100 protein-coding genes, 1 tRNA gene and 1 other RNA gene (1 of these 102 only partly in view) are annotated in these 115,343 nt (G+C 68.2%); 53 read left to right on the top strand and 49 right to left on the bottom strand.

From position 1 onward, the window contains the following. Positions 1 to 46 precede the first annotated feature (46 nt). The 4 genes from ACWF99_RS26315 to ssrA all read right to left on the bottom strand — a co-directional run bounded on the left by ACWF99_RS26315 (position 47) and on the right by ssrA (position 2,160). Positions 47 to 655 (bottom strand): methyltransferase family protein, encoded by a 609-nt coding sequence (locus ACWF99_RS26315; RefSeq protein WP_452537757.1) that lies wholly within the window; start codon positions 653 to 655, stop codon positions 47 to 49. Between the two features lie 2 nt (positions 656 to 657). Next, on the bottom strand, positions 658 to 1,338 hold the full coding sequence (locus tag ACWF99_RS26320; RefSeq protein ID WP_452537662.1) for a cation transporter: 681 nt from the start codon (positions 1,336 to 1,338) through the stop codon (positions 658 to 660). A 14-nt stretch (positions 1,339 to 1,352) separates the two neighbouring features. After that, on the bottom strand, positions 1,353 to 1,682 hold the full coding sequence (locus ACWF99_RS26325) for an ArsR/SmtB family transcription factor (protein ID WP_378632993.1): 330 nt from the start codon (positions 1,680 to 1,682) through the stop codon (positions 1,353 to 1,355). Between the two features lie 105 nt (positions 1,683 to 1,787). Continuing rightward, positions 1,788 to 2,160, bottom strand: a transfer-messenger RNA (tmRNA) gene (gene ssrA / locus ACWF99_RS26330). A gap of 225 nt (positions 2,161 to 2,385) precedes the next feature. Here ssrA and ACWF99_RS26335 point away from each other — a divergent pair. Continuing rightward, complete coding sequence (locus ACWF99_RS26335; protein ID WP_378632978.1) at positions 2,386 to 3,684, top strand: ABC transporter substrate-binding protein; 1,299 nt, start codon at positions 2,386 to 2,388, stop codon at positions 3,682 to 3,684. Positions 3,685 to 3,688: 4 nt separating this feature from the next. On the opposite strand, the gene ACWF99_RS26340 is transcribed toward ACWF99_RS26335, so the two are convergent. The 8 genes from ACWF99_RS26340 to ACWF99_RS26375 form a co-directional block, all read right to left on the bottom strand. Continuing rightward, on the bottom strand, positions 3,689 to 4,552 hold the full coding sequence (locus ACWF99_RS26340) for an EamA family transporter (protein WP_452537663.1): 864 nt from the start codon (positions 4,550 to 4,552) through the stop codon (positions 3,689 to 3,691). Further along, a complete protein-coding gene (gene smpB, locus ACWF99_RS26345) occupies positions 4,549 to 5,022 on the bottom strand; it encodes an SsrA-binding protein SmpB (protein ID WP_378632974.1) in 474 nt (157 codons plus the stop codon). The genes ACWF99_RS26340 and smpB overlap by 4 nt, the downstream gene beginning before the upstream one ends. Before the next feature lie 48 nt (positions 5,023 to 5,070). After that, positions 5,071 to 6,009: an acyl-ACP desaturase gene (locus ACWF99_RS26350; protein ID WP_378632971.1), complete on the bottom strand. Its 939-nt coding sequence runs from the start codon at positions 6,007 to 6,009 to the stop codon at positions 5,071 to 5,073. Positions 6,010 to 6,104: 95 nt separating this feature from the next. Continuing rightward, positions 6,105 to 6,713, bottom strand: a complete 609-nt coding sequence (locus ACWF99_RS26355) for a YdcF family protein (RefSeq protein WP_378632968.1) — start codon at positions 6,711 to 6,713, stop codon at positions 6,105 to 6,107. Positions 6,714 to 7,033: 320 nt separating this feature from the next. After that, positions 7,034 to 7,267, bottom strand: a complete 234-nt coding sequence (locus ACWF99_RS26360; RefSeq protein ID WP_378632965.1) for a hypothetical protein — start codon at positions 7,265 to 7,267, stop codon at positions 7,034 to 7,036. Between the two features lie 93 nt (positions 7,268 to 7,360). Beyond that, positions 7,361 to 9,352 (bottom strand): DNA helicase RecQ, encoded by a 1,992-nt coding sequence (recQ, locus tag ACWF99_RS26365; RefSeq protein ID WP_378632962.1) that lies wholly within the window; start codon positions 9,350 to 9,352, stop codon positions 7,361 to 7,363. 95 nt (positions 9,353 to 9,447) lie between these two features. Further along, complete coding sequence (hisN, locus tag ACWF99_RS26370) at positions 9,448 to 10,233, bottom strand: histidinol-phosphatase (protein WP_452537664.1); 786 nt, start codon at positions 10,231 to 10,233, stop codon at positions 9,448 to 9,450. Between the two features lie 122 nt (positions 10,234 to 10,355). Next, positions 10,356 to 10,937, bottom strand: a complete 582-nt coding sequence (locus ACWF99_RS26375; RefSeq protein ID WP_378632956.1) for an NADPH-dependent FMN reductase — start codon at positions 10,935 to 10,937, stop codon at positions 10,356 to 10,358. A gap of 141 nt (positions 10,938 to 11,078) precedes the next feature. Here ACWF99_RS26375 and ACWF99_RS26380 point away from each other — a divergent pair, with 141 nt between their 5' ends. The 6 genes from ACWF99_RS26380 (at position 11,079) to ftsX (ending at position 15,873) form a co-directional block, all read left to right on the top strand. Continuing rightward, positions 11,079 to 11,936 (top strand): helix-turn-helix transcriptional regulator, encoded by an 858-nt coding sequence (locus ACWF99_RS26380; RefSeq protein WP_378632953.1) that lies wholly within the window; start codon positions 11,079 to 11,081, stop codon positions 11,934 to 11,936. Positions 11,937 to 11,980: 44 nt separating this feature from the next. Further along, positions 11,981 to 13,099: a peptide chain release factor 2 gene (gene prfB / locus ACWF99_RS26385; protein WP_056812604.1), complete on the top strand. Its 1,119-nt coding sequence runs from the start codon at positions 11,981 to 11,983 to the stop codon at positions 13,097 to 13,099. 128 nt (positions 13,100 to 13,227) lie between these two features. Continuing rightward, entirely contained in the window at positions 13,228 to 14,085 is an 858-nt protein-coding gene (locus ACWF99_RS26390) for a mechanosensitive ion channel family protein (RefSeq protein ID WP_378632949.1), read from the top strand. Continuing rightward, positions 14,072 to 14,227: a hypothetical protein gene (locus ACWF99_RS26395; RefSeq protein ID WP_378632946.1), complete on the top strand. Its 156-nt coding sequence runs from the start codon at positions 14,072 to 14,074 to the stop codon at positions 14,225 to 14,227. The genes ACWF99_RS26390 and ACWF99_RS26395 overlap by 14 nt, the downstream gene beginning before the upstream one ends. A gap of 54 nt (positions 14,228 to 14,281) precedes the next feature. Then, on the top strand, positions 14,282 to 14,971 hold the full coding sequence (ftsE, locus tag ACWF99_RS26400) for a cell division ATP-binding protein FtsE (protein WP_378632943.1): 690 nt from the start codon (positions 14,282 to 14,284) through the stop codon (positions 14,969 to 14,971). Further along, positions 14,971 to 15,873 (top strand): permease-like cell division protein FtsX, encoded by a 903-nt coding sequence (ftsX, locus tag ACWF99_RS26405; protein ID WP_378632940.1) that lies wholly within the window; start codon positions 14,971 to 14,973, stop codon positions 15,871 to 15,873. The genes ftsE and ftsX overlap by 1 nt, the downstream gene beginning before the upstream one ends. A gap of 70 nt (positions 15,874 to 15,943) precedes the next feature. On the opposite strand, the gene ACWF99_RS26410 is transcribed toward ftsX, so the two are convergent. Further along, positions 15,944 to 16,312, bottom strand: coding sequence for a MerR family transcriptional regulator (locus tag ACWF99_RS26410; protein WP_452537665.1), 369 nt, complete (start codon positions 16,310 to 16,312; stop codon positions 15,944 to 15,946). A gap of 60 nt (positions 16,313 to 16,372) precedes the next feature. Here ACWF99_RS26410 and ACWF99_RS26415 point away from each other — a divergent pair, with 60 nt between their 5' ends. Further along, positions 16,373 to 17,134, top strand: coding sequence for an alpha/beta fold hydrolase (locus ACWF99_RS26415; protein WP_452537666.1), 762 nt, complete (start codon positions 16,373 to 16,375; stop codon positions 17,132 to 17,134). A 17-nt stretch (positions 17,135 to 17,151) separates the two neighbouring features. Here ACWF99_RS26415 and ACWF99_RS26420 read toward each other — a convergent pair whose 3' ends face one another. After that, positions 17,152 to 18,564 carry a glycosyltransferase family 39 protein gene (locus ACWF99_RS26420; protein ID WP_452537667.1) on the bottom strand — a complete coding sequence of 471 codons (1,413 nt, stop codon included), beginning with the start codon at positions 18,562 to 18,564 and terminating at the stop codon, positions 17,152 to 17,154. A gap of 126 nt (positions 18,565 to 18,690) precedes the next feature. Between ACWF99_RS26420 and ACWF99_RS26425 the strand changes: the two genes are divergently transcribed. The 4 genes from ACWF99_RS26425 to ACWF99_RS26440 all read left to right on the top strand — a co-directional run bounded on the left by ACWF99_RS26425 (position 18,691) and on the right by ACWF99_RS26440 (position 23,583). Further along, a complete protein-coding gene (locus ACWF99_RS26425) occupies positions 18,691 to 20,088 on the top strand; it encodes an acyl-CoA dehydrogenase family protein (protein ID WP_378651822.1) in 1,398 nt (465 codons plus the stop codon). 30 nt (positions 20,089 to 20,118) lie between these two features. Next, complete coding sequence (locus ACWF99_RS26430) at positions 20,119 to 21,333, top strand: acyl-CoA dehydrogenase family protein (protein ID WP_378632927.1); 1,215 nt, start codon at positions 20,119 to 20,121, stop codon at positions 21,331 to 21,333. A gap of 316 nt (positions 21,334 to 21,649) precedes the next feature. After that, positions 21,650 to 22,426 carry a DUF1206 domain-containing protein gene (locus ACWF99_RS26435; protein ID WP_378632925.1) on the top strand — a complete coding sequence of 259 codons (777 nt, stop codon included), beginning with the start codon at positions 21,650 to 21,652 and terminating at the stop codon, positions 22,424 to 22,426. A 143-nt stretch (positions 22,427 to 22,569) separates the two neighbouring features. Next, positions 22,570 to 23,583: a TIGR03617 family F420-dependent LLM class oxidoreductase gene (locus ACWF99_RS26440; protein WP_378632922.1), complete on the top strand. Its 1,014-nt coding sequence runs from the start codon at positions 22,570 to 22,572 to the stop codon at positions 23,581 to 23,583. A 22-nt stretch (positions 23,584 to 23,605) separates the two neighbouring features. Here ACWF99_RS26440 and ACWF99_RS26445 read toward each other — a convergent pair whose 3' ends face one another. Next, complete coding sequence (locus ACWF99_RS26445; protein ID WP_378632920.1) at positions 23,606 to 24,568, bottom strand: DUF5996 family protein; 963 nt, start codon at positions 24,566 to 24,568, stop codon at positions 23,606 to 23,608. 223 nt (positions 24,569 to 24,791) lie between these two features. On the opposite strand from ACWF99_RS26445, the gene ACWF99_RS26450 reads away from it, so the two are divergent. The 11 genes from ACWF99_RS26450 (at position 24,792) to ACWF99_RS26500 (ending at position 35,834) form a co-directional block, all read left to right on the top strand. Then, positions 24,792 to 25,775, top strand: a complete 984-nt coding sequence (locus ACWF99_RS26450; protein WP_452537668.1) for an AurF N-oxygenase family protein — start codon at positions 24,792 to 24,794, stop codon at positions 25,773 to 25,775. Positions 25,776 to 25,818: 43 nt separating this feature from the next. After that, positions 25,819 to 26,121: a type II toxin-antitoxin system Phd/YefM family antitoxin gene (locus ACWF99_RS26455; RefSeq protein WP_266292300.1), complete on the top strand. Its 303-nt coding sequence runs from the start codon at positions 25,819 to 25,821 to the stop codon at positions 26,119 to 26,121. Continuing rightward, a complete protein-coding gene (locus ACWF99_RS26460; protein WP_378632914.1) occupies positions 26,118 to 26,495 on the top strand; it encodes a PIN domain-containing protein in 378 nt (125 codons plus the stop codon). Before ACWF99_RS26455 ends, ACWF99_RS26460 begins: the two co-directional genes overlap by 4 nt. A gap of 165 nt (positions 26,496 to 26,660) precedes the next feature. Continuing rightward, on the top strand, positions 26,661 to 27,293 hold the full coding sequence (locus ACWF99_RS26465) for a hypothetical protein (RefSeq protein WP_378632912.1): 633 nt from the start codon (positions 26,661 to 26,663) through the stop codon (positions 27,291 to 27,293). Positions 27,294 to 27,391: 98 nt separating this feature from the next. After that, complete coding sequence (locus ACWF99_RS26470) at positions 27,392 to 27,886, top strand: ArsR/SmtB family transcription factor (protein ID WP_101468527.1); 495 nt, start codon at positions 27,392 to 27,394, stop codon at positions 27,884 to 27,886. A 101-nt stretch (positions 27,887 to 27,987) separates the two neighbouring features. Beyond that, positions 27,988 to 29,616: an acyl-CoA synthetase gene (locus ACWF99_RS26475; protein ID WP_452537669.1), complete on the top strand. Its 1,629-nt coding sequence runs from the start codon at positions 27,988 to 27,990 to the stop codon at positions 29,614 to 29,616. A gap of 126 nt (positions 29,617 to 29,742) precedes the next feature. Then, positions 29,743 to 31,401: an acyl-CoA synthetase gene (locus ACWF99_RS26480; protein ID WP_378632908.1), complete on the top strand. Its 1,659-nt coding sequence runs from the start codon at positions 29,743 to 29,745 to the stop codon at positions 31,399 to 31,401. Between the two features lie 66 nt (positions 31,402 to 31,467). Next, a complete protein-coding gene (locus ACWF99_RS26485) occupies positions 31,468 to 32,028 on the top strand; it encodes a hypothetical protein (protein WP_378632906.1) in 561 nt (186 codons plus the stop codon). Positions 32,029 to 32,324: 296 nt separating this feature from the next. Then, positions 32,325 to 33,785, top strand: a complete 1,461-nt coding sequence (locus tag ACWF99_RS26490; protein ID WP_452537670.1) for a PepSY-associated TM helix domain-containing protein — start codon at positions 32,325 to 32,327, stop codon at positions 33,783 to 33,785. Positions 33,786 to 33,850: 65 nt separating this feature from the next. Further along, positions 33,851 to 34,183 (top strand): hypothetical protein, encoded by a 333-nt coding sequence (locus ACWF99_RS26495; protein WP_378632903.1) that lies wholly within the window; start codon positions 33,851 to 33,853, stop codon positions 34,181 to 34,183. 70 nt (positions 34,184 to 34,253) lie between these two features. Further along, positions 34,254 to 35,834: an alkaline phosphatase D family protein gene (locus tag ACWF99_RS26500; RefSeq protein ID WP_452537671.1), complete on the top strand. Its 1,581-nt coding sequence runs from the start codon at positions 34,254 to 34,256 to the stop codon at positions 35,832 to 35,834. A 32-nt stretch (positions 35,835 to 35,866) separates the two neighbouring features. Here the strand turns inward: ACWF99_RS26500 and ACWF99_RS26505 are convergent, their stop codons facing one another. From ACWF99_RS26505 to galK, 4 genes are all read right to left on the bottom strand, one after another. Beyond that, on the bottom strand, positions 35,867 to 36,820 hold the full coding sequence (locus tag ACWF99_RS26505; RefSeq protein WP_452537672.1) for a quinone oxidoreductase family protein: 954 nt from the start codon (positions 36,818 to 36,820) through the stop codon (positions 35,867 to 35,869). 47 nt (positions 36,821 to 36,867) lie between these two features. Continuing rightward, on the bottom strand, positions 36,868 to 37,116 hold the full coding sequence (locus tag ACWF99_RS26510; RefSeq protein ID WP_452537673.1) for a hypothetical protein: 249 nt from the start codon (positions 37,114 to 37,116) through the stop codon (positions 36,868 to 36,870). A 12-nt stretch (positions 37,117 to 37,128) separates the two neighbouring features. Next, positions 37,129 to 38,847: a sodium:solute symporter family protein gene (locus ACWF99_RS26515; protein WP_452537674.1), complete on the bottom strand. Its 1,719-nt coding sequence runs from the start codon at positions 38,845 to 38,847 to the stop codon at positions 37,129 to 37,131. Between the two features lie 153 nt (positions 38,848 to 39,000). Beyond that, positions 39,001 to 40,107 (bottom strand): galactokinase, encoded by a 1,107-nt coding sequence (gene galK, locus ACWF99_RS26520; RefSeq protein ID WP_452537675.1) that lies wholly within the window; start codon positions 40,105 to 40,107, stop codon positions 39,001 to 39,003. Between the two features lie 290 nt (positions 40,108 to 40,397). Between galK and ACWF99_RS26525 the strand changes: the two genes are divergently transcribed. Beyond that, positions 40,398 to 41,903, top strand: a complete 1,506-nt coding sequence (locus ACWF99_RS26525) for a diguanylate cyclase (RefSeq protein ID WP_452537676.1) — start codon at positions 40,398 to 40,400, stop codon at positions 41,901 to 41,903. Position 41,904: 1 nt separating this feature from the next. Here the strand turns inward: ACWF99_RS26525 and ACWF99_RS26530 are convergent, their stop codons facing one another. Continuing rightward, positions 41,905 to 42,657 carry a DUF6319 family protein gene (locus ACWF99_RS26530; protein WP_378632887.1) on the bottom strand — a complete coding sequence of 251 codons (753 nt, stop codon included), beginning with the start codon at positions 42,655 to 42,657 and terminating at the stop codon, positions 41,905 to 41,907. Between the two features lie 134 nt (positions 42,658 to 42,791). Beyond that, positions 42,792 to 43,967: an alpha-hydroxy-acid oxidizing protein gene (locus ACWF99_RS26535; protein ID WP_452537677.1), complete on the bottom strand. Its 1,176-nt coding sequence runs from the start codon at positions 43,965 to 43,967 to the stop codon at positions 42,792 to 42,794. An 80-nt stretch (positions 43,968 to 44,047) separates the two neighbouring features. Between ACWF99_RS26535 and ACWF99_RS26540 the strand changes: the two genes are divergently transcribed. Beyond that, on the top strand, positions 44,048 to 44,272 hold the full coding sequence (locus ACWF99_RS26540) for a hypothetical protein (RefSeq protein ID WP_378632882.1): 225 nt from the start codon (positions 44,048 to 44,050) through the stop codon (positions 44,270 to 44,272). Positions 44,273 to 44,275: 3 nt separating this feature from the next. Here the strand turns inward: ACWF99_RS26540 and ACWF99_RS26545 are convergent, their stop codons facing one another. After that, on the bottom strand, positions 44,276 to 45,094 hold the full coding sequence (locus ACWF99_RS26545) for an ACT domain-containing protein (protein ID WP_378651866.1): 819 nt from the start codon (positions 45,092 to 45,094) through the stop codon (positions 44,276 to 44,278). A 262-nt stretch (positions 45,095 to 45,356) separates the two neighbouring features. Here ACWF99_RS26545 and ACWF99_RS26550 point away from each other — a divergent pair, with 262 nt between their 5' ends. From ACWF99_RS26550 to ACWF99_RS26565, 4 genes are all read left to right on the top strand, one after another. Continuing rightward, on the top strand, positions 45,357 to 46,124 hold the full coding sequence (locus tag ACWF99_RS26550) for a DeoR/GlpR family DNA-binding transcription regulator (protein ID WP_378632878.1): 768 nt from the start codon (positions 45,357 to 45,359) through the stop codon (positions 46,122 to 46,124). Then, positions 46,121 to 47,110 carry a 1-phosphofructokinase family hexose kinase gene (locus ACWF99_RS26555; protein WP_452537678.1) on the top strand — a complete coding sequence of 330 codons (990 nt, stop codon included), beginning with the start codon at positions 46,121 to 46,123 and terminating at the stop codon, positions 47,108 to 47,110. The genes ACWF99_RS26550 and ACWF99_RS26555 overlap by 4 nt, the downstream gene beginning before the upstream one ends. 228 nt (positions 47,111 to 47,338) lie before the next feature. Next, a complete protein-coding gene (locus ACWF99_RS26560) occupies positions 47,339 to 49,582 on the top strand; it encodes a PTS fructose transporter subunit IIABC (protein ID WP_452537679.1) in 2,244 nt (747 codons plus the stop codon). 26 nt (positions 49,583 to 49,608) lie between these two features. After that, the gene (locus ACWF99_RS26565; protein ID WP_101466146.1) at positions 49,609 to 49,866 is read left to right on the top strand and encodes an HPr family phosphocarrier protein; all 258 of its coding nucleotides are present in this window, start codon (positions 49,609 to 49,611) and stop codon (positions 49,864 to 49,866) included. 56 nt (positions 49,867 to 49,922) lie between these two features. Here ACWF99_RS26565 and ACWF99_RS26570 read toward each other — a convergent pair. Next, a tRNA-Met gene (locus ACWF99_RS26570) sits at positions 49,923 to 49,996 on the bottom strand. A gap of 356 nt (positions 49,997 to 50,352) precedes the next feature. On the opposite strand from ACWF99_RS26570, the gene ACWF99_RS26575 reads away from it, so the two are divergent. Beyond that, positions 50,353 to 50,895, top strand: coding sequence for a transglycosylase family protein (locus ACWF99_RS26575; RefSeq protein WP_378632869.1), 543 nt, complete (start codon positions 50,353 to 50,355; stop codon positions 50,893 to 50,895). 73 nt (positions 50,896 to 50,968) lie between these two features. Here the strand turns inward: ACWF99_RS26575 and ACWF99_RS26580 are convergent, their stop codons facing one another. Next, the gene (locus tag ACWF99_RS26580; RefSeq protein WP_452537758.1) at positions 50,969 to 53,950 is read right to left on the bottom strand and encodes a UPF0182 family protein; all 2,982 of its coding nucleotides are present in this window, start codon (positions 53,948 to 53,950) and stop codon (positions 50,969 to 50,971) included. 156 nt (positions 53,951 to 54,106) lie between these two features. Between ACWF99_RS26580 and ACWF99_RS26585 the strand changes: the two genes are divergently transcribed. Further along, a complete protein-coding gene (locus ACWF99_RS26585; RefSeq protein ID WP_266292347.1) occupies positions 54,107 to 54,685 on the top strand; it encodes a PPA1309 family protein in 579 nt (192 codons plus the stop codon). On the opposite strand, the gene ACWF99_RS26590 is transcribed toward ACWF99_RS26585, so the two are convergent. Next, positions 54,686 to 55,711, bottom strand: coding sequence for a YlbL family protein (locus ACWF99_RS26590; protein ID WP_378632867.1), 1,026 nt, complete (start codon positions 55,709 to 55,711; stop codon positions 54,686 to 54,688). Between the two features lie 127 nt (positions 55,712 to 55,838). Between ACWF99_RS26590 and ACWF99_RS26595 the strand changes: the two genes are divergently transcribed. The 3 genes from ACWF99_RS26595 (at position 55,839) to ACWF99_RS26605 (ending at position 59,791) form a co-directional block, all read left to right on the top strand. Continuing rightward, entirely contained in the window at positions 55,839 to 57,296 is a 1,458-nt protein-coding gene (locus tag ACWF99_RS26595; protein WP_378632865.1) for a zinc-dependent metalloprotease, read from the top strand. Positions 57,297 to 57,504: 208 nt separating this feature from the next. Beyond that, positions 57,505 to 58,380, top strand: coding sequence for a TOMM precursor leader peptide-binding protein (locus tag ACWF99_RS26600; protein ID WP_378632862.1), 876 nt, complete (start codon positions 57,505 to 57,507; stop codon positions 58,378 to 58,380). A gap of 61 nt (positions 58,381 to 58,441) precedes the next feature. Beyond that, complete coding sequence (locus ACWF99_RS26605) at positions 58,442 to 59,791, top strand: ABC1 kinase family protein (RefSeq protein WP_452537759.1); 1,350 nt, start codon at positions 58,442 to 58,444, stop codon at positions 59,789 to 59,791. A 22-nt stretch (positions 59,792 to 59,813) separates the two neighbouring features. Here ACWF99_RS26605 and ACWF99_RS26610 read toward each other — a convergent pair whose 3' ends face one another. Beyond that, positions 59,814 to 61,127: a uracil-xanthine permease family protein gene (locus ACWF99_RS26610; RefSeq protein WP_452537680.1), complete on the bottom strand. Its 1,314-nt coding sequence runs from the start codon at positions 61,125 to 61,127 to the stop codon at positions 59,814 to 59,816. Beyond that, the gene (locus tag ACWF99_RS26615) at positions 61,115 to 62,218 is read right to left on the bottom strand and encodes an aryl-sulfate sulfotransferase (protein WP_452537681.1); all 1,104 of its coding nucleotides are present in this window, start codon (positions 62,216 to 62,218) and stop codon (positions 61,115 to 61,117) included. Before ACWF99_RS26615 ends, ACWF99_RS26610 begins: the two co-directional genes overlap by 13 nt. Positions 62,219 to 62,413: 195 nt before the next feature. On the opposite strand from ACWF99_RS26615, the gene ACWF99_RS26620 reads away from it, so the two are divergent. Further along, the gene (locus ACWF99_RS26620) at positions 62,414 to 62,998 is read left to right on the top strand and encodes a helix-turn-helix domain-containing protein (protein ID WP_378632854.1); all 585 of its coding nucleotides are present in this window, start codon (positions 62,414 to 62,416) and stop codon (positions 62,996 to 62,998) included. Positions 62,999 to 63,062: 64 nt separating this feature from the next. Here ACWF99_RS26620 and ACWF99_RS26625 read toward each other — a convergent pair whose 3' ends face one another. The 3 genes from ACWF99_RS26625 to ACWF99_RS26635 form a co-directional block, all read right to left on the bottom strand. Beyond that, positions 63,063 to 63,386, bottom strand: a complete 324-nt coding sequence (locus ACWF99_RS26625; RefSeq protein WP_378632852.1) for a WhiB family transcriptional regulator — start codon at positions 63,384 to 63,386, stop codon at positions 63,063 to 63,065. Positions 63,387 to 63,524: 138 nt separating this feature from the next. After that, on the bottom strand, positions 63,525 to 63,857 hold the full coding sequence (locus tag ACWF99_RS26630) for a hypothetical protein (protein ID WP_143876049.1): 333 nt from the start codon (positions 63,855 to 63,857) through the stop codon (positions 63,525 to 63,527). Positions 63,858 to 63,967: 110 nt separating this feature from the next. Continuing rightward, entirely contained in the window at positions 63,968 to 66,124 is a 2,157-nt protein-coding gene (locus ACWF99_RS26635) for an ATP-dependent DNA helicase UvrD2 (RefSeq protein WP_452537682.1), read from the bottom strand. 111 nt (positions 66,125 to 66,235) lie between these two features. Here ACWF99_RS26635 and ACWF99_RS26640 point away from each other — a divergent pair, with 111 nt between their 5' ends. Next, positions 66,236 to 66,469, top strand: a complete 234-nt coding sequence (locus ACWF99_RS26640; protein ID WP_452537760.1) for a mycoredoxin — start codon at positions 66,236 to 66,238, stop codon at positions 66,467 to 66,469. 9 nt (positions 66,470 to 66,478) lie between these two features. Here ACWF99_RS26640 and nudC read toward each other — a convergent pair whose 3' ends face one another. The 4 genes from nudC to ACWF99_RS26660 form a co-directional block, all read right to left on the bottom strand. After that, positions 66,479 to 67,369 carry an NAD(+) diphosphatase gene (nudC, locus tag ACWF99_RS26645; RefSeq protein ID WP_452537683.1) on the bottom strand — a complete coding sequence of 297 codons (891 nt, stop codon included), beginning with the start codon at positions 67,367 to 67,369 and terminating at the stop codon, positions 66,479 to 66,481. Between the two features lie 45 nt (positions 67,370 to 67,414). Next, entirely contained in the window at positions 67,415 to 68,470 is a 1,056-nt protein-coding gene (locus ACWF99_RS26650; protein ID WP_378632844.1) for a potassium channel family protein, read from the bottom strand. A 149-nt stretch (positions 68,471 to 68,619) separates the two neighbouring features. Continuing rightward, positions 68,620 to 72,213, bottom strand: coding sequence for an ATP-dependent helicase (locus ACWF99_RS26655; RefSeq protein WP_452537684.1), 3,594 nt, complete (start codon positions 72,211 to 72,213; stop codon positions 68,620 to 68,622). Further along, the gene (locus ACWF99_RS26660; protein ID WP_452537685.1) at positions 72,210 to 75,947 is read right to left on the bottom strand and encodes an ATP-dependent helicase; all 3,738 of its coding nucleotides are present in this window, start codon (positions 75,945 to 75,947) and stop codon (positions 72,210 to 72,212) included. The genes ACWF99_RS26655 and ACWF99_RS26660 overlap by 4 nt, the downstream gene beginning before the upstream one ends. Before the next feature lie 115 nt (positions 75,948 to 76,062). Here ACWF99_RS26660 and ACWF99_RS26665 point away from each other — a divergent pair, with 115 nt between their 5' ends. The 4 genes from ACWF99_RS26665 (at position 76,063) to ACWF99_RS26680 (ending at position 79,453) form a co-directional block, all read left to right on the top strand. Next, entirely contained in the window at positions 76,063 to 76,851 is a 789-nt protein-coding gene (locus tag ACWF99_RS26665; protein ID WP_452537686.1) for an alpha/beta fold hydrolase, read from the top strand. A gap of 4 nt (positions 76,852 to 76,855) precedes the next feature. Then, a complete protein-coding gene (locus ACWF99_RS26670; protein ID WP_378632834.1) occupies positions 76,856 to 77,146 on the top strand; it encodes an MGMT family protein in 291 nt (96 codons plus the stop codon). A gap of 134 nt (positions 77,147 to 77,280) precedes the next feature. Next, a complete protein-coding gene (locus tag ACWF99_RS26675; protein ID WP_452537687.1) occupies positions 77,281 to 79,020 on the top strand; it encodes an NTP transferase domain-containing protein in 1,740 nt (579 codons plus the stop codon). 277 nt (positions 79,021 to 79,297) lie between these two features. Then, positions 79,298 to 79,453, top strand: coding sequence for a hypothetical protein (locus ACWF99_RS26680; RefSeq protein ID WP_156677410.1), 156 nt, complete (start codon positions 79,298 to 79,300; stop codon positions 79,451 to 79,453). A gap of 50 nt (positions 79,454 to 79,503) precedes the next feature. Here the strand turns inward: ACWF99_RS26680 and ACWF99_RS26685 are convergent, their stop codons facing one another. Genes ACWF99_RS26685 through ACWF99_RS26700 form a run of 4 tightly spaced genes read right to left on the bottom strand, consistent with a single transcriptional unit; the run spans position 79,504 to position 84,834 of the window. Then, a complete protein-coding gene (locus tag ACWF99_RS26685) occupies positions 79,504 to 81,447 on the bottom strand; it encodes a dipeptide ABC transporter ATP-binding protein (RefSeq protein ID WP_378651900.1) in 1,944 nt (647 codons plus the stop codon). Further along, on the bottom strand, positions 81,444 to 82,304 hold the full coding sequence (locus tag ACWF99_RS26690; RefSeq protein WP_378632825.1) for an ABC transporter permease: 861 nt from the start codon (positions 82,302 to 82,304) through the stop codon (positions 81,444 to 81,446). Before ACWF99_RS26690 ends, ACWF99_RS26685 begins: the two co-directional genes overlap by 4 nt. Next, on the bottom strand, positions 82,301 to 83,260 hold the full coding sequence (locus ACWF99_RS26695; RefSeq protein ID WP_378632822.1) for an ABC transporter permease: 960 nt from the start codon (positions 83,258 to 83,260) through the stop codon (positions 82,301 to 82,303). The genes ACWF99_RS26690 and ACWF99_RS26695 overlap by 4 nt, the downstream gene beginning before the upstream one ends. Continuing rightward, positions 83,257 to 84,834, bottom strand: coding sequence for an ABC transporter substrate-binding protein (locus ACWF99_RS26700; RefSeq protein WP_452537688.1), 1,578 nt, complete (start codon positions 84,832 to 84,834; stop codon positions 83,257 to 83,259). Before ACWF99_RS26700 ends, ACWF99_RS26695 begins: the two co-directional genes overlap by 4 nt. A 264-nt stretch (positions 84,835 to 85,098) precedes the next feature. Here ACWF99_RS26700 and ACWF99_RS26705 point away from each other — a divergent pair, with 264 nt between their 5' ends. From ACWF99_RS26705 to ACWF99_RS26725, 5 genes are all read left to right on the top strand, one after another. Beyond that, positions 85,099 to 87,498: an arylsulfatase gene (locus tag ACWF99_RS26705; protein ID WP_452537689.1), complete on the top strand. Its 2,400-nt coding sequence runs from the start codon at positions 85,099 to 85,101 to the stop codon at positions 87,496 to 87,498. 113 nt (positions 87,499 to 87,611) lie between these two features. Continuing rightward, positions 87,612 to 89,399, top strand: coding sequence for an S-methyl-5-thioribose-1-phosphate isomerase (gene mtnA / locus ACWF99_RS26710; protein WP_452537690.1), 1,788 nt, complete (start codon positions 87,612 to 87,614; stop codon positions 89,397 to 89,399). Further along, positions 89,396 to 89,965: a 1,2-dihydroxy-3-keto-5-methylthiopentene dioxygenase gene (locus tag ACWF99_RS26715; protein WP_378632812.1), complete on the top strand. Its 570-nt coding sequence runs from the start codon at positions 89,396 to 89,398 to the stop codon at positions 89,963 to 89,965. Before mtnA ends, ACWF99_RS26715 begins: the two co-directional genes overlap by 4 nt. Next, positions 89,962 to 90,657 carry an acireductone synthase gene (gene mtnC, locus ACWF99_RS26720; protein WP_452537691.1) on the top strand — a complete coding sequence of 232 codons (696 nt, stop codon included), beginning with the start codon at positions 89,962 to 89,964 and terminating at the stop codon, positions 90,655 to 90,657. Before ACWF99_RS26715 ends, mtnC begins: the two co-directional genes overlap by 4 nt. A 9-nt stretch (positions 90,658 to 90,666) precedes the next feature. Further along, positions 90,667 to 91,806: a hypothetical protein gene (locus tag ACWF99_RS26725; protein ID WP_452537692.1), complete on the top strand. Its 1,140-nt coding sequence runs from the start codon at positions 90,667 to 90,669 to the stop codon at positions 91,804 to 91,806. A gap of 13 nt (positions 91,807 to 91,819) precedes the next feature. Here the strand turns inward: ACWF99_RS26725 and ACWF99_RS26730 are convergent, their stop codons facing one another. After that, the gene (locus ACWF99_RS26730; protein WP_452537693.1) at positions 91,820 to 92,719 is read right to left on the bottom strand and encodes a hypothetical protein; all 900 of its coding nucleotides are present in this window, start codon (positions 92,717 to 92,719) and stop codon (positions 91,820 to 91,822) included. Between the two features lie 240 nt (positions 92,720 to 92,959). Between ACWF99_RS26730 and ACWF99_RS26735 the strand changes: the two genes are divergently transcribed. Next, the gene (locus ACWF99_RS26735; protein WP_452537694.1) at positions 92,960 to 93,769 is read left to right on the top strand and encodes an alpha/beta fold hydrolase; all 810 of its coding nucleotides are present in this window, start codon (positions 92,960 to 92,962) and stop codon (positions 93,767 to 93,769) included. Here the strand turns inward: ACWF99_RS26735 and ACWF99_RS26740 are convergent. Beyond that, positions 93,766 to 94,578, bottom strand: a complete 813-nt coding sequence (locus ACWF99_RS26740; protein ID WP_452537695.1) for a helix-turn-helix transcriptional regulator — start codon at positions 94,576 to 94,578, stop codon at positions 93,766 to 93,768. The genes ACWF99_RS26735 and ACWF99_RS26740 overlap by 4 nt on opposite strands. 705 nt (positions 94,579 to 95,283) lie before the next feature. Between ACWF99_RS26740 and ACWF99_RS26745 the strand changes: the two genes are divergently transcribed. The 5 genes from ACWF99_RS26745 (at position 95,284) to ACWF99_RS26765 (ending at position 103,407) form a co-directional block, all read left to right on the top strand. Then, entirely contained in the window at positions 95,284 to 98,994 is a 3,711-nt protein-coding gene (locus ACWF99_RS26745; RefSeq protein ID WP_378632796.1) for a nitrate reductase subunit alpha, read from the top strand. Positions 98,995 to 99,004: 10 nt separating this feature from the next. Then, a complete protein-coding gene (gene narH / locus ACWF99_RS26750) occupies positions 99,005 to 100,696 on the top strand; it encodes a nitrate reductase subunit beta (RefSeq protein ID WP_378633453.1) in 1,692 nt (563 codons plus the stop codon). Then, positions 100,693 to 101,373, top strand: coding sequence for a nitrate reductase molybdenum cofactor assembly chaperone (gene narJ, locus ACWF99_RS26755; protein ID WP_452537696.1), 681 nt, complete (start codon positions 100,693 to 100,695; stop codon positions 101,371 to 101,373). The genes narH and narJ overlap by 4 nt, the downstream gene beginning before the upstream one ends. Continuing rightward, positions 101,370 to 102,125, top strand: a complete 756-nt coding sequence (gene narI / locus ACWF99_RS26760; protein ID WP_378632791.1) for a respiratory nitrate reductase subunit gamma — start codon at positions 101,370 to 101,372, stop codon at positions 102,123 to 102,125. The genes narJ and narI overlap by 4 nt, the downstream gene beginning before the upstream one ends. A 121-nt stretch (positions 102,126 to 102,246) precedes the next feature. After that, positions 102,247 to 103,407 (top strand): NADH:flavin oxidoreductase, encoded by a 1,161-nt coding sequence (locus ACWF99_RS26765; protein ID WP_378632789.1) that lies wholly within the window; start codon positions 102,247 to 102,249, stop codon positions 103,405 to 103,407. Between the two features lie 32 nt (positions 103,408 to 103,439). Here ACWF99_RS26765 and ACWF99_RS26770 read toward each other — a convergent pair whose 3' ends face one another. From ACWF99_RS26770 to ACWF99_RS26795, 6 genes are all read right to left on the bottom strand, one after another. Next, positions 103,440 to 103,787 (bottom strand): hypothetical protein, encoded by a 348-nt coding sequence (locus ACWF99_RS26770; protein ID WP_452537697.1) that lies wholly within the window; start codon positions 103,785 to 103,787, stop codon positions 103,440 to 103,442. A 174-nt stretch (positions 103,788 to 103,961) separates the two neighbouring features. Further along, positions 103,962 to 105,701 (bottom strand): N-acyl-D-amino-acid deacylase family protein, encoded by a 1,740-nt coding sequence (locus ACWF99_RS26775; RefSeq protein WP_452537698.1) that lies wholly within the window; start codon positions 105,699 to 105,701, stop codon positions 103,962 to 103,964. A gap of 13 nt (positions 105,702 to 105,714) precedes the next feature. Further along, positions 105,715 to 107,367, bottom strand: a complete 1,653-nt coding sequence (locus ACWF99_RS26780) for a class I adenylate-forming enzyme family protein (RefSeq protein WP_452537699.1) — start codon at positions 107,365 to 107,367, stop codon at positions 105,715 to 105,717. Between the two features lie 11 nt (positions 107,368 to 107,378). After that, positions 107,379 to 108,422 carry an NAD(P)-dependent alcohol dehydrogenase gene (locus ACWF99_RS26785; protein WP_452537761.1) on the bottom strand — a complete coding sequence of 348 codons (1,044 nt, stop codon included), beginning with the start codon at positions 108,420 to 108,422 and terminating at the stop codon, positions 107,379 to 107,381. A gap of 2 nt (positions 108,423 to 108,424) precedes the next feature. After that, complete coding sequence (locus ACWF99_RS26790) at positions 108,425 to 109,573, bottom strand: serine hydrolase domain-containing protein (protein WP_452537700.1); 1,149 nt, start codon at positions 109,571 to 109,573, stop codon at positions 108,425 to 108,427. Beyond that, on the bottom strand, positions 109,570 to 110,943 hold the full coding sequence (locus ACWF99_RS26795; RefSeq protein ID WP_378632778.1) for a flavin-containing monooxygenase: 1,374 nt from the start codon (positions 110,941 to 110,943) through the stop codon (positions 109,570 to 109,572). The genes ACWF99_RS26790 and ACWF99_RS26795 overlap by 4 nt, the downstream gene beginning before the upstream one ends. A 115-nt stretch (positions 110,944 to 111,058) precedes the next feature. Here ACWF99_RS26795 and ACWF99_RS26800 point away from each other — a divergent pair, with 115 nt between their 5' ends. Next, positions 111,059 to 111,676, top strand: a complete 618-nt coding sequence (locus tag ACWF99_RS26800) for a TetR/AcrR family transcriptional regulator (protein WP_378632776.1) — start codon at positions 111,059 to 111,061, stop codon at positions 111,674 to 111,676. Positions 111,677 to 111,678: 2 nt separating this feature from the next. On the opposite strand, the gene ACWF99_RS26805 is transcribed toward ACWF99_RS26800, so the two are convergent. Both ACWF99_RS26805 and ACWF99_RS26810 read right to left on the bottom strand, forming a co-directional pair. After that, positions 111,679 to 114,276, bottom strand: a complete 2,598-nt coding sequence (locus ACWF99_RS26805) for a LuxR C-terminal-related transcriptional regulator (protein WP_378632774.1) — start codon at positions 114,274 to 114,276, stop codon at positions 111,679 to 111,681. A 145-nt stretch (positions 114,277 to 114,421) separates the two neighbouring features. Next, positions 114,422 to 114,643: a hypothetical protein gene (locus ACWF99_RS26810; RefSeq protein ID WP_378632772.1), complete on the bottom strand. Its 222-nt coding sequence runs from the start codon at positions 114,641 to 114,643 to the stop codon at positions 114,422 to 114,424. A gap of 177 nt (positions 114,644 to 114,820) precedes the next feature. Here ACWF99_RS26810 and ACWF99_RS26815 point away from each other — a divergent pair, with 177 nt between their 5' ends. Continuing rightward, the gene (locus tag ACWF99_RS26815) at positions 114,821 to 115,249 is read left to right on the top strand and encodes a hypothetical protein (RefSeq protein ID WP_378632770.1); all 429 of its coding nucleotides are present in this window, start codon (positions 114,821 to 114,823) and stop codon (positions 115,247 to 115,249) included. A 56-nt stretch (positions 115,250 to 115,305) separates the two neighbouring features. Here ACWF99_RS26815 and ACWF99_RS26820 read toward each other — a convergent pair whose 3' ends face one another. Continuing rightward, positions 115,306 to 115,343: the end of a VOC family protein gene (locus ACWF99_RS26820; protein WP_378632767.1), read on the bottom strand. It continues 415 nt past the right edge of the window; the window shows 38 of its 453 coding nt (coding positions 416-453); its start codon lies off the right edge, out of view; the stop codon is at positions 115,306 to 115,308.

The raw sequence follows: 115,343 nt of genomic DNA on the forward strand, positions 1-115,343 counted from the left end.
GTTCTACGTGGCCCACCCGCACCACCCTTCACCAGGGTCTACCGGATCAGAGTGGAGCCCGTCCGAGGCCGGGGACGAACCGTCCCGTCGCCGCGAGGTAGGCACGGTAGTTCGCGCCGTGGACCCGTGTCAGATAGGGCTCTTCGACCGCCCGTACCTGCAGCTCGATCGTCACCAGCAACAGTGCGAACGCGACGATCGCGACAGCGTTCGGGATGATCAGTGCGACACCGCCCGCGAAGACGAGCATCGCGGTGAAGATCGGGTTGCGAAGCAGACCGAACACCCCGGTGTCGACCAAGATCGTCGTCTCACTGGGATCGACCCCGATGCGCCACGATTCGCCCATCTCGTTCTGCGCGTACAGCGTTGCCGCGATACCCGCGACGGCGAGCACGAATCCGGCGGCCTGAATCGGCGTCGCGGACAGCGCCCCGATCGGGGCTACGACACCGGCCAGCTGCAGCACCGACGACGCCGTGCCGACCACGATCGCGGCGACGAAACCGACGCCGGCGAGCCATTCGATCGAGCCGGGCCGTCCGCTGATGCCGTGGAAACCGGTCGAACCCGTGGCCTGATACTGACGCCAACTCCGCCAGCCGAAGCCGAGCAGGCCGAATACCAGGTACAGAACCAGTGCGCAGATCGCCATCATCAGGTGTTTCCTCGATCGTCGTTGTCACAGCAGCTGCGGGGACCGACATCGGTGGACCTCGTCGCGCAGCAGGGCTCGCCCTTCCAGGCGTTGATTCCTTCTCTGACCGCGATCACCGCGATCACCAGCGCCGCGAGCGGATCGGCCCACGACCAGCCGAACAGGCTGTTGAGCAGCAGGCCGACCAGCAACACGGCCGAAAGATAGGTGCACAGCAGGGTTTGCTTGGAATCGGCCACGGCGGAGGCGGACCCGAGCTCGCGTCCTGCCCTCCGTTGCGCGGCGGACAGCACCGGCATGATCACCAGACTCGCGGCCGCCAGCCCGATCCCGACCGCCGAATGCCGCGCCTCACCGACCCCGAGCAGCGAACGGACGGCATCGACAGCGACATAGCCGGCCAGCGCGAAGAACGAGAACGCGATGACCCGCAGCGCCACCTTCTCCCGCGCCTGCGGATCGCGCCCGGCGAACTGCCACGCCACCGCGGCCGCCGAGGACACCTCGATCACCGAGTCCAGCCCGAACCCGATCAGCGCGGACGAGGACACCCGCGCGCCTTCGGTCAGCGCGATCACCGCCTCGACCACGTTGTAGCTGATCGTCGCCGTGACCAACCACCGAATCCGCGTCGCCAGCACCGCCTGACGCACCGAACTCGGCGCGATCGGCACCGGCATCCCGATCGCCTCCATCAGCAGCAGCCATCCGATTCCGCCGCCGGGCAACAGGCCGGATCAACAGCGAGCACAAGCCCGACCAGATCGTCCAGCGCCCGCCCGATCCGCGGATCCGCCAGCTCATACCGGCTGCGCCGCCCCTCGGGAACCGCGACGACCAAACCACATCCACGCAGACAGGCCAGATGATTGGACAGGATCTGCCGCGAGACACCGATCGCCTCGGCCAGCTCCGACGGATAGCCGGGTTCCTTCCGCAGACTCAGCAGGATCTTGGTTCTGGTCGAGTCCGAGAGGGCATAACCGAACCGGGACAGCGCTTCGGTCTGCACCGTGGATTCCATAGACCTAACGGTACATCAGAATCTGTATTCAGAAAAGGATGTACTGATGGCACCATTGAGCGGGCACGAAAAGGCCCCCCACCTGCATGTCAGGTGGGGGGCCTCGGGTGGAGCTGCCGGGAATCGAACCCGGGTCCTCCGCCGCGTCTTCAGGGCTTCTCCGTGTGCAGTTCGCTATGTCTCTGCTTGGATCTCCAAGTCTCGCGAACAAGCCTGGATGACGATCCCAGTCGCTGTTAGATGTCCCATCCGACTCCGCGACCGAGCCGAACGGTAATTCCCTCTAGCTGATGCCAGTACCCGGGTCGAGGGACGAACCCGGACTGACAGAGACGACCTGGCTACTTAGGCAGCGAGGGCGTACTCGCGCTGATTGGAATCGGCGCTTAATTGGTTGCAGCGACGCTTACGGTGGTCTCTTGCCTGCACCGACACGCTTCCCCTGAATCAACGTACGCAGTCGAAACCGTTCAGCCCCGTACGTGCCCGCACCGTGCGGGCTAGTCATATTAACACCGGCGCGGCGTGAGATCTTCCCATTATTTCTGCCAGCTCGCGGTGTCGCCTGAGTGATCTTGTAGCGAACCCCGCCAGATGGCCTCGGCGAATCCGGGTGGGGCCGCCGGTGGTGACGGGTACTGTTCTCGTTCGGCCGCCCCGGAACGGTCAAATGTCCTGGGCGACTGGAGCAAGGAGTTATCTCATGGCATTCACCAGTCACCGTGGACTGCGCCGATTCGCGGCGATCCCGGCTGTTGCGAGTCTCGTGCTGGCCGCGGCCTGCTCGTCGGGCGAGTCCACCGCCGCGCCGGGCGTCACCAGCACGCCCTGTCCCGGTTCGCCGAACACCGATAACGGCTGCATCTATCTCGGGGTGCTCTCGGATCTGGCGAACGGGCCGTTCACCCCGCTCGGTGCCTCGATGAACGACGGTCAGGTGGCGTTCTGGAAGCAGGTGAACGCGGCGGGCGGCATCGGTGGCTACGACATCGATATCAGCACCTACACCCGCAACACCTCCTACGATCCGCGCACCCATCGCAGCGCGTACGAGGAGATCGAGCCGAACGTGCTCGCGTTGTCGATGAGTTTCGGGACCGCGCAGACCGTCGCGATGCTGAACCAGATGGACGCCGACGACATGGTGAGCACCGCGGCCACCCAGTGGTCGGGCTGGAACTATCGCAGCGCCGACCGCAATCTGGTGCTCAGCGCGGGCTACTCCTACTGCACCGAAGCGGTGACCGGCCTCGACTGGTTCGCCGAAACCCATTACGCGCCGCGCAATATCGCCGTGGTCGCCTATCGCGGCAACTACGGCGGCGACTACGCCAGCGGCGCGCTGAAGTGGGCGCTGGCCAACGACGCCACCATCGCCGATCGCATCGACACCGGACCCAATGCCGAGGTCGGCAACCAGGACGGGCCCGTGGCTGAGATCCTGGCCGCGGCGCCGGACCTGGTGATGCTGGCCACCGGACCCGCCGAGACCGCGGAGATCGTGGGCAAGCTCGTGAAGTCGGGTTTCACCGGGCGATTCCTCGGCTCGCTGCCCACCTGGAACGCGGCACTGCTGCAATCGGCGGCCGCACCGGCGCTGACCGCGCTCTACAACTACACGACCCCGGTCGACAGCTGGGCCGGCGACAGCGTGGGCGCCAAGCACGCCCGCGACGCGATCACCGGCGAACCGGCCAACTTCGGCTATTCGCTGGGCTGGGCGATCACCTATCCACTCAAAGCCCTGCTCACCGCGGCGGCGGCGAACGGCGAACTCACCCGCGCCGGCCTGCGGCGCAGCGTCGGCGCGATGAAACCCGACGGTGAGGGCATGGTCGTGATCCACCCGGCGGGTGCGGCCGAACCGGATCTGGAGACGGAGTGGTCGGCGGTGTTCGAACCGGACCGGGAGGCGCCGATGGGCGCCAGAGCGGTGAGTGTCGGCTATCAGGGCAAGACGCTGGGTCGGCTGAACCTGCACGAGCCCTGCACCCGGTTGTAGGGAATCAGCTCGCGGCGATCATGGCGACCGCCGTGAGCGCGAGCACCATACCGACCTTCTGGGTGGCGCTGATGCGTTCGCCGAGCAGGACCATCGCCAGCAGCACGGTCGCCGCCGGATACAGCGAGCCGATCACGCTCACCACCGACAGCATCGCGCCGTGGAAGGCGTAGAGCAGCGCGGCATTGGCGATCACATCGAGCACGCCGACCGCCAGGGCCAAGCGCAAGGGTTCACCGTGCAGTCCGCGGAATTCGCCTGCCGCCAGCGCCGATGTCCACACGACCGCGGTGGCCGCCACCCGCTGGGCGAGCAGGGGCCACAGTCCGGCGCTCGCGCTCGTTTCGTGCAGGAAGTAGAACGCGAAACCGAACGCGGCGCCCGACCCGATCGTGAGGAGCGCGACCCGGCGGGTGAAACGCAGTTGCCTGCCGCCGGTGATTTCCTCGGTGGTTTCGTCGGGTGCCTCCCGGCTCACGAGCACCACCGCGACCAGGGCCACGGCGATGCCCGCGATCGCGATCGCGCCGGGCCGTTCGCCGAGAAGGAACCCGGCGATGACCGGTATCCCCGCGACCAGCACCGCGGTCAGCGGCGACACCACCGACATCGGACCGTCGGCGAGCGCGGCGTAGAACCACCACACCGCCAAGCCGCTGGCCACACCGGCGGCCAGACCCCACAGCACCGACGCGGTGTCGGCATGCCCGCCCACCAGCGGCGCGATCAGCAAGACCAGCAGCACGGAAAACGGGTACGACACCACAACCACACGCAGCGCCGTGACCCTGCGCGCGGCGATCCCGCCGAAGAAGTCGCTGACTCCGTAGCCCGCCGCCGCGACGAGGGCGAGCACTACGGAGATCAACGCATGCCTTTGACCCGCCGACCTACTTCACGGGTGACCTCGCGCTCGGCCTGCTTGCGGGCCAGATCCTGACGCTTGTCGTAGTCCTGCTTGCCCTTGGCGAGGGCGAGCTCCACTTTCACCTTGCCGTCGGAGAAGTACATCGACAGCGGCACCAGCGTCTGGTTGCCCTCGCGCGACTTGCCGACCAGGTGCTCGATCTCACGCTTGTGCAGCAGCAGCTTGCGGGTGCGGCGCGGCGAATGATTGGTCCAGGTGCCGTGGCTGAACTCCGGGATGTGCAGCCCGCGCAACCAGACCTCACCGTGGTCGACGGTCGCGAAGGCGTCGACGAGCGAGGCCTTGCCCTCACGCAGGCTCTTCACCTCGGTGCCGACCAGCGCGATCCCCGCCTCATAGGTGTCGAGGATCGTGTAGTTGTGCCGCGCCCGGCGGTTGGTCGCGATGACCTTGCGCCCCTTTTCCTTCATAACGGTCAACTGTAAGTGACGGCGCCAGCGCTTTATTCCATGGCTGACTCAGACCCGGGCGGCCGCCCTGGCCAGTGCGCGGTCGCGCTGCTCCTCGAAACGGGCCGCCTTGACCTCGAGGTCGAGCAGGTAGGTGTGCAGCTCGTCGCGGGCGATCTCGCCTTCGGGACCGAAATCGGTGCGCTCGAAGATTCGCCAGATCCGCAGGGTCGGGCGCAAGACGACATCGAGGTGCTGGCGCAGGTCGTACACGCCGTGCTTGGCGAGCAGCACCGCGTTGCGGCGGAAGTTGGGCTGGTTGAGGCCGGGCATCTGGAAACGCAGGATCACGTCGGTGATGGCCCGCATGGCCTCGTCGGGCGTGAGGTCGAGGGCCGCCGCGCAGAGCTTGCGGTAGAAGATCATGTGCAGGTTCTCGTCGGCGGCGATCCGGGCCAGCATGCGATCGGCGACCGGGTCGTTGCACAGCGCGCCGGTGTTGCGGTGGCTGATTCTGGTCGCGAGCTCCTGCAACGTGACGTAGGCGACGCCCTTGAGGAACTGCGAACCCTTCTCCGGCTTGGCGATGCCCGCGGTCATGTGCGACATCCTGGCCTCTTCGAGCGCGACCGGGTCGACGGCGCGGGTCACGACGAGGTAGTCGCGCAGCACGATGCCGTGGCGGTTCTCCTCGGCGGTCCACCGGCCGACCCAGGTGCCCCAGGCGTTGTCGAAGCCGAAGGTGTCGGCGAGTTCGCGGTGGTAGGAGGGCAGGTTGTCCTCGGTGAGCAGGTTGGTGATCATCGCCGCCTTGGCGACCTCGCTCAGTCGCGACTGCTCGGGATCCCAGTCGTCGCCGCCCATGGCCGCGAAGTTGCGGCCCTCGTCCCACGGCACGTAGTCGTGGGGGTGCCACATCTTGGCCTTGGACAGGTGGTCGTTGAGATTGGCTTCGGCCGTCGGCTCGAGCTCGGCGAGGATGTCGCTGTCGGACAGGTGGAGCGTCATGGGTCGACGCTACGAGGCGAAGGGTGGGTTCTCGGGGTTATTGCCGAGATTTCCGCGACTACTCATCACAACTGCCGACGTGCGGCGATGATCGGTCACAGCGGTGCGGGGCCGAAGCTGCCGACGTGCAGTGGCACCGAATCCCACTGGGCGCGGTCGGGCGTGAGGTCGCCGACAACCAGGACGCCCGCGTCGGCGAATGCGCCTCTGGCCCGGGCGATGTGGTCCTCGGAGGTGACCAGAACGACCGAGCGCAAGCCCTTGTCGGCGAGCACTGCCGCGGTGTTGCGAGCGTTGGCAACCGTCGAGTCGGCCTCGGATTCGCGCAGGATCCGGCTCTCGTCGATGCCGGCGCCGATCAGCCACTCGGCCATGGCGTCGGCTTCGGACAGACCGGCTTGCGGGTTGCCGCCGGTGACGATGATCGGCGACCATGGCGCGAAGACGGCTTGGGCCAGGCCCGCGCGCAGTCGTCGCACGAGTTCCTCGCGCATCGTGCCCTCCGGGGTCAGGCCGTAGCCGAGGACCACGACGGCGGTGTCGGGGCCGTAGATGCCGGGCAGGGTCGGTGTGCCCAGCGCCCGCGCGAAGTCGAGACCGGGTGGGGCCGGAAAGTCGGCACCGGCGGGTACCGGCACGCAGGCCAATCCCGTGACCGCTATCGCCGCGCACACCACACGCTTGCCCCAAGTCCACCGCACCATTGCCGTCGCCTCCTCGAGCTCGGGCCGATCTCCGTGATCGGTCCCGCTCGGCAACGGTGCGCCGGGTCGTCGACGTCAGGTATCCCTTTGACCTGCGGCTACGACAACTCACATGCGTATGTCGGCCACCGCTGGTGCGTGGCATCGCAAAATTTCCGGAATCGGACGCCGGGGCATACGAGGACTTGGCGAGCACGCGATCGATCGGCGGGCAGCGAGGGCGATCGCTGGAACACTGCCGTCAGTGACACAGCACTGGATCCGGCAGCGGTGTCTGGGACGTTGTCGAACTCGGCCGATCGGGCGGCGGCGGCGGAACGTCAGCCGGGGCTCAGTACGAGGTAGAGGACCAAGGCGGCGGTGAAGATGGCGATCAGCGCGAGGGTCGACCAGCGTGGCCTGCCGCGGTGGATCGCGCCGTGGTGGGCGCCGAGGAGGGTGGGTGCGACGACCGGGTCGATGTGGCGGTGCGGCATCGGGGGTGTCGGAGTATCGGCTCCCGCACTCGGGCTGCTGCCCGACGTATCGTCGTCCGAGCCTTCACCGTTCGCCATGACTCGACAGTAACTCGGCGTCGTCCGATTCGGTGCGGGTTCCTCGCCGCCGCGCGTGTACCCCCTGCTGGGCGGGGAGACGCAGGTGCACTGCTACTCCCCGGCCAGTGTGGTCAGCACCCCCTCGCCGTAGCGAGCCAACTTGTTCTCACCGACGCCGGCGACGGTGCCGAGCGCGGCGAGGTCGGCGGGTTTGCGCGCGGCGATCTCGCGCAGGGTGGCGTCGTGGAACACCACGTAGGCGGGCACGCCCTGTTCCTTCGCCGTCGCGGCACGCCAGGCCCGCAGGCGCTCGAACACTCCGACGTCCGCGGCGGGCAGGTCGGCTGTCGCCTTGGCCGATTTCGCGCTGCGCGCGGGGCGGGCGGCGCGTTCGGGCTCGCGCCGCATCGGCACCTTCCTGCCCTCGAACAGCACCTCGTTGCTCTCGTCGGTCAGTGCGAGGACACCGTATTCGCCCTGTACCGCCAGCAGGCCGCCCGCGAGCAGCTGCCGCACCACCCCGCGCCATTCGGTATCGCGCAGATCGGTGCCGATGCCGAACACCGACAGCTCGTTGTGCCGATGCTGGGTGATCTTCTGGTTGGTCTTGCCGAGCAGGATGTCGACGAGGTGGCCCGCGCCGAACGATTGTCCGCGTTCGCGTTTGAGCCGCAGCACCGTGGACAGCAGCTTCTGCGCGGGCACCGTGCCGTCCCAGGTCTCGGGCGGATTCAGGCACACATCGCAGTTGCCGCAGGCGCCACCGGTCTGACCGAAATAGTTGAGCAGCCGCGCGCGACGGCAGCCGACGGTCTCGCACAGGGCGAGCATGGCATCGAGGTGCAGTTGCAGCTGTCTGCGATGTGCCGCGTCGCCCTCGCTGGAGTCGATCATCTTGCGTTGCTGCACAACATCATTGAGGCCGTAGACCATCCAGGCTGTCGACGGCAGGCCGTCGCGTCCCGCGCGGCCGGTCTCCTGGTAGTACCCCTCGACCGATTTCGGCAGGTCGAGGTGGGCCACGAAGCGCACGTCGGGTTTGTCGATGCCCATGCCGAAGGCGATGGTGGCGACGACGATCAGGCCGTCCTCGCGCAGGAATCTGGACTGGTTCTCGGCACGGGTGCGGAAATCCAGGCCCGCGTGATAGGGCACCGCGCGGATGCCGTTCTCGTTGAGCATGGCCGCGGTCTTCTCCACCGAATTGCGCGAGAGGCAGTAGACGATGCCCGCGTCGCCGGGATGCTCGGCGCGGATGAAGTCGAGCAGCTGACGGTCGGCGCGGTTCTTCGATTCGATCCGGTACTGGATGTTGGGCCGGTCGAAGCTGGAGATGAACTGTTTCGCGGCGCCCAGATCCAGCCGTTCGACGATCTCGGCGGCGGTCTTCTCGGTGGCGGTCGCGGTGAGCGCGATGCGCGGGACATCGGGCCAGCGTTCGTGCACCAGCGACAGCGCGAGGTAGTCGGGCCGGAAGTCGTGGCCCCACTGCGACACGCAGTGCGCCTCGTCGATCGCGAACAGGGCGATCTTGCCGCGGTCGAGCAGCCGCAGCGTGGCTTCCAGTCGTAGGCGTTCCGGCGCCAGGTACAGCAGGTCCAGATCGCCCGAGACGAACTGCGCCTCCACGGTCCGCCGCTGATCCGGCGACTGGGTGGAGTTGAGGAATCCGGCCCGCACGCCGAGGGCGCTCAGCGCGTCGACCTGGTCCTGCATGAGGGCGATCAGCGGTGAGACGACGACGCCGACGCCCTCGCGGACCAGCGAGGGGACCTGGTAGCAGAGGGATTTGCCGCCACCGGTCGGCATCAGTACCAGCGCGTCGCCACCGCCGACGACCTGTTCGACGATGGCCGCCTGGTCGCCGCGGAAACTGTCGTAGCCGAAGACGCGGCGTAGTACCTCGTCGGCTGTCTCAGCGCGATCGGGAGCCGCGACCCGGCCCGGGGTGGCCGGGGCGAGATCGTCGAAGTGGAAGCCGCCGGTATCGGCGAAATCGTGCTCGGAGACGTACCCGCCGTCGGACGGGTACGCGTCGTCGGGTGGGAAGTCCTCGGGCGGGAAGTCGTCGACATCGGGGGCTGTGGCGCCGGAATTGCTCACCGGGCCATCCTACGAGCGAGCGCCGGTCGCGCAGCCCGTCGACCGGAGCCGACGGCGGCGGATGCCGAAGTTGCGCACCTGTGGATAACTTCGATTCACCCGCGCAAACGGCCGAGGATCTCGTCTTGGAGCAGGCCGTTGGAGGCCATCGCGTCGCCGCCGTGCGGGCCGGAGCGCCCGTCCAGGGAGGTGAACGCGCCCCCCGCCTCACGGACCAGGATGTCGAGGGCGGCCAGGTCCCACAGGGAGACCTCCGGCTCGGCCGCGATATCGACCGCACCCTCCGCGACCAGGCAATAGTTGAAGAAATCGCCGTAACCGCGGACTCGCCAGACGGCATCGGTGAGGTCGATGAACTTCTCGCGCAGACCGCGCTCGTGCCAGCCGGACAGACTGGAGAAGGCCAGGCTCGCGGCGTCGAGGTCGGCGACCGCGGATACCGAGATCGGCTTGGGCGCTCCGGGGTGGACCTGTACCCATGCACCCGAACCGGCGGCGGCCCACCAGCGCCTGCCCAGTGCGGGCGCGCTCACCACGCCGACCACCGGGACACCGTCCTCCAGCAGGGAGATCAGGCTGGCCCACACCGGTACGCCGCGAACGAAGTTCTTGGTGCCGTCGATCGGGTCGACCACCCATTGCCTGCCGCTGAACTCGGCGTCACCGCCGAACTCCTCACCGAGCACGGCGTCGGCGGGGCGTTCGTCGGCGAGTACGCGGCGGATCAGCTGTTCTACCGCGAGATCGGCGTCCGAGACCGGGGTGAGGTCCGGTTTCGAGTCGACTTCGAGGTCGACGGCGCCGAAGCGCTCGAGGGAGATGGCGTCGGCCTGGTCGGCCAGTCGCAGGGCAAGGTCCAGGTCAGCGGAGTAGGCAGCCACGGTGGGAGTGTATTCGCCGAGCCGGCGCGCTCGAGTTCCCGGCGCGGTGAACATCACGGCCGTTGCCCGCCCCAGCTCAGCGGCTCCGGCCGGGTGTGTGAGAACGTGCGAAAGCCGCCCGGTCAGGCCACGACCTGGGCTGTTTTCGCTGCGACCAGAGCACTTGTCCACCAGTGCAGCTGGTCGAGCAGGGCCGTGGCGGCGGCTTCGGGTTCCTGCGGGTCGTGCAGTTGGCCGGTCTCGTCGAAGAGCATGTAGTAGCGCGGGAACGAGACGTAGTGGCGCACGGTGTGAGCGTTGAGTTCGTTGAACACCTGGCGCAGGTGTTCGATGGCCAGGAGTCCGCCGGAGCCGCCGCTGTAGCCGACGAAGCCGATCGCCTTGGCGTCCCACTGGGTGAAGTGCCAGTCGATGGCGGCTTTGAGGGCGGCGGGGTAGCTGCGGTTGTAGTCGGGGGTGACGATGACGTAGGCGTCGGCCGCGGCCAGGCGGTCGGTGAGGTCGCGCATGCCGGCGGGGCGGACCGGGTCGGGGTCGAGGGCGGGCGGCACGGCGGGCAGGGCGGGCAGGGCGGTGTCGGCGAGGTCGATGATGTCGACCTCGAAGCGGTCGTCGACCTGCTGGGCGAACCAGTTCGCGACGACGGGGCCGAATCGTCCGTCACGGACACTGCCGATGATGATCGCGAGCTTCAGCGTGGACACGATGTTCTCCTGTTCGTCGTACCGGCTCGATCAGCCGGTACGACCAAATCTCGCGGACCGCGAGCGTCGCAGGGAGACCACGCTGAGAGTGGTAGTGGCACGGCCACTCTGCGTGGCGCCGCGCTGGGTACCGTCGAAGAGGTGAGCGACAACGAACTCGGGCTGTTCCTGCGGACCCGCCGCGAGGCGGTCTCCCCCGCCGAGGTCGGGCTGCCCGCCGGACAACGCAGGCGCACGCCGGGTCTGCGTCGCGCCGAGGTCGCGATGCTGGCGGGTGTCAGTGTGGAATATCTGATCCGGCTCGAGCAGGGCCGCGACAGCCATCCCTCCGCTCAGGTGTTGTCCGCGCTGGCCGAGACGTTGCGGCTGAGTCCTCGCGAACGCGTTCACCTGCATCAACTCAGCAAAGGCGTGTCCGGTTTCAGTTGTGGCGCTGCCGAGAACGGTCCCAACCGCACGGTGCGTCCGACGATCCTGGCGATCCTCGCCCAGCTGGAACCGGCGCCCGCCGCGATCACCAATCGCTTCACCGAGATCCTGGCCTGCACCGAGGGCTACCGGAAGCTGATGGCGCCCGCGGGGCTGTTCGAGCAGGGCGAGCCCGCCAACGTCGCCCGATTCGTGTTCACCCACCCGGGCGCCCGCGCGCTGTACCCGGAGTGGGGATCGGCTGCCGACAAGCTGGTCGCTTCGCTCAAGCAGGGCCCGTTCCGCGCCGATCCGATGGTCGCCGCACTGGTCGACGAGCTCACCGTGACGGCGGGCAGCGCCTTCACCGATCGCCTCGCGACGCTGCCCGGACTGCCGCCGTCGGGCGGGATCAACCGCATCGATCACCCCGAGGCGGGCACGCTGCGGCTGGCCTACGAATCGCTGGACCTGTCCATCGACGACGACCAGTCGCTCTACGTCCTGCTCCCGGCCGACGAGGCCAGCGCGAACGCCCTCGACCAGCTGGTCGGACGCCGCCCAGGGGGCCTGCGGTCCATCGCAAGCTGACCGAATAGGCACTGTGTCGGACGGGACCGGTAGCCTAGGACATCGTGCATCCTGACGTTATCGCCGACCTCGCAGAACTCGACACCACGCTCAAGACGGTCGAGTCGGTCCTCGATGTCGAGGAACTACGCCGCCGCATCGATGAACTCGAGCACCAGGCCGCCGATCCCGAGTTGTGGAACAACCAGGAGCACGCCCAGCAGGTGACCAGTGAGCTCTCGCACGCGCAGAGCGAATTGCGCCGTGTCGAGGATCTGCGCCAGCGGCTCGAGGACCTGCCGGTGCTCTACGAACTGGCCGAGGCCGAAGAGGACGCGGCCGCCGCCGAAGCCACCGCCGACGCCGATGCCGAGCGCGCCGCACTGCGCGTGGACGTCGAGGCGATGGAAGTGCGCACCCTGCTCTCGGGCGAGTACGACAAGCGTGACGCGCTGGTCAACATCCGTTCCGGCGCCGGCGGCGTCGACGCCGCCGACTGGGCGATGATGCTGATGCGCATGTACATCCGATGGGCCGAGCGGCACAAGTTCCCCGTCGAGGTCTACGACACCTCCTACGCCGAGGAGGCGGGCCTCAAGAGCGCCACCTTCGCGGTCAAGGCGCCCTACGCCTACGGCACGCTGTCGGTGGAGATGGGCACGCACCGCCTGGTCCGGATCAGCCCGTTCGACAACCAGGGCCGTCGCCAGACCTCCTTCGCCGAGGTCGAGGTCCTGCCCGTGGTGGAGACGACCGATCACATCGAGATCCCCGAGGGCGAGATCCGGGTCGACGTGTACCGCTCGTCGGGCCCCGGCGGCCAGTCGGTCAACACCACCGACTCCGCGGTGCGCCTGACCCACATTCCCACCGGCATCGTCGTGACCTGCCAGAACGAGAAGTCGCAGCTGCAGAACAAGATCTCGGCCATGCGCGTGCTGCAGGCCAAGCTGCTCGAGCGCAAGCGCCAGGAGGAGCGCGCCACGATGGACGCGCTCAAGACCAACGAGGGCGCGTCGTGGGGCAACCAGATGCGTTCCTACGTGCTGCACCCGTACCAGATGGTCAAGGACCTGCGCACCAACCACGAAGTCAACAATCCGACCGCGGTCCTCGACGGCGACATCGACGGCTTCATCGAGTCCGGAATCCGTTGGCGCATGCGCGATCAGGACGACGCGTAGCCAGCTGTTCGCTCACAAACCGTGCGCTTCAGCACGTTTGACCGCACGCCGTGACCGACCTGTAACCTTTCTGGTGTGCGTTCGACCGAACCGAAACTGTGCCTGTGCAGGTCCATGAAGGAGACGCGATGACCGACGTCCTCGCGGCCAGCAGCGGACCCGAGATCAGCGACTGGATGCGTTCCAGTGGGCTGGAAATCGTCCTGCTGATCGTCGGCGCGATGCTGTTCGGCCGGTTCGCCGCGTTCCTGCGCGATCGGGTGACCACCAAGATCGACTCGGGTTTCCAGACCAGTGACGCCCTGGTCCGCACCGAAGCGGCCAAGCACCGTCACGCGCTGGCACAGGTGGTCACGTGGGTGGTGCTGACCATCGTGTACGTGCTGGTCGGCATGGAGGTGTTGCGCAGGCTGGGCTTCGCGGTGACGGGTCTGGTCGCGCCGGCGGCGGTGCTCGGTGCCGCGCTCGGTTTCGGCGCGCAGCGCATCGTCCAGGACATTCTGGCCGGGTTCTTCCTGATCACCGAGCGCCAATACGGCTTCGGTGACGTGGTGCAGATCTCGGTCACCGGCTCCGCCGACCCCGCCGAGGGCACCGTCGAGGACGTGACGCTGCGCATCACCACGCTGCGTAACTCCGACGGCGAAGTGATCATCGTCCCCAACGGGCAGATCGTGAAAGTCACCAATCTGTCCAAGGATTGGGCGCGGGCCGCGATCGACGTCCCGGTGTCGGCGCAGGCCGATATCACCAAGATCAACGAGATCCTGCACGCGGTGTGCACCAAGGCCTACGAGGACCGCCGCCTCAAACCGCTGTTGCTCGACGAGCCGTCGGTGATGGGTGTCGAAGATCTCTCGCTCGACGTGATGAACATCCGGATGGTTGCCCGCACATTGCCAGGCAAACAATTCGAAGTGGGTCGCGAACTGCGCGTACGCGTCGCCGCGGCCCTGCGTAAGGAGGGAATCAGTGAAACCACGTAAGTCCACAGCGATCCTGATGGCGGCGTGGCTGTCGACGTTTGTCGTGTACCTGTTCGTCAAACCCACCGATACCGCCGCCGAGGGCCCGACGACGTTCCTCAATGCCGTACCGACCTGGGTGAATGCCGACCCCCAACCCTGATCGACGCGCCGCGTCCCGCTGAGACGGCTCGTTCGCTGGTTACACTGGCTCCCCGTGATCACCATGCGCAACGTGACCAAGTCGTACGAGACCTCGACGCGACCGGCGCTGGACAACGTTTCCGTCGATGTGGAAAAAGGCGAGTTCGTCTTCATCATCGGCCCGTCCGGTTCGGGCAAGTCGACCTTCATGCGACTCCTGCTCAAGGAAGAGGCGCCGACATCGGGCGAGATCCGGGTCGCGGATTTCCGCGTCGACCGCTTGCCCGGCCGGAAGGTGCCCAAGTTGCGGCAGCGGATCGGCTGCGTGTTCCAGGACTTCCGGCTGTTGCAGCAGAAGACCGTGGAACAGAACGTCGCGTTCGCGCTGGAGGTGATCGGCAAGCGGCGGCAATTCATCGACCGGACGGTGCCCGAGGTGCTCGACATGGTCGGGCTCGGCGGTAAGGGACAGCGGTTGCCGTCGGAGCTGTCCGGTGGTGAGCAGCAGCGGGTCGCGATCGCGCGCGCGTTCGTCAACCGGCCGCTGGTCCTGCTCGCCGACGAGCCGACCGGCAACCTCGACCCGGATACCAGCGCCGACATCATGGCGCTGCTGGAACGGATCAATCGCGTCGGCACCACGGTGCTGATGGCCACCCACGACAATCACATCGTCGACGCCATGCGAAGGCGGGTGGTGGAACTCGACCACGGCAGACTCGTGCGCGACGAAGCGACCGGCGTCTACGGGGTGGGTCGATAATGCGACTGAGTTTCCTGTTCACCGAGGTCGTCGACGGCCTGCGCCGCAATCTCACGATGACCATCGCGATGATCCTGACCACGGCCGTGTCGCTGATGATGCTCGGCGGCGGCATGCTGTCGGTGCGGATGGCCGACAAGACCGAGAACTTCTTCATCGGCCGCCTCGAAGTGCGCTTCTATCTCGACGACGCGGTCTCCGACACCGATCCCGACTGCGCCGCCGACCCGTGCAAGTCGCTGCTCGCCGACCTCAAGCAGACCTCGGGTGTGGAGAGCGTGCAGTTCCTCAACCGCGCCGACGCGCTGGAAGAGGCGAAGAAGCTGTTCGCGGATCAGCCGGAGATGGTGCAGTACATCTCCGACTCGCCACTGCCTGCCTCGTTGCGGGTGAAGATGACCGACGCCGATCAGTATCAGCACATCTACGACAGTTTCGCGACGCGGCCGGGTGTGCGGATCGTGGCCAACGACAAGGAGTTCGTCGACCGGCTGACCAGCCTGTTCGACGGGCTGCGCAATGCCGCGTTCGGTTTGGCGCTGGTGATGGCGCTGGCCGCGATGCTGCTGGTGCTGAACATGGTGCAGATCGCCGCCTTCACGCGACGCACGGAAGTCGGCATCATGCGCCTGGTGGGCGCGACCCGCTGGTATACGCAGCTACCGTTCCTGCTCGAAGCGGTCGCGGCCGCCTTCGTCGGTTCGGTACTCGCGATCCTCGGCCTGGTGATCGCCCGGCCGCTGGTGATCGACCGGGCGCTGGGCCCGCTGTTCGACAGCAATGTCTTCCCGCGCATCACCGGCGACGACATCGCCGTGGTCGCCCTGACGATCGCGCCCGTCGGCATCGTCTTCGCCGCCGTCACCGCCTACCTGACCCTGCGCTACTACGTGCGCGAATAAGGTTTGTACGCGGCGGGCCCAGCTCCATCGGTCCCGCCGCGTCGACGGCAGACGACACCAAGCGTGCTGGTTACGTCAAGCCCGTCACGGCGTGGGCGAGGCTGGCGCCGAGTTGAGCGGCGAGTCGGGATCGCTGGCGGTCGAGGTCGGCGATGCGTCGGTCCAGTTCAGCGGTTCTGTCGGCCATGATCCGCACCGACATCTCGCAGGCTTGGACCGGTCCCGCGTTTTCGGCGCACGGCATGAGCAGGGCGATGTCATCGGTGTTCAGTCCCGCGGCCAGCAGTTCCCTGATCCGGGCGACCGCCGCTACCGCCGATGCCGGATAACTGCGGTAACCGTTGCTGTCGCGGTGCGGATGCAGCAGACCCTGTTCCTCGTAGTAGCGCAGCAGCCGGGTGGCGACCCCGGTGCGTCGCGCCAATTCGCCGATCAGCATGTGACCACCGGCACCTTCGGCTTGACCTTCACACCCATGTGAATCCCTAACGTCGCCCGTATGACAACCATTCCGCTCCAGACCAGCATTCACGGCGCCGGCCCCGGCATTCTCCTCGCGCACGGCGGGGGTGGCTCGATCGAGAGCAACTTCGGCACCGTGATCCCCGCGCTCGCGGCCGGGCACACCGTGGTCGCCCCCGACTACCCCGGCGACGACACCGCGCTGACGCTCGATGACCTCGCCGATGCCCTGGTAGCGGCCGCCACCGACGCCGGTGTCCCGACCTTCACCATCGTCGGTTTCTCCCTCGGCACCGCGGTGGCCGTGCGCGCTGCCGCACGTCATCCCGACCGCGTCACGGGCCTGCTGCTCACCGCCGGGTTGGCCGCACCCGACAATCGAGCCCGGTTGGCCGTGCAGGCCTGGCAGGACCTCCTCGACCGGGGCGCGCACGAATCCTTCGCCCGCTTGGTTCTGCTCACCGGTTTCTCCACGGATTTCGTCAACAGCCTTCCGGCACCGACAGTCGACGAGATGGTCCGGCAGACGGCCGGCTCGATCCCCGGCGGTACCCGCCAACAGGCGGCCCTGATCGAAACCGTCGACACCACCGCCGATCTCGCCACTGTCTCGGTCCCGACTCTCGTCGTCGCCACCACCGCCGATCTGCTCGTCGATCCGGAGAACTCGCGGGCACTCGCCGCGGGGATACCCGGCGCCGAATACGCGGAAATCGAAGCAGGCCATGTGGTCATGGTCGAGCGTCCCGACGAGTGGCAGAAGCTGCTCACCGATTTCCTCGATCGGCACGGGCTCTAGGACCGGCGAACCACCGATCACCCGAGCGTGCGCAGTTGCGGCCACAGCTGCGACCACGGCCGGATCGGGTTCCGGCAGACGAACATCGGCTCACCCTGTTCGTCGTTGTCGATGCCGAGACCGTTGTCGAGCACACCCGCGGGTTCGACGATCGAACACAGCTCGGTGAGTCGTCGATGGTCGATGCCGACGGTGAGGACCTCTGTCGCGGTGTCGGGCGGAGGTCCCCACCACCAGTAGGCGTTGTGGCCGGAATACGGTGTGGTCAGGTCATATTCAGGTCCGTAGTGTTCGATCGCACCCGCTTCGCCGTAGTTGGCGGTGAGGATGGGGACACCGGGTGGGCGGGCAGCGGCGATCTGTTCGACGTAGCGGGGCCAGGCGATGGTCTCGCCCGCGTCGTAGTTGATCGCGAGGACCGCAGAGTCGCGTAACCACGCGACCGGCAGCACCGGCAGGAACAACACCGCCGACATCACCGCGTTGACCGTGAGCACCGAAGTGACTGCCGCCCAGCGTTTTCGGTCCTCACCCAGCCACCGGCACAGACCTACGGCACCCGCCGCGAGCAGCACCGGGTACATCCCGCCGAGGTAGTAGGCCTTGCCGCCGGTCACGAGAAATACCACGAACAGCACCGCGTAGGTCAGCGCAAACGCCCGCCACCGCGAATTCCACAACCGCCACAATCCGTACCCCCACAGCGGAACCAGCAGCGGCCCGAACAGCCCGAACTGCAAGAGCACGAACATGATCGGCGTATCCGAGGTACCCGACGATCCACCGGCGATGGCTCTGCTCAGCTCCCACTGCGGCCACCCGTTGCCGGCCTGCCACCACATATACGGCGCCCACAACACCAGCGCGATGCCGACAGCGAACCCGAAGTACCTGGTCGCGAACAACTTTCGCTGTCCGGTCGCGGCCAGTGTCGCGGCCAGCACACCGACCGGCACGATCAGCAGTACCTTGTTCTGGAGCCCGATCCCGACGACCGATCCGAGCACCAGCCACCATCGCGGATCCCGCCCGAGCTTCAGCACGAGCAGACAGATCAGCGACCAGGCCGCCAGATCGAACACCGTCGTCCCCAGCAGATGCCCCACGCCCATCATCAGCGCGGAACTCGCGACCGCACCGGCCGCCAGCGCTCGCGCGCCACGCCCACCACCCAACTCCCCCGCCATCAGCCCGGCACACACCACGACGAACGTCGCCGCGGCGATGGCGGGCAATCTCATGACACATAACGAATCGGGATCGACCGCAGCCATGAATCTGGCCAGAAACGGCGACAACGGCGGCTGATCGGGGTAAGACCAGTCCAGCCGCCGACCCGCGGCCAGGAAGTACAGCTCGTCGCGGTGGTAGCCGTAGCGCCCCGAGGTCACCAGCAGGACGAGCGCGAAAACCGGCGCGATGACGGGCACCCGACCAGCGTGACAGAAACCGGCGATTCGACGACGGGTCAGCACACTTCTTACTCTGGAGTAAGATAGACTTACCGAAGAGTAAGATGGTGGGGTCGAAGGCACCCCGACAGCCGAGGAAATCAGGTGATGATGAGCACTCGAGACAGCGCGACGAAGCGACGTCCGAACGACACGTCCGCGGTCGGCCTCAGCCAGCCCAAACGGGACTGGATGGGCGCCGCGATGCGCGCTTTGACGACCATTACCGGGTCGGAGCTCGCGGGCAAGTACAACCTGCGCAAGCCGATCGAGCGCGTCACCTACGAGGGCACCAAGACCGGGTTCCGTACCCTGGGCGCGGCCACTCGTACGTTCGCCAAGGTCGCGGGTGGCGGTGAGCCCAAGCGTCTGGTCGACAACGAGTCCAAGACCAAGGACTACTTCGATCTCACCCCGTCCGACGAGCAGCAGATGATCGTCGAGACGGTGCGTGATTTCGCGGGCGAGATCCTGCGTCCCGCGGCCTACGACGCCGACAATGCCGCCAAGGCCCCGCGCGACCTGCTCGAGCGCGCCGCCGAACTCGGCATCACCCTGATCAACGTGCCCGAGGAGCTGGAAGGCGCGGCTTCCGAGCGCGGCGCCGTCACCAACTCCCTGGTCGCCGAGGCGCTGGCGCACGGTGACATGGGCCTGGCGCTGCCGATTCTGGCGCCGAGCGGTGTCACTGTCGCCCTGTCGCAGTGGGGCACCGACGCCCAGCAGCAGACCTACCTACCCGCCTTCACCGGCGAGAGTGTGCCGCAGGCGTCCGTGGTGATCAACGAGCCGCGCGCCCTGTTCGACCCGTTCGCGCTGCAGACCAAGGCCGTGCGCTCCCCCAGCGGCTACAAGCTCAACGGCGTGAAGAGCCTGGTCCCGGCCGCGGCCGACGCCGAGCTGTTCATCGTGGCCGCCGAGCTCGACGGGCGCCCCGCGCTGTTCATCGTCGAGTCCGACACCGCCGGGCTGTCGGTGGAAGCCGACCCGAGCATGGGTCTGCGCGCCGCGGGCCTGGGCCGGCTGATCCTGGACAACGTGGCCGTCGGCGCCGACGCCGTCCTCGGCGACAGTGACGCCAAGACCCGTGCCGCCGAGTACGGCGACGCGGTGCAGCTCGCCCGGCTGGGTTGGGCCTCGCTGGCCATCGGCACCGGCCAGGCCGTGCTCGACTACGTGATCCCGTACGTGAACGAGCGTGAGGCGTTCGGCGAGCCGATCTCGCACCGCCAGGCGGTGGCCTTCATGGTCGCCAACATGGCGATCGAGCTCGACGGCCTGCGCCTGGTCACCCTGCGTGGTGCTTCGCGCGCCGAGCAGGGTCTGTCGTTCGCCCGTGAGGCGGCGCTGGCGCGCAAGCTGGCCACCGACAAGGGCATGCAGATCGGCCTGGACGGCGTGCAGCTGCTCGGCGGCCACGGCTTCACCAAGGAACACCCGGTCGAGCGGTGGTACCGCGACCTTCGTTCCGTCGGTGTCGCCGAAGGCATCGTGCTGGTCTAGGCCCGTTTCTCACCTTCCAGGAGCCCCCTCATGATCAATCTCGAACTCCCCAAGAAGCTGAAGGCGAGCGCCAACCAGGCCCACCAGGTCGCCTCGCAGATCTTCCGTCCCATTTCCCGCAAGTACGACCTCGCCGAGCACGAGTACCCGGTCGAGCTCGACACGATGGCCGCCATGATCGAAGGGCTCGCCGATTCCGGCACCCAGAAGATCGGTGGCGCCGCGGGCGGCCGTAACGACGAGACCGCCGCGGACCTGACCGCGAATGCCAACGGCGGCAACATGTCCGCGCTGCTCAACGCCCTCGAGACCTCGTGGGGCGATGTCGGCCTGATGCTCACCATCCCCTACCAGGGACTGGGCAACGCCGCGATCGCCGCGGTCGCGACCGACGAGCAGCTCTCGCGTTTCGGCAAGGTGTGGGCCGCGATGGCGATCACCGAGCCGTCCTTCGGTTCCGACTCCGCCGCCGTCACCACCACCGCCACCCTCGACGGTGACGAGTGGGTCCTCAACGGCGAGAAGATCTTCGTCACCTGCGGTGAGCGCGCCACCCACATCGTGGTGTGGGCTTCGGTCGACAAGAGCCTCGGTCGCGCCGCGATCAAGTCCTTCGTCGTCCCGCGCGACGCTCCGGGCCTGTCGGTGGCGCGGCTCGAGCACAAGCTCGGCATCAAGGCCTCCGACACCGCGGTGCTGCTGCTGCAGGACTGCCGCATCCCCGCCGACAACATCCTCGGTTCGCCGGAAGTCAACGTGGAGAAGGGCTTTGCCGGGGTCATGCAGACCTTCGACAACACCCGTCCCCTCGTGGCGGCGATGGCCGTCGGCGTCACCCGCGCCGCGCTCGAGGAACTGCGTACCGTCCTCACCGAGGCCGGGGTCGAGATCTCCTACGACACCCCCGCGATGAACCAGTCCGCGGCGGCCGCCGAGTTCCTGCGCATGGAAGCCGACTACGAATCGGCCTACCTGCTCTCCCTGCGCGCCGCCTGGATGGCCGACAACAAGAAGCCGAACTCCCTCGAGGCCTCGATGTCCAAGGCCAAGGCGGGTCGCACCGGCACCGACGTCACCCTCAAGGCAGTGGAGCTGGCCGGCACCATCGGCTACTCCCAGCGCACCCTGCTCGAGAAGTGGGCCCGCGACTCGAAGATCCTCGACATCTTCGAAGGCACCCAGCAGATCCAGCAGCTGATCGTGGCTCGCCGCGTGCTCGGAAAGACCAGCTCCGAACTGAAGTGACCACATAGACAACGAAATCCGGTGCGAGTCGATTGCCGACTCGCGCCGGATTTCTTGTTTTCGACGCATTCGGTTGCCCGGCAGGAGATCTCGCTACGTCGAAAATCCATTCATGGTGTTTGAACCCCACGGTGCGGGCATTCCCGCAGCTGAAGAGATAGGGAACACCATGAGCATATTTCGCAATGCGAACAGATATCGGCGACGTGATCGGGTCGGGACCGATCGGCGAAGGACGTGGCGCTCCAACCGAAACCGGGGCTGGGGGCGCCGCACCTATGACCGGGCGCCGCGCAGGTCAGCCGGTTCCGGCGGAGTGGAGGCTGCCGCCCGTTTCGGTTTCGTGGCGCGTGGCGTCGCCTACATCGTGCTCGGCATTCTCGCTTTCCTGCTGGCGATCGGATCGGCCGAGCACGAGCCCGACGGCGGCGGAGCACTGGCCGCGATCGCCGCGAAACCGCTGGGCTATCTGTTGCTGTGGATCCTCGTGTTCGGTTTCGCCGCGCTCGTCGTGTGGCGCGTGGTGCAGGTGGCCGGTGCGCGGCGGACCTATTCCGGCGGACACCGCGCCTACGCCGTGATCTCCGGAATCGTTTACGCCCTGGCCTTCTGGAGCACCCTGCGGTTCGTGATGCACGGCCGGGCGCCGACGCCGAGCGATGCGGTCGCCCGCGATCTGACCGGTCGCGTCCTGAGCTGGGAGGGCGGGCAGGTGGTCGTGCTGCTGATCGGTATCGCCGTCCTGGCCTTCGGTATCTGGCAGACGGTGCGCGGTCTGCGCCTGGACTTCGCCGATGACCTCCGGATGGGCTGGATGACGCACGGTATGCGGCAGGCCGCGATCTGGCTGGGTCGCGTCGGCTATCTCGCCCGGGGCGCCGTCGTGATCGGGATCGGTTTCGCCGCCATGGTGGCGGCGGTGAACTACGACGCCGCGGCCGCCAAGGGTGTCGACGCGGTCCTGCACGATTTCGCCGGAAACCCCTTCGGCCCCTGGCTACTCATGCTGATCGCGCTCGGCCTCATCGCCTTCGGTGCGCTGTCCTTTCTCGAGGCCAAGCACCGCAGGACCTACGGCGGTGTCCCGGTCTGATCCGCGGGCCGGTCGTGCCGGTGTCGTCGGCGTTTGCCGGATCAGCCCGGATCGACGGTTGCGCGGCGATACGTTGATGGTCGACTTGTCCGCGCCGGCACGAACACCGCTGGACGGCACACGACAGTGATGGGACGCGCGTTTTGAAGATCGACACAACGCTGACCGGCGGGCTCGCCACGATGGGCAAGGATGCCGCCGCCGCGGAGGCCGCGGGGTACGCGGGCATCTGGACGTTCGAAGGCGCGCACGACCCGTTTCTGCCGCTGTTGCTCGCCGCCGAACACACCGAGCGGGTCGAGCTCGGTACCTCGATCGCGGTGGCGTTCGCCCGCAATCCGCTGTTGCTCGCCACCATCGCCTGGGATCTCCAGGCCTTTTCCCGTGGTCGGTTCGTCCTCGGTCTCGGGAGCCAGATCCGCGCGCACATCACCCGGCGCTACTCGATGCCGTGGAGCCGACCAGCCGACCGGATGCGCGACATGGTGCTGGCGGTGCGTGCCATCTGGGCGAGCTGGGAGCAGGGCGGGCGGCTCGATTACCAGGGCGAGTTCTATCAGCACACCCTGATGCCGCCACTGTTTCGCCCCGCGGCCGACGAGGTGGCCGGGTTCGGACCGCCGCCGATCTATCTCGCCGGGGTAGGTCCGGGCATGACCGCGGTGGCGGGCGAGGTCGCCGACGGATTCATGTCGCACCCGTTCTGCACGCCGAGATTTCTGCGCGAGGTGACCCTGCCCGCCCTGGCGCACGGTGCGGCGCGCGCACGGAAACCCGTGGACGACATCGTGATCCACCATTCGGCGATGGTCGCGACCGGCAGATCCGTCAGCGAGCTCGCCGCGGCCAGGCAGGCCGTCCGAAAGCAGCTGGCGTTCTACGGATCGACACCGGCCTACTGGCCGATTCTCCAATTGCACGATCGAGCCGAACTCGGACCCCGCCTGAAAGCGATGTCCAAGAACGGGGAATGGGATCGGATGGCCGACCTCGTCGACGACGATTTCCTCGACGCCGTCGCGATCACAGCCACCGACCCCGCCCGCGCGGCGGCGCAACTGCACGAGCGCTACGACGGAATCGTCGGACGGCTCGGGTTCAACACGCCCTATCGGGTCGACCCAGCGCTGCTGACAGAACTGTTGCGGGAGATGTGATGTCGCGCCGGGTGGGGATCGGTCAGAGCGCCGTCGTGTCGTCGACGTGGAGTCGGCGATCGAGGCGGTGCGGATCGACTTCGAGGAGCGGGCGGTCCCAGTGGGCCAGGTCGGCCGCGGAGGCGTAGGTGGTATCGAGGAAGTGTAGGAGGGTGGCGTCGGGGTCGGGGGAATTGCGGACCACGTCGTACGGGAGGACGAATTCGCCGAGGGTGGTGTCCCACTGGGCGCCGTCGGGACCTGCGGGACGAGCGGAGTATCCATCCGGAGCCGGGTAGGAATAGGCGTAGAAGGTGCCTTCGGTGCCACCGGGCCAGAAGCCCGCGCTCGCGCATTCGCGGGAGTAGGCCTCCTCCATCACCCAGTCGGCGCAGTTGGGGGCGCCGCCGGGGTGCAGGGGCGCGGGGCGGCCGGAGAAGCGGGTGCAGGCCAGGTCGAAGGAACCCCAGAAGAATTGCACCGGACTGGATTTCCCGGCGAACCCGGCACGCCAGAGCTGGAATACCCGCTCGATCTGGACGAGCTGTTGCCAGAACAGGTGGACGGCGTCGGCGTCATAGGAGTGGTGGGTGGTGTCCTCGGCGAAGGGGATGGCCGGGTCGACCTCGTTGGGTGAGGCTTCGATATCGACGACGATGTCCAGCCGGCCGAGCACATGGCCGAGTTCGGCGTAGAAGTCGGCGACCGTGCGCGGGCGCAGGGCGATCGTGGCGCGGCGTCCGTCGCTGCTGCGCAGGACGAGTTCGTGGTCGACGAAGTCGAATTCGATGTCGAGCAGGCGGCCGTCGACGGAAATCGCGCCGGTCGTCATCCCGCGCGCGCTGACCGCGAACGTGACGTTCCACCAGTGGTTCACCAGCGGAGTGCCCGCCATGGTCAGCTTGCCGATGATCTGCGACCACATGTGCAGGGTGTCGCGCGTGTCGGACCAGGAGTCGACGCGTAGGGCAGGCCAGACGGCCTTGGCGGGAGTCGAACGTGCCATCGGATCCTCGCTCTCTCGGTGCGCGACCCCGTGGGCCCCGCCCGTTCACAGCCAGGTGCGCTGGCTGATTGGTCAACCGTTCGGCGTGTCCTGCGACGTTTCATCGTACGTCGGCGCTGGTAGATCGCGCCGCAAGGACGAACCCGACCACCAGAGGGGTTGTGTGGGACTCTGAGTCTCATATAACGTAGGAGTCGCGCCACACCAAAAGGAGACACCGCTGATGCTGTCGACAATCAAGAACACCGCCACCGATCCCGAATACCACGAGATCCTGCGCAACCTGTCCGAAGGTTCGGTCAACCGGCACTTCGACCCCTACGTCGACATCGACTGGGAATCCCCCGAGTTCGCCGTGCACAGCGACGATCCGCGCTGGATCATGCCCGAAGAGGACCCGCTGGGCCGTCACCCCTGGTACAAGGCCCAGCCGATCGAGAAGCAGATCGCCATCGGCATGTGGCGCCAGGCCGGCATCGCCAAGGTGGGCCTGGATTTCGAGCAGCTGCTGATCCGCGGGCTGATGCAGTACCTGGTGTCGGTCCCCAACGGCGACCCGGAATTCCGGTACATCACCCACGAGGCTGCCGAAGAGTGCAACCACACGATGATGTTCCAGGAGATGATCAACCGCATCGGCTACCGCGATGTGATCGGCATGGGCACCATCGATCGCAAGCTGACGATGGCCATATGGCCCGCGGTGAAGTACTTCCCCGAACTGTTCTTCACGATGATCCTCGGCGGCGAGGAGCCGATCGATCACCTGCAGAAGTCGCTGCTGCGCGCCGGCGTCGATCTGCACCCGATGGTGCAGCGGGTGATGCAGATCCACGTGGCCGAGGAAGCCCGGCACATCTCCTTCGCCCACGAATACCTGCGCCGCAACGTGCCCGGCATGAACCCGATCACGAAATCGGTTCTCTCCGTGGCCTTCCCGATCGCCATGCGGGTGATGCTCGACATGATCATGACCCCGCCCAAGGAATTCGTCGAGAAGTTCGACATTCCGGCAGAGGTCATGCGCGAGGCCTACTGGAGCAGCGAGGAATCGCAGACCACGATGCGCAATATCTTCGGCGATGTGCGTGCCCTCGCCACCAACAGCGGCCTGATGAACCCGGTCGCCAAGCTGACCTGGCGCCTGCTCGGCATCGACGGCCCGGTTACCCGCTACCGCAGCGAACCTGCCCGCAAGGTCGCCTGAGCGATCGGTCGGCGCGACTGTACACAGCGATGTACAGTTGACTATGGCCGATTACGACAGTGTGCCGCTGACCGAGTTACGTGGTCAGCTGGGTAGTGTTTTCGACGGGGTGTCCGCGAGCGGACGGCCCGTGATCGTGACGCGGGAGGGGAAAGAATTGGTCGCGGTGGTACCCGCTGAGGTGTTGCGGCACGGGGCACTGCCTCCCGCGTACTTCAACGACGATCTGCGTGAGCAGATCCTGGGCAAGCTCGACGCCAGGATCACCCAGCATTCGGCGGAAGACATCGCCGAGGCGGAAGCCAAACTGAGCAAGCTGATGGGCGCGCTGGACAGTCGCCAGTGAGCGTCGCCGACCACACCGCGCTCACCTCGCTGGCGTTGTCGCCGCTGTTCGGGCAGGTGATCATGCGTCAGTTCACCCAGCAGCGCCGAATCCTGGTGGTGCCCACTGTGAGTCTGATGGCCGCGATGCGCGCCGTGGACAACATCGACGAACTCGGCCGCCTGCTCGACAATCGCGTCGCCGTGCGCTGGGCCGAACTCGACGCCCCCACCGCGATCCGCATCGGCACCACCGTGCCGATCGTCGACGACCATCTCGACTGGCCGCTGATCGCGCCCGTGGTGTTCACCGCGCAGAATCTGGACATGCCGGTCCTCACCGCCAAACCCGAGCTCTATCGGGGCTACAAGGTAGAGATCGCGAACATGCCGTAACTGGCCCTCGAGGTCCTGAACTCGGCTTTCCCCGGGGTAGTGACAGATCCCACATCGGCTGTCGGTACCGTGCACAGGTGGTCGGCGGCTGATAGCCCGGCCGACTCGCACAGCGGACGAATTACCAGGGAAAGCAGTACCAGGAACACTCGAGGAGAGCTGGTTATGCATCATCTGAGTTTCATGCGTCGCTTCACCACCGCGGTAGCCGTCACCTCGGCCGCCGTCGCCATCGTCTTCGCGGGCCCCGCGGTCGCGGAACCGGCGACACAGACTGTCGACGTGGCCGCGGCCGTCTCGCAGCTGCGTACGTCGGTGGCGAACAATCCGGGCGCACTCGCCGCCCTCGACAAGCTCACCGCCGACGGCACGGTCGATGTCGCGCTGCCCGCGCAGCCGTTCCAGATCCCGGCGACCTCCGATATCGGCCAGAACGGTGGCGGGCCAGGGGTGTACGGCTCTGGTATCGCCCTCGATATCGACGGCTTCCGCCTCGGCTTCTTCGGCGGGCCCGGCACCATCTCGCCCAACCAGGGCAACGCCAAGCTCGAGGTCATGTGGCTGAATCTGTCCAGCGGGCAGAGCGGCACCGCGGTCCTGAGCGAACACCAGGACGTGCCGGTCGACACCACCATCCGCACGGCGTCGCTGAACACCGGCGCCGGGCTGGTCGTGGCGGCGGTGTACGGCAACCTGTGGCACCGCTGGCCGGTGCCGGTCGACGAGGCGCACCCGGACGGGTTCGCCTACCAGCTCGGCACCATCCAGCAGCCCTCGTTCGGTGCTGTCACGCGCTGACGTTCGTCCACTGCGCACCCCGGGTCCACGCGGTCCGGGGTGCGTTGTCGTTTCGGTGAAGCAGCGCAACAGCTTCGGTGTGGCGTAGGTTGACCGGCGTGGAGGATCTGGTCGACCGACTCGAAGAACTGGAACGCCGCGTTGCCGCGCTGGAGAGCGCGCAGCCCGAGCACGCGCAGCTGCCGTGGGCGGTGGCGCGCCTGCGGCAGGAATTCGCCGATGCCGGAAAACGCACCGGCGGCGTGCTGCTGGCGGGCGCGTTGCAACTGCCCACCGGTGAGCGCTTCGATTGGCAGGCCCAGTACCCCACCGATGCCATCGTCGGTGATGTCTGGACCATCGAGGCGGCCAATTGCCTTGCTGCGCTGGCCGATCCGGTGCGGCTGCGGCTACTTCAGGAAATCGTCTACGGGCGCAGAACCGCCGCCGATCTCGCCGCCATCGCGGAACTGGGCACCTCACCCGAGATCTACCAGCACTTGCGCCAGCTGGCCGCCGTCGGCTGGTTGCAGACCGCGGGATTGGGCCGTTTCGAGGTGCCGGAGGGCAGGCTGGTCCCGCTCCTCGCGGTGCTGGCGGCGGCCCAGCGCTGATCTTGTGGAGATGTCCCAATTGCCCGGTTAGACTACTGTGATGCACAGCACATCGACTGCTACGGTGAGCGTCGAGTGATTCAAGCTGCGGAGGTAGTCGAGTGAACCTGTCACATCTGCTCGAAAGCGTGAAGGCGATCGGTGTACTGCGCGCGCGCGGAGTCTCCGATCCCAAAACGCCGCTGGAGACCCTGCGGACGATGAAGGAATCCAAGATCTACGGCCCGCAGGCCACCCTCGTGCGCCATTCGGCCCGCGTCGCCCCCGATCAGGTGGCCCTCGTGGACGAGCGCGGTGAGCTGACCTATCGCGAGCTCGATGAGCAATCCACCGCCATCGCCCGCGGGTTACGCGAAGCGGGCATCGGCGAGGGCACGGTCATCGCCGTGCTGGCCCGCGATCACCGCGGGCTGATCATGTCGATGATCGCGGCGGGCAAGCTGGGCGCGCGCATTGCGCTGATGAACACCGGCTTCGCCAAACCGCAGTTCGCGGAGGTCTGTGAACGCGAGAACGTGCGCGCGGTGCTGCACGACAGCGAGTTCCTCGGCCTGCTCGACGCACTGCCCGCCGACCTGCCGCGCTACCTCACCTGGGTCGACGAAGGCACCGAACTCCCCGCGGGCGCCACGACATTCGACGACCTCATCGCGAACAACTCCACCGAGGATCTGCCCGCGCCGAGTAAGCCGGGCGGCTTCATCATCCTCACCAGCGGCACCACCGGCCTGCCCAAGGGCGCACCGCGCACCAAGGTCACGCCGATGGCGACCGCGCAGTTCGTCGACCGCGTGCCGTTCCCGAAGCGCGGAACGGCGATGATCGTGTCGCCGATCTTCCACAGCACGGGTCTGGGCACCTGGCTGGTCAACACGATCCTGTCGAACAAGATCGTCATGCGCCGTCGATTCGATGCCGAGGCCACCCTCGCCGCGATCGCCGAGCACAAGGTCGAGATGCTGGTGTGTGTGCCGACGATGCTGCACCGGATGACCGAGCTGCCCGCCGACGTCCGCGCGAAATACGACCTGTCCTCGCTGAAGGTCATCCTGTTCGCCGGCTCCGCGCTCACCCCGGAGCTGTGCATCAAGGCCACCGAGGCCTTCGGACCGGTGCTCTACAACCTCTACGGGTCGACCGAGGTCGCCATCGCGACCATCGCGAACCCAGCCGAGCTGGCGGAAGCGCCGGGCACGGTCGGCCGTTCGCCGATCACCTGCGAGGTCCGCCTCTACGACGACCAGGATCAGCGGGTCGAGACGCCGGGCGCGCGTGGCCGGATCTTCGTGCGCAGTGGCGCGCCGTTCGAGGGCTACACCGACGGCAGGCACAAGCAGATCATCGACGGCTTCATGTCCAGCGGCGACATGGGCCATTTCACCGACACCGGGCTGCTCATGGTCGACGGTCGCGATGACGACATGATCGTCTCCGGCGGCGAGAACGTGTACCCGCAGGAAGTCGAGAACCTGCTGGTCGAGCGGCCCGAGATCTTCGACGTGGCGGTGATCGGCGTCGACGATCCGGAGTTCGGCAAACGCCTGCGCGCCTTCGTCGTTCTCGAAGAAGGTCACACCCTCGACGCCGCCGAACTCCAGGCGCACGTCAAGGCGAATCTGGCCAGGTTCAAGGTGCCGCGCGAGGTGATCTTCCTCGACGAACTGCCCCGCAACGCCACCGGCAAGATCGTGCGCCGCACCCTCATCGACTATGAGGTCTCACAGGGATAGGCGCTGGCTACTACGGAGTAGACAGCGCGGCCGGATCGCTTGCTAGTGTTAGCGACAGCACTGGATCTCGAAGACGCGGTCCGGCCTGCGGTTCTGCGTGGGCTCGGTCTGCCGGAAGGCTGTTCGATGTCTCTGTCTCTGCCCGCGCTAGGTACTACCGCCCGACGTGCCGGTGACTTCGCGCTCGGCGTCAAGGTCATGGTCGATCGCAAGCTGTTCAATCCGCTGCGCCTCGACCACGCTGCCCGTTCGTTCCGCAATGTCTCGAAGTTCGGCCCGTTCGCCGGCGTCGTCATGCACGCCGCGCAGAGCAGGCCGCAGGCGGGCGCCATCGTCGACGAACTGGGTGAGATCACCTTCGGCGAACTCGACGCGCAGTCCAACGCCTTCGCCCGCGGCCTGCGCGCGAGCGGGATCAGCGAGGGCGACGTGATCGCCGTGCTGGCCCGCGACCATCGCGGCATGGTGTTGAGCCTGCTGGCGGCGGGCAAGCTCGGTGTGCGCGCGGTGCTGATGAACACCGGGTTCGCCAAGCCGCAGTTCGCCGATGTCGCCGCGCGCGAGAAGGTCAAGGCGGTGCTGCACGACAGCGAGTTCCTCGACCTGATGAGCGCCATCCCCACCGACATCCCGCGGGTACTCACCTGGGTCGACGAAGCGCACGGCGCCGACCCGTCGATCCCGACTGTGGCATCGCTGTCGGCGGATCGTTCGACCGCCGCGATCACCGCACCGAGCAAGCCCGGCGGCATGGTGATCCTGACCAGCGGCACCACCGGCACACCCAAGGGCGCACCGCGCGACAAGGTGAGCCCGTTCGCGTCGGCGCAGTTCGTGGATCGGGTGCCGCTGCCCAACAACGGCACCATGATCATGGCGGCGCCGATCTTCCACGGCACCGGCCTGTCGCAGTTCACCCTCGGGCTCGCCCTGGGAAACCGGGTCATCTTCCAGCAGCGCCGGTTCGACCCGGAGCAGACGCTCGCCAATGTGGTGAAGTACAAGGCGGATTCGCTGGTCGTGGTGCCGACGATGCTGCAGCGCATCCTCGATCTGGACGAGCAGGTGCTGGCGAAGTACGACCCGTCGACGATGAAGGTCATCTTCGCCGCGGGCTCGGCGATCGCCCCCGACGTGGTCACCCGCACCCTCGACTACTTCGGTGATTCGCTCTACAACCTCTACGGCTCCACCGAATGCGCGGTGATGACCGTGGCCACCCCGGAGGATCTGCGCAAGGCGCCGACCACGGCGGGCAAGGCGCCCGTCGGCATCCGGATCGTGCTGCTCGACGAGAACCGCAAGCCGATCACCGCCCCGAATGTCACCGGAACGATCTTCGTGGACAACGGGTTCGCGTTCACCGGGTACACCGACGGCCGGACCAAGGAAATGGTCGACGGCATGATGTCGAGCGGTGACGTCGGCCATTTCGATGCCGACGGTCTGCTCTACATCGACGGCCGCGACGACGACATGATCGTCTCCGGCGGCGAGAACGTCTTCCCGCTGGAAGTGGAGAACCTCATCGCGGGCCGCGCCGATGTGTTCGAGGCCGCGGTGGTCGGCGTCGACGACCACGACTACGGCAAACGGCTGCGCGCGATCGTGGTGCCCGGCCCGGAGTCCAAGCGCGACGCCAAGGAGATCAAGGAATACGTCCGCGAGAACCTGGCCCGCTACAAGGTGCCGCGCGAGGTGATCTTCGTCGACGAACTGCCCCGCAACGCCACCGGCAAACTGCTGCGCAAGCCGCTGATCGAGATGCCGGTCGAGACGGACTGACAACGGCTGGACGTAGCCCGCTCTATTGCCGCCGAGCGGGCCTCGTCGGTCGACTATCATCAGCGCGTGATCATCGGGTTCGAGCAGGCGTCCGCGCCGTCGCGTGCTGTCGGCGCGCGGCTGCGTGGTGCCTGCGCGGGCTCGATGTCGGGCGCGCTGTCGTTGGCCGCGCACGGGCTGGCCGCCGGTGGGGCGCTGCCGGGCAGCACCGCGATCGTGTTGCTGGCCGCGGCCTCGGCGGTTGTCGGCGCACTGGTCGCCGGGATCGGACCACTGCGTCACGGTGCGCTGGGTTTGGCGGCGGTGCTGCTGGGTGGTCAGCTGGTCGGCCACACCACGATGAGCTGGTCGGGGCACTCGCACTCGGCTGACGATTCGCTCGGACTCGGCATGCTCACCGCCCACACCGTCGCCGCGCTGCTCGCGGCCGTCGTCATCGTGGGCGCCGAGGCCGCATACCGGGTCGGCGGCGCTGTGCTGGCACGCATCCTGCCGCTGCGCTACCGCACTCCCCGCATCCCCGACCCGGCGCCGTTGCGCCTGGCCCACCGCGACCGCGTCATCCTGCGGATCTTCGCCACGTCGTCGCTGCGAACCCGCGCTCCCCCGCTCGCGATTCCTTTCTGACCTTTCCCTCACCCGGTGCACGGACTCGTCGTGCGCTGTCCCCGTGTCGAACCCGCGCGCCTCGTTGTCGCCTCCCCACGCTGACGTCACCCGTTCTCTCGACGTGAGCGTGGCGCTCGACGTGCGCCGCCGGTCGGCCGTGTTCGTCCGGCTCCGCTCGGACGAAGTCCGCGCCCAGCGATCGGCAGGCTCCACGCCGCACCAGGTCGACAGCCTTCGCGTGCCGTCGGCGACGCGGGCGCCGAGCCGGACCTGTCCGCGCGCACCGGGTTCCAGTACTCCAGAAATGAATCAGCATGAGCATCACGGACACTCGTCCGGCCGAGGAGAACTCCCCCTCGGCACCACCGATCCCCGGTGACAGTCCCCGTTCCGGCGCACGCCGGGGCTTACGCCTGTCTCCGCTGGCCCTGCGCCTGCACTTCTACGCGGGGTTCTTCGTCGCCCCGTTCATCCTGATCGCCGCGCTCACCGGCGCGCTGTACGCGATCGCGCCGACGATCGAAGGGTTCGTCTCGCGCGATCTGTTGCAGGTCGACACCACCGGGCCCGACCAGGCCCTGTCCGCCCAGGTCGGCGCGGCAGTCGCGGCGCGCCCCGACCTCACCCTGGTCGCGGTCGCCCCCGCCCCGAACGAGGGCGACACCACGCGCGTCCTGTTCAACGATCCGGCGCTCGGCGATTCCGAGCGGCTGTCGGTGTTCGTCGACCCGCACACCGCCCAGCCGGTCGGCGAGTCCGTGGTCTACGGAAGTGGTGGCGCGCTGCCGCTGCGCACCTGGCTCAGCGAGTTCCATCGCAGCCTGCACCTGGGCGAACCCGGCAGGCTCTACAGCGAACTGGCCGCGTCGTGGCTGTGGGTGATCGCGCTGTTCGGGCTGGTGCTGTGGGTGCACCGGGTGCGCAAGCGGCGCGAGCGGCGCTCGGCGCAGTGGCTGCTCAAGCCGGATCTGTCCCAGACCCGGCGTCGAAAGATGAACTGGCACGGCGCGATCGGCGTCTGGATCCTGCCCGTGGTGCTGCTGCTCTCGGCCACCGGCATGACGTGGTCGACCCATGCCGGTGAGAACGTCACGAAGCTGCGCGAAGAACTCAGCTGGACCACCCCCGCGGTGAGTGTGAAGCTGCCGGGCACCGCCGGTCCCGCCCAGTCCTCGGGCGGCGACCACCACAGCGGCGGGCAGACCGTCCCGGCCCCGGTCGACCCCTCGGCGCGGATCGCGCAGCTCGATCGCGTGTACGAGGTCGCTCGTGCCGAGGGCATCACCCAGGGCGCCGAAATCGCCATCCCGGCGACACCGGAGAAGGCGTTCGGCATCAAGGAACTGCGCCTGCCCGGCACCTACACCGTCGACTCGCTCGCCGTCGACGGCGCGACCGGCACGGTCACCGACCGGCTGGCGTTCGCCGACTGGCCGCTGATGGCCAAGCTCACCAACTGGGGCATCGCCTTCCACATGGGTCTGCTGTTCGGCCTTGTCAACCAGCTGCTGCTGCTCGCGATCATGATCGGCCTCGTCACCGTGATCGTGCTCGGTTACCGCATGTGGTGGCAGCGTCGACCCACCCGCAGGGCCGCTCTGCCCGTCCCGCCACGGCGTGGGGTGCTGCGCCGCACGTCGCCGTGGATCACCGTTCCGCTGGTCGGTGCGGCGGTCGCCATCGGCTGGTTCCTCCCGCTCATCGGCGTGAGCTTGATCGTTTTCCTGCTCATCGATGTCGCCTTGGGCTTGGCCGCTCGCGCGGACAAGGTGTAACGCATGGCTAACTATCGAGGAAACATCCCATGTAACCCATGACCCTCGATGATCGGAGCTTCCCCATGAGAACCTCAGCTCGCGCAGTAGCGATGTGCTTGGCCGCTCCGGCCATCGCGGTCGCCTTGACCGGTGTCGCCGCGGGGACAGCCGCCGCTGATCCCGGCTGCCAGGGATCGATGAACGGCCCGTGGGCGTTCAATGGTGGTTGTTACGGCGGTGAGGGCACCTACCGGCTCGAGGTCGACTGCATCGGTTACAACATCGCGCCCTTCGCCGTCGGGCCGTACACGATCCGCCAGGACCTGCCGGTCGGCCAGGCGGGCACCGTGGCGTGCTTCGGTCCGAACTGGTCCAGCGCGGGATGGGCCGTCGGCTCGCGGATCTTCCGGCTCTGACACCCGCACCGCGACGTCGAACCGGACACGATCGGTGGATGGTTCGGATCCGCGGTGAAAGGATCAGCGGATGACGCTGTCTCGCCGACAACTCCTGCACGGCGGCATCGGCGGTTCGATCGCCGCTCTCGTGGGGGTCTCCGCGGTGAGCAGTGCGCGGTTCGCCGCGCCACGGCGGCTCGGCGAACCGTTCTCGCTCGGGGTCGCTTCCGGCGAACCGACCCCGGACGGAGTGGTGCTGTGGACGCGACTCGCCCCCGATCCGCTCGCACCCGACGGGTACGGCGGGATGACGGTCTCCCCGGTGACCGTCGACTACGAGGTCGCCGAGGACGAACGATTCACGAAAGTCGTGGTCAGGGGCTCAGCGGTGGCGACCCGCGAGCTCGGGCACAGTGTGCATCCCGAGATCGCCGGGCTGGCGCCGGATCGGTGGTACTACTACCGGTTCCGGGCCGGTTCGGCGATCTCGCCGGTCGGGCGCACCCGCACCGCGCCCGCGCTCGACAGCCCGACCGCGCGGCTCCGGTTCGCCTTCGCGTCGTGCCAGTCGTGGAGTTCGGGGTACTACACCGCCTACGAACACCTCAGCGCCGAAGATCTCGACCTCGTCGTGCATCTCGGCGACTACATCTACGAATCCTCCTGGGTGCTGGCCCGCCGCGGCGCGCACCTGCCGCCGCAGCTCGCCGGCGAGGCAGTGGATCTGGCGGGCTACCGACTGCGCTATGCCCAGGCCAAAGGCGAAGCGCCGCTCCAGGCCGCGCACGCGGCGTTCCCCTGGCTGGTCACCCTCGACGATCACGAGCTCGACAACAACTGGGCCGGTGACAGTCCCGGCCTCGGCTTCGACGTATACCGCCTCGCGCCGCTGTTCCGCCGCCGCAAGGCCGCTGCGTTCCAGGCCATGTACGAGCACCAGCCGATGCGCCTGGCGCAGCTGCCCGTCGGCCCGTCGATACACCTGCACCGCCGCTACCGATTCGGCGATCTGGCCGAATTCACCATGATCGACACCAGGCAGTACCGCACCCCGCAGGCCTGCGGTGACGGCTCGGCGGTCATCGGATGTGCCGACCGCTTCGCCACCGACCGCACCATTCTCGGTGCGGCCCAACGTGACTGGCTCGTCGGCGGCTTCGCCACCTCGTCCGCCCGCTGGCAGGTACTCGGCAATCAGGTCGCCATGGCCCAGTCCGACTACGACCCCGGCCCCGACCTGCTGCTCGGCACGGACGCCTGGGACGGCTATGTCGCAGACCGCAATACGGTGCTGGCCGCGGCCACCGACCACGCGGTCGACAACCTGGTCGTGATCACCGGCGACCGCCACGAGAACTACGTGGCCGACCTACGCCGCGACTACGCTGATCCCGAATCACCCGTCGTGGCAACAGAATTCACCGGCACGTCGATCAGTACCGGCAGCGACGGCGCGGACCTCACCGACGCGGGCCGTACCCTGCTGGCCGCCAACCCGGACCTGAAGTTCTACAACCGGCAACGCGGCTATGTCCGCGTCGACCTCGACCATCGCCAGTGGCGCAACGACTTCCGTGTGGTTCCCTATGTGAGCCGTCCGGGTGCCCCGATCAGCACGCGGGCGAGTTTCGTCGTGGAGGACGGAATCCCCGGGGCCATCGAAGTCTGAGCCCTGTGTTTCCGGCTGTGGGGCACTGCGTGTCAGGTCAGCGTGAGCACGACTTTCCCCTCGGTGGCGCCGCCACGCAGGCGTTCCAAGGCCGCGGCCGCATCTGCGAAGGGGTGCACGCTGTCGATGACAGCCGCGATCCGACCGTCGGCGACGGCGGGCAAGACGACCGGTGTCAGGGCGGCGAGCCGCTCGCCGATCACCTCCGGCGGGGTGAAACCGTAGGACACCGATTGCAGGCGGACCCGACGGCGCGCCAAACCGAACAGGTCGATGGTGGCTTCGGCGCCGCCGAGCCTGCCCACACTGACCACGACGCCACCCGGTGCCGTCGACCCGATCGCGATGTCGACCATCGCGCCACCGATATGGTCGAGCACGACATCGACCCCGGCACCGTGGGTGGCTTCGAGTACCTCATCGGCCAGGTCGGCGCCGTCTACACACAGCGCGAGGTCGGCGCCCGCCCGCTCGAGCAGCGTGCGTTTACCCGGCGTCCGAGTCGTGGCCAGTACCCGTGCGGCGCCGAGTACGCGGGCGACCTGGATGCCGATCAGTCCCAGCGCCGATGAGCCCGCCGTGACCAACACGGTCTGCCCGGGTGCCGCACCGGCGACAGTGAGCGCGCCGTGCTCGGTGAACAGCGCCACCGGGAGGGCGGCGGCGGCCGTCGGCGCCAAGTGCGCGGGCACCGGCACCACGTGACGGCTGTCCACCACGACGAATTCGGCGAAGGCGGCGGGCGCTGTCCCCATCACCCGCTGTCCGCGCAGGGAGTCGTCACCGCCGACCACCTCACCGCTGAACTCGTACCCGGCGACCCGCTCGACACCGTCGGAGCTCGCGTCGGCACTGGCATCGGCGTTGTTCAACGACACCGCCGCGACCCGGACCAGCAGCTGACCCAGCTCCGGCACGGGAACCGGCACCGTGCCGACCCGGAGCGATCCGGCACCGGTCAGCAACGCGCGCATCGTGTTCGCCATGGTCTCGACGCTACCGCGCCCCGCACACCGACCCGGGCGCACACGCGTCACGGATCCGGGGTGAATTCCTCCATCGTCATCGCCGCGACCTCGGGGACCTGGACCGGGCGCAGCAGCGCCCAGCCGATGAACACGACGGCGAACCCGATCATGCCGAGCCCCGCCCAGAGATTCACATCGATCCCGCCGGTCTTGACCTCCTGGGCCGCACTGTCCTGCACCAGCGAGGTGATCACCAGGATGACGCCGTAGCTGCCGAGCAGCGCACCGACAATGGTGCGGATATCGAAAAGCATGGTGCTGACTCCTTATCCGACGATGATGTTGAGGGCGATCACCAGTACGAGGGCGATCCCGGCGAGCAGGGCCGGCCGCTGGTACCAGGGCAGCGAGTCGGCATCGGCATCGGTGCGCATCGCCTTCGGCGTCTCGGAATACACCAGGCCGGCCAGTTCGGCGGCCGGCTTCGGCCTGGTCACCAGGGTGACCGCGACGCTGACGGCGATGTCGACCACGAACGCGGCGCCCGCGGCGACGAAGCTGGCGCCCTGCCCGGACAGGTTCGTCACCCCGGTCTCGTTGAGCAGGAACACGAACACGGCGGCGAGCGTGCCACTGACCAGGCCGACCCAGCCCGCGGTCGGCGACATCCGCTTCCACAGCATGCCGAGGATGAACGTCGCGAACAGCGGTGCGTTGAAGAAGCTGAACAGGGTCTGCAGGTAGTCCATCATGTTGCTGAATCCGCCCGCGATGAACGCGGTGAAGATCGCCGCCACCGTCGCACCGACCGTGGCCAGCCTGCCGACCTTCAGGTAGTACCCGTCGGGTCGTCCCTTACGAACGTACTGCTGCCACAGATCGAAGCTGAACACGGTGTTGAACGCCGAGACATTGGCCGCCATTCCGGCCATGAACGCCGCCAGCAGACCCGCGAGCCCGACACCGAGAAGGCCGTTGGGCAGCACCTCTTTCATCAAGAACAACAACGCCTGGTTGTAGGTGACGTCGCCCTCGAAATCGGGATTCGCGGTGACCTGCTGCTTGTACTCGATCATCTGTGGCACCAGGACCGCGCTGATCATGCCGGGGATCACCACGATCAGCGGGATGAACATCTTCGGATAGGCGCCGATGATGGGGGTGCGCTGCGCAGCCGAGATCGAGTGAGTGGCCAAGGCGCGCTGCACTTCTACGAAATTGGTTGTCCAATACCCGAAGGAGAGAACGAATCCCAGACCGAACACGATGCCCATGATCGAGGCGAAGTTGTCGGTGAAACCGCTCATCGCGTTGCCCGGCCAGGTCTGCAACTGATCGGCGCCACCCGGCGAGCCGGACACCTTGTCCTGCAAGCCGTCCCAGCCACCGACACGGTGCAGGCCGACCAGGGTCAGCGGCAGCAGTGCGGCCACGATCACGAAAAACTGCAGCACCTCGTTGTAGATCGCGGCCGAAAGCCCGCCGAGGGTGACGTAGGACAGCACGATCACCGCGGCCACGACCACCGAGATCCACAGCGGCCAGCCCAGCAGCACGTTCACGATGGTGCCGAGCAGATAGAGGTTCACCCCCGCGATCAGCACCTGGGCGACCGCGAAGCTCAACGCGTTCACCAGGTGCGCGCCGGTGCCGAACCGCCTGCGCATGAATTCCGGCACCGAACGCACCTTGGAGCCGTAGTAGAACGGCATCATCACCACGCCGAGGAACAGCATCGCGGGCACGGCGCCGATCCAGAAGTAGTTGAAAGTCGGGAAGCCGTACTGGGCGCCGTTGGCGGACATACCCATGATCTCCACCGCGCCGAGATTGGCGGAGATGAACGCCAGGCCCGTGACCCACGCGGGCAATGAGCGCCCGGACAGGAAGAAGTCGATACTCGACGACACCCGGCGCCGGGCGATCAGGCCGATGCCGAGTACGAAGACGAAATACAGGGCGACCAGCGCGTAGTCGACCGGGGCGGCGTCGAGCCGCAGTGTCGATGAGGCTTCTGGGGTGGCGAGCGAAAAGGCAAGCGGCACAGCGTGTCCCTCCTGACCTGGAGCCGGACGGTACACGAGCGTCGTTCACACGGCGCGGGTCGCGTCGTCCGTCGAACTGTTTCGGGTGCTTCCACTGTGCGCGCCCGTCCTGCGCCTCACAGCGAAATCGCACAGAACAAAATGGACAACTGTTCACTCCAGTTTGCGCGCTCCCGCTGCCGGTTCGACGGCGAAGACGCGGGGCGGGGCGAAACCTGTGGTGGCGAAACGGTGCATGATGTTCTCGGCCACCCGGTCGACGTGCTCGACCAGGGCGATGATGCTGCCGCCGAAGCCACCGCCGACCATGCGCGCACCGTGTGCGCCCGCGGCGAGTGCCGCGTCGACCGCGAGATCCAGTGCGGGCGCGGAGACCTCGAAGTCCTCGCGCAGCGAGTGGTGCGAGGCCGTCAGCAGCTCACCGATCGCCCGCGGGTCCGCACCGGCGCGCAGCCGGTCGACGACGGCGAGCACCCGCGCGTTCTCGGTGACCACGTGCCTCGCGCGACGCCGCAGCACTCGATCCCGTAAGCGTGGCAGGTCTTCGGAGGTGGCATCGCGCAGGGCGGACAGATTCAGCGCGGCAGCGGCGGCTTCGCACTGGGCTCTACGCTCGGCATATCCGCCGTCTGCCAGATCGTGCGGGTGGCCGGTGTCGGCGACGATCAATGCCAGACCGGCAGTGGCGAGATCGAACGGAATCTGTTCTGCGGCACCTGATTCCGTGTCGGCGAAGGCACGGATGTCGAGGAACAGGGCGTGGCCTTCGGTACACAGGATCGAGGCGGACTGGTCGAGCAGGCCCGTCGGCACTCCGGCGAAGCCGTTCTCCGCCGCCCTGGCGATCTCGATCATGCGCCGATCGGTGAGCGCGGGCGCGAACAGGTCGCGCAGCGCGATCGTCACCGCGCAGCACAGGGCCGCCGACGAGGACAGGCCCGCGCCGATCGGCACCGTGCCGTCGAGTTCGAGGTCCACCCCGGTGACGCGGTGACCGCCACGAACGAACTCGTCGACGACACCGAGCGGATAGCGGGCCCAGCGGGGCAGCCGATCCCGTTGTGCCGCAAGAGCATCGACGCCCACCTCGACGACCTCACCGGGCCGCTGCGCCGAGGTGAGCCGCACCAGCCCGTCACCGCGCGGTCCGGCCGCGCAGACGACGCCGAGCGGCAGAGCGATCGGCAACACGAACCCGTCGTTGTAGTCGGTGTGCTCGCCGATGATGTTCACCCGGCCCGGCGCGATCCACTTCTCCACCCGTACTTCCCTCCGCTTGCTGCGACGATGTCATCACCGAACACCGCGGCGGGCAACTGTCGAGCACCGGGTGCCGAATCGGTATGCGGCAATGCTCTCAACGCATCGACAGCAGGGCCGTGGACGTGTCATGATCGACTGAGTTGTAAAGGTTTTGAGCGTCGGCACTGCCGGCTGGGGATCGTGCTCGGACAACAACACTCGGTGCTCTCGGCCGATACTTCGAGTGATTCACCGGCCTCACATTCGATCGACGCTCGTCGCGTGCGCAGCAAGATCGAGGGGGGCTGATGACCATCAGCGAGACACGCTACGGGAGCCTGCGACGGTGCGTGGTGCTGCTCGGCGCGGCGGGGGCCGTGCTGATCGCGCCGCTGGCGGGCGGCCGGGCGCTGCCGTTTCTGCTGCTCATCGTGATCGTCGCGGGATCGCTGGCGATGATCGGGTACGGCATGTACTGCCATCGACCCGCGCACCGGCTGCCCTGGTACCTGCTGGCCGCGTCGGTGCCGCTGTTCGCCGCGGGCACCGCGATACGCGCGCTCGGGCTGCACCCGAGCTGGCACCCGGTCGACGATCTGTGTACCTTGGCGGCCTCGCTGTGCCTGGGCTTGGCCGCCGTCGGCTGGTTGCAGCCGCACCGCCTCCGCAATGCCCGTGACCTCTGGCTGGATTCGACGCTCATCGGGCTCAGCGCGCTGCTGGCCTCGTGGACATTCCTGATCTCACCGATCCTGCGGCACAGCACCGGGTTCGTCGATACCGCGCTGGCCGCGAGCTATCCGCTGATCCACGCGCTGCTGGCGACCGTGCTCGCGCATTCGCTGGCGACGGTGGTGCGCTCGGAGACATCGCTGCGGTTGTTGCAGGCCGCACTGATCGCCGTGCTCATCGGTGGGTTGATCGAAAGTCTCACTGCCGCAGGCACGATCGCGGTCGATCCCGAAGTCGCACTGGTGCCACAGCAGTGGGCGTATCTGCTGGCCGGGCTGGCCGCGGTGCAGCCGACGATGGGCGGGTTGCGCGACGCCGAGGATGTGGGACCGCATCGATCGCGGCAGCGGGCCGGGATGATCGCGGTGGCACTGGTGGCGGCCTCGCTGGTGAGTGTGGTCGGCGCCGAGCTCGGGGTGGTCGACCGCGTGGTGATCTGCGCGCTGCTCACGTTGCTGTTGGTCGGTGTCCTGGTGCGCAGCGAACGCGCCATCGCGCGCAGCATGCGCAGCGAACGCCGCGCCCAGTACCAGGCCGACCACGACCTGCTCACCGGGCTGTTCAACCGGGCCGCGCTGCTGCGCGCACCACACCGCTATCGCGATCAGTGGGCCGGAAAACCACTGTGCCTGCTGTTCATCGACCTCGACGGCTTCAAAATGGTGAACGACAGCTACGGTCACGCCGTCGGCGACGAACTCATCGCCAACGCCGCGTCCCGCATCCGCCGCACCACCGCCAGCGCCGATCTCACGGCCCGCTACGGCGGCGACGAATTCGTGGTCCTGGCACCACGCACCCGCACCGAAGCCGCCGTGCTGGCCGAACACATCCTCGGCGCCTTCATCCGCCCCTTCGAGCTGAGCTGCGGTGAAATCCCCATCACCGCCAGCATCGGCGTCGCCTGCGTGACCACCCGCCCCACCGAGACAACCATCTACGACCTGATCCGCACCGCCGACGCCGCCATGTATCACGCCAAGGAATACCGCCTCGGCCTCAGCTTCCACGACGAACTGAGAAAGCCGTCGACGCGGCGGCGCGTCTCCGCCTCCCCGCGGATTCAGCGGGTGGCCCAGTAGGTCAGTCCCCCAACTCCTCCAACAGCTTCCGAGCCGCCTCCAGCTCGGCCTGCAACTGCGCGACCTTCGCCTGCTGAGCCCCCCGCGCAGCCTCCAGAATCCCGGCGACCACTTCCTCCACCTCGGGGTGCAGGATCTTCGCGGCCTGAGCTACGGCCGCACTGCTGACCGCCAACCCCTTCACACTGCGCTTCTTGCCGTTGATCACATCGACGGTCCACTCACCATCGGCGGTTCCGGTGAGGGTGACGGTCACCTCGGCCACCTTGGCCTTGCGCACCGCGGGAGCCTTCGCCGGCCGCGGCGTTGCCGGGGCGGGCTTGGGATCATCGGCTACCGGGGCGAGCGACCTCGGCGCGGGCGTAGCAGCGCTCGGCAGGGTCGACGGCTGGGTCACAGTGTTGTCCTTTCGGTTGCTCGGCGCGGGGGCACTGTCCGGGCGGGTCCGTGCGGATCCGCCCGGCGCTACGGTAGTCCCGCGGGCCGGCTTGGTCAGCGTCACCTCGCTCGGGCCGAACGAGAGCACATCTTTGGAACCGGTGGGCCGCACCTGCAGGAAGTCGCCTGCGGACGGGTCGTCGAGCGCGACAACCTTGCCCGACTTCCCCTCGGCGACACCGACAGCGGCGGCGGTGAACCACACCATCGGCGGTTTGCCCTCGGCGAGCTCGCCTGCGATACGCGCGAGCTCGGCGTCGGATAGTACCGGCGGTGCTGATCGGCGGGATGCGGACTTGGTGCTCGGCGAGGACATCGTGGACTCCGGGGGTTGGTGCTACAGCGTGGTCTTCGCACCGATGATGCCGCACAGCACCGACAAGTTCTCCCCCGAGCCGCCCACACGGCCCGAAAGACCCTCCTGCTCGGGGCTTCCGGGCCGCGACACCGTCAGCCGAGAGTGGCGCGGCCGCGCGTCGTCGGCCGGATGTTCTCGCGCACCGCGGCCACATCGCGATAGCCGTTGACCGCCATCAGCAGATCCGCTTCGGCCGCGTAGCTGCGCAGCAGATGCACCAGGCCGCGCACACCGCCCAGCGCGAGCGCGTACACATACGGCCTGCCGAGCCCGACCATCGACGCGCCGAGTCCGAGCGCCTTCACCACATCGGCGCCCGAGCGCACCCCGGAGTCGAACAGCACCGGCACCCGGTCGTCACAGGCGGCCACGACCGCGGGCAAGGTCTCCAGCGCGCTCAGCCCACCGTTGGCCTGGCGCCCACCGTGATTGGAGCAGTAGATCCCGTCGGCGCCGAAGTCGATCGCCTTGCGCGCGTCCTCGGGATGCGAGATGCCCTTGAGGATCAGCGGCAGATCGGTGATCGAGCGCAGCCAACCGAGATCATCCCAGGTCAGCGAATTGCCGAAGGTCGCGATCCAGTGCAGGACAATCAATTTGGGATCGTCGGAGCCGACCATCTGCTGGAAGACCGGGTCGCTGGTGTAGTTCTTCAGCACGTGCCCACGCAGCTGCGGGAAGTTCCCGCCGGCCAGGTCGCGCGGACGCCAACCGGGCACCCAGGTGTCGAGGGTGACCGTGATTCCCGCGTACCCCGCGGCCTCGGCCCGGTGCACCAGACTCTCGGCGAGCTCACGGTTCTTCGGCGTGTACAGCTGAAAGAACGAAGGCGTGTCGCCCGCGTGCGGCCGTACGTCCTCGAGCGGGTCCTCCATCAGCGTCGAGTACATCGCGGGCACACCGGTCTGCGCCGACGCCTCGGCCACCGCGATGTCACCGTGGCCCTTCTCGCCGACCAGACCGATCACCCCGACCGGCGCGAGGAACAGCGGGTTGGCGAAGGTGTGGCCGAAGGCGGTGACGGCGAGGTCGCGCTCGGAGGCGCCGACCAGCATTCGCGGCACCAGACCCCAATCGGCGAACGCTTCGGCGTTGCGCCGCTGTGTGAGCTCGTCGCCCGCTCCGCCTGCGATATAGTTCAGCAACGAATCCGGCAGTGCCGCAGTGGCTTTGCGCTCGAGCGTCGCGTAATCCATGGGAAATTCGGGCTGGATCCCACCGAGCGCGGCCAGGTAGATCTCGTTCTGATAGTCGGCGAACTGACTCATTGCTGCACTTTCGCACGCCGACCGGGGTTCACGGACCGCAGGGTGGATGTAAGGTGCGTCATACTCGAAAATACGAGATTGTGAGTGCCCCTGCCGTGACCGTCGTCGAACACTCGGCCGCGCCCGCCGACCCGGACGCTCTACTCGCCGACCTCTTCCATTGCGATGCCATCCGTCACCTGACCCGCCTCGCGCTCGGGCTGTCCCAGGATTCGATGGATCTGCTGACCTCGGTCACCGATCGCCTGCGGGCCGCCGAGGGCGCCCTACGCGATCCGCTCACCAGCGACCTCGGCTTCGACTGAACCTCACCGTCGTCGCGCGGTGAGCACCGCCAGATCGGCGAGCCGATGCGCGCGGGCGATTTCCGCGGGGGTGAACGGTTCGTCGGGGCGTACGAAACCCCAGCGACGATCGTCACGGTCCAGTTCCAGCAGCGTGCCCTCGCCCGGTTCGCTCACCTCCGGCGTGCCGGGCGCGAGGTAGCGCGCGCCCAGCAGTTCGGCGACGGCCAAGGGTAATTCGTCCGGATCGCCGACGATGCGGGCGGCGATGGCCAGCGCCTTGGTCTGACCATCGATCAGCGACAGCACGGTCGCGGGCCAGACCCGCACTCCGGACCCTCCCGCGTGTTCGGCGGCGGAGGTGATCGCGTGCGCGGTGACCTCGGCGGGCGCGGCGACGACGAGTTCGTCGAGGACGGCGTCCTCGAGCTGGTGCACGTGCACGGTGAGAATGTTGGCGTCGCGGTGGGCGAGATGTTTGGCCAGCGTCTCGAGCGCGCCGGGACGGTCGGCCAGGCGCACGCGGATCCGCCAGAGCGCGGGCGCGGAGTCGATGCGGTCGCGGTGCCGTAGTTCCGGGCTGTGCAGCCAGCCGCCGAGCATTCGCATCGCCGACGGCTCCACCACCCAGATCACCAGGATCGTGGTGGTGACCGTGAGCAGGGCGACGGTCAGCAGGTACGGCGGGTGCAGATGGACGACCAACGCGTGTAGCGCCAGCTCCACCGGGAACACCGCCGCGAGTTTGGCCAGCGTGAGCCTGGTCCGGCCGGGATGCGGCAGTCTGCCGCATACCTCGCAGGCCAGGACCGTGACACGGGGTCGCACTGCGAATCGCCACATGGGGTCAGCGTCTCCGGCCTTCGTGTCGATCTTGGACGAGGCGCGTAACAGCGACGTGAAAGCGCACGCGAAAGCCGTTGACCTGCACTGATTTCCGCGGTGATGTCGAGCACCCGCACTGTTGTGGTGTGACTGTCGGCACCATTCACGCGATAGGCAGAGGGCAACAGTTGTGACTCGGATCACCAAAATTCATTGACAAAACCACACAAATGGGCATAAAACAACATAAGTAAAGATTCATCGAGACCGGAGGAACTCCATGTACGCCGAGGAACGGCAGCAGGCGATCGCGACCCTGATCGGGCATCGCGGGCGCGTCTCCGTCGCCGAACTCGCCGACCAGTACGGGGTCACCACCGAAACCGTGCGCCGCGATCTGGCGGTGCTCGACCGACTCGGGGTGATCCGGCGGGTGCACGGGGGCGCGGTCGGTTCCGGCGCGCTCACGACCTTCGAACCGGGCACCGCCGAGCGCGACAGCACTCGCGCCGCGGAGAAGGACCGGATCGCCGAACTCGCGCAGCGGTACCTGCCGCGAACGGGCGGCAGCGTGCTGTTCGACGCGGGCACGACGACCGTGCGGGTGGCCGCGGCCATGCCGGCCGACGTCGACCTGGTCACCGTCACCAACTCGCTACCGGTCGCCGCGCGCCTCACCGGGTTCGCGGGTGTCCGGTTGCACCTGCTCGGCGGGCGGGTTCGCGGCGTCACCCAGGCCGCCGTCGGCGCCGAGTCCTTGCGGCTGCTCGGCGAACTACGGGTCGACGTCGCGTTTCTGGGCACCAACGCGCTGACGGTGCGACACGGGCTGTCCACCCCCGATCCGGAGGAAGCCGCCGTGAAACGCGCGATGATCGCCGCCGCCGACCGGGTCGTCGTGGTCGCCGACGCGAGCAAGATCGGGCGCGAGGACTTCGTGCGCTTCGGCAGTGCCGCCGAGGTCGACGTCCTGGTCACCGATACCGACATCCCGGCCACCGCACACGCGGAACTGGTCGCCGAAGGAATCGAGGTGGTACTCGCATGATCGTCACGCTGACCGCGAACCCGAGTGTCGACCGCACGGTCACCCTCACCGAGCCGTTGCGGCGCGGGCAGGTGCATCGCGCGGCGAGCGTCACCTCGCACCCCGGCGGCAAGGGAGTCAATGTCGCGCGAGTGGTGTCCGGGGGCGGGGCGGCGGTCACGGCGGTGCTGCCGGGGGCCGACGACGACCCCGTCGTGCACGGATTGCGTACGGCGGGCATCGAATTCCGCACGGTACCGGTGCCCGGCGGGCCGAGGGTGAATCTGACCATCGCCGAATCCGACGGCACCACGACCAAGATCAACGAGCCCGGCCGTCCGTTGTCGGCGCGCGAGCTGGCCGAACTCACAGCGCTGCTCGTGGAGGTGGCCGCGGGAGCCGAGTGGATCGTGCTGTCCGGATCATTACCGCCGGGCGTGCCCGTCGACTGGTACGCGCAGCTCGTCGCGATGTTGTCCACACCGCCCGTCTCGCCGGACGGAACGCGTCGCACCCGCGTCGCCGTCGATACCTCCGATGCGCCGCTGCTCGCCCTGTTCGCCGAATCAGTGGGCGCCGCACCGGATCTCATCAAACCGAACTCGGAGGAGCTGGCTCAGCTCACCGGCCTCGACGCCGTCGACCTCGAGAACCCCACGGCCGCCGCCGAAGCTGCCACGATGCTGATCGACCGTGGCGTCGTCGCGGTGCTGGCAACCCTGGGCGCGGCGGGCGCGGTCCTGGTCACCGCCGAGGACACGTGGTTCGCCGCCGCCCCGCCGATCGTCGCGCGCAGCACCGTCGGCGCGGGCGACTCGGCCCTGGCCGGCTACCTGCTCGCCGACCTCGCGGGTGAATCCCCCGCCGACCGCCTGCGCACCGCCGTCGCCTACGGCAGCGCCGCCACCGCACTCCCCGGCACCGAACTACCCGGCCCCGCCGACGTCGTCCTCGAAGCCGTCACCGCGCACCCACTCACCGCCGACCGACCATCGGCCCCGGCATGAGCGTCCCCACGATCGGCGCCCGGCGCCTTCGCCCATCGCCGAACTCGAACCGCTGCGACTTGCGCGTTCGTCCGCCGCTGATCCGAGATCCGACCGCAGACGGCGATCACCACCGCCACACATCCATCACCCAGCGCTACCCCACCGGCCGACGCCGATAACCGCGCCGATCGACACCGCTGGACCCGACAAGCTCCTGCTCCACCCCCACTCCGGAAAGACACGACGATGGCCGATTCGATCATCACCCCAGAACTGATCGCGCTCGACGCCGACCTCGGCGCCGACAAGGGCGCCGTGATCACCGCGCTCGCGGACAAGCTCGCCGCCACGGGCCGCGCGACCGACGTCGGCGCGGTGGCCGAAGCCGCCCTCGCCAGGGAGTCGCAATCGGCCACCGGGCTACCCGGCGGCATCGCGATCCCGCACTGCCGATCGGCCGCCGTCACCACCGCCTCACTGGTTTTCGCCCGCCTCGCACCCGCTGTCGATTTCGGCGCTCCCGACGGGCCCGCCGATCTGGTCTTCCTGATCGCCGCTCCGGAAGGCGCGGGCGCGGAGCACATGAAATTGTTGTCGTCGTTGGCTCGCGCACTGGTCCGGCCTGCCTTCGTCGCCGACCTACGCGCGGCCGCGACACCGGCGGACGTGGTCGCCCTGGTCGACGGCGTCATCAATCCCCCACCGGCCGCGACCACACCTTCCCCCGGTGGCACAGCGGCGACGGGATCGGCTGGTGCGGCCGGGTCCGGTTCGCCCGCCGACGGCGGAACGGGGACCTCCTCCGCCGCGGACGATAGGGATGCGACTCCTGTCTCCGAGTCATCGGCCGCCGGAGTCGGCGCGGCGGCAGCCGGTACCGCCGCAGTGGGCGTGGCCGGTTCCGGCGCGACAACCGATGGCGCGACGACGGCCCCCACCGGACACCCGGGCGACAACCCAGCGTCCGCTGGAGACGGCACTGCGGGCGATGCACCGGCTGTCAGCACAGCGAAGTCCGGTGCGCCGAAGAAGATCGTCGCGGTCACCGCCTGCCCGACCGGCATCGCCCACACCTACATGGCCGCCGACTCCCTGGTCGCCGCGGGCGAACGGGCCGGAGTCGACGTGGCGGTGGAAACCCAGGGCTCGAGTGGTGGCGACAAACTCGACCCGGCCACGATCGCCGCCGCCGACGCCGTCATCTTCGCCACCGATGTCGGGGTGAAGGACCGAAGCCGGTTCGCGGGCAAGCCGGTGATCGAGTCCGGCGTCAAACGCGCCATCAACGAGCCCGACACCATGATCGCGGAGGCCGTCGCGGCGAGTACCGCCGCGGACGCCGCCACCGTCGGCGGTACCGCACCCGCACCCGCGCAGGCGGCGGCCAAGGGCATCGGATGGGGCACCCGCCTGCGCCAGATCCTGCTCACCGGCGTCAGTTACATGATCCCGTTCGTCGCCGCGGGTGGTCTACTGATCGCACTGAGCTTCCTGCTCGGCGGCTACGAGATCTCCGACAGCGCGAAGGCGATCGTGCTCGACAACTCGATCACCGACCTGCCCGACGGCGGTCTGGCCACCTATTTCGGCGCCGTGCTCTTCCAGATCGGCTCGCTCGCCTTCAGCTTCCTGGTCCCGGCACTGGCCGGATACATCGCCTTCGCGATCGCCGACCGTCCCGGCCTCGCACCGGGTTTCACCGCAGGCGCGATCGCGGTCTTCGTCGGCGCGGGATTCCTCGGCGGTCTGGTCGGCGGTCTGGTGGCCGGATTCGCGGCGCTGTGGGTGAGCAAGCTGCCGGTACCCACGTGGGCCCGCGGGCTCATGCCGGTGGTGCTCATCCCGCTGCTGGCCTCGGCGATCGTCGGCATCGTGATGTTCGTGCTGCTCGGCAAGCCCCTCGCCGCCGTGACCAACGGACTCACCGACTGGCTCAACGGCCTGTCCGGCACCTCCGCCATCGCGCTCGGCGTCATCCTGGGCGTGATGATGTGCTTCGACCTCGGTGGTCCGGTCAACAAGGCCGCCTATTCATTCGCCGCCGCCGGACTCTCGGTCACCGATATCGCGACCCTGCGGATCATGGCCGCGGTGATGGCCGCGGGCATGGTGCCGCCGCTGGCGATGGCCCTGTCGACCGTGCTGCGCCCGCGCCTCTACACCGAGGCCGAACGCGAGAACGGCAAGGCCGCCTGGCTGCTCGGCGCCTCGTTCATCTCCGAGGGCGCGATCCCGTTCGCCGCCGCCGACCCGCTGCGGGTGCTGCCGTCGATGATGGTCGGCGGCGCGGTGACCGGCGGCCTGATCATGGCTACCGACGTCACCTTGAGCGCACCGCACGGCGGCATCTTCGTGTTCTTCGCGATCGGGCATCTCGGCTGGTTCCTGGTGTCGCTGGTCGCCGGCACGCTCGTCGCCGCGGCCTGCGTCACCCTCGCCAAGGAAGTCACCCGCAAGCAGTCCGTCGCCCCTGTTCTCACCACCGCGTAATCCATTCGCACACAAGGAGATATCCCATGGCAAGCACCACCGTCACCGTCGGCTCCTCGGTCGGCCTGCACGCCCGCCCCGCGGCCCTCATCGCCGAAGCGGTCGGCGCGGCAGGAGTTCCCGTCACCATCGCTGTCACGGGCGGCGACCCGGTAGACGCGGGCTCCGCGCTGATGATCATGACCCTCGGCGCAGGCCAGGGCGCCGAGGTGGTGATCACCAGCGACGATCAGCCGACTCTGGACAAGATCGCCGAGCTCGTCGCCAGCGACCTCGACGCCTGAATCGACCCGGAGAAACGGAAAAGGCCCGGAACCAGTGGTTCCGGGCCTTTTCTTTGTAGCGGGGACAGGATTTGAACCTGCGACCTCTGGGTTATGAGCCCAGCGAGCTACCGAGCTGCTCCACCCCGCGTCGGTGTGAACACAACATTACACACAGGTGTGCGCAGGCGCCAAATCGCGAGGTCAACAAGGGTTTCGTGACCAAAAAGCCCAATTCTCGACGAGCAACACCGCACATCTCACCCTTTGACTGTGGCAGCCATCACACATTCCGGCAACTACACGCGCCGGGGCCGAGTTTCGGTGAGCGGCGTCACTATCACCCCGTGATCCCGAACACATAACGGTCCAATAACAGACCGACCGGAATCTAGGTATTCCCACTGGTTATGCAGCGTAAACATTGAAAAGGCGACTATTCCGTTCACAGAATCGGCTCGTTATCAAGATGTGATCGGCGTCGATTCTTTGGTTAGCGTCTCCCCCATGACTGAGACCCGGAAATTCAGCACCCGCGCCCTTGGCGTCGCCGCCATCGCCGGCGCCCTTGTTGCCGTTCCGTTCGGCCTCGCCACCGGCACCGCCTCCGCCGCCGCCTACAACTGGGACGGCGTCGCCCAGTGCGAGAGCGGTGGCAACTGGGGCATCAACACCGGCAACGGCTACTACGGCGGCCTGCAGTTCTCGCAGAGCACCTGGGCGGCCAACGGCGGCCAGGGTTCGGCGCACAACGCCAGCAAGGAAGAGCAGATCCGCGTCGCGGAGAACGTGCTCGCCAGCCAGGGCGTCGGCGCGTGGCCGCACTGCGGTCAGTTCCTCCAGTCGGGCGCATCCGAGCCCGAGGTGGTCGAGGAGCCCGCCGTCGAACTGCCGGTCGAACTGCCCGCCGAGGCCAAGACCGATGTCCAGGCTGCCGTCGACCAGGCCAAGGCCGCGGGCAAGTCGCTGGCCGACCAGTACGGTGTCGCGGGCCAGTACCAGGCCCTGCTCGACGCCAACGCTCCGCTGATCGCCTCGATCGGCGGCTGATCCACCGTTCCCCCTGCACAAGAAAGGCCCCGTCGACCAGACGGGGCCTTTCTTGCTGCTGCGCGGCGGCCGGCTACCGGCCGCCTGCGTCCTGATACGCCTTCACCGCGGCGTCCAGTTCTTCCAGCGCCTTACCGAAATCGGTGAAGTTGCCCGTCCGCATCGCCGTGCGCACCGCCTCGATCTTGCGGCTGAGCTCGGCGGCCGCGGCCTCCTGCGTCGACCCCGCGGGCGGAGTCGTCCCCGGCTGCGGTGTGGTGCCGTTACCGGGCGGGGTGACGGCGCCCTGGTCGACCGGCGGAACCGCCCCCGGTTTCGGCTTCACCGACGGATCGCCACCGAACGGCGTCGCCAGCGAACCCGCACCCGGCATCACCTGGTTCAGCGCCTCGGCCAGTGTCGGCGCGTAGCCGACCTTCACGCTGCCCGCCGCGTCGCGATAGCTCACCAGCACGCGAAGCAGCTGCGGGAACGTCGACGAACCGGTGTTGCGCTCGTTGTAGAACGGTTCCACGTAGAGGATGCCGCCGTCGGCCACCGGCAGCGTGAGCAGGTTGCCGTAGCGGATCTTGTTCGAGTTCGACAGCAGGGTTTTCTCTCGGGAGACCGCGTCGGCGGTGGTCATCGAGTTCTGCGTCTGCTGCGGGCCCTGCGTCTGCGTTTCCACCGGCAGCTGCAACACGGTGAACTTGCCGTACCCGTCGGGGTCCGACCGCACCGAGATGTAGGCCGAGAGGAACTGCCGGTTGTAGCCGACCATCGCCGAGGTCAGGTTGAACACCGGCTTGTTGGTCTTCGGGTCACCCAGCAACACGTAATACGGGGGCTGGTTGAACGTGCCGCCCTCGATGGTCGGATCACTGGGCACCGACCAGAACGCGTTGTTGGTGAAGAACTCACGCGGATTGTCCACGTGGTACTTCGTGAGCATGTCGCGCTGGACCTTGAACAGGTCCTCCGGGTAGCGGAAGTGCGCGCGCAGCTCGGGCGAGATCTCGCTCTGCGGCTTCACCGCGTCGGGGAACACACCACGCCAGGCCTTGAGCACCGGGTCGGTGGTGTCGGTCTCGTACAGGGTGACGGTGCCGTCGTACGCGTCGACGGTGGCCTTCACCGAGTTGCGGATGTAGCTGACCTCCTTGCGCGGGATGACCCGCCCGGTCTTCTTGTCGATGCTGTCCTCGACCGCGCCGTCGAGCGACGTCGGCTGGGCGTAGGGGTACTTGTCCAGCGTGGTGTAGGCGTCGACGATCCAGACCACGCGCTCGCCGACGACCGCCGGGTAGGCGTTGCCGTCGGTGGTCAACCACGGCGCGACCTTCTGCACCCGGTCGCGCGGGCCACGGTTGAACAGGATCTTGGAGTCCTCGCTGATCGCCGAGGAGAACAAGATGTTGCGCTCGGCGTACTTGGCCGCGAAGGCCAGCCGGTTGAACCAGTTCCCGATCGGCACGCCACCACTGCCGTCATAGGTGAACTGCGCCTGATCGGAGTCGTACTCGCGCGGCGCCTGGCCCTCCGCGGTGCCGACGATGGCGTAGTCGGGATCGGTCTGCGCGATCAGCTCGCCGTAGTAGATCCGCGGCTGCTCGACCTTGATCTGCTGGTCTTCGACCTTGGTGAACAGGTCGCTCACCATGAACAGCGGATAGCCCGAATCACTGCCGCCCGTGGCACTCTGGGCCTCGGACTGCGGCTTGTTGACCCGGTTGGCGGGCGCGGCGACGAAGCCGTTGCCGTGGGTGTAGACGGTGTGCTGGTTGATCCAGTCCTTCTGGTTGCCCGACAGCGCGGCCGGGTGCAGCTCGCGCGCGGCCACGATGTAGTCCTGGACGTCGCCGTTGAGGCTGTAGCGGTCGATGTCGAGTGACTCGGGGAAGCCGTAGAAGTTCTTGCGCTGCTGGAGCTGGGTGAAGGTAGGCGAGAGGATGTTCGGGTCGAGCAGGCGGGCGTTGCCGATGGTGGCCGCGTCGGCAGGCACCTCGAGCGGGCTCTTCCTGCTCTCACCCTGGTAGTCCTGATACTCGACCTTGTCGTCGGTGATCCCGTACGCCTCGCGAGTCGCCTGGATATTGCGCTCGATATACGGACTTTCCTTCTCCGCGGCGTTGGGTCGCACCGAGAACTGCTCGACCACCATCGGCCACACCGCACCGACCAGGATCGACGACAGCACCAGCAGCGCGGCCGCCATCGCGGGAACCCGCAGATCGCGCAGCACGATCCCGGCGAAGAACGCCATCGCGCAGATCACCGCGATCGACAGCAGGATCAGCTTGGCGGGCAGGACCGCGTTGATATCGGTGAACGACGGACCGCCGAACGTCGGCTCCTTACGCGTACTCGACAACAGGTCGTACCGGTCGAACCAGTACGCCACCGCCTTGAGCAGCACGAAGATCCCCGCGATCACCGCGAGCTGCACGCGCGCGGCCCTGGTGAGGGTGCCTTCACGCCCGGCCAGCCGCAGGCCGCCGAACACATAGTGGGTCACCAGGTTCGCGAAGAACGCGATCACCACGGCGACGAACAGCCAGTTCAGCACCATCCGGTAGAACGGCAGATCGAAGGTGTAGAAGCCGATGTCGAGATGGAACTGCGGGTCCTGCTGACCGAACTCGCCGCCGTGCAGGAACAGCTGCACCGTCGCCCAGTTCGACTGCGCGACCAAACCCGACAGCACGCCGAGCAGCACCGGGATACCGACGCCGAACAGCCGCAGCTTGCTCATCACGGTCGTGCGGTAACGCGCGATCGGATCGTTGGGCCCGGCGACCGGCACGAACACCGGACGCGACCGATAGGCCAGCAGTAGCGCCGCCCAGACCACCAGGCCGACGAGCAACGCGACGACCACGAACAGCATCAGCCGCGTGCGCAACACGCCGAGATACACACTGCGATAACCGACCTCACCGAACCACAACCAATTGGTATAGGCATCGGTGAAGCGGGGCCCGAGCAGCAACAGCGCCGCGAGGACGACTGCTGTCACCAGCAGCACACGGCTGCGTCGGGACAACGAAGGTAAGCCGGTGGGGGGCCGCATGCCCACGGTGCCACTCTCCATGCTCCGGCGGTTCCACACCGTGATCGGCGCAGTCACCGCAGTCCGAATGTTGCGGGTGATCCGTTGCCGGACCGTTGGCGCCCACTCTACGGAAATCGGACACCGTGCAAGCGTCTGGGCCGAAAATGATTGGATGTGCGGGTGACCGAAGACGAGCACGCCGAAGTTCTCCTCGCCCGCTGTGTGCGCGAGGTCGTCGAGTTCGCCGACGCCGAGGGCTGGGGAAACCCGCCGCAGATGTTCGCGTTGGTGCCGACCGCCGACCTGGCCGCGGCCGAACCGGACCTGCAAGACCAGCTCGACGACGGCAGCGAGCTGACCCCGGTGGCCCAGGAAGCCTTCCCCGACGACATCACCGGCGGGTCGATGGCGTTGGACGAGTTCCTGGCCACCACCACCTGGCCGCCCGCGGTCGAAGGCTGCGTGCTGGTGCAGGAGATCGTGGTGCTGCCGCCCGACGCCGAGAGCGATCTCGACGAAGCGCTGGTTCCGCTACTCGCCGATGACGAAGCCGCCGACGCGGCCGGGCGCGCCGCCGCGCACGCGCATCCGGGTCGGCGCGACGCCCGGCTCATCGCGGGTGTGCTGCGCCAGGGCGCCACCCTGTGCCTGCTGCAGATCCGTCCCGAGGACGATGACGGCTTCGGCGACCTCGACCTGCGCACCTACCCCAACCTGGCGCCGGGCCTGGTCGAGGCCCTGCACCACACGCTGGAGTGACTACCCGCAGCCGATCGCCTCGCGACCCGCGTTGATCTCGGCAAGTCCGGCGATCGCGCTGTCGAGGGTGTCGACCTTCACCAGGCGCAGGCCCTCCGGAGCCCGCTGACCGGCCTCGTTGCAGTTGTCGGCGGGCACGAGGAACGTTTCCGCGCCTGCCTCGCGCGCCGCGATCATCTTGTACTGGATGCCACCGATCGGGCCGACCTTGCCGTCCTGGTCGATGGTCCCGGTGCCCGCGACGAACTTGCCGCCGTTGAGTTCGCCCGGCGAGAGCTTGTCGATCAGCGAGAGACTGAACATCAGACCGGCCGACGGTCCGCCGATATCGGCGAGGTTGAACTCGACCTGCAACGGCGGGCGTCCGCCTTCGCCCGGGGTGATCCCGAGGTAGCCCTTGGTCTCGTCGCCGGGGCGCGGCGCCAGGGTGATCGGACTGGTCAGCTCGGCGTCGCCGCGACGGTGGACGACGGTGATAGTGGCGCCGGGCGCCTTGGTGCCGACGATGTCGATCACGTCCTTGGGCGTGGTGATCGGGGTGCCGTCGATGCTGATCAGCTCGTCACCGACCTCGAGCACGCCGTTGGCCGGCCCGTCCTCGCCGAGTCCGCGGACCAGCACGACCGTCGGCATCTTCAGGTAGTGCAGCGCGGCGACCTCGGCATCGCTCTCGGAGTCCTTGAAGTCCTGCTGGTTGGACTTGTCGACCTCCTCGCGTGACACGCCGGGGGGGTACACCTCGGCGCGCGGGACAAGGCCGTGCTCACCGCTGGCCCAGAACCCGAACGCCTCGAACAGGTTCAGCCCGTCGCGCACCGACACGGTCGTCATGTTCAGGTGCCCGCTCGTGGGATCCAGTGGCGCGCCGGTGACATCGACCACCTGCTTGCCCTCGACCTGGCCGAGGGTGTCGAAGGTGGGGCCGGGGCCCAGCGCGACGAACGGCACGGTGACCACGCTGCCCGCCACACCGAGCACGAGGACAGGGACGAGGGCGACGATCAGGGTGAGGATCCGACGATTCACTCGGACCACAGTAGTGATCAACGGCCGTGACCGACGGCAGTGGCACGCTTTACGGCGTGGGCGTCGTCGCGCGATTTCGCGATGCGCGAACACCGTGGGCCCGGGGGTCCCGCGTAACGTAAGAGGTATGAGCGATCTCCCCTTCGGCTTCTCGACCGGCGACGACGACGATTCCGGCAAGCGTCGCGACGAGGGCAACGGACCCGGCGGAAACGATCCGTTCGGGTTCGGAGCGGGCGGCGCCGGCGGTGCGGGCGGCTTCGATCCGTCGCAGCTGGGCCAGATGCTGAGCCAGCTCGGGCAGATGATCAGCGGCATGGGCCAGGGCATGGGTCCCGCCGGCTCGCAGTCCGGCCCGGTCAACTACGACGTCGCCAAGCGACTGGCCCGCCAGCAGCTCGGTTCCACCATCGCCCCGATCGCGTCGGGGACCACGACCGCGGTGACCGACGCGGCGCACCTGGCCGAACTGTGGCTCGACGGCGCCACGGTGCTGCCCGCGGGCGCCACCAAGACGGTCGCGTGGACCCCGAACGACTGGATCGAAGAGACGCTGCCCACCTGGAAGCGCCTGTGCGATCCGGTGGCCGAGCAGATCTCGGGCATGTGGACGGCGCAGTTGCCCGAGGAGGCCAAGCAGTTCGCCGGGCCGATGGTCGGCATGCTCGGTCAGATGGGCGGGCTGGCGTTCGGCTCCCAGCTCGGTCAGGCGCTCGGCCAGCTGGCCAAGGAGGTGCTGACCTCCACCGATATCGGTCTGCCGCTGGGCCCGGCCGGTACCGCGGCACTGCTGCCGACCGCGATCTCGGCATTCAGCGAAGGGCTCGAGCAGCCCGAGAGCGAGATCATGGTCTTCCTGGCCGCCCGCGAGGCCGCCCACCAGCGGCTCTTCGCGCACGTGCCCTGGCTGCGTCAGCAGGTGCTCGGCGCCGTGGAGGACTACGCGCGCGGCATCAAGATGGACTTCTCCGCGATCGAGGAAGCCGCGCAGGGCATCGACCCGATGTCGCTGAGCGACCCCTCCAAGCTGGAGGAACTGCTCTCCCAGGGCACGTTCGAACCGCAGACCACACCCGAGCAGAAGCAGGCGCTCGAGCGTCTGGAGACCCTGCTTGCGCTGATCGAGGGCTGGGTCGACGTCGTGGTCAGCGACGCGGTGGGTGAGCGCCTGCCGGGCGCGAACGCGCTGTCGGAGACGCTGCGTCGCCGCCGGGCGACGGGCGGACCCGCCGAGCAGACATTCGCCACGCTCGTCGGCCTGGAGTTGCGGCCGCGCAAGGTGCGTGAGGCCTCGGCGCTGTGGCGGCGGCTCACCACCGACGCGGGGATGGAGCGGCGTGACAAGGTGTGGGAACACCCCGATCTGCTGCCCGACTCCACCGATCTCGACTCCCCTGCCGGATTCATCGACTCCATCATCGGTGGCAGCACCGGCGCTTTCGACGACCCGCTGGCCCAGCTGGCCGCGACCGAAGCGCGGGAGCGCGACGCGGCTGGTCTCGGCAAAACCGAGGCCGAAGAGTCCGATTCCGACGAAACCCCGCGCGACGAGGGTGATTCCGGCTCGGATCCCGGCAAGGCCTGATCCACCTCGCCGCCGAGGTCGGTGAGAAACTTCCGATCTCGGTGGCGCGACACGGTTCCGAGGCTAACGTTCGTCGCGAAACGCGGCGGCGACCCGCGGTACAGCGGTTGTTCACACTTCGGAATCCGCGGGCCGACACGCCGAAAGCCTGTGGATAACTGCACTTTCGGCGCACCTCACGCCACTGTCGGTTGCCGATACTTCTGGCATGACGACCACTTCCCCACTGCGCGGGCCGATGCTCAACCCGCGAGTGACCACCCTGGTTCGCCCGTCCGGCACGGTCCAGCTCGGTTGGGACCCCGAACGCGCGCTGCTCCTCGAAACCACCGATCACGACACCGGTACCGTGCTCGCCTTCCTCCGCCTGCTCGACGGCTTGCAATCGCGGCCCCAGATCATCTGGCGGGCGGGCGAATTCGGCATCAGCCCCGATCGCACCATGGGCATGCTCACCGCGATCGAGCGTGCGGGCCTGCTGCTCGAGCCCGAACCCGCGCTGGGCAAGATCCGCGGTATCACCGTGCACGGCCTCGGTCCGCTCTCGGACGCGGTAGCGATCGGATTGCGGCGCATGGGTTTTCGCCCCACCCGCTCGCGCGCGTACCGGCCCGACCATCCGCTCGGTACCGCCGCGGGCGATCTGGTGGTGCTCACCGACGCGTTGATGATCGACCCCGGACTGTCAGTGGATCTGGTGTTGCGACGGGTGCCGCACCTGCAGGTCCGAGTTCGCGACGGGGTCGGCGTGGTCGGCCCGCTCGTGCTGCCCGGCGAGACCAGCTGCCTGCGCTGTGCCGACCTGACCCGGGCCGGATTCGACAACGACTGGCCGCATCTGGCCGCCCAGCTACTGGGCCGCACCGGGCACGCGTCCCCGGCGGGCATCGCGGCGACGACCGCGCTGGCGCTCGGCGAGCTGGAGGCGATCGTCGCCTGTTCACCGCGGCGTCCACCGCGCACTCTCGACGCTACCGTGGAATTGAACCTCGACACCCACGAGATCCAGCGTCGGCCGTGGCTGCCGCATCAGGAATGCGGGTGCCGGAACATGACCTCACGCGCGCCGGAAACCGCACGGTGACGGGCGTCGCATCAGCCGGTGTGAGCATTCTTATGGCACACACCCCGCGAGTTCGGCCATGATGGGTACCGTGTCCGAGATCGTGCGCCGCAGTTCCAGCCGCAATGCCAAGTTGGCCAAGATTCCGCTCGGCATCGCCGGACGAGCCGCTGTCGGGTTCGGCAAGAAGCTCGTCGGTGGTGACAAGAAGCAGATCAACGCGAACCTGAACCAGAAAGCAGCCGAGCAGCTGTTCACCGTGCTCGGTGAGCTCAAGGGCGGCGCGATGAAGTTCGGGCAGGCGCTGAGCGTGATGGAGGCCGCGGTCCCGGAGGAGTTCGGCGAGCACTATCGCGAGGCGCTGACCAAGCTCCAGGCCGCCGCACCGCCGATGCCCGCCGAGACGGTGCACCGCGTGCTCGACCAGCAGCTGGGCACCAAGTGGCGGGAACGCTTCACGTCCTTCGACGACACCCCGGCCGCCTCGGCCAGCATCGGCCAGGTGCATCGCGCGGTCTGGTCCGACGGTCGCGCGGTGGCGGTGAAGGTGCAGTATCCGGGCGCCGACGACGCGCTGCGCGCCGACCTGAAGACGCTGTCCCGGATGACCGGACTGCTCTCGTCGGTGATCCCCGGCGCCGATGTGAAGCCGCTGCTCGCCGAGATCACCGAACGCACCGAGGAAGAACTCGACTACCGCATCGAGGCCGCCAACCAGCGCCGCTTCGCCGCCGCGTTCGAGGGGCACCCCACCATCGCGATCCCCAAGGTGATGGCGGGCGCCCCGAAGGTGATCGTCACCGAATGGCTCGACGGCACCCCCGTGTCGGCGCTGATCAAGGCAGGCGCGGAGGACCCCGAGGGCACCCGGGCGCAGCGCAACCGGATCGCCGAGCTGATGGGGACCTTCCACTTCAGCTCGCCCGAACTGGTCGGCCTGCTGCACGGCGACCCGCATCCCGGCAATTTCCTGGTGCGGGCCGACGGCACCCTCGCCGTGCTCGACTTCGGCGCGTGCGCGCCGATGCCGGACGGCTTCCCGGAGATCCTGGGCCGCATGCTGGCCCTCGCTGTCGCCGACGAGCACGCGGCCCTCACCGAATTGCTCTACGAGCACGGCTGGGTCATTCCCGGCCGGGTGGTGACCCACGAGGAGATCGAGGCGTACCTGCGCCCGTTCAGCGACCCGATTCGCACCGACACGTTCCACTTCACCCGGTCGTGGATGCAGCGGGTGGCGGGCAAGGCCTCCGAGTTCTCCAGCCCGGAGATGAAAACCGCTCGCGCCCTGCAACTTCCGGCCGAGTACCTCACCGTCTTCCGGGTGCTCGGTGGCTCGGTCGGCATCCTGGCCCAGCTCGACGCGGAACTCGGCTTCATGAACCTGGTCCGCACCTGGGTGCCGGGTTTCCGCGCCGAACAGGCTTCGTAGGGCGCCCCCAGCCCGGGGCGTCTCAGTCGACGGATGCCCCGGACGGGCGTCGGCCCACCGTGCACAGCAGGTGCACCAGGATGCCGACCACAGCGGCCATGGTGACTCCGCTGCCGAGTAGCAGCTTCAGATCGGCGGGGAAGCCGCGATAGAGGGCGGGAACCAGAATCGGCAGCAGGCCCGCGGTGAGGGCCGCGGTGGTGGTGAGCAGGGCAGCGTCGTCGTTCAGGTCGACTTCGCGGAACAGGCCGATCGCGGAAGCGATGATCGTGGCGAACACGATGGCCGCCGTCGCGCCGACGACAGGGCCGGGCAGGGAATTCACGATGCGGCCGACCGGGGCCACGAACGCGGCCAGGATCAACATCAGGCCGGTCAGCGCGGTGACGTAGCGACTGCGAACACCGGTGAGCCGGATCAGCCCGATGTTCTCACCGCTGGTCACCATGGTCGGTCCACCGAACAGCCCGGAGAACAGGGAGGTGACAGCGTCACCGCGGATCGTGCGCCCGACCGTCGGCGCGGTGTCGATCTGCTTGCCGACCACCTGCGCGTTGAGCACCGTCTGTCCGGTGGCCTCGGCCATCGAGCCGATGCTGAATACCAGCAGCGGCACGGCCGCCAGCAGGTCGAAATGCGGCGCGCCGAACAGCAACGGCTCCGGCAGTTGCACCAGCGCGTCACCCGGGGCGAGCGTGAACCGGCCGAGCGCGGCCGCCACCGCGGTCCCGACCCCCATCCCGATCAGCACCGACACGCGTCGCCAACCGGAAGGCAGGAAACGATGTGCCAGCACTGTCGCCGCGATGGTCACCCCGGCGATGGTCACCGACCTGACCGGGGTGGGGTCGTCGGCGGAGGTGATCAGATTCGCGCCGACCTTCACCAGGTTCACCCCGATCACCAGGATCATGGCGGCGATCACGACCATCGGCAGGAACCGCACCAGCTTGCGCGCGATCGGTACCAGCGCGATGCCGGCGACCGCGGTGATCAGGACCGCGCCGGTGGCGGTGGCGGGGTCGTAGGTCTGCGCGGTCTGGATGAACAGCACCACCGCCGCGCCACCGGGCAGCATGACGAACGGCAGCCCTGCCCCGAGGCCGTACCGGCCACCGGACTGCAGGATGGTGCCGATACCGCTGAAAAACAGTGCGCCACAGAGCAAGGCGCGGGCTGCCTCGTCGTCCAGGTTCAAGCTGCGGCTGATCAGCAGCACCGAGGTGAGCGGCATCGCGATCATCACCACCAGGTGCTGGAGCGCACCGGCGAAAGCCCGTCCCGCGGGTGGGATCTCGTCGACCGGCGCTACGACCGGTTCGGTCACCGCAGCCATGGGAGTTCCTCGGCGCAGTAGCGGTAGGCACGGAAGATCGCGTTGGAGATACCAGGAAACACCTGGGCGGTATCGGGATCGGGGTATTCGGTGAAGGAGGGCACCACGTACTCCCAGCAGATCTGCCGGTCCGGGGTCACCTCGAAGATCCGGCCGAACGCGGCCTCGGTGATCAGCGTGTTGCCGTTGGGCAGCCGCTGCGCGCCACCCATGAAGGGAGTGAAGAACGCCTCACGCGGGGAGTCCTGGTAGGTCCACCCGACTTCGCCGGTAACAGCGTCTATTTCGACGACGCGGCTGTAGGTGACCGACTCACCGGTGCGGAAGGTGCCGTTGTCGAACACCAGGATCTTGCCGTCGCCGAGCGGGGTGGCGTGATGCTGTTGGGCGACGGTGTCGCGGTCGGCGAGCTCGGTGACCACGCCGGTGCGCCGATCGATCAGGATCACCGCGGAGACACTGCGCAGACTGGCCACCACCGTGTGCTCGTCGAGCGGGTACACGCTGTTGATCAGCGGCCAGTGCTCACGCCAATAGTGCGGCTGCAGCGCGAATTTCGCGGGGTCGAGATGCTCGACCGCACGCCACTCCCAGATCGGCGCGCCGTCGGGGCCGACCTCGTGGATCACATCGGACCAGACGATCCCGTCGGCTTCGGTGCCGGGCACACCGCCCTGGATCCGTGCCGCGTCGGCACCGGTGAGTGGCTGCACGGCGGCGTAGAGCACGCGCCCGTCGTCGTAGTGGTGGGCGTCGTGGTGGGCCAGATCGTCGCGGATCTCGGACAGCTGGGCACCGGTGTGGTCGTAGCGGGCCATCGAACCGCCGGAGTACTTGCGCCACATGGCGAACAAGGGTGCACGGGCCAGGGTCGCGCCGTTGTAGGCGAGGGAGCCGTCGGCGAGGATGCGGGCGTGTCTGCCCGGGCGGTAGGGCAGGTGCCACTGGTGGACGATCTCGCCGTCGAGGTCGACCAGGTCGACTCGGCCGTTGCCCGCCAGCGGCGCGTAGAGCGTGAAGCCGGGCGAGGCCAGCTCGGCATCGCTGCCGATCAGCCCGGTGCCCCGGCGCTTGAGGGTGTTCTGTTCCATGCCGCCTCTTCCTGAATATTCGACCCCACTGAATATTCAGTAGAATCATGAAAACAGGAACCGTTCCGATCATCGTGCGCGAAACCCGCTCACCCCCTGGTCGGACACCGAAACAGCGGACCAGCACCGGTTGCGGGCACTGAAGATTCACTACAGTCACAGGCACAGCCAGGACCGAGGACACGGAGGCGATCAGTGGCCAGTGAGCACATCCGGAATCGGCAGCTCGGCACCGTGATCCGCGATCGGCGCCTCGCCGCCGAGTACACCCTGGCCCGCCTCGCCACCGAAACCGGTCTGTCCCAGTCATTTCTGAGCCAACTCGAGAACGGCCGGACCAACACCAGCCTGCGCTCGCTCCAGTTGATCGCCGACGCCCTCTCGACCACCGCGACAGCCCTGCTGGCCGCGGCCGACGACACCGCGCCCGCGGCCGTGGTCCGCGCCGCCGACGACACCGCCCTGCCTCAAACCGAGCCCGGCGCGGGCACCGTCCGGTCCCTCGTCCACGGTGACCGCGACCTGCGCGCCCTGGAATTCACCGGCGGTACCGATCGCGGTGACCGCGATTTCGTCCACCGATCCGATGAGATCATCCACGTGATCCGCGGCCGGATCTCGCTGATCGCCGACGGCACCGAACACGACCTCGGCACCGGTGACACCTATTACTGCCGCGCGGGTGAGAAGCACCGGTGGTGGGCGCACTCCCCGGACACCACCACATTGGTCCTCGCCGTCGCCGACGGTCGCACCGTCAAACGCGCATCCCGCATATAGCAAAACGAACCGCTCACCATGACGAGGTGAGCGGTTCGCTTGCGGTACAACCCTTTTCCCGGGTTCATGCCACGATCGCGACCTTGCGCGGGCGACCGCGGGGGCGCTTGCGGGCGATCACGACACCCTGGTCGAAGATCTCACCGCCCCACACGCCCCACGGCTCGGCACGATCGATGGCCGCGGTCAGGCAGCCCTTGCGGATCGGGCAGGCCGCGCACAGTTCCTTGGCCTGCTCGAGATCGGTGGGGCTCTCGGCGAACCACAGATCGGGGTTTCCGCCCCTACAGGGCAGAGTCTTGGTGACCTCACGGACGCGAGGGGTCTGCGCCACGGTTCGGCATGTCACGTCAGTAGTGGCCGTCGGCCAGTCCTGGGCGGTGAACACGTCGTTCTCCTTCAGCTCGTTTGCAGCGGTCGAATGTTCGGTGTGCGAACCCGGTGCCAACGGCTGAGGAGCCGAAATAAAGATGGCCACGGATTTCGCTTCTCGCGATCCGTGGCCAGGAGGTCTGGGAGGTGTTCCCTACCTAGTTCGACATTTCTGTCGAGACCTGATCACGGTCGCTGGGTGGACGCGGAGGCGGATTGCGCCGATGAACTCCGGTGCGTAACCGGCTTCATCGGCGATTGCTGCCGGTGCCGCAACGGCGGTCGGCTGCCAACCCACGTTGGGCTTGTCCTGGAGACGAATCGGAGTGTGCTGATGGACGACAGTCATCGGCACAGCTTTGGCATCGACGCCGGACAGGCCGGTCCCCTGCAGAGCGAGGACCCCCCGGGAGGCGGACATGACAAATCCGTTCACCAGGACGCGATTGCTCATCGCATCGAACGTGGTGTTCGTGTTCGTGTTCATGTGTCTGCCTCCCTCCTGAACTCGTGTGTGAACAATTACCGCGCACCGGGATCACTCTCGGTGCGTGTTCTCCACCATAGGCAATGATCGAGAACCGAACAACTTATTTTCTACCTGGGGTTTTGTGCTGTTGCCCGCAAACGTGACGCAACGATGGCGAGCACATCGGCACCGTACTGTTCGATCTTCTTCGCGCCGATACCGGCGATGGCCGCCAGCGCGGCGTCGTCGGCGGGCAGCTGTTCGGCGATGGCGGTGAGGGTGGTGTCGGTGAACACCACGAAGTCACGCCGCTGGAGCGCTTCGGCCTTCTCGGCTCGCCATTCCTTCAGCGCCTCGAGCAGCTGGGGGTCGACCTCGCCCGGGCAGCGCCTGCACCGGCCGAGCATGGTGGCGTACGTGCCGATCAACGGCTTGAGGCACACCCGGCACAGCGGACGTGGGGTGTCGGCCTTGACCGGGACTTCCACGGCGATCCGCGAGGCCGCCGAACTGTCCGGAATCAACCCGTTGAGGAACCGCGACCGGGTCACCGGCCGATAGTCACCGCCCGCTTGCAGCCGCCGCTGGATCCACGACAGGCTCAGATGTTCGCGTGCCCGCGTGACACCGACGTAGAGCAGCCGGCGCTCCTCCTCCAGCCCGGCTTCGTCGACGGGCGCGTTCTTCCGGCCGAGCACATGGAAGATCGGCAGCGTGCCGTCGGTGAGCCCCGCCAGGAACACCGCGTCCCATTCCAGGCCCTTCGCCGCGTGCAGCGAGGCCAGGGTGACACCGTCGACGATCGGCGGATGCTTGGCCTCGGCGCGGGTCGCGAGCTCACGCAACAGCGCGGTGAGATCCATGTCGTCGTCGTGGCTGACCAGTTCCTCGGTGAGCTGCACCAGCGCCAGCAGCGCGGACCAGCGTTCCTTCGCCTGCGCACCGGCCGGTTCCTCCGCGGTGAGCCCGACCGGGGCCAGCGCGGCCCGCACCAGCGTGATCAGCGACGACCCACTGCGCGCCTCGTCGGGCAGATCGTCGCGGGCGTCGACCTGACGCAGCGCCGACACCGCCTGACGTACTTCCTGACGCTGAAAGAACCCCTCGCCGCCGCGCACCTGGAACGGAATCGCCCGCGCGCCGAGCACCTGTTCGAACGGTTCCGACAGTGCGTTGGTCCGGTAGAGCACCGCGATCTCGGACGCCGGGGTTCCGGCGGCGATCAGCTTCTCGATCCGCCCGGCGACCGCGACGGCCTCGGCCTGCGCGTCGGCGTACTCGGCGAATTCGGGCTCGGGGCCGTCGGGCCGCTGACCGATCAGGGCAAGGCGGGTGCCCGCGATGCGTCCGCGCGCGGCGCCGATGACCTGGTTGGCCAGCGACACCACCTGGGGTGTCGACCGGTAGTCGCGTTCGAGCCGCACCACGGTGGCGTCGGGGAAGCGCCGGGAGAAGTCGAGCAGGTAGGACGGGGTGGCCCCGGTGAACGAGTAGATGGTCTGGTTCGCGTCGCCGACCACGGTCAGGTCGTCGCGCTCGCCCAGCCACGCGTCGAGCACGCGCTGCTGGAGCGGCGTCACGTCCTGGTATTCGTCGACGACGAAACTGCGATAGCGACCACGGAATTCGTCGGCGACGGCCGGATAGTCCTCGAGTGCGGCCGCGGTATGCAGGAGCAGGTCGTCGAAGTCGAGCAGCAGGCCGTCGGCGGAGGCTTTCGCGGATTCGTAGCCCTGGTACACCTCGGCGACCTTGGCGACGTCGACCGGCGCGTCACGATGATGTCTGGCGGCAGCGGCCGGATAGTCCTCCGGGGCGATCAGCGACGCCTTGGCCCATTCGATCTCGCTGAGCAGGTCGCGCACCATTTCGGTGGAGGCACGCAGCCCCGCCCGTTGCGCGGCCTGCGAGACGATGGGGAACTTGCTGTCGATCAACCGCCACGGCACATCCCCCACCACCTGCGGCCAGAAATACCGCAACTGCCGCAGCGCCGCGGCGTGGAAGGTCCGCGCCTGCACCTGCCCGGCATCGCCCCCGAGTCCCATCGTGCGCAGCCGATTGCGCATCTCCCCCGCCGCGCGGGCGGTGAACGTCACCGCCAGCACCTGGTCGGCCTTCACATGCCCACCCGCGATCAGGTGCGCGATCCGATGCGTGATCGTCCTGGTCTTACCGGTCCCCGCACCCGCGAGAACACAGACCGGCCCCCTCGGTGCCCGCACCGCGGCGGCCTGTTCCGGGTCGAGGGCGGTGAGATCGAGTGCTGGCACGCGCACCATCATGACAGCGCCCACCGACAACGTGCCGCGACGCCCGCGGATGCAGGGGCAAGGAACACAGCGCCCCCTCGCGACGTTGCACATCGCGTGACTGAAGCAACCCCAGATCTGACGATGTACTCGACCACGTGGTGCGGCTACTGCCGGCGCCTGCGGACCCAGCTCGACGAGGCGGGCATCACCTACTCGGTGATCGATATCGAGGACGATCCCGCTTCGGCCGAGTTCGTCGGCAGCGTCAACAACGGCAACCACGTCGTGCCGACGATCAAGTATCGCGACGGCTCCACCGCGACCAACCCGTCGCTGGCCGCGGTCAAGCAGGCATTGGCCGCCCAGCGGGCCTGATTCGCCGCGTCACTCCGCCCAGGACTCGATGATCGAGCGCGCGATCGAGATGGACCCGGGGACGAGCAGCCGGGCGCCGGGTTCGCGCGCCGACCAGTCGCCGACCCGCAGTGCCGCGCGGACTTCCTCGCGGGTGAACCAATGCGCCTCGGCGATCTCGCCATCGGAGAACACGAGTTCCTGGGCGGGGTCGCCGACCGCGGCGAAGCCGACCATCAGCGAGCGCGGGAACGGCCACGGCTGGCTGCCGAGATAGTCGATATCGCGCAGGTCGACACCGACCTCTTCGCGGACCTCGCGTTCCACGCAGTGTTCCAGCGATTCACCGGCTTCGACGAAGCCTGCGAGCAGGGAGAACATCGTCTCCGGCCAGCTCTGCTGACGGGCCAGCAGCACCCGATCGGCGCCGTCGTGGACCAGGCAGATCACGGCGGGGTCGATCCGCGGGAACTCTTCCTCGCCTGCCGCGGTCAGCCGCGACCAACCGCCGCGCGCCGTCGTGGTCACCGTGCCGTCGCCGCCGTGATACCCGGCCCGATCGTGCCAGTTGAGCAGCGCGTACGCGGTGGACAGCAGTTCCGCGGTGAAATCGTCGACAGCGCCGAGCGTGCGCAGATCCTTCAGGGTGCCGTCCAGATCGTCGGCTCGCACCGCCCACAGGTGACTGCCGTCGACGGCACCGAGGAAGACCGCGCCTTCACCGGGCTCCTCGGCCACCGAGACGGCCGCGTCGAGGACGATCTTGCCGTCCTCCACCCGCACTTTCCCCCGCGCGTCGATACGCAGAATCTTCGCTTTCCCCCACCCTTCGCGCAGGGCGCCGGGATCGAGCCGGGCGTGCTCGGCCCGGTCGATGGTGGAACGTGACAGCAGCGGAACGTTTTTCAGCCGGAACGACACGTTCCGAGCATAGAGCGACGGCGCAGGTGCGGCTCGGGCGGCCGACTACTTTCCGGCGCGACGGATGTAGAGCAGCTTGTCGCCGGTGTCGAGGGCATCGACCTCGGGTTCGCCGACCCTGATCAGCGCGCCGTTGCGCACCACACCGAGCACGATATCGCTGAGGTGGCGCGGCGATCCGCCCACTTCGCTCGCCTCCACCTCGCGTTCGGCGACGGCGAAGCCCTGCTCGGGTGTGAGCAGGTCCTCCATCATCTCCACGACCGTCGGCGTGGTGGTGGCGATACCGAGCAGCCTGCCCGCGGTCTCCGAGGACACCACCACCGAGTCGGCGCCGGATTGACGGACCAGGTGGGTGTTCTCCGCTTCGCGGATGGCCACCGAGATCTTGGCCGTCTTGTTCAGTTCGCGCGCGGTGAGCGTCACCAGCACGGCGGTGTCGTCGCGATTGGTGGCGACGACGACCGCGGCGGCACGCTGCACCCCGGTCAGTCGCAGCACATCGGACTTGGTCGCCGAACCGTGCACGGTCACCAGGCCCGCGGCGGCAGCGGCCTCTAGCGCGATGGGATCGGTGTCGACCACCACGATGTCGGACACCTGGATCCCGTCACCGACCATCGCATCGATCGCGGTCCGGCCCTTGGTGCCGTAGCCGACGACGACGGTGTGATTACGCACGGTGTGCCTCCATCGCTGAATCTTGAATGCCTGCCGCGACCGTTCGGTCAGCACGCCGAGAGTGGTACCGACCAACACGATGAGGAACAGGACGCGCAGGGGGGTGATGACGATGATGTTCACCAACCGCGCCGACGGGGTCACCGGGGCGATATCGCCGTAGCCGGTGGTCGACAGCGACACCGTGGCGTAGTACATCGCGTCCAGGAACGACAGCTCGTCGCCGGTGTTGTCGCTGTAGCCGTGGCGGCCGACGTAGACCACAGTCGCGGCGGTGAACAGCAGTGCGATCGCGAACAACACGCGACGGGTGAGCGAAACCCACGGACTGGACTGCGCCGCCGGGATCCGCAACAGACCGACCAGGGCGTAGTCGGGACTGCTGCTCAACCCGACCGGGTTGCGCGTGTCACCGAACATGCCTGCTCCTGTATTTCTGGCGGCTGGCGCCGCGTGTTCTCGGCCTGGGTACCTTGATCTTCCCGCCGCCGGGCACTCCTTCGCCGCACCCTCTGGTCAGGCCAGATCAAGGCGGCCGAAAACCCGGCGGCGAGCGCAACACTATCGGCTCAGTGGGTCTCGTGTGGATCGGTGTCGGCGTTTTCCGGTGCCGCGTCGCGGAGGAGGCGCTCCAGCTCGGCGGGGCCCGCCAGTTGCGCGGGGGCGATGGTGCGGCCGGAGCGGATGTAATGGAATGCGGCGCCGACACGTTGGAGCATCCGGTCCTCGGTCTCGCCGGTGCGGGCGGCCATCAGGCGGGCCCAGGCGAGGCGGTAGACGGCCAGCTGCATGGCGACGGCGGGCTCGTCGGCGGGGCCGGGTTCGGCGCCGGTCTTCCAGTCGACCACGATCCAGCGGCCGCCGGGTTCGGCGAAGACGGCGTCCATGCGGCCGCGAATCACCGTGCCCGCGATGCTGGTTTCGAAGGGCACTTCCACGTCGACCGGGTTGCGGTGCGCCCATGGCGAACGGCGGAAGGCGGACTGCATGGCGGCGAGTTCCTGGTCGGCGCGTCCCATTTCGGTGGCGCTGTCGGCGGCGCCGGGCAGTTCGTCGAGGCCGAGCAGCTGTTCGGTGCCGAACCAGGATTGCACCCAGGCGTGAAAGGCGGTGCCGCGCCGGGCCATCGGGTTCGGGGGGTACGGGAGCGGGCGGCGCAGGCGGGCGGCCAAGCGGGTCGGGTCGGCGCGAAGTTCGACGAGGGCGGTGGCGGGGAGTTGGCCGGGGAGTTCCACCTGCTGTTCGGCGAGTTCGGCGGCGGTGAATTCGGCGAGGAGGGCGTCGACATCGTTGACCCAGCCCTCGGGATCGTCGATCTCGGCCTGATCCTCGGCGGTGCTGTCGGCAACCGAGGTGCCGCTGCGCAATTCGTCGAGTGCTTCGCGGACGAGCGCGGCGCCCTGCTCGATGGGATCGCGACGGTGGCCCAGTGGGTCGCGTGGCCACGGGGCGGTCGGTGGGTTGTCGGCGAACGGGTTCACCGCGTCCGGTGGTGGCTTGTCGTCCCAGCGGGCGACGGTGGCGACGCCGTAGGCCTCGCTGTCCGGGTTCTCGTTCGCTTCCTTGAGCTCGAGCAGGAAGTCCGACGGGCCCTTCTGCGAGGTCCCCGTCTCGGGCCAGTAGTAGGCCGAAACCAGCAGCACCCGTTCGGTTCTGGTGAGCGCTACGTAGAACAGGCGCCGTTCCTCGTCGAGCCGGCGGCTCTTGAGCGCGTCCTTGTGATCGGCGATCGCGTGTTCGAGTTCGGAGCGGTCGCCCACGGCGCTCAAGTCGAGGACGGGCACGCCCTCGGACGCGTCCGGCTGGGCGCGGTCGCCGCGCAGCGTGGTGGGGAGTTCGGTGAGCGCGCCGAGCCAGGTGCTCAGCGCGGTGGTCGACGGGAACACCGTGGCGCTCACGTGCGGCACCGCGACGACTTCCCATTCCAGGCCCTTGGCGGCGTGCACGGTGAGCACCTGCACCCGGTCACGCGCGACCTCGACTTCGCCCGGCTCCAAACCGTTTTCGACCGATTCCGCCGCGGTGAAGAAGGCCAGCAAGCCGCTCAGTGACGCCCGGGAATCGGCCGCGTACCCGGCGACCACCTCGGCGAAGGCATCGAGGTGCTCGCGTCCGGCGCCGCCACCGGCGATCGCCCGCCTGGCCTGGGTCTCGACCCCGACGCCGATGGTCCGTTCCACATCGGCGACGAGTTCCACCAGCGGCTGCCCACTGCGTTCGCGCAGCGCGGCCAGCTCCTCGCTCAGGGCCGCGATCCGCGCGAACCCGGCCTCCGAATACTGGTCCGCCGCACCGGGGTCGGCGATGGCGTCGGCGAGACCGGCTTTCTCGGTCGGTTCGGGCGCGACCTCGCGCAACGCCGTCGCGAGTCCGGCCGCGTCGGTGATGGCGTCGGTGGCACCCGACCCGCTGCTGATGGACAGCATCTGCGCCCGCCGCGCCAGCGCGGCCAGGTCCGCCACCCCGATCCGCCACCGGGCCCCGGTGAGAATGCGGACCGCCGCGCTCCCGGTCCCCGGCTCGGCGATCAACCGCAGCGTGGCGACGATATCAGCGACCTCCGGCGTCGCCAGCAACCCACCGAGCCCGACGATCTCCACCGGCAATCCCTGCTCGCGCAGTGCCTCTGCCAGCGGCGCCGCATCGGCATTGCGCCGGATGAGCACCGCCGAGGTAGGCGGCGGACCCTCGTTCTCCCGCGCCGTCGCCCACTCGCGCGCGATCCGCTCGGCGATCCAGTCCCGCTCCTGCGCGATGGTTTCGGTCAGCGCGAACTCGACGACCCCCGCATGCGATTGCGGCTTGGCCCGCAACGCGTCCACCGTCGCCCCACCGGCCGCCCGCGCCACCGCCCGCAACGGATCCGCCACCAGGTTCGCCAGCGCCAGCGCTTCGGGCGGGTTCCGCCAGCTGGTCAGCAGCGGCAGCACCGGCGCGGGGACCCCTGGCGCAGCAGGGAAATCGGTGGCGAACCTCGGCAGGTTGGCCGCCGACGCGCCCCGCCATCCGTAGATGGATTGCATGGGATCACCCACCGCCGTCACCGCGAGCGGGGCGGCTTCCTCTGCCGCCGCGTCCGGCGACCGCGTGCCCGAGATGCCGTCCTGCTGTCCACGGTCGCGAACCTGCGGGGAGGCCGAATCCTGCTCATCCATCGCGAACAAGGTGTCGGCTTCGCGAGTTCGGGCCGGGGACGCCTCACCCCGGATCAGAACGGGCTGTCGCTGCCGATCCCGTTGTACCGCTTCGGCATTGCCGAACAGCGCCGACAACAGCACCCGTTGCGCGTGCCCGGTGTCCTGGTATTCGTCGAGCAGGACCAGTTTGAACCGCGCGCGTTCGGCGGCCGCGACTTCGGGATGGTCGACGGCCAATTGCGCGGCCAGCGACATCTGGGAGCCGAAATCCAGTGCGCCACGGCGGTTCAGGGCTTCGGCGAGCTGGCGAACCAGCGGGAGCAGGGCGACGCGCTCCCGTTGCGCGGTCACCACGCCGACCAGCGCCTGGCTCGGTCCGCCGCGTTGCCGGGGGCCCGCGGGCAGCGTGTAGACGAGTTTCTCCAGCTCCGCGTGTGCCTCGGCCAATTGCTCCGGTTCCACCAGATGTTCGGCGAGCTGCCCGGACAGGGCGAGCACCGCCTCGGTCACCGAGACCGGCGTGCGATCGGTGTCGAGATCGCCGTCCCAGGACCGCACCACCTCGTGCGCGAGCTGCCACAGCTGGGTCTGGGTGAGCAGCGCCGCCGAGGGTTCCACCGGCAACAACAGTCCGTGCGCGGTGAGCAGCCTGCCCGCGTACGAGTGGTAGGTGCTGATCTCGGGCTCGGCACCGGCGACGATCGTGCGCAACGCGCCGCTGGGATCGATCTCACGCAGCAGCGGCGCGCCCGCCAACCGGGCGAGCCGGGTCCGGATCCGGGAGGTCAACTGCTGGGCGGCTTTTCGGGTGAAGGTCAACCCGAGCACTTCGTCCGGAGCGACCAGCTGGTTGGCCACCATCCACACCACGCGCGCGGCCATCGTCTCGGTCTTGCCCGCGCCCGCGCCCGCGACGACCAGCGTCGGCTCCGGCGGCGCGGCGATGACCGCCGACTGCTCATCGGTCGGGGGCGGCAGGCCGAGCGCGTCGGCCAGCCGTTGCGGGGTGACGCGCACACCGCTCACTCGTCGGTCACCTGCCGTCCGGTGTCCTGCACCGGGCAACTGCCCGCGACCGGGCAGTGTCGGCACCCGTCGTTGCGCACCGCCAGATAGCCGGGCCCGCGCGTCGCGTCGGCCGCGTCGTGAATGGTGGTGCGCCACTGATCGAGACCGTCGCCGTCGAGCGCGCTCTGTGTCCGTTCGGCCGCACCGGTCTTGCGGTTCGGCTTGGCGACATAGACCAACCGCGCGCCACCGGGGTCGGTCACAGGGGCAGGTTCGTCGGACTCGTCCTCGTCCAGCGCCCCGTGCGCGGCCGCCACCTGGTAGGTCGCCAGCTGCGCGTGATCGGCCACCGCCTTCTCACTGACCGGCGTCTTGCCCGTCTTCACGTCGACGATGACGAAGCGCCCCTGCGCATCTCGTTCGAGCCGATCGATGCGACCCCGAATGCGCACGGCCCGTGCGCCTTCCGTGCGTGCGGGCAGCACACAGTCCACCGGCACCTCCACCCCGGCCTGGGTGAGTTCGCCGCGCGTGGTGCGCACCCAGGCGAGGAAGGTCTCCAGCATCGTCTCGGTGCGGCGCAGTTCCTGGCGCGAATGCCAGCCGTCGGCCGGGTCGACCGTTTTCCACGCCTGATCCAGCGCCGCCCGCACCTGCGCCTCGGGGACATCGCCCGCCAGCGCCTGCACGAGCGTGTGCACGAGATTGCCCTTCACGGCGTGCGGATTGTCACCGTCGGTGCCGCCGTGCCGTTCCAGGGCCCACCGCAGCGGACAGGTGCGCAGCAGTTCGACCGTCGACGGTGACAACCCGATCGGGGAGTCGTCGTCGTCCCAGAGTTCGCGCTGCGAACTGAGTTCGGCGGTGCCGTACCAGTCGCCGGGGTCGGTACCGGGCACACCCGCGTCGGCCAGGCGCGCCAGCTGCCGTGCGGCCCGGTCACGACGCTCGGGGTCGGCACCGGGATCACACACCACCCCGCGCAGTTCGGCGACCAGCGCGTGCATCACCAGCGCCCGCCCGGGATCGGCGACCGGCAGCGCGCCGGGTTCGCCGCTGTCGTCGTCGCCGACGAGTTCGGTGAGAAACCGCGAGGGCACCAGATCCTGGTCTCCCGCGGCGGATTCGACGGCGGTCACCAGCAACGACCGTCGCGCGCGGCTGCACGCCACGAGCAGCAGCCTGCGTTCCTCGGCCAGGATCGGCGCGGCCCGGCTCACGGTCGCGCTCGGGTCGACCCCGGCGACCAGGTCGACGAGGTCCTCGGTGTGCAGCAACGTGCCCCGCGAGCGCGGGTTGGGCCAGATGCCCTCCTGCACGGCGGCCACCGCCACCACGTCCCATTCCCGGCCCGCCGCGGCGTGCGCGCTGAGCAGGGTCACCGCCTCGCCCTCCGCGGTCAGCGGCCTGCCCTGTTGCGCGAGTTGCTGATGCAGCAGATATTCGACGAACCCGTCGATGCTCGCCTTGGGCAACCGGTCGACGTAAGCGGCTGCGGCATCGAACAATTCGACGGCCGCGTCGAGGTCACGGTCGGCCTGCATGCCCGACGCCCCGCCGCGTCGCGACTGCCGGAACCAGCGTCGCTCCAGCCGCGAATTCGTCCACAGCGTCCACAGCACGTCTTCGAGCCCCTGCCCTCTGGCCTGGGTCTCCTTCGCCTTCGCCACCGCGCGCAACACGCGACGCAGCGGCGCCGCCTCGACCTCGGTGAGCCCGTCGAGCAGCCGTTCCTCGCCGATACCGACGATCAGGTCACGCAACACTTCGGCCGAGGACTGATCGATCAGCGGCACCGCGGGCGACTCCGGGCGCACGGTTTCCACGACAGTGCGCGCGGCAGGCGGGTTTTCGGCATCGAGGAGGTCGATATCGTCGGGCAGCCGTTCGGCGACATCCCAGTCCGGTTCCGGTTCCGGGCGCAGCGGATCCTCGGGGTCCGGGGGCGGCAACCATTCGTCGTCGATCGGATCCGGTTCGGGTTCGGCGATTTCCGGCGCGGGCACGGCTTCGTCCCAGAGCAGGAACTGGTCGGCGCCATCGACGAAGGGTTCGGCGAGCGCACCCGTGCGTTCCAGGTCGAGCACGCTGCGCCGCACACCGCGCCGCAATCGGCGCAGGGCGATCTGGTCGGCCCCGCCGAGCGGCCCGGACAGCAGATCCATCGCGTCGTCCGACGAGAACATCGCATCGATCGCCCGACGCGAACCCGGCCGCGACGCATCCCCCGCCAGCAACACCCGCAGCGCCAGCACCATCCACGCCGCGCCGCGCCGACGTGCCAACGGCTCGGCTACCGCGGGCCTGCGCACCGGTACCCCGGCCGCCAGCAGGGCCCGCCGCAACGGCGCCAGCGACAATGGCACCGACCGCACGATCACCGCCATCGCCGACCACGGCACACCATCGGTGAGGTGCGCGCGGCGCAGATGGTCGGCGATCAGCGCCGCCTCCTTCGCCGGAGTCGACAACACCCGCACTCGCACACTCGACTCGTCGGTGGGCGGCAGATCGGCCGGGGGCGTCCACTCGTCATCGGGCGGCAGATCCACTGGCACCGGCCGAAGATCTGGTTCCGCGCTCGGGCCGGCGGGCGCGAACAGATCAACGTCAACTTCGATTCCCGGACCCTGGGCGACAGGCTGACCGAGGGGCTCGGGTGGTTCGTTCTCCTGTCCCGGGAGTACCCGGTGCCGTGCGCTCCCGGGCAACCTCGCCGCGATGCGCGCATTCGCCAAGCGAATCGGCGCACCACTGCGATGGTTGTGACGCAGGATGATCCGCCGCTGCGCGACGGTGTCGAGGTCGGTGAGGAAGTGCGAATCCGCGCCGCGGAAGGTGAAGACGGCCTGGTCCGGGTCGCCGGTGACGACGGTGCTCGCGCTGCCGCTGCCGATGGCGCGCACGAGTGTCGCGGCCTGCGGGTCGAGGTGCTGTGCGTCGTCGACGAGCAGGTAGCGGATCCGATCCCGTTCGGCGGCAAGCAGATTCCGGTCTCCGGCGAGGGCATCGAGCGCCGCGCCGACCAGTTCCGCGGCGTCGAGCGCGGGCGCGGTGGCCTCCGGCGCGGCGACACCGACCGACCACCGCAGCATCGACGCCTGTTCGTACCGCTGGAAGAAGCGCCCGGCCGCCACCCAGGCATCGTTGTCGTGCTCGCGACCGAGCGCCATCAGGTCTTCCGGGCCGAGCCCGCGCTCGGTCGCGCGCAGCATCAGGTCACGCAGTTGCTCGGCGAACCCGCCCAGTGCCAGTGCGGGCTGTAATCGCGGCGGCCACAAACCGCCCGCCCCCGCTTCGATGTCGGCGAGATCTCCGCGCAGCATCTCCCGCAGCACCGCGTCCTGTTCGGCGCCGGTGAGCAGCCGCGGCGGCGGATTGCCGTGCAGGTCCGCGTGCCGGCGCAGCACCGAGAACGCGTAGGAGTGCAACGTGCGCACCATCGGTTCCCGGCTCGCGCCCGGGATACCACCCGCGGCAGGTCCCAGCTGGTGGGTGATCGCATCCCGCAACGCCGCGGCCGCGTGCTTGGTGTGCGTGAGGACCAGCACCGACGCCGGGTCGGCACCGTCGGCGATCCGCGCGGTCACCAGATCCACCAGCAGCGCGGTCTTGCCCGTCCCCGGCCCGCCCATCACCTGCCACGGTCGCCACCCGGGACGCGGCGGCGCGGGCTGGGCTTGCTCGGCGAACAGCGCGCGAACGGACGCACCCCAGGCCCGCGGCCGGGGCGCCCGCGTTGTCCGGCGCACGAGTCGCACCGAGCTATCCGATCGCACCACATCGGCTATTGCAACAGACCAGTCCGACACACCGGCGCACCCCTACCGGAGGGACACGCTGCGAGACCTCGCGCGACCGGCCAGAATGGCAGTCGTGTCGTCGCTTCATGTGCACCGATTCGGCCCCGCCGACGGTCCCGTCGTCCTCGCCCTGCACGGTCTCACCGGCCATGGCAACCGGTGGGAAACCCTCGCCACCGAGCATCTGCCCCAGGCCAGGATCATCGCCCCCGACCTGCGCGGACACGGTCGTTCCACCTCGCTGCCGCCCTGGGATCTGGAAACGATCGTCGCCGATCTCGCGCAGCTGCTGCGCGCCGAGACCGACAGCCCGGTCGTCGTGGTCGGCCACTCCTTCGGCGGCGCCGCCGGCATCCATCTGGCCCGGCAGCACCCCGATCTCGTGCGGGCGCTGGTCCTGCTCGATCCCGCCATCGGCATCGACGCCAAGCTGATCGAGCAGGTCGCCCTCGCCAACCTGGCCTCCCCCGATTACACCGATCTCGCCGAAGCCCGCTCCGACAAGCAGGTCAGCGCGTGGGGACCCGACGAGGTCGATCCCGAGGTGCTGGAACGGGAGTTGGCCGAGCACCTCGTGCCGACCGAGGGCGGCCGGGTCGGCTGGCGCATCTTCCAACCGGCGATCACCTCGTACTGGGGTCAGCTGGCGCGACCGTTCGTGCTGCCGCCCGCCGACCTGCCGACGGTGCTGGTGCGCGCCGCCAAGGTGCAGCCGCCGTATGTCACCGCGGAGTTCCTCGACGCCCTCACCGCCCACCTCGACACGTTCACCGCCGAGGTCTGGGACTGCGACCACATGGTCGCCCAGGCCCGCCCCGCCGACACGGCCGCGCTGATCGCCGCGGTGCTGTAGCCCGATGGCCGTCACGACGGAGGAACAGGTGGAGAAGGTCCGCGAACTGGTCGCCGCGATTCCGCCCGGCCGGGTCGCCACCTACGGCGATATCGCCGCCGCGGCCGGGCTGTCCTCGGCCCGCACGGTCGGCTGGATCATGCGCACCGATTCCGCCGACCTCCCGTGGCACCGCGTCATCGGCGCGTCCGGACGTCCCGCCGCCCACCTGGCCGCTCGTCAGCTCCGGCTTCTCGGCGAGGAGGGCGTCCCGATCGTCGACGGCCGGGTCGTTCTGCGGACGGCGCGACTCTGAGCACGCCGATCGTTGCTCCGCATCCGCCACGGACTTCCCGGCGGGAGCGGCACGCTCGGCTGCGGGGGCTCTAGCATCCGGGCCGAGCCTACTAGCATGACTTTCGTGCCGATCACCCGATTCCGAGTCAGCCGATGACCGCCGATGCGATCGTGCTCGCCGGTGGGCGAGCCAGTCGGATGGGTGGCGTCGACAAACCGGCGATCATGATCGGTGGGCGGTCGATGCTCGATGCCGCGCTGGATGCGGTGCGCGACTGCGCCGAGGTCGTCGTGGTCGGTCCGCATCGTCCCGAACTCGACGCGCGGTTCGGGCAGGTTCGTGAGGTGCCACCGGGTTCCGGCCCGGTCGCGGCGATCGGCACCGGTCTCACCGCACTCGGCTCCACCGCGCCCTTGGTCGTCGTCCTCGCGGCCGACATGCCCTTCCTGACCGACGTGACCGTCCACGAACTGCTGCGCAGCGCAACCGAGTCCACCGCTGATGCCGTTTTCGCGATCGATGCTTCCGGTCGTCCGCAGTACCTGGTCGGTGTCTGGCGACGCAGCGCGCTGGTGGCGGCGCTGGCCGAACTGGATTCACTGGTGAACCAGCCGATGAAAGCCATCGTGCCCGCCGAGACCGTCCTGGTCGAGCTGCCCGACATCGCCGACTGCGATACCGAGGAAGAGGTCCGCCGCGCGCGCGAATCCTTGGCCACCGACCGCGCGTCGGCCCGCCTCGATCTCACCGAAGCGCGCGAGCGGATCGGTTCCGGCCTGACACCCCTGATCACCTACGAGGCCGCGCTGGGCGAAGTCTCCGGTGCCGCGCTGGCCGCCGCGATCACCGCCGCGGGGCCACTCCCCCGCTTCGATGTCTCGGCGATGGACGGTTACGCCGTATGTGGCGACGGCCCGTGGCAGTTGCGCCGCGACGTCGGATTCGCGGGTGGTGCGCGACCGGCGGGCCTGCTGCCCGGCGAGGCGGTGCGCATCGCCACCGGCGCCCACGTTCCGGACGGCACCACGTCGGTGGTGCGCGACGAATTCGCCGCCATCACCGGCGACGAGCTGGCCCGCCTGCCCGACAGCCCGATCCGCGGCGACGTCCGAAAGAGCGGTGAGGACAGGAAGATCGGCGACCTCGTCGCACCGGCGGGCACCCGGGTCACCGCCGCCCTGCGCTCGGCAGCGGCCTCGGTGGAGGTCACCACCGGCACAGTTCGCGGACCGGTGCGTGCCCGAATTGTCATGACCGGCGACGAGATTCGCAGCACCGGCCCGCTCCAGACCGGCCAGACCCGCGATTCGATCGGGCCCGTGCTGCCAGATCTGCTCGCGGGCTGCGGCGTTCGCGTCACCGACCGAGTCCATCTGCGCGACACCGCCCACGGCTTCGACGACATGCTCACCGGCACCTCGGATTTCGACCTGATGGTCGTGGTCGGCGCCACCGGCGGCGGCGCGGCCGATCAACTCCGTACCGCCATCGCCCGAGCCGAAGCCCGCGTCCTGGTTCCCCGACTCGCCCTGCGCCCAGGCGGTTCCACCGTGGTCGCCGAACTGCCCACCGGCCAGACCGTCCTCGGCCTTCCCGGCAACCCTTTCGCCGCCATCGCCGTACTCCTCGCCCTCACCCCCGCGATCGTCGCCGCCCGCACCGGCTCCCCCCTCCCCCGAAAAATCCTCGGCCCGCTCCACAACGCCGCCGGCATCACCGCCCCGGTCCAGCGCATCACCCCCGCCCGCTACGCCCCCGACGGCGGCTGGCTCGGCGACCCCACAGTCCGCACCGCCCACCTCGCCGGCCTGATCGACCGTGACGGCCTGGTCATCGTCCCCCCGAATGCCACCGACGGATCGATCGTCGAATTCATCCCCCTCCCCTCCTGACAATGACCGAGATCGAATCTCGCGCACTCGCCGCAATTCTCGCATTGTCACAGAACGGCGAAGTCCGGATTAATTGGCCCGCAGCACGCCGAAGTGCGCTTGACACGCCGCATTCGCACAGGTCAGAAACCTATTTTCGCCGCAGGTCTACCCTCGTGCCGTAATGGTGCTTATTGTTGGACGAGTCAGGCGTGGGACGCCCCGCACGCGAGGTGGATTGCGTCGGACAGTGCGTTGAAGGCTTAATCACTTATCCCTCGGAAAGGACCGTGTGGAGATGGCTGACAAGTCTAAAAAAGCACCGAAGAAAATGCCCAAGCAGATGCCGCGCCAGCAGCAGGAGCAGCGGCAGGAGCAGGGGCAGGACTCGCAAGGGATGACGCGAGCAGGCCAGGACGATCGGCGTGAACAGCGCCGCCCCGGCCATCACTGAAATACGTGTGTCGACGAGCCGCCGGTATCGCTACCGGCGGCTCGTCCACGTCATGCCCCGATGCTCAGCAGCGCGCCTGCCCCGGATCCGTCCCGCCCACGCCGAGCCGTCGACGGATCGGGAACGGGTACCGCGTCGACCAGGCGGCGGGTGTACTCCTGAGCCGGTGCGGCGAATACCGCGCGCGCCTCGCCGGTTTCGACGATCCGGCCCTGCCGCAGCACCACAACCCGGTCGGCGACCTGGTGCACCACGGCCAGATCGTGACTGATGAACAAGCTGGCGAAGCCGTACTCGGCACGGAGGTCGGCGAACAGGTCCAGCACCTGCGCCTGCACCGACACATCGAGCGCGCTGGTCGGCTCATCGGCCACCAGCAGGCGCGGCGCCAAGGCCAGCGCCCGAGCCAGCGCCACCCGCTGACGCTGCCCGCCGGACAACTCCCCCGGCCTGCGCTGCGCGTAATCCCTCGGCAGCCGCACCGATTCGAGCAGGTTCTCGACCTTGGCCTGCAACAGAGTCCCCGATGCGGCCCGATGCACCTGCAACGGTTCGCCGATCGAGTCGGCGACAGTGCGTCGCGGATCGAGTGAGGCACTCACGTCCTGATGCACCAGTGCGACATGCTTGCGCAGTCCGCGCAGCTCGCGCCGCGACAACCCCGCCAGCGCGACACCTTGCAGCTCTACTCGTCCCGTGGTGGCGGGCACGAGTCCGAGCGCGGTGCGCCCCAGTGTGCTCTTGCCCGACCCGGATTCACCGACCAGCCCGAGGACCTCACGTGGACCGAGGGTGAGCGAAATATCCTGCAGGGCGGGGAAGGACGCGCCACCGTGGCGTCCCGGGTACACCACGGACAGGTCGTCGATCCGCAGCACGTCGCGGTACTCGGACTCGCCACGCCCGCCGCCCTTCTCGGCGACCACCGCGGGCCCACGCACGACGACCCGCCGCAGAATCCTGCGAACACTGCCCTCCGACGGCGCATCGGCCGGCTCGTCGGCCAGGTCCGCCGGCTCGTCGTCGTGGTCGGACGCACCGACCGCACCGGTTTCGCTGTCGTCGGCCTGCACTGTGGAACTGTCACCACCCGGCGCACCGGCGTCGACCGAAGCCTCGATGATCTCGGCAGCATCCGGGGCGGCACTGTCCGCCGCGGCATCGGTGGCAGGTTCTGGATCTCCACCCCGCGACGACACCGCGGGCAACCGCGGCACCGCCGCCAGCAGCGTCCGCGTGTAGTCCTCGCCCGGTTCGGCGAACAACCCGAACACCGTCTGCTCTTCGACCACCCGCCCCTCGCGCATCACCACGACCCGGTCGGCGATCTCCGCGACTACCCCGAGGTTGTGGGTGATGAACAGGATCGCCGTCCCGCGCTGACGTTGCAGGGTGCGCAGCAGCGCGAGGATCTCGGCCTGCACGGTGACATCGAGTGCGGTGGTCGGTTCGTCGGCGATGAGCAGTGCCGGCTCGCCGGACAGGGCGAGTGCGATGACCACGCGCTGTTTCTGCCCGCCGGAGAGCTGATGCGGATACCAGTCGAGGCGCTTGTCCGGCTCCGGAATGTCCACTGCCGTGAGCAGTTCGATCGCGCGGGTTCGCGCGGTGGCCTTGTCGGTCACGCCGTGCGCGCGCAGCGCCTGCGCGATCTGGGTGCCGATCTTCTGCACCGGGTTCAGCGCGGTCTGCGGTTCCTGGAAGACCATGGCGGCCTTGGTTCCACGCAGGTCCCGCAACGCCGATTCGGCGGCCCCGACGACCTGCGTGCCCGCGAGCCGGATCGAGCCGCCTGCCCGCGCGGTCTCCGGCAGCAGCCCTAGCACCGATCGCGCGGTGAGCGACTTACCCGAGCCGGATTCCCCGACGAGGGCGACGACTTCACCCCGGCGAACCCGCAAGCTCACCCGGTCGACGACCGTCCGGTCGCCGAAACTCACCGTCAACTCGTCGATGTCGAGCACGGGGTCGAGCTGGTCGGATGGTGTGCTCATGCCAATCTCCTTGCCCGGCCCAATGCTTGGGCGATCAACAGGAATCCCAGGGTCAACGCGGCCACCACGACCAGCGGTCCGATCGCGATCCACGGGTTGGCGTCGAGGTTGGCGATCGAGCCTGCGATCAGCGAACCCAGCGACGGCTGCGGCGGCAGCACGCCGATCCCGATGAAACTCATCGCGCCTTCGATGAACACCGCCACCGACAGCGACAGCGCGAACTGGACGCCGAGCGGTTCGATCACATTGGGCAGCACATGCTTTCGCAAGGTCCACCAGGTATCGGCGCCGATCACCTCCGAGGCTTCCACGAACGGTTGTTCGCGCACGGCCAGTACCGCCGTGCGGATCTGCCTGCCGAAGATCGGGATCTCGGCGGCGATGATCACGATGACCACCGCGTGCCAGCCGGGCCCGGTGATCGCGGCGAGCGTGATCCCCAAGATCAGTGTGGGGAAGGCCAGGATCAGATCGAACACCCGCTGGACGGTCACGTCCGCGATCGGATGGACGGTGGCGGCCAGCCCGACCAGCGCACCGACCAGGGCCCCGATCGGCACGGCGAGCAGCGCGATCAGCAGGTCGATCCGGATACCGGCCAGCACCCTGGCGGCCACGTCACGGTTGAGGTGGTCGGTGCCGAGCCAGTGCTGCGCGCTGGGGCCCAGCAGGTTGGCGCCGGGGATCTGGGTGAGCGGATCGTAGGAGCTGAGCAGCCCGGCGAACACCCCGGCCAGTGCCACCACAGCGACCAGCAGTACCCCGGCCAGCCCCTGCCCACGACGCAGTGCGCGCAAGGGCCCCTCGTGCCGTGGTGATCGATCCACAGCCACCGTGGTTTTCGCGCCAGTCACGAGCGTCCTCCGATGCGAATCCGCGGGTCCAGCCACGCGTGCGCGACATCGGTGATCAGCTGGATCACCACGAACACCGCCACCGACAGCAGCAACAGCACCTGCACGAGCGGATAGTCACGACGACTGATCCCCTGCTCGATGAGCTGCCCGATCCCCGGCCACACGAAGGCCGCCTCCACGAGCACCGCACCACCGAGCAGCTGCCCGGTCTGGATGCCGAGCACGGTGAGCATGGTCGGCAGCGCGTTGCGCAGTGCGCCACGGGTGACGATCTCGCGATATCCGACGCCGAGTGAACGTGCTGTCAGCACATACTGTTTCGCGAGTTCGGTGCGCAGCGCTTCGGTGAGGAACCGGGTGAGCGCCGCCGACACCGGCAACGCGAGGCAGATCGCGGGCAGCAGCAGGTACTGCACGGCGATATCGGGCCGGGCGATGAATCCGTCCGGCGGCACCCCGCCCGCGGGCAGCACCGGAATCGCGACGGCGAACACCAGCACCAGCAGCGGTCCCACCACGAAGGTCGGCAGCGCCACCGCGATCGTATTGGCCGCGGCGACAACAGTATCGAGCCAGCGGCTCGGCCACAGCACCGACGCCACCGACACGACCAGGCTCACCAGCACGGCCAGCAGCAGTGCGGTCACCGTGAGCACCAGCGTGTTGGTGAGCCCGCGGCCGACCAGGTCGGTGATCTCGCCGCCGATGATGTAGGAGCGACCGAGATCGAGGGTGAACACGTCGCCGAGCCACTGCAGATACTGCACCGGGATCGATCGGTCGAGGCCGAGCTGGTGGCGGATCACCTCGATGGTCTGCGGTGTCGCGTCGTTGCCCGCCAGGATGGTGGCGGGGTCACCCGGAACGAGCCGCAGCAGCAGGAAGATCAGCACCGAGGCGCCGAACAACACCAGCAGCGCCGAGGGGAGCCGGTGCAGCAGGTAGCGCGTCATGACAGGAAGGTGTCGGTGAGGACGGGCTCGCGCCGCTTGGTCCAGGCGAAACCGTGCACCTTGCTGACGGTGGAGTACTGCTGGAAACGCACACCGATCTCGATCAGGAACAGCCCCTCGAGCAGCTGGTCGGTGACCGCCTGGTAGGCGCGGACCGCTTCGGGCCCGGTGCCCTGCGCCAGCTGCCACGCGGTGTCGGCGGCCGCGGTGTAGGCGGGCGATTCGTAGCGTGAGGCATTGCGGCGGGCGTTGAACGGGTAGGCGCTCACCGTGAGAGTCGACGGGACGAACTGCGCCCACGAATGGTCGGTGACCCACAGACCGCGGAACTGCTGGCCGGTGAGCTGCTTGACGAAGGTTGCGGCGTCGACCGGGTCGAGTTCGACCTCGATACCCACGTCGGCGAGATTGGCCTGCACGATCTGGGCGACCTCGCCGTAACCGGGGGCGAAGGTCAGCGGCAGCTTCGGCGGCTTGGCCGTCTGGCCGAGGAGTTGCTTGGCCTTGTCGATGTCACGCTTGTACTTGGTGTTGCGGGATTCGTCGAAGGCGGGCGAGTTCTTCGGCCACGGCACGTTCAGCGGATATCCCGCGCCCCGGAACACCTCGTTGATGATGCGGTCGCGGTCGAGGGAGAAGGCGATGGCCTGGCGGACCCGGACATCGGCCAGCGACGGCTCGGTCACATTGACGCCGACATAGGCTTGCAGCTCGGCGCCTTCGAGGTCGTGCACCGTGAATCCGCCGCTCTTGCCGAGATTTTCGGCATCGCGGTAGCCGAGTTCGCGCGCCACGGCGATCTGACCGGACTTCAACGCGTTGAGCAGCGCGTTCGGGTCGGGGATGATCGAGACCTCGACCCGGTCGAGGTACGGGCGCTCGGGCACCCAGTAGTTCGGGTTCTTCTCGAAGATCAACTGCGAGTTCGGCACCCGCTCGACATATTTGAACGGGCCGGTACCGATGTAGGTGTCGCCGGTGCCGAGTTTGTCCGCGGTTTCGCTGTCCAGGATCGGCACGGTGTCGAGCAGGTCGTAGATGTTGCTCAGCGGATGGGCGAGCTGCAACACGATCCGCGTCGGCGAGACGATGTCGAAACCGGTGACGGCAGCGGCCGAGCTACGCAGCTGCGCCGACCATTTGGCGTCGGCGTAGGTGCGCAGCGAGAACTCCACATCCTTGGCGGTGAAGGGACGCCCGCTGTGGAACTTCACGTCGTCGCGCAGGTCCAGGCTCAGCGAACGACCGTCGGCGGCGAGCTGCCACGACTTGGCCAGTAACGGCTGCGGTTCCAGGGTGTCGTTCGGGTAGCGGATCAGCGATTCGTAGACCAGGCCGATCACGACCGGGGTCGCCGCGGTGTTGGTGAGCAGGTTCGCGGGCACCAGGTCCTCACGGATACCGACCTTCAGGGTGCCGCCGCGCACCGGCGTCGCGTCGTCCCCGCCCGCCTTCTGCTCCGAGACCGCCGAGGTGCAGGCCGCCAGTGCGGCACCGCCGAAGATAGCCGCGGCGGCGATGCCGCTGGTGCGCAGAAAATTTCGGCGGCCGAAGCCACTCGCCGTTGAACTCATCGTGAAGATCCTCGAAGACGCATCAGCCCGCGCTGCGGGCCGAGGAGGGTGCGCACAGCGCACCGCAGGAAAGGGAACACATCGGCTCGGCCGCGAACGTCGTGGGCGTTCGTCAGCCGCGCAGGACGCGACACGAACAGCAGCAGGGTGGCTGATTCGTGGGCACGGCAGTGACGCTAACAAGTTGCGGCGGACCGGTCACCGATTCCACGCACACTGCACATAACCCTGGTGACCAGCGAATACGTCGCCTTTACTGCCAGAATGCCTGTTCCACCCCATGCTCGCGGTTACGCATCCTTCGGCGGCTCGGCCGGTCGCACATCCGCGGAGTCGACCCCCGATTGGACGTATCCACCCACCGCGCCCGCCGGCTCGCCGAACATCGTCGTCGTGCTCGTGGACGACATGGGTTACAGCGATATCGGCCCGTTCGGTTCCGAGATCGAGACACCGACCCTGGACCGCCTCGCGGCCCAGGGCGTTCGACTCTCGAACTACCACACGACGCCACTGTGCTCGCCCTCGCGCGCGGCGCTGCTCACCGGCATCAATTCCCACCGAGCGGGTTTCGGCTTCGTGGCCAATGCCGACCCCGGCTACCCCGGCCTGCGCCTGGAACTGGCCGACGATGTACTCACGCTCCCGGAGATACTGCGCGGCAACGGCTACGCCACCTACGCGGTGGGCAAATGGCATCTGGTGCGCGACGCCACGATGAACCCGTCGGCGCATCGGGACTCCTGGCCGACCCAACGCGGATTCGACCGCTACTACGGGTCTTTGGAGGGTCTGAACTCCTTCTACTATCCCAACCAGCTGGTCTCGGACAGCTCGGTGGTCGACGTGCAGGAGTACCCGCAGGGCTATTACCTCACCGACGATCTCACCGACAAGGCGCTGTCCTACATCAAGGACCTGCGCGCCCACGACGCGGAGAAGCCGTTCTTCCTGTACTTCGCGCACGTGGCGATGCACGGGCCGTTGCAGGCCAAGGCCGAGGATCAGGCCAAGTACCGGGGTCGCTACGACCAGGGCTGGGACGAACTGCGCAGGCGACGCTTCGCCCAACAGCTGGCCCAGGGCTTGTTCCCGCCTGGCACCGAGCAGAAGCCGCGCAACACCGAGCCGGGTTACGAAGCGGCGGAGTGGGATTCGCTGTCGGCCGACGAGCAGCGGCGCTACGCCAAGTACATGGAGGTGTACGCGGGCATGGTCGACAGCATCGACCAGAGCCTGGGTCGTATCGTCGACCTGCTCGACGACCTCGGCGAACTGGACAACACCATCATCGTGTTCACCTCCGACAACGGCGGCACCGCCGAGGGCGGACCGGAGGGCACGCGCTCCTATTTCGCCGAGTTCGCCCACATCGACGATCCCGACTGGGTGGGCGATGTCCCGCACGACGAGGACCTGATCGGCACCGCGAAGCTGGGCGTGCACTACCCGCGCGGCTGGGGTCAGGCGTCCAACACGCCGTTCCGGTTCTACAAGGGCCAGACCTTCGCCGGCGGCGTGCGAGTGCCGCTGGTGGTGTCGTGGCCGAAGGGGTTGCCACGCACCGGCACCGATTCCGGTATTCGCCATGAGTACGCCTACGTCACCGATCTCGCGCCCACCCTGCTCGACCTGGCGGGCCTGGACCGTCCTTCTGTGCGTAACGGGCTGCCCGCCAAAGACTTCGACGGGATCTCGGCGGCCGAGCTGCTGCGCGATCCGGCAGCCCCGACCCGCCACACCGAGCAGTACTCCGAGATGACCGGTCATCGTGGCTTCTACCGCGACGGCTGGAAGCTGCTGTCGCTACACGATGCCGACGCCGACATCGACGCGCCGAACTGGCAACTGTTCGACGTGCGCGCCGACCCCACAGAGCTGCACGATCTTTCGGCGCAGTACCCGGACAAGGCCGCCGAACTCGCCACCGCATGGGACGAATCGGCCTGGGCCAACACCGTTTTCCCGCTGCTGACGCGCGCCGACCTGTTCCGCCGCCGCCCCGAGGAAGCCCGATTCGCCGCGCCGGTCCGCCTCCTCCCCGGCACCCCCACCCTCGAGCGCTACCGCTCGCAGCGCCTCATCGCCTACCGCGACTTCACCATCACCGCCGACCTGACGGGGGCCCGACCGCCCGCCGGCGCGACGGCGCCCGCGACATCGCGTGCTTCGGACGCAGCACCCGATGTCGCGGAGCGGGCCGAGGTGGCCGGATTCCAGCTCGGTGACGAGGGCGTGCTCGTGGCGCACGGTGACCCGCTCGGCGGGTACCTGCTCTACATCGAGGACGGCGAAGTAGTGCTCGGAGTGAACAGCTATGGGCGGTATGCGTCGGTGGGCGTGCCGCTGCCCATCGGGACGCGCGAGATCACCGTCCGAGCCACGATCGAGCCGCGTCTGCGCTGGGACTTCACCATCCAGGTCGACGGCACGCCGCTCGCGGAACTCACCGACCAGGTGCAACTGGTCGGTATGGCGCCGTGGACCGGGATCTCCGTCGGCGTCGACGCGCGCGGTCCGGTCTCGTGGGATCTGCGCGAACGCCGCGGGCCGTTCCGCTATACCGGGAGCCTGCGTGCGATCACCTACACGCCTGGCCCCGTGCAGGTCCCGCAGCGCACTATCGACGCGGTGGAGCGCGAGGCCGAGTACGCCGCGGAATGACGGACCGCCGCTCATTCGACGGGCGCCGCTCAGCGCGGGCCCCGAGGATCGAGTCGCGACCAGGTCGGATACCGTTTATCAGCCGGAAATGCCACGCAGACAGGACGACGGAGATGGACGACAGTTCCCTGATCTGGGACGACGGTGCGCTTGTCACCATCGACCAGCGCGGACTGCCACACAAGGTGCGGGAACTGCGCCTGCGCACCGTCGACGAGATCATCGAGGCGATCACCACCCTCGCCGTTCGCGGCGCTCCGGCGATCGGGATCGCGGGCGCGTTCGGCGTGGTCATCGCCACCAGGGCGCACACTCGCGGCGGCTCGGGGGACGCGCCGAGTCACTCGCCCGGCGAGGCGGGTTGTCGAGCCGGTGACGTGGTCGACGTGGCCGCTGTGCAGGCCGAGGCCGACAGGATCGCCGCGGCCCGGCCGACCGCTGTCAACCTGGCATGGGCGGTCGACCGGGTGCGAGCCCGGATCGCCGAGGGCGCCGACGCGGTGCTGGCCGAGACTCTCGACATGCTCGCCGAGGACGGGCGGGTCAACCTGGCCGCCGCCACCCACGCCGCCGATCTGGTGCAACGCCTGTGCGGTGCGCAGCCGCTGCGCCTGCTCACCCACTGCAATACCGGGCGCCTGGCCACCAGCGCGGTGGGGACCGCGATCGGCACGTTGCGGGTGCTGCACGAGCGCGGCGCCGTCGCGGACGTGATCGTCGACGAGACCCGCCCGCTGTTGCAGGGCGCGCGGCTCACCACGTGGGAACTGGCCGAGGCGGGCATTCCGCATCGCCTGACCATCGACTCCGCCGCCGCCTGGGCGATGGCGACCGGTCAGGTCGACGCCGTGCTGGTCGGCGCCGACCGGATCACCGCCAACGGCGATGTCGCCAACAAGATCGGCACCTTCACCCTGGCTCTGGCCGCCCGCCACCACGGCATTCCGTTCATCGTGGTCGCGCCGGAGTCCACCCGCGATACCGCGATGGCGACCGGCGCGCAGATCGTGGTGGAACAGCGGGCCGCGGCGGAGGTGACCGGGTTCGGTGGGGTCGCGACGGCGGCGGCCGACACTGCGGCGTTCAATCCGGCTTTCGACGTGACGCCCACCGACCTCGTCACCGCGGTCGTCACCGAAAACGGTGTCGTCTACCGCAATTCGGATTCGTTCGATGACCGGGGCCGGGCGATTCCCGCTGGCGCGGGCAGCGCGCCGGGTCCGGCAGCGGACCCGGCTTTCGCCGAACCAGGTCTGGCGATCGCCACCACCGCGCGTCAGCTCTACCAGCGGGGGTGGATGCCGGGCACGGCGGGCAATATCTCGGTGCGGATCGCCCCGGCCCAACCGGGCGGGGGCGAGGACGCGCTCATCACCGCCAGCGGTTTGTCCAAAGGTGAACTGTGCGCGGACGACACGGTGCTCGTCGCGATCGCCGATACCACCCCGCGCCCTGGCCAGCGCCGGAAACCCTCCGCGGAGACCAGCATTCACACCGCCGTCTACCGCACCCGCGCTGCCGGCGCGGTCGTGCACGTGCACTCCCCGTTCGCCACCGCGCTGGCTACCACCGCCGCACGCCCCGGTGACGCGGTAACCCCTGTCCGGATCAGCGGTTTCGAACTGATCAAAGGCTTCGGACTGGCAGACCCGTCGACGGTCGTCATCCCAGTGTTCCCGAACTGGCCGGATGTGGCGCGGATCGGCGCCGACATCGACACCTACCTGCGCGAAAACCCTGCCGCACCACCGATTCTGTTCATCACCGGGCACGGGATCACCACCTGGGGTGACACTCTCGCCCAGGCGCGTGATCGCGCCGAATGCCTGGAAGCCCTGTGCGAGTTGATCGCCCGCACCGGACGAACCGACGCCACGCCCCTCGAGATCGGACCGACATGACCCTGCTGCAAGTGATGGCCGCCGACAACGCCGCCGACGTCCGGGTGCGCACCACCGACCCCACCGAGATCGGCGCCGAGCTGGCCCAGCACGGCATCGCGTACTCACACTGGGAGGTGCTCGCCGACGCCGCCGCGACCGACTCCGACACCCTGCTCGCCCACTACGGCCCGCAGATCGCCGAACTCAACGCCTCGGGCCGCTACGAGCACATCGACGTCGCCCGTATCCACCCCGACGCCGACAACCCGGAGTGGCCCGCCGTCGCCGCCGGTGCGCGCGCGAAGTTCCTCGACGAGCACCGCCACGCCGAGGACGAAGTGCGCTTCTTCGCCGCCGGCCGCGGCTGCTTCTACCTGCACGTGGGCGACGCCGTGCTGGCGACGGTCTGCGAAGCGGGCGACCTGCTCTCCGTCCCCGCGGGCACCCTGCACTGGTTCGACATGGGTACCACCCCCGACTTCATCGCCATCCGCTTCTTCGAGGAGGCCGACGGCTGGGTGGGCGACTTCACCGGCGACAAGATCAGCGCGGGCTTCCCGACGCTCGATGAACTGCTCGCGTGACCCGCGCGATCGTCCTCGACATCGAGGGCACCACCAGCCCCACCGACGCGGTCCGCACCGACCTCTACGGCTACACGTCCGCCCACCTGCCCACCTGGCTGTCCGAGAACACCGATGGCACAGCCGATTCGGTGCTCACCGCGACCCGCGAGCTCGCCGGTGAACCCGATGCGGGACCCGAGCGCGTCGCCGAGATCCTGCGCGGCTGGCTGGAATCCGACATCAAAGCCGAGCCGCTCAAGACAGCGCAGGGCGCGATCTGCGCCCAGGGCTTCCGCGCGGGCGCACTGCGTGGCCGCTTCTTCGACGACGTGGCACCCGCCTTGAAAGCATGGCACGCCGACGGCTTCCAGCTTTTCGTCTACTCCTCGGGATCCGAACGCAACCAACGCGATTGGTTCACCTTCGCCGACGCGGGCGATCTGTCCGGCCTCATCACCGACCACTTCGACCTGGTGACCGCGGGCCCCAAACGCGAACCCGCCTCCTACGAATCCATCGCCGACCGCATCGGCGTCTCCCCACCGGACATCCTGTTCCTCTCCGACCACCCGGACGAACTCGACGCCGCCGTCGCCGCGGGCTGGCAAGTCGTCGGCGTACACCGCCCCGACGAACCCAATCCCCCACGCCCACCCCACCGCTGGGTGAGTTCCTTCGCTGACATAGATCCGCAGTTACCGGCCCACTAGTCTGCTTCCATGAACGACCAGGGGCCAAGCCTCGAACCCGCCCCGCAGCAGACAGATCCACCGGCACCAGCGTTCATCCAGACGATGCCGCCGACAGACGTCGACCCGTTCACCCAGCTCGCACCCGAGATCCCGGGACTGGACGCCCCCGACGCCACCTTCGTGCTGACACCCGGCACAGCCGCGCAGCTCGCCCGGCACAATGCGCTGCGGGCGGCGCCACGGTACATCGGGATCCTCCTCGCGATCGCGGTACCGACGAGCACGATCATGCTGCTCTGGCTCGGTCTCCCCCTCGAATCGATACTGGTGTTCCAGGGTGTGATCGTCGCGTATGTGCTGGTCGCCATGTACTTCTCGCTCCGTCGCCAGTTCCGGAGCTTGTCCCGGTCCGATGTCACGACCGGCAGTTGCGCCATCACCCTCGGTGCCGACGCGCTCGACCTGGCCGAGGGTTCGTCGCGTACCCGGATCGGCTACGACCGTATTCGCTCGGTCAGCGCCACCCGCCGCATCGTCACGCTGGGTTTCGACAATCGGCACGTCGCCCTGCCCCGAGAGCTGTTCCCCGACCCGCTGTTCACGCGACTGCGCGAGCTCGTCGGCGCCGACCCCACAGCGCGCCCGGCCTCGCTGCCACCGCTTCCTCGGCTCCCACACCCCCAGGTGCACACGGTGATCGCCGCCGATACCGCGTACCGACTCACCGTCGCGCGCCGCCTCGAGCCGTGGCGCCGGCCGGTCTGGGGTCCGCTCGCCATCGTGTTCCTGCTGACCGAGGCCTGTGCGTTCGGCGCACTGGGATACGGAGTCCCCGGTGCGCTGTCGGCGCTGATCCTCGCATCACTTCTTGCGCTGACGATTCGGTTCTGGATGCGTCGGCCGTCGGAGAACGCCCTGCGCCAGTATCAGGGCATGCTGCCGGTCGCGAGTGGCCTCGCGGCGCAGTTCGGCACCGACGCGGTCGTACTGGCGGGCGCCACCTTCATGCTGCGCGCACCGTTTTCGATCGTCACCGAAGTCATCGTTCGCGCGGACTGCGCGGTCCTGAAATATGGCACCACACCACTGATCCTTCCGAGAGCGCTGTTTGCCCCGGAAGTCCTTCCCCGGTTACGCGAACTCGGCGTCAGGGTCGTAGAGCGCTGAGTCCCAGCGCCTCTCAGCCGACCTGAGCCCGGACCGGGCCTAACGACCCCCGCTGCACCGCCCCGAACACCCGTCGCGCGTGAACCGCGACCGGGCTGATCGACCACGGCGCCAGCGTGGTGGTGAACATCAGTTCGCACCAGGACAGGGCGGGGATCTCACCGGCGGCGAGGGTGGCGATGAGGGAGAGTTCGGTGTCGTGGCCGAGCCAGGCCGCGACCAGCCAGGAGGCGTCGAGGCGGCCGAGGAATTCCTCGGCGTCCTCGGGCGGGCCATGCGGAGTGTCGACGGCGAGGTGGACGACGGCGGCGATGGCGTGGCGCATCTTGGCGTCCATGCCGATAGCGTCGTGCAGCAGCAGACTTTCCAGTGCCGAGCGCAGTTCCATCGAGGGATCGAGTGCTAGTTCGTGCATGACGAGCCTTTCCTGTGGTTCGGTCTGCTGGTCGAGGCCGCCGGTGATCGCCCGGAGTGCCGGAATCGTCTGTGGCATTTCCGGATCGACCAGACCGGTCAACGGTCCCGACGACCAGTCGAGCCTGCCGAACGCCTGGCACCAGTCCAGTGCCGGATTGTCGTCGGTGACAACCAGATCCAGTGCGAGCCCGGCCATCGACGCGGTGCAGGCCAGGGTGATGGCGTCGAGCCCCTCTTCGCTGACCGCCAGGTGCAATGTCACCTTCTCGACCCCGGTGTCCTCGCGTGCTCGGCCCGCGAGCCAGATCGCGCGGCCCGCGGCCCCCATCGTGGCCGCGAGTTGGTCGCCGCGCGGATGGTCGGCGTCGGCGTCGATGAACGGGCCGTACCAGATCGCCCTGCCCTCCGCGTCGCAGACCGCGAATGTCGCCGAGACACTGTCGCCCGCGGCGGCCAGACTTATATGGGCGTCCAGCCCCTGCTCCGTCACCCTCATCAAAATCCCCATTTTCCGATTCGAGCCGAATATCGGTACGCCCCCTATCCAATCGGTCATGAACACACATGTCCACAGGGCGCGCACAAATATTTGTCCCCGGTGAGGTACATACACTCGCCAGTGAATTCACAGGACCGGCAGTACCCCAGACGGGAGTACCGCATTCAGTCCGCAACCGGGCGAAATCGACCGGATGGCTTGTATGTTTCGACAATGCCCTTCGTACACTCCGATTCCGTGAACGTCCATTTCCGCACCGATGCCGTCCACGGTCCGACGCTGCTGCTGGCCCATGGATTCCTCATGGACGAATCCATGTTCGACCCGATCCGGAAAGTCTTGGCGCACACCGATATCAATGTCGTGGCCTGGGACGCCCGGGGTCACGGCCGCACCGGATACGGCGACAACCCGCGGTTCGACTACTGGGATCTGGCCACCGACGGCCTGCGGGTTCTCGACGCGCTCGGCATCGAGCACGCGATTGTCGGCGGCATGAGCCAGGGCGGATACACGGCATTGCGAATGGCATTGCTCGCTCCCGAACGCGTGACCGGACTGGCACTGCTCGATACCGAGGCCGACGCGTGCACCAGAGACGAGGAAACCTATTACGAGAACTTCTTCGACGAATGGTGCGGCACGGGCGCATTGCGGCCACTGGCCGAAGACCTCGCACCACGATTGATCGGCGGCACCGACCCGCAGATCTGGCAGACCTGGATCACCCGCTGGCTGGCCGGCGATCGCAGCGCCATCCGCCCGGCGGCCGACTGCCTGATCGGCCGCGATTCGGTCGATGGGCGGCTCAACGAGATCACCGTGCCCGCGCTCGTGCTGCGCGGCGAACACGACCACAGCAGCACCGCGGACAAGTGCGCGCGGTTGGCCGCCGGGCTGCCGGGGGCGGGCGAGGTACGCACGGTGGCAGGCGCGGGACACGGCTGCGCGCTGACCCATCCCGAGCAGGTCGCCGCGGCACTGGCCGGATTGGTCACGGCCTGCACCCCGTACGCGGTCGAGCCGGTGGCGGTCGCCGGGATCTAACGGTCGGGACCGCGAACACCCAGGTAGTACTGGATGCGGCCGGGGTAGGCGACGGAGTCGAGCCGGAACAGCTGGACGTCGACGGTGTAGTTCTCGCCGGTGTGCAGATCGCACAGCCGCATGGCGGTGTGCTCGCGGCCGTAGACGGTGTCGCCGTCGTCCCAGATGCGGCGGAAGTCGCGGTACTGCGCCAATTCGTCGAGCAATTCGGTGGCCCAGTCGCCGCCGCCCTGCTGGCCGATCAGACCGCGCAGCCAGTGCACGGTGAGCGTGGACTCCGTCTCCCATTCGACCATTACTTTGCGCGACAACGGGTTGCCGAAGAACCAGCGCAGAATATTGACGTCCTCGACCAGTCCGGGAAACGCGCGATCATAGGATTCGTTGACCGCCAGCACGTTCCAGCGCGTGTCGACGTAAGCCGCGAGATCGGGTTCCTGGAGCGCCAATGTGCGGCGCATCTCGGTGCTGATCTCGGCTCGCAGATCGTCGACGGTCGGGTTGTCGACCGGGGCGAGCCCGGCAAGATCGAAAAGATGTCTGCGCTCGATATCGGTCACCGGCGCGATCCGGTCGAGGTAGCGGACGAGCGCCTCGATCACCGCGTGCGTGGGCCGGTCGCGGTCCCCACTCTCCAAATGCGTGATGTAACTGGAGCTGACCCCCGCCGCGAAGGCGAGCTTTTCCCTCGAAATCCGCCGATCGTCGCGAAGTCGCCGCAGCAACCCGCCGAGCGTCGGCGGTTTCGGCGGCCCGTCAGGCCCGTCGAACGATGGCTTCGGTATCACCCCAACCCTCCCTGTCTGCACGGGCTCATCCTGGATGACTATTCAACCTCGAGCCAACCGCCGACCGGAAAAGATGCCGTTTCTTTATATTGGCGCCCCGTCATTTGGGTAGTTACCGGTGGGCAACTGTGTGCGTGGTCACGAAATGCGGTGTGCCGAACCGAATTAAAAGGATTCTGATTCGTTCCGTTCAGCAGTGCTATAGGATTCCGCACCGCTCCACCACGACCGTCGCGATCCACACCCCCGCCGGACATCCCCGCCGCCGACCGGTCGGCCCCGGTTCACCGCGGATCGACCCGAAAACGCCTCCCGCCGAGCCCGGCGACCGGCGAGCACCAGTGATCCCCGCCGCCACCGTCGACCGCCCCGAGGCGGGCCCGACCCGACCATAGTTGTGTGTGGCGTCACATCAGCGCTGTTCAGCGGGCACACCGGGTGTGTAAACAAATGTAAACCGCGGGAGAACCAGTCGTTTCCGAAGCATCACCGCCGACCTGCCGACGCACCGCCCGATCACCGCATTCTGCCAGCTCGCGGCTCGTTCACCCTGGTGAGCCCCCGATCGCGGGCGTCGTCGCGAACCTCCCCCGTGACCACGACATTTCGCCGACCTCACAGCTCACCGGGGTCCGAATCCGGATGTGAAAAGTTCGTTTTGCCGAAGGAGTCCGCCTCCTTACAGTTTCCCCCAACAGCCCGATTTCACAGCTCGAAGGGGGCGTCGTGGTTAATTCGCGCACGCAAGGTCCGTCGCCCGCCGATTTCGGCGACACATTGCTGAACCTCGGTAAGTATTTCCAGCGGGGCGAGGTATCGCCCGACAACCGGTCCGTCTACAAGGTCGGTGGTCGCGATGCCGACGAGTTCTACCGCGACCGCTGGTCGCACGACAAGGTGGTGCGCTCCACCCACGGCGTGAACTGCACCGGCTCGTGCTCCTGGAAGATCTACGTCAAGGACGGCGTGATCACCTGGGAGTCCCAGCAGACCGACTACCCGTCGGTGGGTTCGGACAAGCCCGAGTACGAGCCGCGCGGCTGCCCCCGTGGCGCGTCCTTCTCCTGGTACACCTACTCCCCGGCCCGCGTGCGCTACCCGTATGTGCGTGGCACGCTGCTCGACCTGTACCGCAAGGCCAAGGCCGAGCTCAAGGACCCGGTGCTGGCGTGGGAGTCCATCGTCGAGGACCCGGCCAAGGCCAAGGCCTACAAGACCGCGCGCGGCAAGGGCGGATTCGTGCGCGCCGAATGGTGGGAAGCCGCCGAAATCGCCGCCGCCGCGCATGTTTACACGATCAAGCAGTACGGCCCCGACCGGGTGGCCGGCTTCTCGCCGATCCCCGCGATGTCGATGGTCAGCCACGCCACCGGCGCCCGCTTCGTCTCGCTGATCGGCGGCTACATGCTGTCGTTCTACGACTGGTACGCCGACCTGCCGGTGGCCTCGCCGCAGGTATTCGGTGACCAGACCGACGTACCGGAGTCGGCGGACTGGTTCGACGCGGGCTACCTCATCATGTGGGGCTCCAACGTCCCGGTGACCCGTACCCCCGACGCGCACTACATGACCGAGGCGCGCTACCGCGGCCAGAAGGTCGTGGTGGTCTCCCCCGACTACGCCGACAACACCAAGTTCGCCGACGAATGGGTGGCCGCGCGGCCCGGTACCGATGCCGCGCTGGCGATGTCGATGGGGCACGTGGTGCTCAAGGAGTTCTTCATCGAGAAGCAGACTCCGATGTTCACCGATTACATCAAGACCTACACCGATCTGCCGTACCTGATCTGCCTCGACGAGGCGGCAGATCAGGACGGCGCCCTTCCCGGCAAATTCCTCACCGCCGCCGATCTCGGGCATACCGGCGAAGGCGTCGAACACAAGCCGGTCCTGCTCGACCAGGCGGGCAACCCGGTGGTGCCCAACGGCTCGCTGGGCCACCGCTTCGGCGAGGGCGACGCGGGCAAGTGGAACCTCGACCTCGAGGGTGTCGACCCGCTGCTCACCCTGCTCGGCCACTCCGACGACGCACCGGCCACGATCGCGCTGCCGCGTTTCGACACCGACGTCGCCGGGTCGATCATCCGTGGTGTGCCGACGAAAATCGTCGCGGGCAAGCGGGTCACCACCGTGTTCGACCTGCTGCTGGCCCAGTACGGTGTCGGCCGCGACGGTCTTCCGGGCGAGTGGGCGAAGGGTTATGACGACGCCGAGTCGCCGTACACCCCGGCCTGGCAGGAGGCCATCACCGGAGTGCCCGCCGTTCAGGCGGCCCGCATCGGACGCGAATTCGCCGACAACGCGGAACGTTCCGGCGGACGCTCGATGATCCTGATGGGCGCGGGCACCAACCACTGGTTCCACTCCGATCAGATCTACCGTGCCTTCTTCACCCTCACGCTGCTCACCGGCTGTCAGGGCAAGAACGGTGGTGGCTGGGCCCACTACGTCGGCCAGGAGAAGTGCCGTCCCGTCACCGGTTGGGCCACCTTGGCGTCGGCGAGTGACTGGCAGCGCCCGCCGCGTCAGATGCAGGGCACCGTGTTCTGGTACCTCACCAATGATCAGTGGCGCTACGACCCGTTCACCTCGGACTCGTTCGCCTCGCCGCTGGGCAAGGGCAAGTTCGCCGGGCGCACCGCCGCTGACAACATCGCGCTGGCGAGTCGCCTCGGCTGGATGCCCAGCTACCCGACGTTCAACCGCAACCCCCTGGACCTGGCCGACGAGGCCGCCGAAGCAGGCAAGACCCCCGCCGAGCACGTCGTCGACGGGTTGAAGTCCGGCGACCTGCGCTTCGCCTGCGAAGACCCCGACGCCCCCGAGAACTTCCCGCGCGTGCTCACCGTGTGGCGCGCGAACCTGCTCGGCTCCTCGGGCAAGGGCAACGAGTACTTCCAGAAGCATCTGCTCGGCTGTGGCTCCAACCTGCAGACCACCGATGCGACCGGGGTGCGCCCGCAGGAACTGGAATGGCGCGAGGAAGGCGCCGAGGGCAAGCTGGATCTGCTGCTCGCACTGGACTTCCGGATGACCAGCACCACGCTGTTCGCCGACATCGTGCTCCCCGCCGCCACCTGGTACGAGAAGCACGACCTGTCCTCGACCGACATGCACCCGTTCGTGCACGCGTTCTCCCCCGCCATCTCCCCGCCGTGGGAGGCCAAGACCGACTTCGAGGCGTTCCACCGGATCGCACGCGGTTTCTCCTGGCTGGCCGAAAAGCATCTGGGTACCCGCAAGGACATCGTCGCGGTGCCGTTGCAACACGATTCGCCCGATGCGCTGGCACAAGCGGGCGGCAAGGTGCTGGACTGGAAAGCCGGTGAGTGCGAGCCGATCCCGGGCAAGACCATGCCCAAGATCGTGGAGATCGAACGCGACTACACCAAGATCGCGGAGAAACTGGCCGCGCTCGGGCCGCTGGTGGAGAAGCTCGGCCTGACGACCAAGGGCGTCACCACCTTCCCCGAGGAAGAAGTGGCCTACCTGGCCGGGCAGAACGGCACCATCGTCTCCGGCATCGCCGCGGGCCGGCCCTCGCTGGCCAAGGACACCCACGCCGCCGAGGCCATCCTGTCGCTGTCGGGCACCACCAACGGCCGCCTGGCGGTCGAGGGATTCGAGGCGCTCGAGCGGCGTACCGGCACCGAACTGGTCGACCTCGCGAAAGAGGCCGAGGGCAAGCGGATCACCTTCGCCGACACCCAGGCTCGCCCGGTGCCGGTGATCACCTCGGCGGAATGGTCGGGCTCGGAATCCGGTGGACGCCGGTACTCGCCGTTCACCATCAACGTCGAGCGGCTCAAGCCGTGGCACACCCTCACCGGCCGCCAGCACTTCTACCTCGACCACGACTGGATGATCGAACTCGGCGAGCAACTGCCGATCTTCCGTCCACCGCTCGACATGTCGGCGTTGTTCGCGGAGCCGAGCATCGGCAATGTGAGCGGCAACGGTCTCACCGTGCGCTACCTGACCCCGCACTCCAAGTGGTCGATCCACTCGGCGTACCAGGACAACCTGCACATGCTCACGCTCTCGCGCGGCGGTCAGACGATCTGGATGTCGGATGTCGACGCCAAGAAGATCGGGGTGGCGGACAACGACTGGATCGAGGCGATCAACCGCAACGGCGTGGTCGTGGCCCGCGCGATCGTCTCGCACCGCATGCCCGAGGGCACGGTCTTCATGTACCACGCCCAGGACCGCGCGGTCGACGTGCCGCGCATCGAAGGCGCCGAGGACACCACCAAGGAAGCCAAGGGCAAGCGCGGCGGTATCCACAATGCGCTCACCCGGGTGCTGATCAAGCCCTCGCACCTGATCGGCGGCTACGCCCAGCAGTCCTTCGCCCTCAACTACCACGGCCCGACCGGTAACCAGCGTGACGAAGTCACCACCATTCGCCGCCGCAACCAGAACGTGGAGTACTGACATGCGCGTAATGGCACAGCTCGCCATGGTCATGAACCTGGACAAGTGCATCGGCTGCCACACCTGCTCGGTCACCTGTAAGCAGGCCTGGACCAACCGTGGCGGCACCGAGTACGTCTGGTTCAACAATGTGGAAACCCGTCCGGGACAGGGTTATCCGCGCCAGTACGAGGACCAGGAGAAGTGGAAGGGTGGCTGGACGCTCAACAAGCGCGGCAAGCTGACCCTGAAGTCGGGCTCGCGATTCAAGCGCCTGATGAACATCTTCGCCAACCCCGACCTGCCCACGGTCGACGACTACTACGAGCCGTGGAGCTACGACTACGACAACCTGCTGTCGTCGCCGCCCATGGACACCACCCCGGTGGCGCGGCCCAAGTCGCTGATCACCGGCGAGGACACCAAGGTCACCTGGGGCGCGAACTGGGACGACGACCTGGGTTCGGGTCCCGAGCAGGTCGGCAAGGACCCCATCCTCGGCAAGCTCGAGACCAAGGTGAAACTGGAGTTCGAAGAGACCTTCATGTTCTACCTGCCGCGCATCTGCGAGCACTGCCTGAACCCCTCGTGCGCCGCGTCGTGCCCCTCCGGCGCGATCTACAAGCGCGAGGAAGACGGCATCGTGCTCGTCGACCAGGACAAGTGCCGTGGTTGGCGCCAGTGCATCACCGGCTGCCCGTACAAGAAGATCTACTTCAACCACAAGACGGGCAAGGCGGAGAAGTGCACCTTCTGCTACCCGCGCGTGGAGGTCGGCATCCCGACCGTGTGCTCGGAAACCTGTGTCGGGCGGCTGCGCTACATCGGCGTGATGCTCTACGACGCCGACGCGGTGCTCGAAGCGGCCCAGGTCACCGATCCGCAGGACCTCTACACCTCGCAGCTCGGCGTGTTCCTCAACCCGCATGACGAGCGCGTGATCGCCGAGGCCGAGAAGGCGGGCATCTCGCCGGAATGGATTCAGGCCGCCCAGGATTCGCCGGTCTACAAGCTGATCGTCGACTACCAGCTGGCGCTGCCGCTGCACCCGGAATACCGCACCATGCCGATGGTTTGGTATGTGCCGCCGCTGTCGCCGGTCGTCGATGTGCTCGCCGAGACCGGTCACGACGGCGAGGACGTGCGCAACCTGTTCGGCGCCATCGACGCACTGCGCATCCCGCTCGAATACCTCGCCGAGCTGTTCACCGCCGGGGAGATCGGGCCGGTGCGGTCCTCGTTGCAGCGGCTGGCCGGGATGCGCGCGTTCATGCGTTCGGTCAACCTGGGTGAGGAGCCCGAGGCCCACATCGCGCCGTCGATCGGGCTGGAGCCCGAGGAGATCGAGGCCATGTACCGGCTGCTCGCCATCGCCAAGTACGAGCACCGGTACGTGATCCCGATGGGCGCGACGTCCAAGGCGCACGAACTGGATTCGCTGGCCACCGGGTGCAGTCTCGACACCGACGGCGGACCGGGAATGACCGCGTTCGATCAGGTCGTCGAGAAGTTCTCGCTCTCCGATGTCAATCAGGCCGCGCCGGAGGAGAAGTCGGGCCGGATCAACCTGCTCAACTGGGACGGTCGCAGCACCAGCGGACTTCTGCCGAGCGCGAACGGCGGCACCGCTGGTAACGGGAAGACCGGCAACGGCGCCGGTAACGGCAACGGCAGCAACGGCGCTGCCGTCGCCGACAACCCCGTGAGTGGTGTCGCGCCATGAGCCTGCTGTCGATTCGTAAACGGCCCCAACCGGTCACCGAGATGGCCGAGCACGACCGCCTGGTCGTGTGGCGGCTGGCGGCGTTGCTGCTCGACTATCCCGGCGAGCAGATGCTGGCCATGCTCGACCAGCTGTCCGAAGCCGCAGCGCAATTGCCCGACGAGGTACAGGCGCACTTCGCCGAGGTATTCGCCTATCTGCGCGATACCCCGGCGATCGAGGTGGCGCAGAGCTACGTCGAGACCTTCGACATGCGCCGCCGCGCCAGCCTGCACCTGACGTTCTACGCCTTCGGCGACACCCGCAAGCGCGGCATGGCACTGCTGCGGTTCAAGCACGCCTACCGCCAGGCCGGGGTGGAACTCGGCGACGAGGAATTGCCCGACCACCTGCCGGTGCTGCTGGAATTCGCCGCGACCATCGACCCGATCGGCGGCGAACGCCTGCTCGGTGAGCACGTACCGGTGATGGAGCTGCTGCGACTGTCGCTGGGCGACAACAACTCTCCCTACAGCGGCGTCCTCGGCGCGGTGCTCACCACGTTGCCGCCGGTGACCACCGCCGACCGCAGGCGCATCGCCGAACTCGCCGCCCAGGGTCCGCCCGAGGAAGAGGTCGGCCTCGAGCCGTACGCCATGGACCCCGCCCTCTTCGAAGCAACAGAAGGCCGCCGATGAACGCAACCATCCCCCTGCCCGAAGGCCTGTGGCTGATCCTGCCCTACATCGCGGCGACGTCCTTTGTGCTGGGCCATGTCTGGCGCTACCGGTTCGACCAGTTCGGCTGGACCACCCGGTCCTCGCAGATCTATGAGTCCAAGCTGCTGCAACTGGGCAGCCCGCTGTTCCACTTCGGCATGCTCGGGGTGTTCGGCGGGCATGTGATGGGTCTGCTGATTCCCGAGTCCTGGACCTCGGCGATCGGCATCTCCGAGCACGCGTACCACATCGTCGCGGTCGGCGCGGGGTCGATCGCGGGCCTGATGGTCGTGGCCGGCGTGGCCATCCTGTGCTATCGCCGCATCGTCATTCCCGCCGTGCGCAAGAACACCAGCCGCAACGACGTCATGATGTACACGCTGCTGACCCTGGCCCTGGTCACCGGTCTGCTCAACACCTGGGGTTCCAACCTGCTGTGGGGCACCTACAACTACCGCACCACAGTGTCGCCGTGGTTCCGCAGTCTGTTCTCGATCAACCCCGAACCCGGCCTGATGGTCGGCGTCCCCTGGACCTTCCAGCTGCACGGTCTGGTCGTTCTCGTTCTGGTGGCCGCCTGGCCCTACACCCGGCTGGTCCACATGTTCAGCGCCCCGATCGGCTACCTCACCCGCCCCTACATCGTCTACCGCCGCAAGGAAGTGGACACCAAGGACAAGACCCGCTTCGCGAAGGCTTGGGACGCCCCGGTCACGCCCGACCGCTGGTAGTTCGCAGTGCCCGTTCGACCGGCCCGCCCGCTCTCCACGCAGGCGGGCCGTTGTCGTTTCGGCCCACTCAGCGGGAGATCCCCCATTGCCCGCAGGACTGTAACGTGTTTCACTTTTGCACATGAGCGATGTCCTCGCACCCGCCACTCTCGGTCCGCTCACCCTGCGTAATCGGGTGATCAAGGCTGCCACGTTCGAGGGGCGCACACCGGACGCACTCGTCACCGACGACCTGGTGGAGTTCCACCGGGAGGTCGCCGAAGGCGGGGTGGGGATGACGACGGTCGCCTACTGCGCGGTCGCGCCGGGCGGGCGCACCGACCGGCATCAGATCTGGATGCGCGACGAGGCGGTACCCGGCCTGCGCAGGCTCACCGACGCGGTGCACGCCGAGGGCGCGGCGGTGAGCGCGCAGCTGGGGCACGCCGGACCGGTCGCGAACGCCAAGTCGAATCAGGCGCCCGCGCTGGCGCCGAGCCGGATGTTCAATCCACTCGGCATGCGCTTCACCAAGGTGCCGGACGCGCTCGGGATCGCCGAGGTCGTCGCGGCGCACGCGCGGGCGGCGCGATTCGCGCGCGAGTCCGGGTTCGACGCCGTCGAGGTGCATCTCGGGCACAACTATCTGGCGAGCTCGTTCCTGAGCCCGATGCTCAATCGGCGCAAGGACGATTACGGAGGGTCGCTGGTCAACCGGGCGCGGGTGGCCAGGGAACTGGTCAAGGCCGTGCGCGACGCCGTCGGCGACACGATGGCCGTGACGGCCAAGCTCACCATGGAAGACGGTGTGCGAGGCGGGTTCTCGATCGAGGAGTCGCTACAGGTGGCGACCTGGTTGCAGGACGACGGCGCGATCGACGCCCTCGAACTCACCGCGGGCAGCTCCCTGCTCAATCCGATGGCGATCTTCCGCGGTGACGCGCCGCGCAAGAACTTCGCGAAGACGCTGCCGGTGCCGACCCGGTGGGGATTCCAGCTCGTCGGCAAGGGCTTCCTGCGCGAATACCCCTACCGCCCGGCCTATCTCGCCGACAAGGCGCGCCGGTTCCGCGAAGAGCTGACGCTGCCGATCATCCTGCTCGGTGGCATCACCGACCGCCCGACCGCACAGCAGGCCATCGACGACGGTTTCGATTTCGTCGCCATGGGCCGCGCTTTGCTGCGCGAACCGGACCTGATCCGCCGCTGGCACACCGACGCGACGACCCGTTCCCTGTGCACGCACTGCAACGAATGCGTGCCGACCATCTACTCACGCACGGAATGCGTGCTCCGCACCTAGCCCACCTGGTCGGTCGATCGCCGACCAGGTGATCACGACGCCGGGTTACCGAGGGCTTTGCGCACCGCGTCGAACCAGGCCTGGGTGTCGACGAGGCCCTTCTCGTTGTCCTTGCGGCCACCGACGAAGCCGAACAGGTCGGCGGCGTAGCGGCTCAGGACGGTGCTCTCGTTCTCCTCGAGTTCGGCGAGGACTTCGGCGTCGCCCAGCACATAGGCGACCACAGCCACCTGACCGGCGGGCCATTCGGCGCGGTGGCCGGCCCAGCCGTCGCCGCGCACGGCGCGTGCTTTGGCGAGCAGGTCCTCGCGGAGGGCGTCGCGGTCGGCGTCGGTGGGATGACGCGGTTTGCCCCAGGCGATCCGTTTCGCGTCCGACATATCGAGTCCTCTCGCTGATGTGAGGTAGGCCGGCGGCGACGACCGGATTCGGTCGACCGCCGCCCGGTCATCAGGTGAGGGTCGCAGATCGGGGCTGGGCCGTCGCGCACCGGGTCAGGGTGCGCGACGACCCAGCAGCGAGTACCCGGACGCGGCGAGCGCCGGGCGGCGGTCCTACTCCGCGCGCAGGAAGGCTCCGACTCGTTCGGTGCCGAGCACGGGATCCGCTTCGCCCTCGCCGAAGACGTAGCGGCCGTTGACGAAGACCGCGGTGACGGTGTCGTCGTTGCGGTTGACCATGCGCGACAGGTTGCCGAAGATCGCGAGGGGACTCTCCGCGTAGGTGTCCAGGGTTTCGTCCAGGTGGGCGGGGTCGATCACGACGGCGTCGGCGCGATCACCCACGCGCAGGTGGCCGGTGTCCAGGCCGTACCAGTCGGCCAGTTCGCCGGTGAGGCGGTGCACCGCGTGCTCGACCGTCATGAACGGCTTGTCGCTGGTGGCGGCGTCGTTGACGCGACGAAGCAGGCGCAGACCGAAGTTGTAGAAGGCCATATTGCGCAGGTGCGCGCCCGCGTCGGAGAAACCGAGCTGGACCGACGGGTCGGCGGCCAGGACGTCGGCCACCTCGGGTCGGTGGTTGGAGATGGTGGTGCGCCAGCGCAGTTTGTCGCCGTGTTCGACGACGAGGTCGAGGAACGCGTCGACCGGATGCAGGCCCCCACGGTCGACACCGACCTCACCGAAGGTCTTGCCGATGACGGTCTCGTCGGGGCATTCGACGATGTCGGCGTCGAAGAAGTCGCGGTGCCACGCGCGCGGGCCGTACTTGTTGTCGTAGTCCTTGCGGAACGTGCGGCGATACTCCTCGTCCTGCATGAGGTGACGCTGCTCGTCGATGTGGTCGGACAGGTGCAGAGCCGCCGCGCCGGAACCGAACTCCTCGAACACCGGCAGCGAGATGCCGTCGGAGTACACCTCGAACGGCACCGGCAGATGCTGCCAGCGGAAGTTGCCGTCGAGCCCGTTGATGATCTTGCCGACGGCCGGGAACATCTTGGACGCGCCCGGCACCGCCTTCACATCGGCCGCCGACAGCAGGCTCACCTTGAGCGCGTTACGCCACAGACCGATGCTCGACACCGCCATCGACACCAGGCTCTTGGGGTTGGTGATGTCGGGACCGCCCTGCAACGCGCGACCGCGCTTGCGCAGGATCGTGTTGAGCCGGTGGCGTTCCTTACTCTTGGCGTAGGTGGACGGCAGCGTGCGCGAACGGCAGGTCTCGCCGTCCAGCTTGTCGAAAAGCAGCTGCTGCGAAGACATTCCGACGAAGCCGACGTCGAGCGCGTCGGCGAGCATACGCTCGATCTCGGCCAGCTCCTGCGCGGACGGTTTCACGTCCTTGCGGGTGGAGCGGTCCAGCCCCATCACCGCGGCCCGGATATCGGAGTGGCCGATGAAGCCGGCCAGGTTGGGCCCGAGCGGCAGCTGTTCGAGCGCGTCGACGTATTCGCCTGCGGTACTCCAGGTCTGGACGTCGTTCATCGCGCCGACCACGTACTGACGCGGGATGGCCTCGACCCTGCCGAACAGATCGCCCGCGGTCTCGCCGTCGACGTGCACGGTCGAGAGCGAACACGAACCGAGCAGCACGGTGGTGACGCCGTGCCGCACCGACTCCGACAGCGACGGGTCGAGCAGGACTTCGATGTCGTAGTGGGTGTGGATGTCGATGATGCCGGGGATCACCCATTTGCCGGTCGCGTCCACGACGCGGGAGCAGCCGGTCTCGTCGAGCGGGGTCTCCGAGATCTCGGCGATCCTGCCGTCGGTGATACCGAGGTGACGAACCGCGGACGGGGCGCCGGTGCCGTCGAACCAACGGGCACCCTTGATGATGCTGTCGAACATGGTGTGACCCCTCTTAGATCGCGAGCTCGCGCCTGGTGACTTTACCGGTCGCGTTGCGCGGCAGCGCGTCCGAAGTGATCCGCCACCGGGCGGGCACCTTGAAATAGGCGAGGCGATCGGCGACGAAAGCGCGCAGGTCCTCCGGGTCCACCGCCCCTGGTTCGGCGACGACGATCGCCGCCACTTCCTGGCCGAGATCGGGGTGGGCGACGCCGAAGACCGCGCAGTCGCTGACGGCCGGATGCTCGACGAGCACGTTCTCGATCTCGGTGGGATACACGTTCTCACCGCCGCGCAGGATCAGGTCGGTGCGCCTGCCCGACACGGTGAGCCTGCCGTTGTCCATCGTGCCGAAATCGCCGGAGCGCAACCAGCGTTGGTCGTCGATCGCGGCCGCAGTGGCCGCGTCGTCGTTCCAGTAGCCGAGCATCACGTAGGGACTGCGGATACAGATCTCGCCCTCTTCACCCTCGGCGACCGCGTTGCCCTCGGCGTCGCGGATCTCCACCGCCACCCCGATGATCGGCCTGCCGACCGAGGCGTCGTCCGCGGCCAGGTCCAGCGGGGTGGCGACCGTCGCCGCGGTGCCGCTCTCGGTGAGGCCGTAGCTGGTGGTCAACGAGAATTGCAGGGCCGGGATCTTCTCGCGCAGGCTGGCGAGCAGCGCGGGCGAGGACGGCGCGGAGTTCAGCGAGAGCGCGCTCAGCGACGACAGATCGTGCTGGGCCACATCGTGTTCCAGCAGACGCGAGGCCATGGTCGGCACCGCCGCCCAGTTGGTGACCTTCTCGCGCTCGACCAGGCTCAGTACCCGGCCGACTTCGAAGGCGCCGTGCGGGAACACCGCCGCCGCACCGGTCAGCAGGCGCGGGATGACGAGATTGTGCAGGCTGGCGATGTGGAACAGCGGCGCGGTGACCAGGTAGCGGCGATCGCTGGGGGCGTCGCCGGGCTCCTGCCCCATGAACGCGGCCAGCATGGCGTCGGTGAAACGGTGATAGTCACTGATCGCCACCATGTTTCGCTGCGAGTGGACAACCCCCTTCGGCCTGCCGCTGGTCCCGCTGGTGTAGAGGATCACGGCCGGATCGTCCTCGGCGACCGGCGTACCGGGGATCTCGCCGCCGCCGAACTCGGCGATCAGGGCGGGCAGATCCTCGTCCATGGTCAAGACGGGCAGGTCGGTGCCGGTCTCGGCGAGCAGCGCAGCCCTTTTCGCGTCGGCGATGACGACAGTCGGGGTGGTGTGGCCCAGCCCGTAGGCGATCTCCGGTGGCGCCCACCAGGCGTTGTAGCCGACCGGGATCGCGCCGAGGCACTGCGCGGCCCAGAACGCGATCACCCAGTCCGGGCCGTTGGCGGCCAGGATGCCCACGCGATCGCCCTTGCCGACGCCGTACCTGGCGGCCAGCGCGGTGGCCAGCGCACCCGCGGCCGCGGCGTGCTCGGTGAAGGAGATCCGGCGGTCCTCGGTGACGAGGTAGTCGCGCTCGCCCCACTTGCGCGAGTGCTCCAGTAGTTCGCGCAGGTTGGCACGGCGATGGGCGAGGACCGGAATCGGCACGCCGAGAACGGGTTCGACGGTCATCTCGAACGGCGCGCCCGGCGCGGTCAGGCCCGCTGCCACCTTGGCCACGAATTCCTGTGGGTCTACAGCATCGGTCATGTTCTTCTCCATCAGGGAATCAGGACGGCGCGGCCGCGGATCGCGCCGGAGTCGAGTCGGTCGAAGGCGGTGCGGGCGTCGGCCAGGTCGAACCGCTCGACCTGGGCGCGGAGCTTGCCCGCGGCGGCCAGAGCCACGGCATCGATGAGGTCGGACCTGGTGCCGCCGTAGGACTTTCGCACCGTGGCGCCCCAGGGCAGTCCGGGTCCGCCCGCCGGTCCCGCGTCGATGCCGGTGGCGCCGCCGCCGAGACCGACCAGCCGGACAGCGCCGTTGGGGGCGACGGATTCGACGGCGACCTTGACGGTGGGGTCGGCGCCGACGAAGTCGAACACCGCCTCCGCACCGCGTCCGCCGGTGAGCTCCAAGATCGTTGCCGCGGTGTTCTCGTCGGCCTTGAGCACGATGTCGGCGCCGCATTCGGTGGCCAGGGCGAGCTTGTCGGCGTCCACGTCGACCGCGATCACGGTGGTCTGAGTCAGGGTCTTCAACAGCTGGATCGCGACGTGGCCGAGTCCGCCGATGCCGATGGCGACCGCGGTGGCGCCGGGCCACAGCTGGTCCATGGCGCCGCGAATGGCGTGCATCGGGGTCAGGGCGGCGTCAGCGAGCGGCGCGGCGTGGGCGAAGTCGAGTTCGTCGGCGATCGGTACGAACGAGCGCACCGGAATGCGGACGTACTCGGCCATGCCGCCGTCGGGGCCGAGGCCAGGGCACGGTGGCATCGCGGTGCGACCGGCGGCCAGGCAGACATTCTCGTTGCCGCGCAGGCACTCCCGGCATTCCCCGCACGACCAGCACAGGTACACGATCCCGCGTTCGCCGACGCTGCGACCTTCCACCCCCGAGCCGAGCGCCTCGATGGTGCCCGCGATCTCGTGGCCCAACGTCAAGGGCTTCTCGCTCATCGGGAACGGCAGGCTCAGCACGAACGAATCCGAATGGCAGATCCCGGCCGCGCCGACCCGCAGCAGCAGATCGCCGGGGCCGAGTTCGGGTACCGGCACCGTACGGAGTTCGAGGGTGCCCGGGGCCGTCAACTGCATCGCGCGCATGGTCATCGGGTGTCTCCTACCGCGTCGAACGTGGCCTTCAGATAGCTGTCGCACCGATCGGAACCGATCAGTCCGGTGGCCATGCGATTCATGGTGTAGGCGAAGGTGATTCGGCGATCCAGGTCGTTGACGACCATCGAGCCGCCGTACCCGGCCCACCAGCAGACCCGCCCGTCGGGGATGTGCGGGAACGTCTCCGGTCGTGGCAGCCCGTAGCCGATGCCGAAACGTAGCGGAGCCAGCAGCGCGAGGTCGATGCCGTCGGCCTGCTCGCGGAAGATCAGCTCGATCGTCGCCGGCGAGAGGAACTGCCTGCCGCTCAGCTCGCCGCCGTTGGCGATCAGCGACTGGATACGGGCCACCGAGCGCGCGTTGCCGTGCCCGTTGGTGCCGCCGATCTCGGCCTCGCGCCAGGCCGGTGTCGCGGTTTCGGAGACCTCCAGCCAGGGACTGGTGAGCGTCTTGATCAGCACGCTGTCCTGATCGAGGGTCGACAGGTCGAAGTCCGGCATCTCCGGCGGGACCAGGGTGGCGATCCGGTCCGCGTGCTCGGGACCGGTGCCGATGTGGAAATCGGCGCCGAGAGGCCCGGCCAGTTCGTCGGCGAAGAACGTGCCCAGTGAACGACCGGTGATGCGGCGCACGAGTTCGCCGACGAGATGGCCGTAGTTGATGGCGTGATAGCCCGAGGCGGTGCCCGGCTCCCACCAAGGTGCCTGTGTCGCCAGCCGGGCGGCGGCGGCATCGGTGTCGTAGATGTCGGACAGCACGATCGGCTTGTCCCAGCCCGAGACACCCGAGGTGTGTGAGAGCAGGTGCCGAACTTCGATGCCGGCCTTGCCGTTCGCCGCGAATTCGGGCCAGTAGTGGGCAACCCGCTGGTCGACGTCGAGTTCACCACGGTCGACCAGCAGCAGGGCACACAGCGCCGTCATCGTCTTGGTGACCGAGAAGACGTTCACCAGGGTGTCGGCCGCCCACGCGGTGCTCTGCTCCGGGTCGGCGTAGCCACCCCACAGGTCGAGCACCGGGTCGCCGTCGACGGTGACGCACAGGGCGGCGCCCAGTTCGGCGCCGGAGGCGAGGTGTTCGTCGAAGGCCGCACGCACACCGGCGAATTCGTCACGGCAGAAGCCCGAAGAAGTGCTCATCGCGCCACCTCGGCGGTCACCCGAGCGGGCACCGGCAACGTATTGCCGGCGGCGGCGGCACGTTTCGCGCCGCGCTCCAGCTCCTTGGTCATCGAGCGCACGTACGGCTCGAATTCGGTCTGGATGGTGTGGCGGGGCGAATCGTAGTAGCGTCCGGCGCGTTTGGCCTCCTGCGCGCCGAGCACCTCGTCGATCTGCTCGCGCGGGGGCAGGTGATAGCGGCCGGTCAGGTAGGCCGCCACCAGCTTGCTCTGCTGCTCGGCGAAGTTCACCAGCGTCGGCATCGGCTGGGCCAGGCCGAGGTAGAACAGGTTGTCCACGCCGGGCTTCATCATCATCTGGAACAGCGGGAACCGATTGGCCGCATCGGGCACCAACTCGGCGTCGGAGAAGAACGGGAAGCTGATGTGGTAGCCGGTGGCGCACACGACCACGTCGGCCTGCTCGCTGGTGCCGTCGGCGAAATGCACGGTGTCGCCGTCCAATCGGGTGATCGCGGGCTTGCACTCCACGTCACCGCAGCCGGCCCGGTGCAGGAATTCCTCACTCGCCGACGGATGCGCCTCGAACGGCTCGTGATCGGGCGTCGGCAGTCCGTAGGTCGACATCTCGCCGCGGTTCTTGCGCACGAAGCGCTGTTTGAGCTTGAGCGCGATCTTGTCGGGAATCCACGCGGGCATCGACGCCCGGTCGCCCACTTGCCCGTTGACGTACTTGGGCAGCACCCACACGCCGCGACGGGCGGAGACGAACAGCTTCGAAGCGATGAACCGCTGGGACAGTTCCGAGGCGATATCGAGCCCGGAGTTGCCCATGCCCACCACGACGATCCGCTTGCCGCGCATGTCGATCGGGTCGAACGGGTCGTTGTAGGCGTGGCTGTGCATGAGCACGCCGTCGAATTCGCCGGGGTAGTCCGGGAATCGGGGATTCCAGTGGTGGCCGTTGCACACGATCAGCGCGTCGTAGACCTCGGTGTCGCCCGCCGCTGTCGTGACCCGCCACAGTCCCGCGTCGTCGCGCTCGGCCGAGGTGACCAGGCTGTTGAACCGAATACTGTCGCGCAGGCCGAAGTGGTCGACATAGTCCTTGAAGTACTGCAGCAGCTGTGAGTGGTGCGGGAAGTGCGGCCAATCCGCCGGGGCCGGGAAGTCCTCGAACTGCAGGCGGTACTTCGAGGTATCGATGTGCAGGCTCTGATAGCAAGCCGACATGCCGTTGGGGTTCTTGAAGTACCAGTTGCCGCCGACCTCGTCGGACGCCTCGTAACAGTCGAACGGAATTCCGTTCTCGGCAAGCCGTTTGGCGGCGGTGATACCCGAAGGTCCGGCGCCGATGACGCAGACCTTGGGTAATTCGCGTGTATCCATGCACAACTCCTGAGCGGCCTCGGTCATCGATGACCATGCCGGTGACGTGGACCACAGGATAACGTCTCGCTAGACATCATGTCCAGTGAATGGGCTGATCGTCTAAGATGGCCGCATGACGACCGAACCCGCCCGCCGTGGATCGCTCCGCGAGGAACAGAAGCGCCTGACGAAGGCCCGGATCGTCGAGACCGCACGCACCTTGTTCGAAACGCAGGGCTACTCCGATGTCCGCGTCGACGACATCGCCGCCGCCGTCGGCTGCAGCCGGGCGACCTTCTACCTGCACTTCACGAGCAAAGGCGAGGTGCTGCGCGCCATCGCCCAGGAAGGCACCCTCGCCAGCGTCCGGGATTTCTACGCCGACCTGGACCGGGTACTCACCATCGGCTCCCGAGAGTCGTTCGCGGACTGGATGACTCGCGCGATCGACTGGTTCTTCACGAACAAGGACATGCTCCCGGCCTGGGACGAGGCCACCGCGCTCGAACCGGAATTCCGCGCGGTGGCGCGCGAGGGCATCATGACCCTGGCCGACACCATGCCCGCCTATCTCGCCCGCTGGCCCGAGCACCGCCGCGACGAGGCCCGCCTGCGGATCGAACTGCTCGTCGCCCAGCTCGAGCGGTTCTTCACCCGCTGGGCGATGCAGGGCACCATCGACGTCTCGGCCGCTCAGGCCGCGGCGGTGCTCACCGATGTCTGGTTTCCGGCCCTGCAGGCGCCGGACTGAGATCAGAGCAGACCGAGCACGCGAGCCTGGGCGATCGCTTCGGCGCGCGCGTTCACCGCGAGCTTCTGGTAGATGCCGCGCAGGTGCGTTTTGACGGTGTTCACCGAGACGCCGAGGTCGGTGGCGATATTGCCCGCGGTCATGCCCGAGGGAAGTTGGCGCAGCACCACCAGTTCGGTGTCGGTGAGTTGCGGTGCGCCCGCGGTGGCGCCGCGGTGGGCACGGATACGGTCCACGAGCGCCGCGTACTGGCCGAAGCGCGAGCCGATGCGGGCGAGCAGTTCGGCGGCCTCCGGCACGTCGAGGAACGGGCGCGTCAGCTGTTCGGTCGACGCCTGCGCGAGAGCCTGTTCGCAGGCGTCGTCGACCTTACGGGGACGATCGAGGCGGTCGGCGGCGACCGCGACCAGCAGCCACGCCGCGACCAGCGAGCGCGAGGAACAGCGCGGGGTGGCGAGCAGCGGTTCCAGCACCGTCAGCACGACGGCCGGGCGATGGGCGTAGAGCGCCAGTCCCGCTTCGGCGACAGCCATCTCGGGGGTCCGGCCGAGCACGCGCGTCGCGTGGTCGATCAACTGCTGCGCGTCGGCCCTGGCCTGCACGCGCAGCAGCAGCCACAGCACGTCGGTGACCAGTTCACCGGTGCCGTACAGCGTCGGCGATTCGTCGAGCAGGCGGTGCAGCTGCTTGGCGAGTGCGACCGCGGCGGCCGACCGATCCGCGGCGTCGGCGAACATCAGCACCCCGGTCATGATCGCCACCTGACGCACCGGCGCGGGCACCACGGTCTCATCGGCCGCGACCCAGGGCAGACCCGACGGCGGCCGCTCGAAATCCGCGCCTTGCTGATAGGCGCCATAGGCCGCGAGCACCCTGGCCGGAGCGGCTTCGGCCGAGCCGGCCAGTTCGTAGCGTTCGGCGCAGTCGATCGCCTGGACCGCCAGCGCGCGCAACTCACCGAGCCGGCCCGCCATCCCGGCCGCCCCGGCCGTCGCGGTTCTGGCACGGACCGCGACGCGACCCAGTCCGGCCTGCTCGGAGTGCACGATCGCGTGGCGCACAGACGCCGCGCCGCTGTCGATCTCGCCCCCGTAGATCTCGGCGATGCCGCAGTGCAGTGCGGCGTAGCAGTCGAGGTCGGGCTGGCCGGTCACCGGCGGCAGTGGCCAGCGCATCGAGGACGAATCACCCACCAGGACAGCCACTCCCGCGCTCACAGCGCGGTCGAGAGCGGCCACCCACTCGGCGGGCACCACCGGCGCGACCGATTCGGGGCCCACATGGGCGGCTTCGAGATAGACCTCCGCGGCGGCGATATCGCCCGACTCCACCGCGACGGCCGCGCGCAGCAAGCGAACGAAAGTGTCGTGTTCGGACAGGTTTTCGAGGGCGGCGAGCAGGGCGTGGCCCGTGCCGTCCAGGACCATGCGCAACCCCCAGTCACGCAGGAAGGGCACCAGCCCGGGGGTGCCGGGCTCGGCCAGGACATGCCCGAGCGCGGGCCCCGGCATCGCGGCCGCGGTGAACCAGGCCGCCACCCGGCGATGACAGTCGGGCAGGCGCTCCGGCCTGGTGTACGCGGCCTCGGCGAGCAGATAGGCGCGCAGGAGCGGATGGTAGGTGTGCCAGAGTTCGCCCGCGTGGGCGACGGTGTGCAGCGGGAAGTTCGCGCGCAGCAGTTCGTCGAGGATGCGGGCGGCGTCGCCGCCGACCAGATCCTCGGCCATCGGCAGACAGAATTGCTCGGGAACCGCTGTGGCGAGCAGGAATTCGAGCGTGGGTGCGGGCAGCGCGGCGAGCAGTTCGGCGACCAGGAAGTCGGCGACGGCGTGCGAGGGGCGAGCCAGCGCCGCGAGGGCGGTGTCGCGGTCGGTGCCGCCGGCCGACAGGCAGATCGCCGCGATGCGGACCAGCGCGGCCCAGCCACGGGTCAAATTCTGGACCACGGCGAGTTCGGCGTCGTCGAGTCGGCACCCGTGCTGGGCCAGCAGTTGAGCGACCCGATCCGGCGACAACGCGAGTTCGGGCGCTCCGATCCGGGTGAGCCTGCCCGCCAGATCGAGGGCGTGCCAACGCAGCGGCGGGTCGAATCGGCTCGCGATCACCGCGGTGACCTGGCCGGGCAGGTGTGTGAGCAGGTATTCGAGGCCGGCGAGTTGCAGCGGGTCGGTGAGCAGGTGGGCGTTGTCGATCACCAGCACGGTCGGCTCGACGTCGGCCAGCGCGGCGACGAGGTCCACGGCGCGGTCCATCGGCGTGTGCAGCATCCCGGTCGGGACGAAATCCGGGATCGGCTCGAGTGTTCGGGCGATGTCGGCCAGCAGATCGGATCCGTGCTGTTCGGCGACGGTCGACCACGCGACGCGTGCCGAGCACCGGCGGCGCACCCAGTCGACCAGCACGACGGTCTTCCCGCTGCCCGCGGGCCCGCACAGCAGCACCGTCTGCCCGGCGCCTGCCTGCGCCCGATCCAGGCGGGCGAACGCCTCGTTGCATCGAACCGGGGCGAAGGACAGCTCGGGAAGACCGGCGGGCCGGCCCGCCACAGCTATCACCGAGCCGCCACCGTGAAAGTCCAGAGAACCCGACGACGAAGCCATCTTCACCCTCCTGAACACGCTGTTCACCGCACGGCGGCCGACCTCCGCCGAGATCGACGGTAGGCGAATCAGCGGCTGTACGGTTGCTGGCGAGGGGAAGTGAGGTCGCTCGTTATCAGATCGACGTCGACTCGTCGGCGAATGCTCAGTCGGGCAACTGGGACATACTCAGCAGCGTGAGGCCGAGGGTGTCGATGCGGGCCATCACGCCGCGCATGGCCGTACTGTCGGCGACCAGACCGAACAGGGTGGTGGTTCCGGTGGGCGAATGCGAGCTGGGACGCAGCTCGGGAAAGGCCGCGAGGACACGCTCGGACAGCTCGCCCTCGATGACGAACTGATAGCGCAGCGGCCCGGACGTCGACATTGTTCCAGTGTCGCGGCCGGTCGCCGAGGGCGCCTCATCCGCTCCGGGTGAATTCGCTTGCCACCTGCGACGTCACCGGCCGAAACATTTTTAAACATGGTTATTTCAGTTTCCGGGACGCGGTGGCGCTCCGGTGGCTAATGTCGCGCTCATCATCAGCGCGAACAGGAGAACATCATGAAGATCTACCAGGCGCGGCGTGCCGGTTTCGGACTCACGGCTTTCACCGCGGTGGCCGCGGCCGCCGTGCTGGCAGCACCCCAGGCATCCGCGCTCGTGCAGGGGATCGCGGTGAGCGGCAGCACGCACTACGTGGATACCGCCTACACCGTGACCGCCGATGTCACCGCCACCTCGTTCCTGTTCAAGGTGACCTTCACCGACAACGGCACCCAGATCGGCGAGCCGGTCTCGGTCGCCGACGGCAAGGCCACCATCACCTGGACGCCCAAGACCACCGGCGCGCACGAGATCAAGGCGGTGCAGGAGCTCATCAGCTCGAAGACCGTCACGATCACCGTCGCCCCGAAGCCGACCAACCCCGGCGGTGGCACGAGTACCGGTTCCGCTGATCTGGGTGGGCTGCTGTCGGGCTCGGCCGGCTAGCCCCACCCGCGACGACGGCCGCCGCGAACCTCTCCCCGCGGCGGCCGTTCGCGCGTTCAGGCCTGGTCGTAGGCCTGTTGCAGGGCGGCGATGT

It is taken from the genome of Nocardia sp. NPDC055002 (assembly GCF_053608825.1).

Bases quoted from the DNA above. Each gene is read 5' to 3' on its own strand.
- ACWF99_RS26315 (WP_452537757.1), bottom strand. From the start codon at position 655: ATGGCGATCTGCGCACTGGTTCTGTACCTGGTATTCGGCCTGCTCGGC.
- ACWF99_RS26320 (WP_452537662.1), bottom strand. From the start codon at position 1,338: ATGCCGGTGCCGATCGCGCCGAGTTCGGTGCGTCAGGCGGTGCTGGCG.
- ACWF99_RS26325 (WP_378632993.1), bottom strand. From the start codon at position 1,682: ATGGAATCCACGGTGCAGACCGAAGCGCTGTCCCGGTTCGGTTATGCC.
- ACWF99_RS26335 (WP_378632978.1), top strand. From the start codon at position 2,386: ATGGCATTCACCAGTCACCGTGGACTGCGCCGATTCGCGGCGATCCCG.
- smpB (WP_378632974.1), bottom strand. From the start codon at position 5,022: ATGAAGGAAAAGGGGCGCAAGGTCATCGCGACCAACCGCCGGGCGCGG.
- ACWF99_RS26350 (WP_378632971.1), bottom strand. From the start codon at position 6,009: ATGACGCTCCACCTGTCCGACAGCGACATCCTCGCCGAGCTCGAGCCG.
- ACWF99_RS26355 (WP_378632968.1), bottom strand. From the start codon at position 6,713: ATGGTGCGGTGGACTTGGGGCAAGCGTGTGGTGTGCGCGGCGATAGCG.
- ACWF99_RS26360 (WP_378632965.1), bottom strand. From the start codon at position 7,267: ATGGCGAACGGTGAAGGCTCGGACGACGATACGTCGGGCAGCAGCCCG.
- ACWF99_RS26390 (WP_378632949.1), top strand. From the start codon at position 13,228: ATGACCGACGTCCTCGCGGCCAGCAGCGGACCCGAGATCAGCGACTGG.
- ftsX (WP_378632940.1), top strand. From the start codon at position 14,971: ATGCGACTGAGTTTCCTGTTCACCGAGGTCGTCGACGGCCTGCGCCGC.
- ACWF99_RS26410 (WP_452537665.1), bottom strand. From the start codon at position 16,312: ATGCTGATCGGCGAATTGGCGCGACGCACCGGGGTCGCCACCCGGCTG.
- ACWF99_RS26415 (WP_452537666.1), top strand. From the start codon at position 16,373: ATGACAACCATTCCGCTCCAGACCAGCATTCACGGCGCCGGCCCCGGC.
- ACWF99_RS26430 (WP_378632927.1), top strand. From the start codon at position 20,119: ATGATCAATCTCGAACTCCCCAAGAAGCTGAAGGCGAGCGCCAACCAG.
- ACWF99_RS26445 (WP_378632920.1), bottom strand. From the start codon at position 24,568: ATGGCACGTTCGACTCCCGCCAAGGCCGTCTGGCCTGCCCTACGCGTC.
- ACWF99_RS26450 (WP_452537668.1), top strand. From the start codon at position 24,792: ATGCTGTCGACAATCAAGAACACCGCCACCGATCCCGAATACCACGAG.
- ACWF99_RS26455 (WP_266292300.1), top strand. From the start codon at position 25,819: ATGGCCGATTACGACAGTGTGCCGCTGACCGAGTTACGTGGTCAGCTG.
- ACWF99_RS26465 (WP_378632912.1), top strand. From the start codon at position 26,661: ATGCATCATCTGAGTTTCATGCGTCGCTTCACCACCGCGGTAGCCGTC.
- ACWF99_RS26480 (WP_378632908.1), top strand. From the start codon at position 29,743: ATGTCTCTGTCTCTGCCCGCGCTAGGTACTACCGCCCGACGTGCCGGT.
- ACWF99_RS26490 (WP_452537670.1), top strand. From the start codon at position 32,325: ATGAGCATCACGGACACTCGTCCGGCCGAGGAGAACTCCCCCTCGGCA.
- ACWF99_RS26495 (WP_378632903.1), top strand. From the start codon at position 33,851: ATGAGAACCTCAGCTCGCGCAGTAGCGATGTGCTTGGCCGCTCCGGCC.
- ACWF99_RS26500 (WP_452537671.1), top strand. From the start codon at position 34,254: ATGACGCTGTCTCGCCGACAACTCCTGCACGGCGGCATCGGCGGTTCG.
- ACWF99_RS26505 (WP_452537672.1), bottom strand. From the start codon at position 36,820: ATGGCGAACACGATGCGCGCGTTGCTGACCGGTGCCGGATCGCTCCGG.
- ACWF99_RS26510 (WP_452537673.1), bottom strand. From the start codon at position 37,116: ATGCTTTTCGATATCCGCACCATTGTCGGTGCGCTGCTCGGCAGCTAC.
- ACWF99_RS26525 (WP_452537676.1), top strand. From the start codon at position 40,398: ATGACCATCAGCGAGACACGCTACGGGAGCCTGCGACGGTGCGTGGTG.
- ACWF99_RS26530 (WP_378632887.1), bottom strand. From the start codon at position 42,657: ATGTCCTCGCCGAGCACCAAGTCCGCATCCCGCCGATCAGCACCGCCG.
- ACWF99_RS26535 (WP_452537677.1), bottom strand. From the start codon at position 43,967: ATGAGTCAGTTCGCCGACTATCAGAACGAGATCTACCTGGCCGCGCTC.
- ACWF99_RS26545 (WP_378651866.1), bottom strand. From the start codon at position 45,094: ATGTGGCGATTCGCAGTGCGACCCCGTGTCACGGTCCTGGCCTGCGAG.
- ACWF99_RS26550 (WP_378632878.1), top strand. From the start codon at position 45,357: ATGTACGCCGAGGAACGGCAGCAGGCGATCGCGACCCTGATCGGGCAT.
- ACWF99_RS26555 (WP_452537678.1), top strand. From the start codon at position 46,121: ATGATCGTCACGCTGACCGCGAACCCGAGTGTCGACCGCACGGTCACC.
- ACWF99_RS26560 (WP_452537679.1), top strand. From the start codon at position 47,339: ATGGCCGATTCGATCATCACCCCAGAACTGATCGCGCTCGACGCCGAC.
- ACWF99_RS26565 (WP_101466146.1), top strand. From the start codon at position 49,609: ATGGCAAGCACCACCGTCACCGTCGGCTCCTCGGTCGGCCTGCACGCC.
- ACWF99_RS26575 (WP_378632869.1), top strand. From the start codon at position 50,353: ATGACTGAGACCCGGAAATTCAGCACCCGCGCCCTTGGCGTCGCCGCC.
- ACWF99_RS26595 (WP_378632865.1), top strand. From the start codon at position 55,839: ATGAGCGATCTCCCCTTCGGCTTCTCGACCGGCGACGACGACGATTCC.
- ACWF99_RS26600 (WP_378632862.1), top strand. From the start codon at position 57,505: ATGACGACCACTTCCCCACTGCGCGGGCCGATGCTCAACCCGCGAGTG.
- ACWF99_RS26605 (WP_452537759.1), top strand. From the start codon at position 58,442: ATGGGTACCGTGTCCGAGATCGTGCGCCGCAGTTCCAGCCGCAATGCC.
- ACWF99_RS26610 (WP_452537680.1), bottom strand. From the start codon at position 61,127: ATGGCTGCGGTGACCGAACCGGTCGTAGCGCCGGTCGACGAGATCCCA.
- ACWF99_RS26615 (WP_452537681.1), bottom strand. From the start codon at position 62,218: ATGGAACAGAACACCCTCAAGCGCCGGGGCACCGGGCTGATCGGCAGC.
- ACWF99_RS26630 (WP_143876049.1), bottom strand. From the start codon at position 63,857: ATGAACACGAACACGAACACCACGTTCGATGCGATGAGCAATCGCGTC.
- ACWF99_RS26635 (WP_452537682.1), bottom strand. From the start codon at position 66,124: ATGATGGTGCGCGTGCCAGCACTCGATCTCACCGCCCTCGACCCGGAA.
- ACWF99_RS26640 (WP_452537760.1), top strand. From the start codon at position 66,236: ATGTACTCGACCACGTGGTGCGGCTACTGCCGGCGCCTGCGGACCCAG.
- ACWF99_RS26650 (WP_378632844.1), bottom strand. From the start codon at position 68,470: ATGTTCGGTGACACGCGCAACCCGGTCGGGTTGAGCAGCAGTCCCGAC.
- ACWF99_RS26665 (WP_452537686.1), top strand. From the start codon at position 76,063: ATGGCAGTCGTGTCGTCGCTTCATGTGCACCGATTCGGCCCCGCCGAC.
- ACWF99_RS26670 (WP_378632834.1), top strand. From the start codon at position 76,856: ATGGCCGTCACGACGGAGGAACAGGTGGAGAAGGTCCGCGAACTGGTC.
- ACWF99_RS26675 (WP_452537687.1), top strand. From the start codon at position 77,281: ATGACCGCCGATGCGATCGTGCTCGCCGGTGGGCGAGCCAGTCGGATG.
- ACWF99_RS26680 (WP_156677410.1), top strand. From the start codon at position 79,298: ATGGCTGACAAGTCTAAAAAAGCACCGAAGAAAATGCCCAAGCAGATG.
- ACWF99_RS26685 (WP_378651900.1), bottom strand. From the start codon at position 81,447: ATGAGCACACCATCCGACCAGCTCGACCCCGTGCTCGACATCGACGAG.
- ACWF99_RS26695 (WP_378632822.1), bottom strand. From the start codon at position 83,260: ATGACGCGCTACCTGCTGCACCGGCTCCCCTCGGCGCTGCTGGTGTTG.
- ACWF99_RS26700 (WP_452537688.1), bottom strand. From the start codon at position 84,834: ATGAGTTCAACGGCGAGTGGCTTCGGCCGCCGAAATTTTCTGCGCACC.
- ACWF99_RS26705 (WP_452537689.1), top strand. From the start codon at position 85,099: ATGCCTGTTCCACCCCATGCTCGCGGTTACGCATCCTTCGGCGGCTCG.
- mtnA (WP_452537690.1), top strand. From the start codon at position 87,612: ATGGACGACAGTTCCCTGATCTGGGACGACGGTGCGCTTGTCACCATC.
- ACWF99_RS26715 (WP_378632812.1), top strand. From the start codon at position 89,396: ATGACCCTGCTGCAAGTGATGGCCGCCGACAACGCCGCCGACGTCCGG.
- ACWF99_RS26725 (WP_452537692.1), top strand. From the start codon at position 90,667: ATGAACGACCAGGGGCCAAGCCTCGAACCCGCCCCGCAGCAGACAGAT.
- ACWF99_RS26730 (WP_452537693.1), bottom strand. From the start codon at position 92,719: ATGAGGGTGACGGAGCAGGGGCTGGACGCCCATATAAGTCTGGCCGCC.
- narH (WP_378633453.1), top strand. From the start codon at position 99,005: ATGGCACAGCTCGCCATGGTCATGAACCTGGACAAGTGCATCGGCTGC.
- narJ (WP_452537696.1), top strand. From the start codon at position 100,693: ATGAGCCTGCTGTCGATTCGTAAACGGCCCCAACCGGTCACCGAGATG.
- narI (WP_378632791.1), top strand. From the start codon at position 101,370: ATGAACGCAACCATCCCCCTGCCCGAAGGCCTGTGGCTGATCCTGCCC.
- ACWF99_RS26765 (WP_378632789.1), top strand. From the start codon at position 102,247: ATGAGCGATGTCCTCGCACCCGCCACTCTCGGTCCGCTCACCCTGCGT.
- ACWF99_RS26770 (WP_452537697.1), bottom strand. From the start codon at position 103,787: ATGTCGGACGCGAAACGGATCGCCTGGGGCAAACCGCGTCATCCCACC.
- ACWF99_RS26775 (WP_452537698.1), bottom strand. From the start codon at position 105,701: ATGTTCGACAGCATCATCAAGGGTGCCCGTTGGTTCGACGGCACCGGC.
- ACWF99_RS26780 (WP_452537699.1), bottom strand. From the start codon at position 107,367: ATGACCGATGCTGTAGACCCACAGGAATTCGTGGCCAAGGTGGCAGCG.
- ACWF99_RS26785 (WP_452537761.1), bottom strand. From the start codon at position 108,422: ATGCGCGCGATGCAGTTGACGGCCCCGGGCACCCTCGAACTCCGTACG.
- ACWF99_RS26790 (WP_452537700.1), bottom strand. From the start codon at position 109,573: ATGAGCACTTCTTCGGGCTTCTGCCGTGACGAATTCGCCGGTGTGCGT.
- ACWF99_RS26795 (WP_378632778.1), bottom strand. From the start codon at position 110,943: ATGGATACACGCGAATTACCCAAGGTCTGCGTCATCGGCGCCGGACCT.
- ACWF99_RS26800 (WP_378632776.1), top strand. From the start codon at position 111,059: ATGACGACCGAACCCGCCCGCCGTGGATCGCTCCGCGAGGAACAGAAG.
- ACWF99_RS26805 (WP_378632774.1), bottom strand. From the start codon at position 114,276: ATGGCTTCGTCGTCGGGTTCTCTGGACTTTCACGGTGGCGGCTCGGTG.
- ACWF99_RS26810 (WP_378632772.1), bottom strand. From the start codon at position 114,643: ATGTCGACGTCCGGGCCGCTGCGCTATCAGTTCGTCATCGAGGGCGAG.
- ACWF99_RS26815 (WP_378632770.1), top strand. From the start codon at position 114,821: ATGAAGATCTACCAGGCGCGGCGTGCCGGTTTCGGACTCACGGCTTTC.